The following is a 106,597-nucleotide window of genomic DNA, read 5'->3' on the forward strand; positions in this document are numbered from 1 at the left end:
AAATCTTATAAAATTTGTTAAAGAAGTAGCTGTAAATGCTCAATATGTAACCTCACATTGTGATGGTGCTTTTATACTAGCAAAGGCTGGTCTTTTAAAAGGAAAGGTTTCTACTACATTTCCTTCAGATATTGATAAAATGAGAGAAATGTTTCCTGATTTAGATATACGAAAAGAAGTGTTATTTGTTCATGATGGGAAGTTTATAACTTCAGCAGGAGGAGCAAAATCATTTGAAGCGGCTCTGTATTTGTGTGAATATTTATATGGTAAAGAGATAACAAAAAAGTTAGCAGGAGGATTGGTGATTGATTGGAATCTTGATAAGGTACCACATTTAATTATGAAATAAAATAATGTATTTAGACTAAAAAGTGAAGCGTTTTTTAACAAAGTAGGGTAAGTAAATGTTTGTTTGTTAAATAGTGAGAAATAGGTTTATACCTTTGTTTAATGAAGAAACAAGTGTAACATTTGTTACATATATTACTATCATATTTGGTAATATTGCAACTCTTGAATTTTTTAGAATTCATTTATAAAAACTAATACTAACAACACCTAACTATATGAAATCTCTTATAAATTTAAAATTTATAATTAAAACACAACTACTAGTTTTATTTCTGCTATTAGCACCTATAAAAAAAGTTAATTCTCAAATATTTGAACCAGTAAAATGGTCAACATCCGTAGAGAAAATTTCTGAAAAAGAATATAATTTAGTCGCAACTGCTGTTATTGAAAGCGGATGGAATATTTATTCTCAAAAGGTAGCTAAGGGTGGACCAATACCTACTACTTTTTTCTTTAATGAAAAAGATGGATATACTCTAAGTGGAAAAACTATAGAGGAAGAGGGGCATACTAAAATGGATCCTACCTTTAATATAAAGGTGAAATCTTTCAGTAATAAAGCAAAATTTGTTCAACGTGTTAAATTAATAAATGATAAAAAAACGATTGATGCATCTGTAGAGTTTATGGTTTGCATGGCAACTAGATGTTTGCCCCCAAAAGAGGTTGATTTAATTTTTGATTTAACAAAAGCAAAAAAAGTTGTTGCTAAAAAAGTTAGTTCAAGTAAAAAGAATGAAAGTGAAAAAGGATTATTAGCTATATTTTTCATAGCTTTTTTATCTGGTTTTGCAGCTTTATTAACACCTTGTGTGTTTCCAATGATACCCATGACAGTTAGTTTTTTTACGAAGCAAAGTAAAAATAAATCACAAGGAATTAGAAATGCAATTATTTATGGTATAGCGATTATCGCAATTTATGTTTTATTAGGGTCGGTAGTTACTTGGGCTTTTGGAGCTGATTCATTAAATGCATTATCAACAAATGTATGGTTTAATTTAATTTTCTTTCTATTACTTGTTGTTTTTGCAATATCCTTTTTAGGGGCTTTTGAATTAACACTACCGAGTTCTTGGAGTACAAAAGTAGATTCACAGGCTGATAGAGGAGGCTTAGTAGGTATCTTTTTTATGGCATTGGCATTAGCAATTGTGTCTTTTTCATGTACAGGACCAATTGTGGGAACATTGTTAGTAGAGTCAGCGTCAAAAGGAGGAATTGCTCCAATTGTTGGGATGTTAGGGTTTTCATCGGCTATTGCATTGCCATTTACATTATTTGCTATTTTTCCTGGTTGGATGAATTCATTACCAAAATCAGGAGGCTGGTTAAATACCGTAAAAGTAGTTTTAGGGTTTTTAGAGTTAGCATTAGCTTTTAAATTTTTATCGAATGCTGACATGGTATTAGACTTACATTTATTAGAACGTGAAGTGTTTTTAGCTATATGGATAGCGATTTTCGCTGCACTTTCATTGTATTTATTTGGTAAAATTCAATTACCACATGATTCACCACTTAAGCATATTTCTGTTGGGAGATTAAGTTTAGGATTATTATCATTAGGGTTTACAGTATATATGTTGCCAGGTTTATGGGGAGCTCCATTAAATTTAATAAGTGCTTTCCCTCCTCCACAAGATTATAGTGAATCTCCATATGGAGTTGGTTATCAAAAATTAGCAACTATTAAAAATGTAGTAACTAATTCTGAATCTTCAAAGACCTCGCATAGTGGTTTACCAGATGGAGCACACATGAAGCCACCATATGATATCTTAGTTTTTAATGATTATGATAAAGGTTTGGCATATGCTAAAGAAGTAAATAAACCAGTATTAATAGATTTTACAGGAAAGGCATGTGTAAATTGTAGAAAAATGGAGCAAAATGTTTGGGCTAAGGATAAAGTTTTATCGGTGCTTAAAAATGATGTAGTATTAATTTCTTTATATGTAGATGATAAAAGGGCTCTTGAGGAAGATGAAGTTGTTGAGTCAAAATTACGACCAGGGAAGAAATTACGTTATATTGGGCAAAAATGGAGTGAATTACAAACAATTAAATACAAAACGAACTCACAACCTTATTATGTATTAATTGATGCCAAAGGAGAAAATTTAATTGATCCTGTAGCATATACACCAAACGTAGATGAATATCATAACTGGTTAAAAACAGGAATAGCTGCTTATAAATAGAGAAAAAACAATTAAAATATATAAAGCCTCATTATTTCATAATAATGAGGCTTTTCTTTTAAAGCTATAAAGAGAAACAATAAACTAAAACATCGTACCTTTGCAACGGCATGAGAATTAGACGACTTTCAGATTGGTTACCTACAACAAATAAAGAGGTAAAATTACGTGGATGGGATGAATTAGATGTAATCCTATTTAGTGGTGATGCATATGTAGATCATCCATCTTTTGGACCTGCGGTTATTGGACGTATTTTAGAAAGTTACGGTTTGCGTGTAGCTATTGTTCCACAACCTAGCGTACATGATAATTTACAAGACTTTGTTAAGTTAGGAAGACCGCGATTATTTTTTGCGGTTACTGCTGGTTGTATGGATTCTATGGTAAGTAACTATACGGCAAGTAAAAAACGTAGAGATAAAGATGCATATACTCCTAATGGAGATAAAGGGTTTAGACCCGATTATGCAACAACTGTGTACTCAAAAATATTAAAAGAGAAATTTCCAGATGTGCCTGTTTTAATTGGTGGTATTGAAGCATCATTACGAAGAGTTACTCATTATGATTATTGGTCAAATAAATTGATGCCATCTATTTTAGAAGAGTCAGGAGCCGATATGCTAGTGTATGGAATGGGAGAGCAACCTCTTAGAGAATTAGTAGAATTACTTCAAAAGGGTGTTCCATTTTCAAGCTTAAAAACTATTAAACAAACTGCTGTTTTATTAGGGGAGTATGAAAAAATACCTAAAAATAAAAACTGGAAAGATGTTGAAATTTCATCTCATGAAAAATGTTTGAAAGATAAAAAGGCATATGCTTCTAATTTTAAAGTTATAGAACAAGAATCTAATAAATTATATGCTAGAAGAATTTTTCAAAATATAAAAGATAAGAAGTTGATGATTAATCCGCCATACCCAACAATGACGGAAAAGGAAATAGATGCTTCTTTTGATTTACCTTTTACTAGAATGCCTCACCCTAAATACAATAAAAGAGGGGCTATACCTGCATATGAAATGATAAAGTTTTCTGTAAATATTCATAGAGGATGTTTTGGAGGATGTAGTTTCTGTACGATTTCCGCGCATCAAGGAAAATTTATAGCAAGTAGAAGTCAAGAATCTGTTTTGAAAGAAGTAGATGAGTTAACTAAAATGGATGATTTTAAAGGGTACTTATCAGACATTGGAGGTCCATCAGCAAATATGTACCAGATGAAAGGTAAGGTGCAATCTATTTGTGATAAATGTGTAGCTCCATCTTGTATTTCACCTGTAATATGTAGCAACTTAGATACATCGCATAAACCCTTAACGGAGTTGTATCAAGCTGTTGACAAGCATCCAAAAATTAAGAAATCATTCATAGGTAGTGGTATAAGGCATGATATGTTAGTACCCGAGTTTAACAAAAATGCAGATCCTAAAGAATTAGATGCGTATACTGAGGAAGTAATGACTAAACATGTTTCTGGGCGATTGAAAGTTGCACCTGAACATACTTCTGATCCAGTTTTAAAATTAATGAGAAAACCTTCATTTACTTATTTCCATAAGTTTAAAGATAGGTTTGATAAAATTAACATAAAGAAAAAGTTAAATCTTCAATTAATACCTTACTTTATTTCAAGTCACCCAGCTTGCGAACCAGAGGATATGGCAAACTTGGCAGCTGAAACAAAAGATATGGGATTTCAGTTAGAACAGGTGCAGGATTTTACACCAACACCAATGACAGTTGCTACAGTAATTTATTATAGTGGATATCATCCATATACATTAAAAGAGGTTGGTACCCCTAAAACAAAGCAAGAAAAGTTAGAGCAGCACAAATTTTTCTTTTGGTATAAAAAGGAAAATAGAAAGTGGATAAAAGATAAACTAACGAAAGTAGGTAGAACAGATTTATTAAAGAAGTTAATACCTGCGGATGATTCTTGGCGTAAAAATAAACCTCAAAAAACAAGAAATACTTTTGATGATACAGTAACCTTCAATCCTAAATCAAAAAGATCTAGAGGGAAATCTAAAGAAGGTTTTAAAAAGAAGAGGAGAAGGTAACTAACGTTTCTATAAAAATATATAACTTCCTAAGTTTGAAAAAAGAATAATATTAGAATAATTTTTTTAAGACCTTTAAAGTATTTATTTTCGCTCGCGAATTTTAAAAATATTTTTTATGAAAAAGTTATTATTGATACTAGTATTATCAATTACAGGAGCAACAAGTTATGCTCAAAAATCAGGAGATTTTGAATTTGGAGGTAATTTAGGAGTTAATTTTTCAAACTTACAAGTTAGTTCAGGTGGAATAAACAATTTATCTACAGATTACACAACAAGTTTTAACATTGCAGCAACTGGAGAATATTATTTTTCTGACCGTTGGGGAATTAAAGGAAAGTTGATTTTTGATCAAAAAGGTTGGGGTAATGGTTTTTTTGAAAGTAGCAATGGAGCTAGAGTTATTACTGACTATAAGTTAAGTTATTTAACTTTACCATTAATGGCAAACTGGCATTTTGGTTCTGAAAGAAATTGGTATATAAATTTTGGACTTTATCTAGGTCTTTTATTAGACGCTGAAACATTAGATGTAAAAACTAATTTACCATTAATAGACGCATTTAATAGCACAGATGTTGGTTTAGCACTTGGAATAGGATATAAATTCCCTGTAAATGAAAGCACAAATCTTTTCTTTGAACTTGATGGCCAAGCAGGTTTTACTTCTGTATTTAAAGAGGCTACAACATCTTCAAGAAATAATAGAAGTGCACTAAATTTTGGAGTTTTATTTTCATTATAGATTTAAAAAAGTAAAAATAAATTTAAAAGACTGCTTGTGAAAGCAGTCTTTTTTTGTGAAAAGTTTGCGTGATTTTTTATTTTTTTTGAGGTTTGTACTTTCTACTATGATAACTAATATAAAATGTACCTATAATTGAAGGAAGTATCCAAGAAATTATGTTTCCTAACCCTAGTCCAGCAACTATAAAAGCTGTTACTGAAGCAATTAATGCTCCGGATATTTTACCTATGTGGCTTATTAGCCAGGCATTCTTTTTTTCTTTAAAATTTTTAAAAAACAAAAAATCTTTAATAGTCATTAATGTACCAAAGCCACCAAAGAAAAGGTATAAAATACTGTTTTCTATCTTTTGTATAAAGCCTAACAAACCTAAACCTATCATCAGTAAAGAAATTACGAACATACTTCCTGAAATCAATTTATCAAGATTATTTGCTTCTAATTTTTGCTTAGGTTTAAATGTTAAGGCACGATTACCAACTAACACTAGGTAAATAGTAAATAAGCCTATTAAAAACAAAAAAGGATTTTCATGATTTGGCATACAGGCAATAGGTAATGATATAATTGAACTAGTAAACATACCTATAGAAAATAGTTTCCCTAATTTTTTATGTATTGGACTTCCTTTTTTTACAATACTACTACCTATTCCAGTTATTAAGCCTAGCCCTCCAAAAAATGCATGTATGTAGATAAAAATCTTTATTGTTTCTTCCATGTGTTAGTTTGTTTATTTGATAGTGCAAATATGAAATAAATGGTTCTTAGCTGATATTAATTTTTACTGAGTTGTACTTTTTTATAACTGAATTGTAAAAAGCTTTTTTATGTACTTTTTTTAAGTAAAAAAGCACAAGTATATAATTACTTGTGCTTTTGGAAGGAATAAATTTGATTCTTATTTATACTATTCTTTTTCTAATGTCACTTAATTTCTCATTAACCAACAATTTTCCATCTCTGAAAACTTCTTTTAGTTCACCTTGTTTTTCTTCTTCCCAACTAACTTGGTCATATAATTTGTACTCTCCTTCTTCTAATGTTATTTTTAATAAGCCCTTAGCAGATTTTTTAGTACCATCATCAGTAATTGGATCTTTAAAAATTTCTCGCCCTTTACCAGCAACTTCACCATAAGTGGCTTTCATTGCAAAACCAAATGTATCACGTGTATTGTATTGATATGTAAAAGAACCAATTCCTAGTACTACATTAGTAGATGCAAACCCTTTTTGTTTTAAGCGTTCACAAATTTGTGTAGCTCTATCTAAAGTTATGCTATCTCCATAAATAGCACCTATATGACTGTCTAATTCTTTATACCCTTTTGTATTAGTGTTTCCTCCAAAAGTCTCCCAAAGCAATTCAATAACACCTTTTTGCGCTTCAATTGTTTTCCCATTTGGGTTTCCACAAATAATGTCAACAGGATCTCCACTGTCAGGTCTAATAACTACTTTACCATTTCTTGTTAGAACTTCTTTTTTTAAATTTGGTAAATATTCGGTTAGTACTTTCCATAAATCCCAGGTGTCAGAAACAATAGAAACAATTCCATTAGGGTATACCTCAGTAATTAATCGTTTAAAAGTTTCTTCTTCACCAGTGTTAGTTCCCATGCACATTACAGAATGTTCTGTAGCAGCAACTGAACCACCAATTAATTCGGTATCAGAATTTGCATTATAATAGGTTTCGAAAAAATCTATGGTAGGAATAGTGTCAGTTCCTGTAAAGCTTAAAAGATGCCCTGCTGAACTCATAATAGCAGCTTCTAATCCAGCCATTCCTCTCATAGAAAAATCATGACCTTGCCAATCTACAAATTCAGGAATAGATGAAGTTTCTTGTGCGTATTTATCTAATATTTTTCTATATTTCTTAGCAATAGTAGCTGAATTGCAAGGTAACCAAACTGTTGTAGATAGTAATGTTTCAAAATAATTAGTTAACCAAAAGAACTCTGGTAAAGTATTATACATAGTAAACATTGGAACTCTTATAGGAACTTCAACTCCTTCTGGTAATGCTTTTATAGCCATTGGAATATATCCTAAATCATGCAAGTCTTCTATGTGTTTTATACCTACTAAGTTTTCCCCTAAATAATTATTTATTCTTCTTCTATATTTTTTACAGACTTCGTTTTTAGATTTATTAAAAAAATTTGTTTGAAATTCTTCGATAATGTATTTTTTTATGAAGTATTGCAATCCGAAAAAAACAACTTTATCAATTCCTTCAATTCTACTTTTTCTAGGAGTCCAGTTTGAATATACTAGAGTTGTTTGATTAGGGTATTGTCTTCTGTGGTCTACCTTGTAACCGTCTGTGTATAATAAAGGATTCATAGTTAAATAATTTATATTTGCGTCAAATATACGCAAATTAAATTGGTGCTACAAATTTAAACTCTTTAATTGATCTCTTACTTCCATTAAAGCATAGCCTAAAAGATTTTCACCTTTCCAATTTTTTTTGGATTTGAAGAAACTTCATTATCTTCTGCCATACCTATTCACCATATTGGATCTACAGGGCTTGCTTTAACTAATACTCTTCTTTTTGTTTGTATTAAAAATTCTTTTAGTGCTGAATTTTGAGAGAACTTTGCATAATTACCATTTACAACAATTTGAAATCTATGACTGTTCCAAATATCGGAGTTAAAGTTCTCTACCTGTCTTCCTAATTTTTTTGCAGCTGCGGGAGATTTGCATTCAATAATTTTTTGCCTGATTCCTTCACAGTTAAATAACCTTGCTTTTTCAGCCATCATATAATGTTCAGCTGTTTTATAGGTAATGTTTTCTACAGTAAATTTAGCTTCTCACCATTGGCTAAAACAACTTTTACTTATGCTTCCATCTTTGTTAGGTTGATGTCCCCAAAAGAATAAATACTTTACTATTTTTCCAGTGTTTTGTATACTTTTAATTGTATGTTTCATAGTTTTCACTTAAATATTGAACAGCTTCATTTATAGTATTAAAAATTGATGTTTTATGTTTATTGCATAGAACTTTAATATAGCGACTTTGGTAAAATTCATTCGGGCATATTACTATTAACTTGGAAGTAGAAACATACATTCCTAATTCTACTAAAGAAATAGGTGATTTAGCGTTGGGTAAAAAGTTTAGTATTATTTTATCAGATATATCAAGTGCGTCTAGTTCCCATTTTATATGCTCTTTCATTTTAGAATTACTTAATTCATTATGGTCAATTCGAGTAGGATCAAAAAAATGCACTGAACTCCCAGTTTTATTAATTATTTCTTGTCTCCAATTACTTTGTAGATGGTAATCAATGCTTCCTGCTAAAAAGAAATATTCTTTTCCTTTCTCTTTCTTTGGTAATTTATTAGTTGAGGTATATATCATAATTTAATTCCTCCCTTTTTCTTCAGGATATAAGCTGTGTAGGCTATCACTTTGGCAATATTTTTTACTATCAATATCCATAATACTTAGATGGCCTTTAAAGGCGGCACCAGTATCAACATTCCATACATTACAACCTTGCATTGGAATCATAACATTATAATGAGTAGTAGGAGTGTGTCCAATATATATTTCCTTAAATAACTTTAACCTTTTAGGAAATAATAAGGAATCTTTTTTTATTCTTTTATCCATAGTAAGTGCCATTTCCCATAGTGTTCTATCCCAGTTGTAATTAGATTGGTGAACTTCTTGATAAGGACCGTGCATTGAAGTAAATCCTGCATGAATAAATAATCTATTTTGCTCATCTACATGAAAGAGTTTCATACGCTCCAAAAAATTTAAATGCTCACTTTTTTGTTCTGAACTATAATTCTCATAACTTTTTATAGTCATAGTGCCTCCATGGAATAACCAAGATTGGTTACTGGTACCTTCTTTCAACCAATTTTCACAATAAACATCATGATTTCCTTTAATAAAAATGCATTTATGAGTGCTCTCTAATTTTATTAAAAAATCGATGACCTGTGCAGATTCACCCCAACCATCTACATAATCCCCTAGAAAAATAAGAGTGTCTTCAGTATTTACTTTCGCTTTTTTCAAAATTTGTGGAATGGCTTTTAATCCTCCATGTATATCACCTATTACAAATGTTTTCATATTAAATTCGTTTGTACATTATATCTGTTCTGAGTACGTACTTTATACCTGAAATTATTTCTTTTCCCTCGTGCCTCAATCGATGTTTAAACACAAGAGCAGTTCCTTTTTTGGGAGAAATGGTAAATAGCTTTCTAAATTCAGTTTCACCTCCTTCAAAGTCATCATTTAAATATATGAGAAATGAAAATAAGCTTTCTTCGTTTAAATTTCTTTTAAAACTTCCATCAATATGCATTTTAAAACGTTGTCCTGATGAGTATTTATAGACTCTAAACATTTCATTGAGCTCTAATGCTTTATAAAATCCAACTTTTTGAGGAATAAACTCTTGAATTTTTATCCAAAGCTTGTCAGCTAAATTTTTGTCGAAAAAAATATATCTATCGTTATTCCGAATATTTTTATTCATTATTTGTTGACCATCAATAGAAATTTTGGCTTCTTCAAATTTTATGTTTTCATACTGATTTAAGTAGTTGTTACATTCATGTTCAGTGAAGAAGTTTTCAATGGTAAATACATCAGGGTTTAATGCAATTTTTTTCATAATCTCTAACTTTTAAGTACTATAAATTCAGAGGGAACACTATTAGTTAGCCATACATTATTTTCAGATAGATAAAACTCGTATCCTTCTAACTGCATTTCTCCTGATTTAACAGTCAAAATAATTGGTTTTCCTCTTCTACTACCAACTTTCATAGCAGTTTCTATTTCTGTACTTAAATGAACATGCTGTCTGCTCATTTTTTGTAACCCCTTATCATGAATAGCGTTCATGAATTTGGCAACAGTTCCGTGGTATAAAAATTCAGGAGGTTGAACAGGTTTTAGTTCAAGATCTATTGTTTTTAAAGAGTGCCCTTGATTCGCTCTTATTTTTGTTTTATCATCATTAAAAGTGAATCGTTTTTTATCGTTGTTAACAACTACACCTTCTAATTCATCTATAGTAAAACGAACTCCATGTTTTCTTGATTTTTGAAGTAATTCTTCAACAGTAGCCCATCCATTTGAGTCTAATTGTAATCCAATTTTTTCAGGTTGATGTCTTAATAGTAAACTTAAAAACTTACTTATTCTTTTTATATTTTTTCATTCATTGTTTTGATAGCTATTTCAGCTGCTAATTGCTTTGGAAACTTATAAATACCAGTACTTATATTAGGAAAAGCAATTGTATTCAAGTTGTTCTCTTTAGCAAGTAACAAACAGTTTACATAGCAGTTTGCTAAATTTTCTTTCTCTTTTTCAATCCTTTTCCCACCATTGTATACAGGGCCAACTGTATGTATCACCTTTTTTGAAGGAAGATTACCAGCTGTTGTAATCACAGCCTCTCCAATTTTACATTTCCCTTGCCTATTTCTTATTTTTTGACATTCTTCAAGTATAGTTTTCCCACCAGCTCTATGTATGGCGCCATCAACACCGCCACCACCTAATAAACTGGAATTAGCTGCATTTACTATTGCATCAACTTTTATTTTTGTAATATCCCCTTGAATTAAATTAATTTTCATAGCAAATTTCTTTATTGAACACAGATTTAAATGCATTTATATACTTATCGTTTTTAGCATAAATAGCAAATACAATATGCTTAAATTGGTTTTTAAATCTATTACTTAGATGCTTATGGAATAAAGTAGCGATAATTTCAGGATCGTTTTGAAACACTCCACATCCCCAAGCTCCTAATATTAATGTTTCATAGTCTTCTTTAGCACATATAGACAACATCTTTTCAATTCTTAAATCCATTATATCGGTAATAGAATCTAACAAATGCTGCTCTTTTAATTTTATTACGCCTTTATTCACAGCTGCTGAGGTAATAAAACCGCAAGAGGTATAGTTTTTAATTAAGTCACCTTTTCGATTTCTGAAAACAGGAACATTAGGACTATGAATCATACTATCGGTATAAATACATGATTTCATATTTCTGTGGGTAGTGTAAAATTCATAAGCTTTCATTTGACTTGCATATAAAGCTGAAGAAACAGATAAACTTTCCTCTTGAGCTAATGCACCGTTTAAAAAACCTCCACCAGGATTTTTGGCAGAAGCAAAATTTAAACACATTATTTTATTATCAATCTTTTTTGATAATCTTAATATACTAGTAATTGAATCTTCGTTGATAACAGTAAATTCAGTTTTAACATTATTTTTTAAATCAACTGTTTTTTTTAGACTATCTAACTCTATTGAAGTAAAAAACCTAGTATTACTTATTGATTTTTCAATTTCAGAACCTATCGTTATATTATTGTTTTCTGTGTCTAAATAAAAACCTTGTTCGATTATATTTAGTGTTTCTTGTGCTTTTATTTTTCTTGTTGACTTTTTCATAGCAATTTTAACCTTTTATTCACTTCATTATTTTTACTTATAAAAGGCTTCTCTTCAGGTACTATTAGTTTATCTAATTCTTTATTTAAAACGTGCTGATGTTGCTCTTTAACAAATTGAGAAATGTCTTCAATTTCTATAATGTCTTCAGTTGCATACTTTATGATTTCATTATTTCTAATTCCAATTTGTATAGCTCTTCTATCTATTTTATCTCCATAAGGATTATGATCAGGGTCCCATTGTAAACGTATTGAAGAATTTTTTACCTGCTCTTGCCAGTTTTCACGCGTTGTATAAATGTCTTCTTGATAATTAGAATAAACAGCTTTACTTAAATAACGTTCAAAAGCTTCTTTTTTTAGGTGAATAGCTAAAACGATTTCTTGCCCTTCTTTTGTACCCCAACCATTTCTGTACATCATCCATAAAAAGTTAGGTTTTATCCATGTCATACGTGTATATTTAAAAGGTCCACCGAAGTATTGGTTGTTCATAGCAAAATTCCCAATAGCTGGACGATATGATTGGTATACAACCACTTTTTCGTCATCATACTGTGCCATTATGTGATGTCCTTCTTTTGGCCACTCTTTTATTTGTTCTTTATATAGCTTTGTTTTAAGTTTCATTTTTATGTTTTTAATTGGTCAATATGTAATTGTACCAGATCATTTTCTGTTTGTTTAAATTTTTCTCCAATAAAAACTTTTATAATTTCTATTTTATTAATAATGTTCTGGTTGAAGTTTTCTAAGTTTTCAGAAGGAACCCAAAGTTCATTATGAATTTTTCCACCAACATTTTCTACTTTATACTTCTTGAACTCTTCTTCAGTAATTTCAAATTTTGTTACAAAACCTAAATAGTTACCAAATTCATCTGTTGTATTCCATTTTGAAGCTATTTCAGCAGCATACTCTTCATTTAAAACAGGATAGAATATTGGTTGCCATTCAAGTCTTGGAGGGAAAGCTTTGTAATCATTTTCAGCAATTAAAATTAATTCCTTCTCACCGATAGGTCTGTATAATGTTCTTGTTTTCATAACTCATTTTTTATTACTTCTTCTAATTTTATTTGTATACAATTTTCTCCATCAAAAGTTTTAAAGCTATCAGTGGTGAAAATTTCAGAAAAATGTTTTTTAAGTTCCTCAAACCCTTTACTAAATATCCCATGGCTTACAGCTAAGTATAAATTTCCAGCATTTTTAGATTTTAATTCTTGTGCTAAGCCTAAAAAAGTACCACCACCATCACAAATATCATCTACAAGTAAACAATCTCTCCCTTTTAAATCTTCAGCATATACTTTGAAACCTGATAATTTTCCTGTTTTTATATCTCTACTTTTTGAGCATTCTACCACTTCATAGTTTTGTAAATAAGAAGCTACTTTATATATTTTTTTTAAAGCTCCACCATCTGGTGATATTAATATTAATTCTTCTGATAGTTTATTAGTAACTAGTTCTATAAATTTATAATTGTCAATTACCTTACAGTTATTTAGTAGGGCAGGAGTAACTTCTGAATGCGGGTCAAAAACAGTAACCGATTGGTAGTTTTGACTATTAATAACTTCTGCATATACTTTTACCGATAACGGTTCACCACTTGTCATTAATCTATCTTGACGTGCCGCTGGAAAATAGGGGAGTACCAAATTTAATTTTTCAACTCCCATATTTTTAAGTGCATTGGTAGCCAGTAAAAGAGTTCCAATATCATTAAATGATTGAACACGATGTGTAATAGTAACTTGTTCTATGTTTTCTAAATCAGCTATGATTTTAATATGCGGTTCACCTCCTGAAAAGGTGAAAAATTCAAATTCGATACTGTTAGAATTACCAAAAGGAACGAATTGTTTATCTAAATTTAAAATCATATTGCGTTATTTTTACGCAAAAATAGAAAAGTTTTTTAGTTTAGAAAAATATTTTGTGTTTTTTTTACGCAAACTTAATTTCGAAGTGGAATCCGTTCTCTTCTAGTTCTTTATATTTTTCGTCATTAAACTTGAAAAGTTTTGCTGGACGACCACTTGAAGGTTGGTGAATTTTATCAGTTTCAGTTAGAATACCAAAACTGAGTATTTTTTTTCTAAAATTGCGACGGTCAATTTTTCTGTTTAAAATAGTTTGATAGAGGTTTTCTAAATCAGAGAAAGGAAATTCGTTATTTAATAATTCAAAACCAATAGGTTGGTAGTTGATTTTATTTTGTAGTCTTCTTAAGGCAGTTTTTAAAATGATATCATGATCAAAAGCAAGTTCAGGGAGTTTACTTATAGAAAACCATTGTGCTTCATCAGCGTCTGTATCTGCAGAAATTTTAAAATTATTTGGACTCACTAAGCCAAAATAAGTTACTGATACTACTCTGTTACGGGGATCACGTCCAGGTTTTCCAAATGTGTATAATTGTTCTAAATAATCGATTGTAACTCCTGTTTCTTCAGCTAGTTCTCTTTGAACGGCATCTTCTAAAGATTCGTTTTCTAAAACTAATCCACCAGGTAATGCCCATGATCCTTTGAAGGGTTGAACCCCTCTTTTAATTAATAAAACGGACAGCTCTTTTTGTTCGTAACCAAATACAACAGCATCTACGGCAACTTTAATATTTTGTGGTATCTTCATTAGTGTTGAATTTACACAAAATTACGAAAGTTTTATTTGTTTTTGTAAAATAGAAGTCTTGATTATAGTAAAAAACCTTCGATCTTAGTGAAAGAAGGTTTTTTAATTAGGGGACTATGTAGTGTAACGTTATTTCTTTTTCCATGTTTTTAAAGCGTTAATCGCTTCGTTTGTGTAATCAGTAAATAAACCGTCAACACCTACATCAAAAAATAAATGATATTCAGCTTCGGGGTTTTTGTTACTCCATTGTGTATTCTCATTTCTAAAAGTATATGGATGTACCAGTAAGTTATTTTTATGAGCAAGTTTAACAAAGTTCGTTGGTGGTAGTAAAGTATGCGTTCCTTTTTCATTTGTTTTATATGAAATAATAAAAGGTTTCCATGGTCCAATTCCGTCAGCATAGGTAGCGGTGAATTTCATGCCTTCTTCGGTTGTAAAGAACTCATAAGTTCTTTGATCTCCTTTTACATGAAAATCATAAGGGGCTACGTAAGATATAAAATCACCTTGTGGTACGTTGAAATTTAATGAGCCATCTTTGTTAATGTTGTATGTAGAGATTAGTTGCACTAGTTTTACAGATAGTTTAGTGTTTAAATATTGTAAAGGTTCAACTTCAAAGCACTGAACAAATACAAGAGAGTCTTTGTCATCTAGATTATTTTCTTGTAAAGCTTCAATTAGTTTATTTTCCATAAAGTGGGAACCAAAAACAGAATTATGGAAATAGGGGTGCTTAATTTCAGGATAAATACCTACTGGTTTTGTTATGTTTTTAGAGTGAGAAATGGTTAAGTCTATTACTTCTTTAAATGTTGGGATATTAAATTGATCATCAAAATTAGTGGGTCTTCCGTTATAAGCTTGTTTGGCTTTTAATTTTTTTATTTGAGCCAATGTAAAATCAATAACAAACCAATCCGTAACCATTTTTCCGTCTACGTTTTTTGTAGTTTTTAAGTTAGCAAATTCGGCAACTTCTGAAACATTAGTAGTACCAGACAACATAGGTTCATGCCTAACAATTAAATGACCATCTTTTGTAAGTACTAAATCAGGTTCAATAAAATCAGCGCCTAATTCAATAGCTTTTTTATAACCTTTAATGGTATGTTCAGGTAATATTGACTGTGCGCCTCTATGGGCTATTATTACTATTTCTTTTGAGTTTTGATTATTTACTTCTTGATCTTTACAAGAGATTGTAATAATGAAAAGTAAAAGTAAAAAAGGAGATAAAGTTGATAGTTTCATGAGGGAATTTTTGTTTTAACAAATCAATGAAACTAATATGAGTTAATTGTAAAGAGAGTATTATTTAACTACAAACATTACAATCATCCTTATCTTGAACTTCACCTACTAGTTTTCCTTTTTCATTTAATACGTAACCACAGCAATCCATAAAACCTTTCGCAATTAATTTTCTAGCACGTTGTATTTGTGATTTAGTTGTTGGTAAGCTTTGATTTAAATAGTTTGCTACTTCTTGTTGTTTTAATCCTTTTATATCGGATAAAAATAAAGGATCTCGATATTTTTTAGGTAAGTTTTGTAAGATACCGCGTAAGCAATCTTTTTCAGTATGGCTATTTTCTTCAATATAAGTTTCTGTTTCTGAATTTGTAAATTCTGAAACTCTATTGATACTTTTAAAATAATCCATAGTTGAATTTCTAGCGATACTAAAAATCCATGGCTTTAATTTGGTAATATCCTTTAGAGTATGAAGTTTGGTGTGTATTTTTATAAAAGTATCTTGTAAAATATCTTCGGTAACTGTCGTGTTTGTTACTTTACCTAGAATAAAATTTCTAAGATCACTAGCGTATTTAGTCCAAACCTGTTTTGTTGTCATTTTAGTGTTTATTAATAAAACAGAAACTACTCTTAAAGGTAAGAATAATTTCTGTTATTGAGTTAACAAATTAATTGATTAACAGTTGCAATTGTTACAAGTGCAGTTTTCGCAAGTACAATTTAAGCAACTTCCAGTTTTACACCCTTCACAAGTGCAAGTACATTGGTTTTTATATTTCATGGTGTTTATATTTTAAATTCATATAGTAGACCAGAAATACTTTAAAAAGATGCAATTAGTTTAAGAAAAATTTTTCAAGCTCTTTTCTAATTGGAATTGGTTTTAAAGGAGAAATGTTTGTGCCACCTGTGTTACCTGTTGGAACCCATATTAAGGTGAATATAATAGAGGCTATAATTCTAAAAAATTGACCAATCGTTTCTTTATAGTTTTTTGTTTTCAATCCAAAAATTAACATCCAGTAGTGAGATACTGTGTGTCTATAAATATGCTTTTGACCTAAGATATGAGCGTTTTCTAAATGATAAAATGACACTTCAAAGTTGTTGCTTTTAAGTGCCATTTTACTTAATAATAGTTGATTGTGAAATTCTTTCTTTTGTAGTTGTTTAGTCATAATTGAAATAGTTTTATCAATAGACTAAACTTTTAGAAAAAAGATGCATCAATAATTGTTAAATTAATAGGTTGTTATGATAATAACACCATTAGCTCCTCTAGCTCCATACAGAGCAGCTTCAGGTCCTTTTAAAATTACTATATTTTTTACATTTGACGGTGCTATACTTTCAATACTAGCTTTAGAAACAGGAGTTTTATTAACTACAAATAAAGGTTCATTTGAAGCATTGAAAGAACCTGCTCCTCTAATAGTTACTGAATTATCTGCAGATACTACAACACCTGGAACTGTACCTTTGAAATAGTCATAAATAGTTAAAAACTCTCTGTTATTACCTCTACGAGTTCTTGTTTTTACTATTTTGGTTTGAGTACCAGTAGCTTTTGTTTTTAAAGACCCTTTACCGTAAACAAAATAAACTGTTTTTTCTCCTTTGTAAATCATTTTATCAACTCCATGTGTAGGTGATAAAAATGATATTATTCTTGGTCTTTTTTTGTATTTAACTCTAAAGAATCCTTTAGCGTCAGTTTTTCCATTAGTTTTTTTTCCATCTATAAACACCATTGCATTTGCAATAGGTGAGTTCAAAGAATCTTTGACGTAGCCTGTAAGATGTTTGCTCCTTTGTCCTACTGTAAAAATGATATTAGTGAATACAAAAATGGTTAAAAGTATAAATTTTCTCATGCTTAATGTTTTAAGTCAAATATAATGAAAAAAGCTTAGCCCTGTAAGTGTTTGTATTACAAGTTTTATGATTACGAAAATTATAAAAAACACCGATGTTTAATTAGTGTTTGCTACTCTTTCTCCATTGATATAGGTGGATTTTACTTTAGTTTTTGGAATTTTGTTACCCTCTATAGTAATAATATCGTTTTCTAAAATTACAAAATCAGCTACTTTTCCAATTTCAATACTTCCTTTTTCAGATTCCTCAAAATTTGCATAAGCATTCCATATAGTCATTCCTTTTAAAGCATCCTCTCTGGTTAAAGCATTGTTAATTTGATATCCGTTTTCTGGATATCCTTTTAAATCTTTTCTAATGGTAGCAGCATAATAAGTGTATAGCGGACTTACGTTTTCAATAGGAAAATCAGTACCTAATGCTACCTTACCATATTGCTTTAATAAATCATTGTAAGCATAAGCACCTTTTATTCTGTGTGAACCAACTCTATCTTCTGCCCAATACATGTCAGAAGTAGCATGTGTTGGTTGAATAGATGGTAAAATATTTTTAAAATGATGAAAATCTTTTAAGTCTACTATTTGGGCATGCTCAATTCTCCAACGTCTATCTCCTTTGTTTTTTAAAACATTGTTGTAGGTCTTAAGCATAACATAATTAGCAGAATCACCAATGGCATGAGTGTTCATTTGATATTTAGAATTTGCAATTCTTAAAGCTAGTTTTTGTAAATTCTCATAAGAGTTCACTAAAGCTCCAAAATGACCTTTTTTATCAGAATATTGGTCTTTTAAAGCGGCTCCACGTGAACCTAATGCTCCATCAGCATATACTTTTACTGAGCGTACGTTAAGTCTATTAGTTTTAATAATTCCTTTATTTAGATAGTAATCTAAGTTCTCTTTATTGTTAGAAATCATTGCGTAAATACGCATTTTTAAATCTCCACTTTTTTGCAAGCTATCTATAAGTTCAATTACTTGTTTATCTAAGCCAGCATCATCTACTGTAGTTAGTCCTAGGTCAAAACAAATTTTTTCAGCATCTTTAAGAGCTTGTATTTGAGCAGCTTTGTTAGGTTGTGGTACTTTGATAAAATTCATAGCGTTATCAATAAGAACACCAGTAAGTTTACCTTCTTTTTTAATAAATTCTCCGCCGTCTATTTTTGAATCGATAGTTATTCCAGCTAAATCAATTGCAACTTGATTTACTAGCATTGCATGTCCATCAATTCTTCTAATAGCTACAGGTATTGAAGGGAATAGTTTGTCTAGTTTATCTTTTGTTGGAAATTCTTTAATTTCCCAATCGTTTTGGTCCCAGCCCCTACCAGTAATGAATAAGGTGTTTTTCTTTTTTTGAAAGTCTATCAGTTTTTGTAAAACTTCATCATAACTTTTAGTACCAACTAAATTTACTTTTTGTTGTTGTAACCCTAATCCATAAAAATGGCAATGTGCATCTATGAATCCAGGGTAAATAGGTTTGTTTTTAGCATCTATAATGTTGGTTGAGGTATATTTTTCTTGAATTTCCGTATTGGTTCCTACAGCTATAAATTTCCCGTCTTTTATTGCAAAACTTTCAGCTTTATCAAAATTATTGTTTACTGTGTAAGTATTAGAGTTTGTTATAATTAAATCTGCTTCTTCTTTTTTATTACAAGAAATTATAATAGAAATAAAGAGTAGTGGAAGTATTAATTTATTCATTCAAAATTAGATTAAGTATTGGATAGTATTTCAAAAGTATTTAAATTTTATTGTTTTTTTTAAATAAAAAAAGGAAAACTAATTAGTTTTCCTTTTTAAAAATATAATAAAAAATTATTTTTTCTTACTTAATCGCGTCTAATGCTGCATTATAGGCAGGGTCAATAAAAGTAGTACTTAATTGATCAACTTGTGTTTGAGTAGGAATTACTTTTACATCAGGAGTTACCCCAACAGCTTCAACAATCTTTCCGTTACTATCTTGGAAAGCCATTAAAGGCATGTAGAAACTTAAATATCCATTATTTAATCTATTTCCACCATTAAAAGTATCTTGACCACCTAAACCAGCAGTTCCACCAGCACTGTTGTCACCAACAATTGTTACATGGTTTCCTTGAGATTTAATCATCATTGTACTGATTTCAGACATACTAACTGATGATTCATCAATTAAAATAGCTGTAGGTACATTCTGCTTAATTCCAAATTGATGAGGATTAGTTTCAACTGGCACCCATGGGCTATAGTTAAATCTACCATTACCTTCTTTTGTTCTTTGATATCCCCAAACTTTTTGTTGAGTTACAAATCTTTCTGTAAATATACGTGCATCAATTACAGCACCACCACCATTACTTCTCAAGTCTAAAACAACTTTCTTTACTTTACCGTTTGCAATTGGGTTATATACTTTTTTATAAAGATCGAAAGAATAGTTTCTAGCTATAGAACTTAATACATCATCAAAATCATTAGTTATTGGGAAAATTCCCCATAAAGTTGTAGAAAAGATGAAACTAGAGATAGTTTGGTAGCTTTTTATACGTTTTACATATATACCATATAACTCATTAACAGCAGCTTTTTGACCAGCAGTAGTTGATGGGTTGTTGTAGTATGCTCTTAATAAAGGTAAAACAGCATCGTTTTTAGTATCAAAACTAGCTTTAGCAGTAGTTGTAAAATTAGCTAAAGGAGTTAAGCTTGCTTCAAGATCGTCAACAAGTTCAGTGCTTTTGAATTTATCAAGAGCAGTAGTGTAATTTTTATATTCGTTTGAAGCGATAACTGTTGAAACTAATTTTTTAAGTTCACTTAAATTATCATTCATCATGTTTTCAAATTGAGAACCAGATGTATTGTCTAAGTCTTTTAAAGCCTTGAAGTATGATTGGTTGATTCCTGAAAGACTGTTAATATCTTTTAAGATTGGAAAAGCCCCATCATTAATAGCATGACTAATAACATTAAATTGAGATAATTGAATGTACATAGTTTCAGGATCACTTTTTAAGAATCCAGCTAAAAGTGGACCACCAACATATACAGATGCAGGATCTAATTTTTGAAGCCCCATAACCCTTCTTACGTCACGTTGACTTACTCTTGGGTTTCTTTGAGTTCTACCTAAGTTTACAAAACCATCTTCTTCAGTATATTTGTAAGTCATGTTACTTACAAATGATTCTGTCATAGTAGTTTGACGATTTAATGACTTTACACTAGGTATAGGAATTACAACACTTAATCCAAAGTGTTGATCTAATATTTTGTTAGTGATAATTTCAGCAAAATATTTAAAAGCCAAATTAGCTTCTTTTTCAGCTAAAATAGGATCAACGTTCGCTTTATTAAAAGTAGAAAAAGCTTTAAATTTAGGACTGTATTTTCTATAAATATCATCCCAGTTTTCTTCTTGTTCGTTGAAATAATTATAATCGTTGTTCATCGTATCCCAAAAAGCATTGAAAAGATCAGAATAGCTATTTACAGCTGTTCTGTTCAATTCTGCAATTTCTAATGAATCTTCTCTACAAGATTGTAGTGTAGAGAAAGATATTAATACTATAAATATTTGTAAAATGTATGTGATTTTTTTCATAATAATTAATATTAAAAGTTGTAAGATATTCCAATACCGTAATTAGAGGTAGTGTAATAGTAGTTAGACGTTTTTCTTAATTGTTTCTTTTGGTTATCAGATAAGCCATACATAAAAGAGTACTCAATAAATACACTCATGTTTTTGTAAACGTTGTAACCAAATCGAGTTTCAGCTTGTAAACCGTAATCTACTCTGTTAAATTGATTTTCATTTTTATCAAAATCATAAGATTCTATTACTGTTTTTCTAGGGAAACCGTTAAAGTTTAATCCTCCAAAAACTTCAACAGTACTTTCTCTTTCTAAAGAATTCCACCAACCCACATAAGTTCCTGCAAAAACTTCAAAATTGAATTTTGTGTTTTTTAATGCGTTATGTAAAGGTTGAATTCCTACCATTACAGGAATATTAAAATATTTAGCTCTATGAAGTGTACCAATTCCTTCTTGAGCACCTGTTCTTTGGTATTTGTAATTTTTGTTAATGTAAGTTAATCCAGTTTGGATACTTATATTTTTGTAAACTTTAAAATTAAATCCAGCTTTAAAATAAGAACCAGTATTTCCAGTATATTCTGTGTTTACTCTATTGCTAGCACTGTAGGTTATATCGTTACTGTTTCCTCCTCCAGATAAACTTACTCTAAATTTTTCTTGTGCTGAAATAGTTTGATTGGTAAAAAATGTAATAAAAAAAAGTAAAAATACTTTTTGTTTAAAAAATAGCTGTTTTTGATTGTTTTTCATAAATGATTGTTTTTAATTGTAAAATAGGTTTATTCACCCTATGCACTGGTCCGTGATGGGTGAAGTTTTTAATGAAGATTTTTAATAGCCGTGTAGGTTAAACAAGCAAAGACTGTAACACCCTAATTATTTTTTTGTTAAAAAGTAGGTTTAAACGCTATGATTATTGAGGTAATGAAATTGTAAGGGAATTAAGTGGTTTATTTTTAGCTTGATAGTGTTGTTGTTTGAGTTGTGATTTTTTTTTATTTTTTTTTATTTTTTTTGAAGAAAATTAAGAATAATAGATAATCTTGTTCATTTAGGAATGAAAATTAGAAGGAGGGAGAGTTTAAAAACACTTACTGTATTTAAATATAAAAAAGAGGAATAGAGAGTCGAACTTTTACTTTTATTAGTGTTTTTTTTATAAAAAAAAAGCTATATGATAAATTCATATAGCTAAACTAAAAATGTTTTATTTAAGATTTACGACCTGTGTTCTTCAGTTTTGTATATAAGGTAAGTCCAAATTATGAATAAAATTTGAACACCTATTCTTATATAAGAAGCAGATTTTGATCCAATAGCTGGTTCTTCTTTTAAAGAGTCCCATATGTGTATAGGCATAAATAGTATCATTAATAAAAATATACCATAAGCCGATTTCTTTTTATACCCTTTTGAAAAAAGTCCAATTCCTAGAAGTATTTCAATAGCTCCTATTATATAGTTTATAGCTAAATTAGGTAAGAAATCTGGAATGAATCCATTGTAAAAATTAGGGTTGTAGAAATGATTAAAACCACCATAAATTAAAAAAATAGCTAAAAGAATTTTTAACGTTAAAATTAAATATTTCATGATTAAGGTTTCAATGTTTCATTAGTGTATAAATATTTATCCATTAAATAAATTATACTAGCCATTGATGCGCTTCCCAATTCTAATTCTCTTTTATTTACTTTGTCAAATGTATCTGTAACCGTATGATGATAATCAAAATAACGTTGAGAATCTGGGCGGTAACCAACCAAAGTAACATGGTCGTCTTTTAATGGACCGATATCAGCTCCACTTCCTCCTTTATCAATATCATGTAAACCGTATGGTGCTAATAGTTTCTTCCAGCTTTGTAGTAAATGAACATTTTTTTGGTTGGCATCAATTGAAAACCCCCTAGGAGTATGTCCTCCTGCATCCGATTCTAATGCTCCAATATGTAATTCACCATTTTCTTTTGCTAAACGAGCATATTCTGTAGCTCCTTTCATACCATTTTCTTCATTCATAAAGAAAACGATACGAATTGTGTTTTTGGGTTTTATGTTATTTTTTTTAAATAAGTAAGCTACTTCTAATGATTGTACTATTCCAGTTCCGTCATCATGAGCACCATCGCCTAGATCCCAAGAATCTAGATGTCCACCAACTACCATTATTTTATCTGGGTTTAGACTTCCTTTAATTTCTCCAACTACATTAAAAGAAGGAGCGTCTGGTAAGGTTTTACAACTTTGTTTAAAGTAAAATTTTAAATTAGGGTTGTTTTTTAAGTGTTTACTTAAGTTTTCAGCACCTCTAGAACTAATAGCAGCTGCTGGTATTTGATGTTCTTTAGCAATATCTCCATATCCCATAGACCCTGTATGAGGGTAATCATTAATACCGTTGGTCATTGAACGAACAATCATCCCTTTTGCTCCAAAAGGTCCAACAACAGATGCGCCAGCAAAACGTTGACCAACGCAACCTCCATAAGCTTTAAAAGTGTGTATAAGAGTATTGTCAAAAGCACCATTAAAAAAAACAATTTTGCCTTTTGCTTTATCTCCTAGTTTTTTAGCTTCTTCTAAACTTTTAACTTCAATAACTTCAGCAGTTATTCCATTTGTTGGAGTAGCAATAGAGAACCCTAAAGCACAAATAGGAACATTAATTTTATTACCGTTAATTGTATAATTAGCCTCTTCTTTTTCTCCACGAACCCAATGAGGAACCATTACAGGTTGTAACCAAACTGAGTCAAGACCAACTTCATTCATTATTTTTTCACCCCAAATTACTGCTTTTGCTGCTTCAGGAGAACCTGATAATCTACCTCCAATATTTGATGTTAAATCTCGTAGCCATTCATAAGATTTTCCTTGGGTTAAAGCAGTATTAAAAAGATGTTTAATATTGGTTGAATCTTTTTTTTCTTCAACGGAAAATTTAGCGGGGGATTTTGATATTTCTTTTTGTTCTGTTTTACAAGAGAATATAATAACAGAAGCAATAGTTAGTAAGGTTAATTTTTTCATTTAAATCTAGATCTTTATATGCTATAAATCTACAAAATAGAATTAAGATAAATTGTTTTGTATGGCAGATTTATACCTTTTAAGCTCTTTAATAACTTTAGGAGCTAGTAAAATTAAACCTATCATGTTAGGAACCATCATAGCAAAAACCATGGCGTCTGAAAAATCAATCACAGCATTTAAACTAGCAGCTGCACCAATAATAGTGAAAATACAAAAGATAATTTTATAAACATTTCCTGTTCTTTTTTCTCTTCCAAAAAGATAAGACCAAGCTTGGTAACCATAATAAGACCAAGATATCATAGATGAGAAAGCAAATAAAATTACTGCTATTGTTAGTATGTATGGAAACCATGAAATTCCACTTTCTAAAGCTTTAGAAGTAAGTATTGCCCCTTGTTCAAACGAAATGGTGTTACCAGGTGTTATTTGTCCAGTTATAATTAAAGCTAAAGCAGTCATTGTACATACAAGAACAGTATCAATAAATGGTTCTAACAAGGCAACTAAACCTTCACTAGCTGCATAATTTGTTTTTACAGCTGCATGTGCAATTGATGATGAACCAATACCAGCTTCATTAGAAAACGCACCTCTTCTGAACCCTTGAATAAGTACACCAACCATTCCGCCAGCAATTCCTGTAGGATTGAAAGCACCTTCTATGATTTGGTTAAAAGCAATTGGAATTTGTGTGTAATTTATTGATAAAATTATGATTACAGCTATCACGTATACTAATACCATTACAGGTACCACTTTGTCGGTTACTTTTGCTATTTTTTTGATACCACCTATAATAACAATACCAGCAAATATGGCCATAACCAGTCCAAATAACCAACCTTTACCGTAAATAAAACTCTGCTCACCACCAGTAACATATTCAAATAATTTAAAAGCTTGATTTACTTGAAACATATTTCCACCACCAAATGAACCTCCAACGCACATTATAGCAAAAATTATAGAAAGAGTTTTTCCAATTTTATTAAGGCCAAGTTCTTTTAAACCGTTTTTAAGGTAATACATAGGGCCTCCAAATACAGTTCCATCAGTTTCTATTTCTCTGTATTTTACTCCCAAAGTACATTCAACAAACTTAGAAGCCATTCCTAATAAACCAACAATAATCATCCAAAATGTAGCACCAGGACCACCAATAGATAAAGCAATTGCTACTCCAGCAATATTTCCTAATCCAACTGTAGCAGATAGGGCAGCAGTTAATGCTTGGAAATGAGAAACCTCTCCATTGCCTTCTACTTTTATGGTTTTAGCAATGTCTGTTTTATTATCAGGTTTATCTATGCTGTCGTATTTTCCTCTTACTACATTTATAGCTGTAAAAAAACCACTAAAATTAATTCCTTTAAAATAAATTGAAAAATAACATGCTCCACCAACTAAAATTATTAAAACCCAAGGAATAGCTATGTTTTCTGTAATAGGGATTTGATATAGTATGGTATCGGTAAACCAACTAGTAGCATTATGAAAAGATTGATTGATTTTTTGATCTAAAGATTGAGTTGTGTTTTGAGCTACAGTAATTAATGGAGAAATGAATAAGGTAATAAAAGTAATTAAACGTTTCATGGATGTTTTAAATTGATTTCTGCTAAATTGCTTAGAATCAGTTTAAAATAAAAGGTTACGCATTGATGAAAATAAGAGTTTGTATGGTTAAGTATATGATTAAGTATTTAATTTAACTACAGGAAATAGTGGCAAAACCTAACAGGTTTTTATCAATAGCATAACTTATTAATTGTTCTTTTCCGTCAGACCCAGAGACATTTAAGGCTTTTTTTATTTGGTAAATATGAGCTTGAAATCCATCTACACTAATATTCATAGCTTCTGCAATTTCGGTATATGATTTTTTTGTTCCACAAACACCAAGGTTTGCTAATACTTCTTTTTGACGATCAGATAGTTCAACTTTTGAAGATTTTTTTAACTTTTTATACTTCTTTTTTTGTTGATCTATTTCGGATTTTAAGTGTTTTATTGTGTCTAAGTGACTTTCATTTGCTATTAATAGAGTTTCTTTGTCTTTCTCTAATGTCTCTTTTATCGTTTTTATTTTTATAAATTCAGATTGTTGTTCTTCTTTTTCGGCTAATAATTTCCAACTGTATAAAAGTATTGTGAACAATAGGATGAATAAAAATTTAAAAGATAGTGCAGTAACAATTCCTAATATGTTCCATGTGCTTAAAGGTATCCAATATTGAATTTGAGTTTCAGGAATAATTCTGTGGGTAACTGCAATTATTATTAAAACAAATAAAGCAAAAGTAGGGAGGTACATAAATCGCATACCTCTATTTTTGAATGCTTTATTCAATTCTTGAAGTAAAGAAAATGCAACAACTAATGAAATTGGGATATCAATTAACCAAATTACATTATTACTGGCATTTTCATTGTTATTACTATAAAATGAAATTAAAAATACGGAAGCAATCATACCTAAAATTCCTCCGAAAATTATAAAAACTTCTCTATTAGTGAATCGTTCTATGATTCTAATAACAATACTTCTTTTTTCATAATGTTCTATTGAAGGTATAGACATTAATATAAACAAAGAATTAACTAATGAGAAGAAAACTCCTAGACTAATAATAATTTTATGGTTAGTAGAAATATTGAAAACAGAAGTTAGAATTATATTTATAAAAGCACCTGCTCCCCAAGAAAAAATAGCTAAAGCAAACCACTTAATACCCTGTATTGAATTGGTATCAGTGTTTTTGTTTTTTTCTTTAAAGTATACACGTTTAATTACAAAAGCAGTAATTAAACAAACTATAGCGGTTATATAGAAAGAAACTTTTGTTAACATTAGTTTTTTTAGGAAACTAAATTACTAATAATTATTAGAGTAATATGTAATGGATATAGTTTACGTCTTGGTTATTTATGTAAATTCGAGTAAAATTAGTTAACTTTTTTATACTAAAATAGTAGTTCCATTAGATGATTTATTATTGTTTTCATCAAAATAAAAATCAATTCTACCTAGATTAACTCCGTAAGCACCAACTTGATTGATAAGAGTGTTTTTATCATCTATATTTTTTATAATAGTTGGTTTTGGTAAAAATGTATGCGTATGCCCTCCAATAATTAAGTCAATATTTTTAGTAGCTTTAGCTAAGTTTAAATCAGAAATGGTGTCAGGATTGTTTCTATAATAATATCCTAAATGAGATAAACAAATAATTAAATCACAGTGTTCTTCGTTTTTTAGGGTGTTTGTTATGTCTTGAGTTATTTCAATAGGATTTAGATAAGTAGTTTCTTTATACATTCTTTTGTCTACTAATCCATCCAATTCAATACCTAATCCAAATATTCCTATTTTAATACCATCTTTAAAAATGATTTTGTAAGGTTTTACGTGGGTATCTAAAACAGTGTTTTTAAAATCGTAATTAGCAGAGACAAAGTCGAATTTAGCATTTGGGAGCTGTTTATATAAGCCATTTATAGAATTATCGAAATCGTGATTTCCAATAGTGGCAACATCGTATTTCAGCATACTCATTAGTTTAAATTCAAGAGCACCCTCGAAGTAATTAAAATAAGGAGTTCCTTGAAAAATATCTCCAGCATCTAGAAGCAAAGTGTTTTTGTTTTCTAATCGTATTTGTTCAATTAAAGACGCGCGTCTAGAAACACCACCTCTATTTGCGTATCTAGTATGATTTGCTTTAAAAGGCTCAATATGACTATGTGTGTCATTTGTATGTAGAATGGTGATATGTTTTTGTTTTTTTGGAATAAATGACGGTAATGTTATTCCACCAACCATAGCAAGTGTTGAAGCTCCTCCTAACTGTTTAATAAAATCACGTCTTTTCATTATTTAATAATTATGCGGTTATCTATTGAGGTTTTCAGGGTGTCCACTTTTTTAAAGTAGTTGATAATAGCGTCTCTAACTTTGTAGTTTAATTTTGTTAACTTTTTTGGGTTTTTAAAAAAAATCATTTTGTCACCACCGCCTTGTAAAAAATCAGATGTTAATACAGAGTATGTTTTATTTTTATCGAATATTTCACCATTAATTTTTAAAGAGTAGTTGTTTTCTTTAATTGTTAATTCTATATTTTTCGATAGGGGGTTCGCTACTTTGTTTTCGATGAAATAATTAACAAGTTCAATTACTTTGTTTCCTGTAATTTCTGCTACTACGAGCTCATTTTCAAAAGGCATTAATTTAAAAGCGTGTTCTTTTGTTATTTTTCCAGCAGGAATTGTTGCACGTATTCCTCCATGATTAAACATAGAAAAATCAATAGAGGTGTTGCTTTTCTCTTTAAAAATTGGGGCAGCCATTTCAATACATAAATCAGCTAATAAATTTCCTAAATTACTTTGCATATTAATACCTTGTCTAGTTAATTTTTCTGGCGTATAACTTAGTACTTTAGACATATTATCTGCTAGCTTTTTTTTGTAAGGAGCTATAGTGTCATCTATTTTTTCTGAAGATTGTATGGTACTATCAATTGCTATTGTTTTAGCAGTTATTTTGGTGAGGTGTGTTTTGTTTTTTTTACAGGAAGTAATTGCCAAAAAAAAACAAAATAAATATGATAATTTCATTTAAATAAAATTTTATTTAACTAACGTTCCTTTACAGTTAGTTAGTATATAATTAAAATGTTCAACATCTGAGTCGTTAAGTTTTAATGTTCCTGTTATTGATACTATATTGTCTGTTTTAAATTTTAGTTTAAAATTAGATTGTAGTTCTATGGTGGTTTCTGGACCACCAATACCACAAAAATAACAAGCAGACATTGGACCTTTTGATAAGATGTTGTATTTTTCGCTAAGGTCTAAACTTAAAAAATAACCAGTAATAGTTATTTGTTTTCCATCTAAAGCTTTAACAGAGTCTGAAAATTTTGGATGCAATAAGGTTTCATTATAATCAGGGAAATATTTTTCCGTAAATTTTACTTTAGATAAATCTTTCCAAGTTACTTTTTGCTGACCAAAGGTCAAATAAAAAGATAGGAAAAAAAACATAAAAAGAACTTTATTTCTCATTGCTTAAAATTGTAGATATATTCATGTTTATTATTGGATAAATAGCTAAAGAAATGGAAAGAAAGACCATTAAGAAAACAAACGAAGCTATTTGCAAAAAATCTTTAAAAACTAATTCTTGAAGTATAATTTGTTGGTTACTAATTTGTATTAAACTAACGATAGTTCCTAATGCTATTTTGATTAATAGGAACCCCAATAAAAAAGCAATTAATACTATAATTCCACCTTCGTAAATTACCATCTTAATTAATTGATAATTATTAGCTCCATAAGTTCGTAAAATAGCTAAATCAAAAGCTCGTTCTTTTATCATTTTATAGGAGCTTATGAAAATAATAACACAAGAAATTATAAGAATTAAATAACCTATCCAAGAAATAGTTTGAAGTCCAATGTTTGTGTATTTATATAACTTCCCCAATTCATATTTAGGCAAAGCAGCTTGCATACTAGTATGCTTATTAATTTTTCTAGGAATAGTTAAAAAAGCTCTTGGATTTTTAAAAGTTACTAATAAAGAGGTGATTTCTTTATCTTCGTGTTCTTCGTGTTCTTCGTGTTCTTCATGGTGTTTATGCTCTTCATGATGTTCTTGTTCTTCATGATGCTCATTGTTACCATGATCATGTGTTTCCCATACACTTTCTAAATTGGTAATTATTAAGCGATCTATTACTTTTTGCGTTGGTTTTAAAATACCTACTATCGTTAATTTGTCTGAATGTACCTCTATATTATTTTCTATTAGTCCATGAGAACTTAAAAAAGAATCTCCTATTTTTAGGTGTAATTCCTTAGCTACGGTATTTCCTAAAATCACTTCCATAGCTTTTTGAACTTTACGACCTTTTTTTAACTCGGCTTTATAAAGAGAGATAAATTGATTTGTTGTACCTACAATTCTATATCCTTTGTAATTATCACCATAAGAAATAGGAACTGCAAGTTTAATCATTGAGTTTTTACCTATTTTTTTGGCATCCTCATAAGGAATGTTCCCAGTTGGGTTATCTATATGTAATACAGAAGCTAAGGTTAACTGTAAAGGACTTCCTTTGGCTCCAATAACTAAATCAATTTGGCTTAAGTTATTTTCAATTTGAGTTTCAAAAGATTTTTTTAATTGTTGAATACCTAAAAGAAGGGTGACACTTAGCGATAAAATAAAAATGCTTAAAAAACTATATAATGGTTTTGATTTTATATTTTGAATACTAATTTTCCAAATGTTCATAATGTAATTGAGTTTTGGAAGTGTGATTTTAGTCTATGATCGTGAGTAATAACGATTAAATTAGCACTTGTTAGTTTTGCCTGCTCTTTTAAAATTTTAATAACAGTATTACAGTTTTGATCATCTAAACTAGAGGTGGGTTCATCAGCTAAAATAACTTTGGGATTATGAATTATAGATAAAGCTATTCCTAGTCGCTGTAATTGACCTTCACTTAATTTGTTTACTTTTTTGTTTTTTAAATCATAAATATCTAACTGCTTCAATAGATCTTCAATCTCTTTGTTAGTTGTGTTTTTTTTGCTGAAAAAAAGACGTGTTTGTAAGTTCTCAAATACATTTAAAGATTGAACTAAATGATTTTTTTGAAAAACAAGCCCAATGTTTTTACCTCTAAATGTATTTAATTCATTATTTGATAGTGAATTAATGTCTGTTTTGTTGATTGTTATTTTTCCTGAAAGAGGAGTTAATAAACCAGCACAAAGATGTAGTAGTGTTGTTTTTCCAATACCAGATTTCCCTAAAATGAGCAAGTTTTCTCGTTTTTCTAAAGTAATATTTGGAAATTTAAAAATTTGATTTCCTTTTTTATATTGAAAAGTAAGGTATTCTGTTTGTAACATCTTATGTTTTTATATTCTTTATAGGAAATTTAAATAGCTATTGGCCATTGGTCTTGTTTAGGAAATAACTGTTTTTTCCAAGCTTGTATTTCTAAATCTGTTAACAAACAATTTTCTAATTCTTTGATCATTTTTATTTTGTTTAGATGTTGTCCAATAAAAACTAACTCTATTTTTCTATCCCCAAAAGAAGAATCCCAGGTTGATTCAATTAAATCTTTATTTTCAGTAAATGAAGCATAGTTAATTCGTTCAGAAAAAGGCATGGAAGCCCACCAAACACCTGCGTTATCAGCTTTACAAGAGCCTCCAGCAGAACTCCACAATAAAGCTTGATTTGGTCTTGAAGCTAGCCAAAATAAGCCTTTACTTCTGATAATATTTTGTGGGAAATGTTGGTTTAAGTAAGTTAAAAAACGTTCTGGATGAAATGGTTTTTTATTTCTGAATACAAAAGATCCAATACCGTATTCTTCAGTTTCTGGGACATGTTCATTTTCTAACTCTTTTACCCAACCAGCTGATGCTTCTGCTTTTTCATAATCAAATAAGCCAGTATTAAGAACATTTTTTAATTCAACTTGAGACTCATTAGTTGTAATGATTTCAGCTTCTGGATTTAATTTATGAATAATAGCATGAAGTTCTTCTACTTGTTCAGCGGTTACAAGATCAATTTTATTAATGATTATTACGTTTGCAAATTCAATTTGATCAGTTAATAAATTTACAATAGTTCTATTATCACCCTCTATATTTGTAAGTGATCTAGTTGTAAGATAATCTGAACTTGAAAAATCTTTTAAGAAATTAAAAGCATCAACAACTGTAACCATTGTGTCTATATAACTAAAACGGCTAAGATCTATCTTCCCGTCTTCACTTTCAAAACTAAATGTTTGTGCAACTGGAATAGGTTCACTTATACCTGTACTTTCAATTAATAGATAATCAAATTTATTTTGAGATGCTAGTTTTTCTACTTCTACCATAAGGTCTTCACGAAGAGTACAGCAAATACAACCATTAGACATTTCTACTAGTTTTTCTTCTGTTCTAGATAGTGTATTTTCATTTTCAATGAATTGAGCATCAATGTTAACTTCACTCATGTCGTTAACAATTACCGCTACTTTTAAACCTTTTTTATTATGTAGTACATGGTTTAATAATGTGGTTTTTCCAGCTCCTAGGAATCCACTTAATACTGTTACTGGTAGTTTTTTCATGTTGTTTTTGAAATAGTTAATGGTTTATATTTCAATTTAATTTAAAGATGTTCTTTTTTAGTATCCGACTTTTTTTAATGCATTCACATGAGTAAAAGCCTTAAAGTTTATAGGAAAGCTTATTAAGTACTTAACTTTTTATCTTCCGTGTAATTTCATGTTTGGTAAATCATTAAGATCTCTTAAGTAATAATCAAAAAAACTTTTAGTTTGAGAGAAAAATTCATCACGAAATTCTCTTATTCCATGATCAGCTCCTTCGAATAAAATAAAACGGACAGGATGTTTATACTTATATAAGTTGCTTACCAATTCTAATGATTCAGTAGCTTGAACACGCCAATCTGAGCTTCCATGCATTATTAAAATTGGTGTTGTTTTACACATTTTATTAGCCCAGAATACAGCAGATCGTTTTTTAAGTTCTTTCTCTTTGTTGTCGTTATAATTTGGAATATACTTGGCGTATACATGTTTTTCAAATTCTGGACGATTTTTAAGAGCTGTAAACGCATTGGCTGCACCAGCAAGAACTACTGCAGCTTTAAAAGTACAAGTTTTTTTAAGGGCTAGGTAGGCCATCATGCCACCTCTACTAGCACCTTCTATACCTATTCTAGAGGTGTCCGCATTTTCAATTTCATTTAAAGTAGGAATAAGGTTTAAAACATCATTTACGTCACTACCGCCTATTTCTTCTTTTCCTTCACTACCGCTATTTCCTCTATATTGACTAGCTGCTACAACATACCCCCAACTTGCAAGTTTTCCAAGAAAGAAACCAACGCCAGTTTCGTTCCATTCTCCAAAATTTCCAGTACCTCCTCTATTTGAAATAATACAAGGAAAATTACCTTCCCTAATTGGTTTAGCAATAAAACCTTTAATTTTTAATGAGTCAGATAGGTATGTTATACTATAAAACTCAACTTTTTTTAATGCTGAAATCATATTAGAATCAGCCTTTTGAATTTTTGTTAGTGTTGACTTACTTAAAATAAGTTTTTCTTTCTTTATAATTTTTCCATTTTGAGCATGTAAATTATAAGAATTGTAAAGAATAAAAAGTAAAATTGTAGCTAGTTTATACCTCATGATTTCTTAATCTTGATTAAGATTCTATTTTATTAAGCATATTCATTTTTTCGATTAAATCACCTGTAATAGCAACAACAGCTGGTTTAGGAATACCATCTTTATCAAAAGGCCATTTGCTTGTAGGATTTTTTAGATCTCTAGTTTGTTCTCCTGGGTGTTGTACACTTAAAAATAATGTTTTACCATCAGGAGAGAACCATGGTCCAGTAAATTCAGCATCCATAGGAGCAGAGGCAACTCTAACTACTTTTCCTGCATCTATACCGTGTCGTGGTATTACAAATAAGCTATTGTTTTTAAAGGGAACATAAGGTTTATCCTCTCTGTTCATAGAGTTTCCTGAGATGTCAGAAGTCATCCAAAGATTTCCTGATAAATCAAAAGCTAAGTTATCTGGGCATGAAAACCCGTTAGCTTCTCCACCTGCTTTATAGGTAGAAGCTTTAAAGGTTAATGCATCAAAAGCAAAGTTGTTTTCTTCAATTTTTAAAATAGAACCATGAAAATCACCTTTACTTTTGTTATTAGTTAGTGAAACAAAAATGTTTCCTGTTATTGGATCAATTTCAATATCTTCAGGTCTGTTTAATTCAGTTGCACCTAGAAGCTTTGAAGCTTCTCTAGCTCTAATTAAAACCTCTGTTTGATTTTTAAATTTGTCTTTTAAAATAGGTTGACTATCCCAGTCTAACGCAAGCCATTTCCCATTGATAGTGTCGGCAACATAAAGTGTACCTTCTTTTAAAGATTGTGGCTTTGAAGAAATGAATTTATATAAATGTTCATCGTTTTTATCATCTCCAGTATATGCTACTACTCGTTTATCTTTAAGTTCATATAATGTACAACATTCATGAGCAAACCTTCCTAGCGCTATATGTTTTTGAGCAGCTCCACTGTTTGGGTCTATTTCTACTACCCAGCCATAATGTTCGGGAGGATAATTGTAAAATTTTTCCCACCCATAGCTACTTGGTTGATGAGTAGCTACATTTGTTTCATCATATTTAGTTTCACCAAAGCAACTATCATAATTTTCTTCACATGTGATAAATGTTTTCCAAGGAGTAATTCCTCCAGAGCAATTACTATTTGTTCCAATAACTGTGTTTTTTCCTTTAATAGGATGATCCCAGTTAAGGTTCATTGGAGTTTTAGCTGTTATTCGTTTGTTATGTGGATCGTTTGGAACAATTTTCCATATTCCATCCTCTTCTTTAACTCTTACAATGCTTCCACCAACATTGTACATTTCTTTATCAACTTGTTCTTTTGTTTTATCTTGATTAAGTTTTTTGGATTCTCTATAATTAAAGTTTGAGACAAAAAGGGGGTTTACGTATTCATGATTAACCCATAATAATCCATCTTTAGGATTATTATCATCAAAAGGGATGTAACAATTAAAGTCATTGTTAAATCCAAAAGTGTCGGTGTCATTAATTTTATCCCCCCATTTTATTATGGTATGATATTCTAATCCTTTAGTTAATACTAAATCATCTTCGTTTGTAGGAGCTAAAGCTTCTAAAGTAACTTTCTTTAATTTTTCAAGATTTTTATAAGCTACTTTCTTAGTATTTGAAGGAGTACTATTTTTACCACAGCTAATTAAAAAGGGTGGTGAAATAATAGCGCCTAAACTAGCTTTGCCTAAAAAGGAAATAAACTTTCTTCTGTTGTATTCCATTTGTATTTAATTTAGGTAATGTTTTTGAATACAAATTAGGTTTGGATGAATGTTTTCAAAAACATCCTCAAACCGATTGTAAATCTTACCATTAATTTTTAACTTAGAATTTATAATACCACCTAATTCAAACTGTAACTCTTTTATTTTATAATTCAAGAAATAAGAAAGAATTGAAAACTGACTATCTGTATTTTTCCACAATACTTCAGTATGTTTTTTTTGTTGTATAATTTCATCGTATAGTCTTTTTAATCCCCTTATTTTTGAAAAATCTTGAGTGCTTAATGCATCGTTAATAATGTCATTATTACTAGATAAAATAAATGATATTTCTTTAATGTTATGTTTATTAATTGTTTGCTTTAGATACTCAATCGTTTTATTATTAGTAACAAAAGAATTTCCTAGTGAGGTGTAAAAATAATTTTTACACTTAAATTCATTGTTGATAGTAGATTCTAAACAATCTGTAGGACATAAAAGGAAAAGACGGTTATGCATTAGCTTATAACTTTAGGATTATAAGGGAATGAAGAATGGTGTAAATCAATTTTTAGTTTTCCATTAACAAGTTTATAACTAAAAGTATATTCAACTTTTGCCTCACTACCGTTTAAATCAGTGAAAAAATAATTACCCATTGCTAATGCGCGGTTTTCTTCTAAAATTAGATTAGAATTTTCAAAACGTACTTTTGTCCATGGTTGTATAGCGAATCCTTTATCCTCTTCACAAGCGCGATTTTCTCCAGCAATAAAATAAGATAAAGCCTCTGGTTTTGTGGGTCTAAATTGTTCTAATGAGCATTTAGTTGGTTTAAATAATACCAATCTAGATTCAAAGTTATAAAGTTCATCAAGAAATTGACTTGCAAAATTTTCACATTCAGTTCTGTTATCTTTTAATGAACCAATTTTTACAACTCCTTCTCCCCAGTTATTTTGAATGTTTACTATTTGTTCTTTAGTTATCATAATTTATGGTGTTTGATTATTAATTATATTTATAAATTCGTCACGATTTAATTTATCACTAAAAGATCCGCCATACTCTAAAGTTGTTGTGTAGCTATCTTTATCTTTTATACCTCTTGAAGAAACACATAGATGTTTAGCGCATATCATTACAATTACATCATCTGTTTTTAAAACGTTTTGTAAATTTTTAAGAATTTGTAGAGATAATCTTTCTTGCACTTGTGGGCGATGTGCATAGTAATCTACTAATCTGTTTATTTTTGATAAACCGATTACTTTATCTTTTGGTACATAAGCAATATGTGCATGTCCAGTTATGGGTAAAAAATGGTGTTCGCAAGCTGAATCAATTGTGATATTCTGCTCAACTAACATTTTTTTGTAGCCATATTTATTTTCAAATATTGATAGTTTTGGTTTGTTTTTTGGATCTAAGCCATAAAATAATTCTTTCACATACATTTTAGCAACTCTATATGGAGTTCCAGATAAACTATCATCAGTTAAATCGAGTCCAAGTTCAGTCATTATTTTTCCAAAATAAAGCTCTATATTTTTAATCTTTTCATCATCAGATTTATCAAAAGCATTTGGTAATAAAGGCGTTTCTATGTTAGAGCTTATGTGGTTGTCTCCAATTAATTCAATTTGTTTTTTATCCATGTTTTGTGCAGCATTTGTCATTTTTACATTGACAATATTTTTGATTATATAAATGAAGTCCCACTAGTATAAGTGCTACTATGTATTTAATTGTTTCATGAAGATTGATTAACTGTGTTTTCTCATTAAGTATTACTATAAATAAAGCTAACCAATTTACCCATAAAGCAGGTTTAATTATAGTATTAGAAGTGTTTTTGGTAGAATGATAAACAGCAAAAAAAGAAATAGTTAAAAAGATGTAATCTATCCATTGCCACCAAGTTGGTGTTGCATTACAACAGCTCGTTGAGCAAGTTTGTACAATAAATAAAAAAGGAGTAGCAATGCAATGAAGCATGCATAATGTACTAGCAAGAATACCAATATTATCTGATTTAGATAAAGTAAATTTCATGGATTAAACAATTAAAGCAACTAAGTTGCGAATATAAGGGTTTCTTTTGAATTTGCAACTTAGGTGCATAAACAAAGTGGTGTTAAAAAACACTTAAAATAATTTTTGAACCATGCGTAAGTACTAAATAACTGGTAATTATTATGTAGGAGATATTAAATCTAGGTTAGTTAGTAGAGTTTAAGGTATTAGTGAATTTGAAAATGAATGTGATCATCATGTCTAACTGCCTTACAACCTTGAAAGCGAACTTTAGTAGAACTTATACTTAATCGTTTTTTTAAATGAGGTTCAATAAAAATTTTTTGAACATTTTTATCTTTTGCAATTAAGTTAATTAAAAATGCATTTGCTGTATTTGAAAAAATCAAACTCTTGTTTGAACCAAATGTTAAGTATTTAGTGAAGTTATATTGCCAATATCCTTTTGATTTACAGAAATTAGTAGTGCTTTTTTCTTGCTCTTTAGGTATTTCAAAAATACCATAACCAGTGTTGGATGGTTTTTGATTGGTATGTTTTCCTGCTATATTTTTATAAATAAATGAAAGGTCTATTTTTTTTCCATCATTATGACTTAAGTGAGGTAGTAAAGGAAATCCATTAAGAAAAGGAAAATTAGCATCTAGATATACCAGTTGTAGATTCGGGTATTTATCATTAAATTTTTTACCTATAGTTTGTAATGATTTGTTTAGGGGAGTGCTTACATAGTTTCTGTTTAATACTATTGTTAAGTAGGAGTGAGGAGAAACAAAACTAGAATTACTTATTTTTTCTCTTCCACAAAAAGAGGCGATAGGTGGTATTAAAATAAATGTAGCTGTTAAATATATTCCAATAAAAATTGTTGTGTTTTTTAGTTTTTTGTACGGAGTGTTTTTTTAAAATAAAAAAGTTGACAGTATAAAAATTATACCGCCAACTTGAGTGATTATAGTTAGTAAAATGAAAATTAATAACTGTATTAATCTTTTCATTTTAAAACAATGAGTCAAACTTCCATGTGATTCCGCCTAATGCTTGAAATCCTTGAACCCCGAAGTTTGTATACTGCTGATAGTTGTTGTTTAAAACGTTTTTTAAATTTAAGAAAACAGAAAAGTCATCATGAAAATGGTACCCTCCATTAAAATTAATGTCTATATAACTTTTTAAATTTACAGTTGTAAAAGGAGAAGGTGTTATACCGTCATATTGTACGCCTTTTCTTTCTCCCACAAAAAATAAATTAGCTCCAGCATACCATTTATCAACTTTATAACTTCCAAATAATTCACCTCTAATTTTTGGTTCGTTCCATGGGTGTAACTGATTTTCAAGTGTAAATTTATTGAATTCAAGGTTAGCACCTACGGTTAAGTTTTTTATGCCTTCAAAAGCAACTTCACCAAAAAATGAAATTAACTTAGTGTCATTGTATATTACTCTAAAAGAGTTCCCAAACTCATAACCATTTAAGATAAAACCATTGCTGCCAGTAGATTTTTTTCCGTCAGATTTAGAATAGTTTAGTGTGTAAAAAGGTCTGTCTTCAATATCGGAATAGCTAGCCTTAAAATTATAACTAAATTGCTGACTCATTTTTCCTTTAATTCCTCCAAAGGCATTATATTTCTCATTAGTTTGAGTGACATCTAATGTAGGTGAAACATATGGATTGTTGTCAGAATAATTCTTGTACGTATTGTTTTTTAGACCTCCTGTAGCTCCAATAAAAATATTAGCAAAGTCTTTTACAATTGGATATGATATTTCTACATCAGGATATAATAAAAAATGGTTTACAGTTTTTTCTATATCCATAGAAAAGTATCCTTTACCTCCAAGTTTTATAGATAAATCTTTTATATTGAATTTATAATAAGGATTAACTCCTAAAGTTAAAAAACTATATTTAATTTCATTTTGACTTTCATATGCGTTAGCAAATTTTCCACCTAAAAAATTGACAGAAGTTTTTAGTAACAGATCATTTAAATTTCTATGAATTCCTTCTAAAGGAAAGTTGAAATTAACAGCAGCATCAATATTGAATTCACTACTACTGAAAGCATCTGAAAAGAAAGAAACAGATCCGTTAGCGGTGTCTATATATGAATCATCAAAATTAATTTTTCCATAAAGGTTATAGTATCCATATGTTTGAGCTTCTTCAATAGCATCAATTGTACCATTTGTGAAATCAATATTTGTAGGCAATCCATACCAATTATATTTATTTCGTTCTAAATTTAATCCTGCTTCCCAAACAAAATAACGTTGAACTTGTTGGTGATATAAATCAATATCTAAATTATAGTAAGTACTACTTAGTTTGGTGTTTTCAACAGGGTCTAGTGATAGCAGAAGTTTAGCATATACACCAGATTCACTATCACGATTCATACTTTTTCTAATATATGTTTCTATAAAAGGAGATACGATATTACCAAATCCTGCAGAGATATAATTATCATATAAGCGCTCACGTTTTCCTAGACTTATCTTTTTTAAAGCACCACTTTTAGGAATAAAAGTAGAAGCAACAGGAACAGAAAATATTTGATAATCTAATTTTTTCTTTTCAGTTTCTTTCGTGTGCGTAATTGTAGGCTTTTCTTTTATTTTAAAAGCATCAGTAATTTTGGGAACATAAGAAGTAATTACTTTTACTACTTCTGTTTTTATAATAGTATCTTTTGCTTTCTTTGTGTTTTTATCTTGAGCATTTACAATTGATATTGTAAATAAAACAAGTAACCATACGTGCTTTTTCATTGATTTCAAGTGTTTAGCTTTAGTTTGTAACAAATGTTAGTTTTGTTTAGTTACTGATTCGTTGGTTTTTGCTTCTTTATTTTTAATAGTACGTAATTCGTTTTTAGCTTCTTCAATTACGTCTTTATATTGAGTGAAATTTTTAATAATATTCTCTAAAATATAGGTTGCTTGGTACGCATCTTTTAAAGCGTAATGATTTTTAGCCATAATAATATAGCTTTTAACTCCCCAATATTTATAGTTAGAATAATTAGCTATTAAATTTTGAATAGCTTTATTAGATTCATCGTATTCTTTATGATCATTTAAGAAGAAAGCATTGTAATAAAGGCATTCAGCTTTCAGTTTTCCAGTGGCTTTTTTATTCACCTCTATAAAGAACTCTTCAGCAGTTTGATAATCATCAGTTTTAAGTGATGCACGAGCTATAATAATTTTAGCATCTTCTATAACTGAGTTATCTATTTTTCCATTACTTAAAACTTTTTCAGCGTAGGTAATTGCATCTGAGTACTTATTGTCATTATAATAACCTTTCATTAAATTACTTTGCGCAAAAATGATATTTTGAGGATAGTTTGCTTCTTTTTCTAATTGTTGTAGAATTCGAATTCCATTTTTCCAATCATCATTGTCTAAATAAATTTGTCCAAGTTTAGCTAAAGACTCTTCAGTAAATTCATTTTTACTTTGTGCTGCTACATATTCATAATGTGGTTTGGCAGCAGTTCCTTTTTTAATTTTATTTAATGATTGCGCTAAATAAAAATGAGCTTTTAAAGCATTTACTCCATTCGGAAATCGTTGTAGGTAATTTGTAAAACCTTCAATAGCTTTGTTAGTGTTGTTTTCTAGAAATTTGTTTTCAGCAGATTGGTAGGTAGCATTGTCTAACTCGGCATTTGATACATTTACAAATTTTACATTTTTAACCCAAGAAGCATATTCATCAACTTTACCTATGTCTATATATACATTTTTAACGTTAGTAACCGCTTGTTTAGCTTCATTTGAATTAGGATATTTAGCTACAACAGCTTTATATTTTTGTAGAGCTTTGTTGTTGTTATTGTTGTTGTAATATAAAAGACCTTGACGAAGTAAAACACTTGGAGCATAACTGCTTTTAGGATGTTTAGTTAGTATTCTATTATATGCAGCTTGCGCTTTAGGAACACTACCTGTTGTTGTATATGTATTTCCTAGCTGAAATAAAGCATCATCTTTTAATTGAGAATCTTCATAACTATTAGAAATTTTTCTTAGGTTTTCTATTTTATCGTCACTTTTGCCTAAAAAACCATAGCTCATAGCTGTTTGGTATTGTGCATAATCTGCTCCAGTACCTCCTTCTTGAATAACTTTATTATAGGCAGCAATTGCTTTGTTATATTTTTTAGTGGCATAAAAAGCATCTCCTAATCTATTTGAAGCATCGTCATTTAAATCGTTATTATCATTTTTTTTATCTAAAAACTGTTGAAAATGATTAGCAGCATCACTATACTTTTTTAATTTGAAAAAAGTGTAACCAATATTATAATCTAACTGATTGAAGCTCGCAGAAGAATCATCAGTAACTAATAAAAATTGAGTTAAAGCAATATCATAGTTGCCTAATAAATATTCAGTTTCTGCTAACCAATAATTTGCTTTATTAACAGTAATAGCATTTTCAGCTTTTGTTGCATTAAAAAAATAAGGTTTGGCTTCGTTTAACTTTTGCTCATTAAACAGTTGAATACCTCTGTATAAAGAAACCTCATTAGCTAGTTTTTCATTTTCAGGGTTTTTCTTGTTGCTGTTTAAGTATTCTAAAGCTCCTACGTAATCTCTTTGATGTAAGTATGAGGTTATTAAAAGTTCGCTAATTTCACTATTTTCAGGAGAAAGTGGATATTTAGCCAAATATTCTTTTAAAACTTCAGGTACACTTTTATAAGGATTTCCTTGGTCATAACTTAGTTTAGCGTAATTTAACCATGAACCTTCAGTAATTTTAGGATCAAAATCCATTTCACTTGCATTTTTAAAAGCATTTAAAGCTTCAGCTTTTTTGTCAAGTCTTAAATAACATTCTCCTAAATGATAGTATGCATTTTGAGCTACCTTATTGGTACCGCCAATAATTTTATTAAAATTTTTAATAGCAGTTTCATAGTTTCCCTTTTTATAATAGGCGTATCCTAAATAATAGTAATCAGTATTAGTCCACTTTCCTTTAGTACCTCTATACTTTGTAAGGTAAGGAATAGCCTTATCGTATTGTTTTAAGTTAAAATAACTTTCTCCAATAATTTTTGAAATTTGAGAAACTTCTTTTTTGTCTTTAGAAGTGTTTAATAATTTTTCACCAATTTGAACAGATTTATCAAAACGACCAGCTTTAAAACTAATATCTAAAATATAATAGTTAGCTTTTGCTTGATAAGTAGCGTCATTAGCTAATTGACTTAAGTTGTCTTCTGCTTCACCAAAGTTTTCTTGTTTATAGGCTATGTATCCATAAAAATAACGAGCATCATTACCGTATATAGGATTTCCTAATAGCATTTTAAAACGTTCTTTAGCATCTTTTAAGTAGTTTGAAACTAAAAGACAGTAACCTATTTTATAATTTAATTCGTTTTTTTCTTCTTGGTTTAATAACTTATCATTTACTTTTTGATACCATTTTAAAGCATGTGCGGCTTTACGATTAGAAAAATAATAATTACCTACATTTAAATATGCTTTTTCTTTTTTATTACTATACGGATGGTTTTCAACAAAGCTTAAAACTTTATCGTTAGCATCATCTTGAACCAGCTTTATAGCACACATTGCGTCATAATAATCGGCATCAGCTTTTATGTTTTTATGAGGTTCAGATTCTTTTGAAGTTTTAACAAAAAGCTTTTGTGCTGCGGCATAAGCTTTATTATTATAAAGTTCAGTAGCTTTGTAAAAATCAGCATTATCTGTTGCATTAAATGTTGTTTTTTGTGCAATAATACCAGTTGTACAAGCTAAAAAAAGTAAAAAGAAAACATTCTTTTTAATACAATTAATTCTCATATTTTTTAGTTATCTAGAAACTATAACGTTAGTTTTTTATTTTTGTTGGAGGAATAATCATCAAAAGTAATAAATGTTATAGAATTACGTAATAAAATTTTAATTTTGTAAAAAACAATTTTACTTATGGATATACCTGTTTTACATCTTAACAAAGCTGATATTTATCAAAGAGATAATTTAGTTTTATCTAAAATCGACTTTACACTAAATAAAGGGGATTTTTATTATTTAATAGGAAAAACAGGTAGTGGTAAAAGTAGCTTATTAAAAACATTATATGGAGATTTACGTTTACAACGTGGATTAGGGAGTATTGTTGGATTTGACTTAAAAAAAATGCAAGAAAAAGATATTCCTTTTTTAAGAAGAAAATTAGGTATTGTTTTTCAGGATTTTAAGTTGTTGAATGATAGGAATGTATATGAAAATTTAGAGTTTGTGCTAAAAGCTACTGGTTGGAAAAATAAAGTAGACATGAAAGATAAAATTCATGAAGTGCTTGATAAAGTAGGAATGAAAGAAAAGTACTATAAGAAAACTTTTGAACTTTCTGGTGGTGAGCAACAACGTGTAGCTATTGCAAGAGCTTTATTAAATGATCCAGAGTTGATTTTAGCAGATGAGCCTACTGGTAATTTAGACCCTAAAACATCTTTAGAGGTTATGGAGTTGTTAAATGAAATACATAAAAGCGGAAAAACAATTTTAATGGCTACTCATGATTATCAGTTAATTGTTAAGTATAAGCAAAAAACAGTTAAGTGTGAAGGTGGTGAATTGTTTGAGGTAGTGCAACAACAAACAAATGTCTAAAGGCAATTCTATAAAAAATACTAAAACAGTCTTTGTTGCGGTAACTAATGATTTTTCTACGGATTATAGAGTTCAAAAAACATGTAGTTATCTTATAGAAAAAGGTTTTGAGGTTTTTGTTTATGGAAGGGTTTTACCAGGGACTTTTGAAATAAATATGCCGTATAAAATATATCATAAAAAACATTGGTTCAATAATAATGTTTGGTTTTATGCTGAATATAATATTAGGTTGTTTTTTTTCTTGTTGTTTAAAAAGTATGATTTTGTCTTGTCAAATGATTTAGATACTTTACCAGCATGTTTTTTTGCAAGCAAACTAAGAAAAACAGATTTAATATATGATAGTCATGAATTGTTTTCTGAAGGTCCAGAACTACAGGGTAGAAAAATAGTGCAAGGATTTTGGAGGAAATTAGAGAACTATTTTTTACCAAAGATTAAAAAATCATTTACAGTAAGTCAATCTATTGTAGATTTTTATCATAAAAAATATAACAATTCAATGGGGTTGGTGAGAAATTTACCTTTTGCTAATCAAGAAACAGTCTTTGAAGAGGTTAATTTTCCAACTCAAAACAAAGTAATTTTATATCAAGGAGTCTTAAACCCAGGAAGAGGAATAAAACCTATGATTGAAGCGTTAGCATTTTTAGAAGGTGTAGATCTGGTAATTATTGGGTATGGGAAAGTAGAGGAGGAGCTTAAAACTTTTGTGAAAGTAAAAAAAATGACAAATAGAGTTCATTTTTTAGGTAGAGTAGAAAGGGGGAAATTGCCTAATTACACTAAGAAAGCAACTTTAGGAATGGTATTAGAAGAGCCTTTAGGTAAAAGTTTTGAATATTCATTACCAAATAAACTGTTTGATTATATTCATGCAGAATTACCTATAATTGCGGGAAGCCTACCTGAAATAAAAAAGGTAATATGTAGTTTTGGTGTTGGTGTTTTAGTGAAAAATTATGAGCCTAAAAATATCGCTTTAACTATAAAATATTTATTAAAGAATAAAGATTTAATAAACCAAATTAAATCAAATCAAAAAATAGCAAAGGAAACATTGTGTTGGGAAAAAGAACAAAAGCAATTAGATAACTTTTTTATAAATTAAACTATTATTAATCCACAAATATCCATAATCATTCCTTCTTTTAATAATTTAAAAGAACTTAAAGAATGTTTGTTTAGTATAAAAAAGCAAACGTATAAAAATTATGAAGTGTTGGTTATTGATGGAGATTCCAGTGATGGAACTAAAGAATTTTTGAAAACACTTGATGCTCCTTTTTTTTACCTGTCAGAAAAAGATGAAGGTATTTATGATGCCATGAATAAAGGAATAAGTAAGTCGAAGGGAAATTGGTTGTACTTTTTAGGTACAGATGATAAGTTTTATGACAAAGATGTTTTAAAGAATATAGCAACGTTTTTTGAAGAAAAAGATTTGGAGTTAATTTTTGGAAAGGTTGATTATAAAATAAAAGGCTTCTATCCTTTTATTTATAGTAAAAACAAAACTGAAAAGAAAGCAACGTGGAACTGGAAAATTTGGATACGGAATTCAGTTCATCACCAAGCTACATTTTATAAAAAATCATTATTTGTAAATACTAAGTATAGTTTAAAATACAAGATTTTATCTGATTATGCTATGAATATAAATTTATACAAGAGAAAATTAAGTTATAAAATAATAGAGGTATTTATTGCACAATGTTTGTCTTCGGGAGTTTCTAAAATGGGAAAATGGAATATGTATAAAGAGGAAACTAAATTAAAAACTGAAGCAAGTTCTATGGTTTTTTATCCGGTATTTTATATTCTATCTAGTTGCAAATTCTTTCTAAAAAAAATACAATATGCAGTTAAGTAGAAAAGAAATAGGTGATTTGATTTTTAAAAGAATTACTGAAAAGAAAGATGAATTAAAAATTTTTTATAAAGAAAAGAAATCAACAATAGGATATTTTTTTTTAGATGATTTGTTGCCAGATGAGTTAGCTACTTGTATTTATGATTCTTTTCCTGAAGTTGAAGTTACTAAGCAGAAAAAAAGTATTAGAGAGTTTAAGTATGTTGCTTATCAAATGAATACGTACAACGCTTTATTAGAGGAGGTTGTTTATGCGTTTCAAGAAGAAAAAAATGTAAGGTTAATTAGTGATATTTGTGGGTTGGATAAAGTGTATGCTGATGAAAATTTATATGCAGGAGGATTATCATTAATGAAGAAGAATAATTATTTGAATCCACACTTAGATAACTCACACGATAAAGATAGAGATAAATGGCGCGTTTTAAATCTATTATATTACGTTACTCCTAATTGGAAATTAGAACATGGAGGTAATTTAGAGTTGTGGGAACAAGGCTTGAAGAGCAAACCTGTTGTAGTAGAAAGTAGATTTAATAGGTTAGTTGTTATGGCTACTCATCAAAACTCATGGCACTCAGTTAGTAAGGTCAATGTTGATGCGGTGAGGTGTTGTGTTTCTAATTATTATTTTTCTGATATCTCATATTTAGAAAGTGATACATTTCATGTTACTACATTTAGGGGTAGGCCGGAAGAGAGGTTTAAAAATGTATTCTTGAAGATTGATAGTAATTTAAGATCTTTTTTACGAAAATTTTTTACAAAAGGTATTAGAAAAAATCCTCATCAATACCAAAAAAAATAGTTTTCCTTAACTTGTATTTAAATGATAAAAAGAGAAAACCCACTCCAAAAAAGAAGTGGGAAAATTGCTATGAAAAACTATGAAAAAGAAACATAAGTTATGTTTCTCTTATCTTAAAGACGTTTGAAAATTAATAATCTTACAAAGAGAAGAAGATTTTAACGTTTTTTTATAAAAAAAAGCCTGAGTTTTTTAAACTCAGGCTTCAAATTAAAAATTTATTTTTAAAAGCTAATTAGAAAGATAACGCTTCGTTATTTTTCTTTACAGCTTCAGCAGAAGCAGTTAAATGTTCTTTTTCAGCATTGTCTAACTTAATTTCAACAATACTTTCAATTCCGCCTTTACCTAAAACAACAGGAACACCAATACATAAACCAGATAAACCATATTCACCATCTAATAAGGCAGAACAAGGGAATATCTTTTTTGTATCACATGCAATAGCTTGAACCATTCCAGAAACAGCAGCTCCTGGTGCATACCAAGCAGAAGTACCTAATAAACCAGTTAAAGTTGCACCTCCAACTTTAGTATCTTGTTTAACTTGTTCTAGTCTTTCTTCTGTTAAAAATTCAGATACTGGAACAGAATTTCTTGTAGCTAAACGAGTTAAAGGAACCATGCCTTTATCAGAGTGTCCTCCGATAACCATTCCATCAACATCAGATATAGGAGCTTCTAAAGCTTCAGCTAAACGGTATTTGAAACGAGCAGAATCTAAAGCACCACCCATTCCAATAATTCTATTTTTAGGTAAACCAGTTGCTTTGTGTACTAAGTAAGTCATTGTATCCATAGGATTAGATACAACAATAATAATAGTATTAGGAGATTGTTCAACTAAGCTAGCTGCAACAGTTTTTACAATACCTGCATTAATTCCTAACAACTCATCACGAGACATTCCTGGCTTACGAGCAATTCCAGAAGTAATAACGCAAATATCTGAACCAGCAGTTTTGCTATAATCTCCAGTAGTTCCAACTATTTTTGTATCAAAACTATTTAAAGAAGCAGTTTGCATTAAATCCATAGCTTTACCTTCTGCAAAACCTTCTTTAATATCAACTAAAACAACTTCTGAAGCGAAATTTTTAATAGCAATGTACTCTGCACAACTTGCGCCTACAGCACCTGCTCCTACAACTGTTACTTTCATTTTATATATTTTTTATTGAAAATTATTAATAAGATGCACAAAAATAGCTATTTGTATAAGTATAAAAAAGAAAAACCCATTGATATTTCAATGGGTTTTAGTTTTTTATTGTTTAGCTCTCATTTTGGTGTATTCAAGTATATATTCACTAAAATAACGCCATTTAATATCTTTTACTGGATACTTTTTCATGAACTCTTCGCAGTCTCCAAATAAACCTTCGTATCTCACTTTTAATTCTTTTTTACGAAGCCAAAATATAACTCCGTCCTTTTTTATATAGTATGATTTAGCAAGACCTCCAGCAACATTAAAACCAAACATACCTAATTTAGTTGTTTCTTTAGCTTTAGGGTCTCCGAAAACTTCAATATATTTACTAAAAGTAGGGTTTACTAATTGCATCATATATTCTTTTTCCTTTTTCCTGTTTTTAAGAGATACTTTCTGATTTTTAAAATAAATATATCCTTGGTTAATAACTTCGTTATCTAGGTCAGAACGTTCCCATTGTCTTACGTCATAAACATGCCTGAAAGATTTAGAAAGCTTTTCTAAACCTCCTGGGTATAAGTACATTTCTTTAATCTTTTCAGAATAAAATTTTAATTTTTTACGAGACTTTTCTTCTTTAATTTTAATATAATAAATCTGTCCCTTCTTTCTATCTACATCTTTTTTGTAACCTTCTATTTTTGTTCCATCTTTTAAGATTACTATAGATAGCTTTTTTCCAGAGTAACTATTGTATACTTTGTCGAATAGATCTTTTCCATTGATTGTTTTTTCTTCTTTTTTTTGGCTAAAACCAAATAAGCTTGTAAAAAAAAGTACTAATAAAATTTTTGTTTTCATATGTAGTATAAATTTTTGAAAGGCAAATGTACTTAATAAATGTTAAAAACTGTTAAAATAAAAACCTCATTGAATTTCAATGAGGCTAAATCTTGTTATGTAGGTTTTTTGATTTTATCTAAAACTAAAAGCAATACCAGCGTTTACTGTATTGTATTCTTGTAAAGAATAACTTCCAAAAATTTTAAAGAATCCTAAACTTACTCTTGCTCCAATTGTAGTATTGAAACTACTAGAATTAAATTTTAAACTAGGAGGTGTTAATGTTACTGTTTGTGTTCCTCCTGAAGAGTTGAAATTCCCTCTGAAGGTTCCGTTCATAGTTAAATTAGCATTACCAGTATTATAACCTAAACCACCAAAAATGTTTATGAATGGAAAATTTAAAGAAGCAATAGCTTGGAATGAAAAAGCAGATAAACCAAATTCTCCAACACCATTTTGAACTTCTAATGAACCAGTAGTTCCACTTCCAAAACCATAATTTACATCTAAATTAGAATAAGCAGCTAATAAAGAAACATGCAAGGGAAGTTTATCTAAAGGTCCAAACCAACTTGTGATTTCTTTTTTTAAACCAATTCCATACATACTAACTTTTGCTCCGTCATCACCAAATTTTGTTTCAGGAAAGAATCGAGCCATAACTTCAAATTTATAAGGTAATCCTAAACCTACTTGTACAGCAGGTGCTGGAACAGCTTTTAATGGTAAATCACCAATTATTCCTCCAGGTAATTCGAAATTAGCTGTTACTTGTTGGTTTGCTCCACCTACATCTATTGTTCTGGTAACTGTAAATGTTGTAGGAGTATCTGGACCTGCAAAAGTAGCTGCTGAGGTTGAAGTAGAAGTGATAGATGAACCTGCTCCTAAAGCGTTTTGAATGTTAAAAGTTTCTTTATCTGAAGGAATAAAACTAGCGTTTATACCTATTGTAATATCAAATCCGAATTTTTTATGAACTTTAGCTGTATGATACCATCCACTATTCATACTATTTATTAATCCTTCCATTCCAGGGTTGAAATATGCTTGGATTAGGTTACCGGCATCTTTTGTACTACCTAGAATAGCTTGTTCAAAACCATCTTGAGCTTTTGAACTTGTAATCATGGTAAAAACAGCTATAAAAATTAAAATACTTTTCTTCATTGTTTTACAGTTTTTGATTAGTATACGTGATTTTTAAATATAGCAAAAATATGTTAAATTACATTATACCTAGTATTAGGTAGTTTTTGATATAAAAAAAAGCTCTCATTGTGTATGAGAGCTTTTTGTATGATTATTTTTAAAATTATGCATCAATATTTGCATACTTTGCATTTTTTTCAATGAATTCTCTACGTGGTGGAACTTCGTCTCCCATTAACATAGAGAAAACTCTGTCAGCCTCAGTTCCACTGTCTATAACAACTTGACGTAGCGTTCTGAACTCTGGATTCATAGTGGTATCCCATAACTGTTCAGCATTCATCTCTCCAAGACCCTTATATCTTTGTATAGAAGCACCGCCACCTAATTTTTGAACAATTAAATCACGTTGGTTATCGTCCCAAGCATATTCTCTTTTTTGACCTTTTTTAACTAGGTATAAAGGAGGAGTAGCTATATAAATGTATCCTTGTTCCACCATGTCACGCATGTAACGGAAGAAGAAAGTTAATATTAAAGTAGCAATATGCGAACCATCTACATCGGCATCACACATAATCACTACTTTGTGGTAACGTAGTTTAGATAAATTTAAAGCACGAGGGTCTTCTTCTGTTCCAATAGATATACCTAAAGCAGTAAACATATTTTTGATTTCTTCATTCTCAAAAACTTTATGTTGCATTGCTTTTTCAACATTTAAAATTTTTCCACGAAGCGGTAAAATTGCTTGAAAGTTACGGTCTCGACCTTGTTTTGCAGTTCCTCCTGCCGAATCACCCTCAACTAAGAATATTTCACAAGCTGCAGGATCGGTTTCAGAGCAATCTGATAATTTACCAGGTAAACCGCCAATACTCATAACAGTTTTACGTTGCACCATTTCACGAGCTTTTCTTGCTGCATGACGTGCTTGAGCTGCTAAAATTACTTTTTGCACAATTGTTTTAGCGTCATTCGGATTCTCTTCCAAATAATCCGTTAACATTTCTGAAACTGCTTGTGATACGGCAGAAGTAACTTCTCTATTACCTAGTTTTGTTTTAGTTTGCCCTTCGAATTGAGGCTCTGCAACTTTTACAGAAACTATGGCGGTTAATCCTTCACGAAAGTCATCACCAGAAATTTCGAACTTTACATTTTTAAGTAAGCCTGATTCATCTGCGTATTTCTTTAATGTGTGAGTAAGTCCACGACGAAAACCAGATAAATGAGTTCCTCCTTCATGTGTATTAATGTTGTTTACATATGAATGTAGGTTTTCAGCATAAGAAGTGTTATATACCATTGCAACTTCTACAGGAATTCCATTTTTTTCACCTTCCATTGAAATAACGTTCGCAGTTAATTGCTCACGAGTACTATCTAAATATTTAATAAATTCAGGAAGTCCTTCAGTAGAATGAAATGTTTCATTAATAAAATTACCTTCATCATCTGTGTTACGTTTATCAGTTAAAGTGATAGTAATACCTTTGTTTAGGTAAGCTAGCTCACGTAAACGAGCTGATAATGTATCATAGTTGTATTCTGTTGTTTGTGCAAAGATTGATTTGTCTGGTAAAAAAGTAACAATGGTTCCAGTAAAATCTGTTTCCCCAATTGTTTTAACAGGGTACAATGTTTTACCTTTTGCGTATTCTTGCTGCCAAATTTTACCTTCTTTATGTACTGTTGCGGTTAAATGATCAGATAAAGCGTTAACACAACTTACACCGACACCATGTAAACCACCAGAAACCTTGTAAGAGTCTTTGTCAAACTTTCCTCCAGCTCCAATTTTAGTCATTACAACTTGTAATGCAGAAACACCTTCTTTTTTATGAATCCCAACAGGAATTCCACGACCATTATCTTTGGTTGTTATTGAATTATCTTCATTAATAGTAACTTCAATAGAATCACAATGTCCTCCCATTGCTTCATCAATAGAGTTATCTACTACTTCATATACTAAATGATGTAAACCTCTAACACCTACATCTCCAATATACATGGATGGACGCATACGAACATGCTCCATACCTTCAAGTGCCTGGATGCTATCGGCAGAATAATTATGTTTTTTTTCTTCGCTCATATTATTGAGTTAATTAATTAGTATCATTTTTTCAAAAAAATAACCGCATGAAGCGATTATGATTTCTACAAATTTACATTTTTTTAACTTTAAAATAAAGTTTTTAAGCTGTTTTGATTAAAAAATATTAACAATTGTGAATAGTAAAAAAATGCCTTAAAAGCTTTAAAAATGGGTTTATATTGAAAGAGAAAGTTTTTTTGTTCTTTTTTGTGAGTGTAAGAAGTAAAGAGTTTCTTAGGAGTGATATTTTGTGATTTTAAAAACAATGAAAAAATATTAATCAGTCGCTTTTAGCATTAAAAAAGTATTACTGATAAAAGGTAATATTAAAGTTGCATATTTTTAACCTTTTTGATGTTTATAGTGGTTTATTAATTGATATGTTTTCTTTTTGTTAATTTATTTTTAATAAATTAACATTTTTAACATAATTTATTGTGTTTTTTGTATGTTTGTTTGAAATAATAAATATTAATCAATAAATTTTTTAAAAATGAGAATCCCCCGTATTCTATTAAAGACATTATTAGTGTCTTTGTTAATTACAAGTTGTAACTCTTCAGATGAGTTAGTTGAAAACCAAGCGGTATTATTGGAGTCAAATTCGGTAAATAAAAAAGAAGTTACTTTTGAATTTATCGACTTGATGAAAAATAAGAGTTTTAAAAGTAAAACGCTTAACATGTTGTCAAGGCAAAAGCCGAGTGTTAAGATGTCTAATATTTTAGATGAAACTACTGGTTTATCTTTAAAAAGTGAGTCATTTAACAGGTTATCAACATTAACCAATAAGTTAGAAGAAAAAGCCGATTCAGATAATGCTCCTGATAAAATTGAAATATTAGAGGTATGGTTACATAACCCTAAAAAGGACATGAATGTTGATGAGTTATTGTTTTCATATGCGCCTAAAGGAAATGAAAAAGACTGGAAGGTAATTGAAGCTTTTACTATTAATAAAGAAGTAGTTTATCTAGATCCAAAAGAAGCACCAAATAGACCTGTTATAGTTATTGAAACGAATGGTTTTGAAACTTTAAAGAAAGAGGTTAAGTTTATGAATAGGTATCTTAGAGAACAAGGTGTTCAAAATAATAGATTTGATACTTCAAAATTAGATTTAAGAGCAACTTCTTCAAGGAATGCTGGTTTACAGACGACTAAATTAGATAAGATAAGATTAAATGATGATGAAGAGCCATGGATTAGTGGAGCTGCTGAAGTGTATGCTATTACTTCTGGAATAAAAGATGGTAATAACAAGCCTGAAATAAAAATAATACCTATGTATTATTTAGATTATGAAGATAAAGATTATTATCCTAATCAAATATTGTTATTTTGGGATGATTATAAGTATCAGGCTGCAAATATTCAGTTGTTTGAAAAGGATGACAATGTAAATTATAAAAGTTTAGTATCAACTATAGTTAGTGGTGTTTTTCAAATTATAGGAACAGTTTCAACTCAACCTTGGGTTAACGTTTTAGGGCAAGTAGCTGGAGCTATTATACAAGCAATGCCAGATAGTTGGTATACCAATAATGATGATTATGTAGATTCTTTTTATACAATTGAAAAGAATAAAAATTACAGAAATTATTATGGAGCTAGAGGAAATGCAAGAGTGAATTTATCACCATTTTTTGTTGCATCAAATTAATAGATTAGAATTAGTTGAAATTAAAAACTCCCTGTTTATCAGGGAGTTTTTTTGTTAGAAGTTCCAATTAATAAAAGGGAGTGTTCTTTTTTTATTTTTATTCCATAAGCCAATTTGTATACCTTTTAAGTTTTTTGTTTTATTGAATAAGCCAATTTGAATTCCGTTAATTTTTGTAGAATAATTCTCGAAAGAAATTTGAATACCATTAAAATTTTCACTGTACCCTCCATAAGGGCCTGAAATCATTATGCCATTACCTTTTTTAATCCCATTACCCCCAAAAGCTATCATTATACCGTTACCTTTTTCAATAGAATTTGTTAAGCCAGCTAATGAAATGCCATTTGAATGTTTAATATTATTCATAAATAATGTTGTAGAGATACCATATATATCTATTCCTTGAAAAGTGCCAGTAGATAAATTTATTCCGTATATTTTATGATTTACTTCTTGTATTTCAGGAACTTTTGAGGCTAAAAAATATAGAAAAGATAATGGGAATATTTCAAGTCTAACGCCATAAGTTCTATTAAGATTTTTATAATTTGACTGAGTAGGATAAAAGCCTAAAGAAAGGCCGTATACATCTGAGTTTTTTTCATGTTGAGTTCCTATTAATGGCCTGAATTTTCTTTTTTGAGCGTAGGTATTATTGCCTACTAAAAATAAAATAATAAGGGAAATAGTAAAAATAACCTTCATGTTAATTAAGTTTATATTTAAAACCAATGTTAATTTGTGATATTTCTGGCCATCTTCTAGTAGCTATAATTCCTTTTCTATCAGTTTTTCCACCACCAAAACCAAAATATTCAGCATTTATATAGATACTATTTTTTGAATTTATAGTGTAGGATAGCCCCATACCTATTCCCATATTAATATAAATGTCATTTTTGTGTTTTTTTATATTTTCCGTTTTAATGTATTTGTCATTTAAAGTGAAGTTTAATGCTGGTCCGATTGTAAAATTAAAGGCAATTCTTTTAAAAAATAATTTGTTTTGGAGTTTATACATTATAGGTATAGATACTATAGAGCTTGTGTATGAAATGAAATAAGAAGATGTTAAACTGAAGAAACTTTTAGAATTATTTATGCGTTCACTATGTATATTTGCATGACCATATTTAAGTCTAAGGTTTATTGAGCTTTTTTTACTTACAAAATATTCTAGCCCAATTCCTACATTTATGTTGTTTTTACTACCAGATTTTTCAAGACCAGTTTCTATTAAAAGGGCAATGTTTTTTTTTTGTTGTGCATTTATACAAACGCTAAAAAAAATAAAGGATAAATAAAAAAGTTTAATTTTCATAAGTCTAATATTTATAATTTTAAGTAAATTTATTGTGATTAATGTTTTTTAAGAAAGATAAATCACAACTCGAATTGTTTTATTTTGTGATTTTCACAAAAAAAATATATTATGTATCAAGAAAAGTTATTTGAGAAAATAAAAGAAAAGTTGAATGGAAAGTCATTGAATGAGGTACTTTCTGGTGTACTAAACATTAGTTATGATGCGGCACATCGAAGAACTAGTTTAAAAAGTAAAATGTCTTTAAATGAAAGTGTTATAGCTGCTAAATATTTTGGGTTGTCAATTGATTCACTTATTGGCGAGGTTCATAAAAGTTATGTTTCAGTAGAGAAAACTATTCAAATAAAAAACGAAAAAAACTTAGAACAATATTTTGAAGATTCTTATGAGTCACTTCGATTAATCGTCGATCGGAAAGATTTTCATTTATTCTATTCAGCAAAAGATTTACCTATTTTTCATCTATTGAAAGGAAATTTATTGAGCAGATTTAAAATATATGTTTGGTTAAAGTTGTTAGATAAAAGTTTTAGAAATTTACCTTTTAAAGCTTTTCATCCGAAGTTGTCAACCATGCAAAAAGCTAAAAAATTAGGAAGTATATATCAAGGAGTGAATGTTTCTGAGATTTGGGATACTACTACAATTAATAGTACTTTAAAGCAGATTCATTTTTATTATAAAGCTGGTCAAGTATCTTTTTCAATAGCATTAGAGTTGTGCAATGAATTAAAGCTGTTATTAGATGAGTTATCTGAAAAAGTTGTATCAAAAAAAAATGTGTTTAACTTATATTATAATGAACTTTTATTGATGAATAATAATGTATTTGTTTTTAATAAAGAAAAACAAATGTTATTTGTTCCAAATTCAATGTTGTCTTATTTTAAAACAACCGATAAAGAAACTTGTTATGAAGCTCAAAGTTATTTTAGAAAACAAATTAAGCACTCTAAACTGTTAAATACTTCAGGAGAAAAAGAACAGAATCAGTTTTATAATAAAATGATGGAAAAGGTGAATGTTCTTATCAAGTTAATAGAAGCTGAAAACTTTTTGGATTTTGAATAAAAAAAACCTCATTGAAATGAGGTTTTTAACACAACTAAAAATGCTATTTAATAAGCATCTTCATGCACTGCTTTAATGGCTCTTCCACTAGGTTCATTTACGTTTTGAAAACTTGCATCCCAAGCTAATGCAGTAGGCGTGCTACAAGCAATAGAAGGTACAGATGGTACAGTTAAAGCAGCAGTTTCACTAGAAAAATGTTCTTCAAAAATAGAACGGTAATAATATTCTTCTTTAGCTCTTGGAGTTTGCATAGGAAACCTATGAGAAGCATTGTCCATCATTGTTTCAGTAACAGCTGCATCAACAACTTCTTTTAAACTGTCAATCCAGTTATATCCAACTCCGTCAGAAAATTGTTCTTTTTGTCTCCAAGCAACACTTTCAGGTAAATAACTTTCAAAAGCTTTTCGTAAAACCCATTTTTCCATTCGTTCTCCATTAATCATTTTGTCTTCAGGGTTTATACGCATGGCAACATCCATAAATTCTTTATCTAAAAAAGGAACACGACCTTCAATACCCCAAGCCATTAAACTTTTGTTGGCTCTTAAGCAGTCGTACTGATATAGCTTATCTAGCTTACGAACTGTTTCTTTATGGAATTCTTCAGCACTAGGAGCTTTATGAAAATATAAGTACCCGCCAAAAATTTCATCGGCACCTTCGCCAGATAACACCATTTTAATTCCCATCGATTTTATTACACGGGCAAGTAAATACATAGGAGTTGAAGCTCGAATTGTTGTAATATCGTAAGTTTCTAAGTTGTAAATAACATCACGAATAGCGTCTAGTCCTTCTTGAACAGTAAAAGTTACTTCATGATGAATTGTACCAATATGTTCAGAAACCTCTTTAGCAGCGGCTAAGTCAGGAGATCCTTCTAAACCAATAGAAAAAGAATGCAATTGAGGGTACCAAGCTTCATCTTTATCACCAGATTCTATACGTTTAGAGGCGTATTTTTTTGCAACAGCAGAGGTTATTGATGAGTCTAAACCACCTGAAAGTAATACACCATAAGGTACGTCGCTCATTAATTGTCTATGAATAGCAGCTTCTAAAGAGTCTCGAATTTCGTCAATACTTGTTTGGTTATCTTTAACAGCTTCATATTCTAGCCAATCACGAGAGTACCAGCGTTGTAAACCACCTTCTCTTGTATAATAGTGTCCTGGAGGAAAAACTTCTATTTTATTACAATAGCTTTCAAGGGCTTTTAATTCAGAAGCGACATAAAAAGTTCCCTTTTTATCCCACCCCATATATAAAGGAATGATTCCCATATGATCTCTAGCTATTAAATATTCATCTGTAGCAGTATCATATACGGCAAAACCAAAAATTCCATTTAAATCATCTAAAAAGTGTTCACCTTTTTCTTTATATAATGCAAGAATCACTTCACAGTCAGATTGTGTTAAAAACTCATGACTCTCTTTTAGTTCCTTCTTTATTTCCTTGTGGTTGTATATTTCACCATTGGCAGCTAAAACAAATCTTTTATCTTTACTAAATAAAGGTTGTTGTCCAGATGTTGGATCAACAATAGCTAAACGTTCATGGGTCATAATAGTTTTATTATCACTATAAATACCACTCCAATCTGGGCCACGATGCCTAATTTTTTTAGCCATTTCTAATAACTGAGGTCTTAAAACTTCTGATTTATCTTTTAAATCAAAGGCACATACAATTCCACACATAATCTTATATCATTTTAATATTTTAATATTCTTTAACTACTAATTAATAACTATTTAAAAAGTTATTGTTTTAATTGATGATACAAACAACGTGATAAACTTTATTTTTTAAAACTAAAATGATTAATATGGTTTTATATTTTTAAATATTTGATATTTTTTGTTTTAAAATGCAACTTTTGTTTGGTTTTTAGATTTTAAAAATTGTTTTTTTATAGTTTTATAAAAATAAATTGAAATAAAAATTTGGATTATTAAAAATGTATTATAAATTTGCCATATCATGACAATACAAAATAACATATGGTGGTGGAACTCTCTTAACTCAAATTAAGTGGGCAATAACCTGTATATGTAAAATATAAATTAGAAAAGGCTTATCTCACGATAAGCCTTTTTTGTTTTTAACAACACAACTAAAAATGAAACAAACAGAATATACTACTATATCTAAAAAACAATTAGCAGATACGGTTACACCAGTAGGACTGTATTTAAGATTAAGAGATAAATACTCAAACACATTGTTATTAGAAAGTTCTGATTATCATAGTAAAGAAGAAAGTTATTCTTTTATATGTGTGGACCCTTTAATTACTATGAAAGCTAATAAAAATAAGTTTTCTGTTTCTTTAAAGGGAAAAGAAGTAAGTAGCGAACCCATTGACGGAAATTTTAATAATTTATTTAATCAGTTTACAGAAACGATTAATTTAAAATGTGATGATACTATAAAATCATTTAATGGATTATATGGGTATACTACTTATGATAGTGTTCAGTATTTTGAAACAATTAAATTAAATGTAAAAGACGCTCCTTCTGCAATTCCAATGATGCAGTATAGTTTCTATAAATTTATTATAGCAATCAATCATTTTAATGATGAAATGATATTAATTGAGAATATAAAAGAAAGTGAGACGTCAAGAATACAAGAAATAGAAACGATAATAAAATCTCAAGCATTTAATACTCAGGATTTTGAGATAGATGGTGAAGAAACTTCAAACTGTACCAATGAAGATTTTAAAGAGTATGTAAGAAAAGCAAAAGCACATTGTAAAAGAGGAGATGTTTTTCAATTAGTATTATCACGACAATTCCAACAAAAATTTAAAGGAGATGAGTTTAATGTATATAGAGCTTTACGATCTATTAATCCATCACCATATTTGTTTTATTTTGATTATGGAAGCTTTAAGTTAATGGGGTCTTCTCCAGAAGCACAAATTAAGATTAATGAAGGGAAAGCTATTATAAATCCAATAGCAGGAACTTTTAGAAGAACAGGAGATATGGCCGAAGATATTAAGCTTGGTAAAAAATTATCTGAAGATAAAAAAGAAACTGCTGAACACGTAATGTTAGTAGATTTAGCTCGAAATGATTTAAGTAAGCATGCAGATAATGTTAAAGTAGATGTTTTTAAAGAAGTACAATATTTTAGCCATGTTATCCATTTAGTATCTACAGTACAAGGAAAAATAAAAGGAAACCCAATTAAAATAGTTGGAGATACATTTCCTGCAGGAACATTGAGTGGAGCGCCTAAATATAAAGCAATGCAATTAATTGATACTTATGAAAATCAATCACGTGGATTTTATGGAGGAGCAGTTGGTATTATAGGTTTAAATGGTTCTGTAAATTTAGCTATTGCAATACGTTCATTTGTAAGTAAACAAAATGTATTGTATTTCCAAGCTGGAGCAGGAATTGTAATTCATTCAAATGAGGAAAATGAACTACAAGAAGTAAATAATAAATTAGCGGCGTTGAAGAAGGCGTTACTGTTAGCAGAAGAAATATAAAATATAAATGAGATGTTAGTATTTTTAAAAGAAGTTTAATTATTTTCTTTATACTACTATCTCTACTTTTAATACTCAGATTATGAAGATATTAATATTAGATAATTACGATTCGTTTACCTATAATTTAGTACATATGGTGGAAGATATTACAGGGCAGTTACCAGATGTGTATCGTAATGATGAAATAGCAATTAAAGACATTGAAAAATATAATGTAATTATATTATCTCCTGGACCAGGAATACCAAATGAAGCTGGTATTTTAAAAGAAGTTATAGCTACTTATGCAGGAAGAATACCAATTTTTGGGGTGTGTTTGGGGTTACAAGCAATAACAGAAGTTTTTGGAGGTCAAATAGAGAACATGGGAGAAGTATTTCATGGTGTTGCAACTGAAATGAAAGTAGTTGATTCAAAAGCAACTATTTTTAAAGGTATTTCAGAAAAATTTGAAGCAGCTAGGTACCATTCTTGGATTGCTTCTAAAGAAAATTTTCCACGAACGATAGCTATCACAGCTGTTGATGAAGAAGGAGAAATTCAAGCTATTCAACATAAAGAGTTTAATGTTTCTGCGGTTCAGTTTCATCCTGAGTCAATTTTAACAGAAGTAGGAGAACAAATTGTAAGAAACTTTTTAGAAAACGTACAGTAATGAAGGAAATACTAAACGAATTATATCAGCATAAACGTTTATCTAAGCAGCAGGCTAAAGAGGTACTTATTGCAATAGCTAAAGAAAACTATAATGAAGCACATTTAGCTTCTTTTTTAACTGTTTTTATGATGCGTCCAATTACCGTTAATGAATTAGCAGGTTTTAGAGAAGCATTATTAGAATTAGCTATAAAAGTAGATTTATCAGATTATAATACTATTGATATTGTAGGTACTGGTGGAGATGGAAAAGATACTTTTAACATTTCTACTTTAACATCATTTGTAGTAGCAGGTACAGGACAAAAAGTAGCTAAGCATGGTAATTATTCAGTTTCTTCCACATCAGGATCATCTGATATGCTGGAAAGTTTTGGCTATGAATTTACAAATAATGAGGCAATATTGAAGTCTCATTTAGAAAAAGCGAATATTTGTTTTTTACATGCTCCAAAGTTTCATCCGGCAATGAAGGCGGTTAGTCCAGTAAGAAAAGCATTGAAGTTAAAAACATTTTTTAACATGCTTGGGCCATTAGTAAATCCAAGTTCGCCACAAAATCAATTATTAGGAACTTTTAATTTAGAAGTGGCTCGTTTGTATAATTATATTTTACAAGAAGAAGGTACAAACTATGGAATTGTTCATGCATTAGATGGATATGATGAAATATCATTAACAGGAGGGTTTAAACTCTTTACCAAAAAAGGAGAAGAGTTAATAACCCCTCAAGATTTAAATCAGAACACATTATTACAATCAGATATTTATGGAGGTGATTCTGTTGAGGCAGCAGCAAAAATATTTAAAGCCATTTTAAATGGAGAAGGAACAGTAGCACAAAATAATGTGGTTTTAACTAATGCTGCTTTTGCATTGACTATAGTTGATGATAAAAAAAGTTTCGAGGATGCTTTTGAAGAGGCAAAGAGTTCATTGATGGGAGGTAAAGCAAAAGAATGTTTAAATATATTAATTAGAAGTTAGGATATAAATATAAAATGTCATTTGAAATTTAGAAAAGAGAGTATAATTAGACGATAACTATGTTTGATTTGACAGAAAGAAAAAAGTATGACAATATTAGATAAAATAGTAGCATTTAAGAAGAAGGAAGTAGCCAAGATAAAGGCTGAAATTCCCGTAAAAAAATTAGTTGAAAGTCCTAATTTTAAAAACACACCACTATCATTAAAAAAATCATTAACAGATTCTTTTTCAACTGGTATTATAGCAGAGTTTAAAAGGCAATCACCATCAAAAGGGGTAATTAATGACAAAGCAACAATATTAGAAGTTACAAAAGGATATTTAGATGCTAATGTTGCTGCGCAGTCTATATTAACAGATACATCGTTTTTTGGGGGAACAATGGCTGATTTAATGGAGGCAAGAACATTAAATCAACAAAAACCAATTTTGCGTAAAGATTTTGTAGTTGATGGGTTTCAAATTGTAGAAGCAAAAGCAATAGGAGCAGATGCTATACTTTTAATAGCAACTTGTTTAACTGCTCAAGAACTAAAAAATTATGGACAATTAGCAACAGACTTAGGTTTAGAGGTTTTATATGAGGTTCATACACAGGAGGATTTAGAAAAAATTAGTGATTTAGACAATAAAATTATAGGAATCAATAATAGAAATTTAAAAACTTTTGAGGTAGACTTAGAGCACTCAATAGCGTTGGCAAATCAAATACCTTCAAGTGCAGTAAAGGTATCTGAAAGTGGAATTTCTGACCCTAGAATTATTACTGGATTAAAAGAATATGGATTTCAAGGTTTTTTAATAGGAGAAAACTTTATGAAAACAGAAAATCCAGGACAAGCTTGTCAAGAGTTTATTAGTCAAATTCGATAGTATGAAGCTGAAAGTTTGTGGAATGAAGTATGTAGAAAATATTAAGCAAGTAGTAGAAGTTAATCCAGACTATTTAGGCTTTATTTTTTATGAAAAATCTCAAAGAAATTTTGAAGGAATAATTCCTGAAATTCCTAAAAGTATTAAAAAAGTAGGAGTATTTGTAAATGAGTATTTAGAAATATTGGTTTCATTAATTGAAGAATACAAATTAGAAGTTGTTCAATTACATGGTGATGAATCTGTAGCATACATTAAAGAGTTAAAGAAGCATTTACCAAAAGTAAAAATTATAAAAGTTTTTGGAATTAAAAATGAATTTGAGTTTAAAACTTTACTTCCTTATGAAGAGTATGTAGATTATTTTTTATTTGATACTAAAGGAAAAGAAAGAGGAGGAAATGGAATAACGTTTAATTGGAGTGTATTAAAAAAATATAACTCAACAAAGCCATATTTATTAAGTGGAGGAATAGGTTTAGAAGAAGTAAATGATGTAAAGGCATTTTTAAAAACTCCACAAGCAAAATACTGTGTTGCTTTAGATGTAAATAGCAAGTTTGAAACAGCACCAGGAAAGAAATCAATTGATAAATTAAAGAAATTTAAAAACAAATTTTAGTTAATAACTAAAATAAACAACACAACAACAATGAAATTTCAACCAGATGAAAATGGGTATTACGGGCAGTTTGGAGGAGCTTTTGTTCCTGAGTTGTTATATCCAAATGTAAAAGAGTTAGAAGATAATTATATAGATATTATTAATTCTGAAGCATTTCAAAAAGAGTATAAAGATTTATTAAAACACTATGTAGGTCGTCCAAGTCCTTTGTATTTAGCTAAGCGATTGTCAGAAAAATATGGAGCTACTATTTATTTAAAACGTGAAGACTTAAATCACACAGGAGCCCATAAAGTTAATAATACAATTGGGCAAATTTTAATTGCAAAGCAATTAGGTAAAACTAAAATTATAGCAGAAACAGGTGCTGGACAGCATGGTGTAGCATCAGCAACAGTTTGTGCATTAATGGGGTTAGAATGTATTGTTTTCATGGGAGAAATAGACATTAAACGTCAAGCACCAAATGTAGCTCGAATGAAAATGCTAGGAGCTAAAGTAATTCCTGCCACCAGTGGAAGTAAAACATTAAAAGATGCCACCAACGAAGCTATTCGTTATTGGATTCAACATCCAGAGACCTATTATTTAATTGGTTCTGTTGTAGGGCCACATCCATATCCTGATATGGTAGCACGATTGCAAGCAGTGATTTCTGAAGAAATGAAAATACAGTTAAAAGAACAAACAGGGAAAGAAAACCCAGATGCTATTATAGCTTGTGTTGGAGGAGGAAGTAATGCTGCTGGGGCTTTTTATCATTACTTAGAAGATTCATCAGTAGAATTAATAGCTGTTGAAGCAGCTGGTTTAGGAGTTGATTCAGGAGAAAGTGCGGCAACTTCTCAATTAGGTGAAGTAGGAGTTATTCATGGAAGTAAAACTATTTTAATGCAGGATGAGTACGGGCAAATTGAAGAACCATATTCAATTTCAGCAGGATTAGATTATCCTGGTGTTGGTCCGTTGCATGCTTTTTTACATGAAACTAAGCGAGCAAAGTTTATGAACGCTACTGATAAAGAAGCATTAGATGCAGCTTATGAACTAACAAAAATAGAAGGAATTATACCAGCGTTGGAAACTGCGCATGCATTAGCAGTATTAGCTAAAATGGATTTGAAAAAAGATCAAACCATAGTAATTAATCTTTCTGGTAGGGGAGATAAAGATTTAGAAACATATATTAAACATTTGGAAGAATAGTAACTAAAAAAATGTAATCTAGAAATTTTTAAAAAGATAACTAAATTATATTATTCATAGGTACAATATATACAGATATAATGAATTCAATACAAAATATATTTAATCAGAAAGATAAAGACTTATTGTCTATTTTCTTTACAGCTGGCTTTCCTAAGCTTAATGACACTTCAAAAATAATAGAAGAGTTGGAAGCTAATGGAGTTGATTTTATAGAAGTAGGGTTACCTTACTCTGATCCATTAGCTGATGGACCAACCATTCAGCATAGTAGTTCTGTTGCTTTAAATAATGGAATGAATCTAGATGTAGTTTTCGAACAATTAGAAGCGATAAAAGATACTAATAAAACACCTTTAGTATTAATGGGCTATGTAAATCAAATTATTAAATATGGAGAAGAAGCTTTCTGTCAAAAAGTAAAGGATTGTGGTATAGATACTATTATCATTCCAGATTTACCAATGGTAGAATATGAGAACCATTATCAAGATTTATTTAAAAAATATGGAATTAGTAATGTGTTTTTAATAACACCTAATACATCTCAAGAACGTATTAAAAAGATAGATAGTTTAACTGATACTTTTATATATGTAGTGGCGTCAGCATCAATAACTGGGGCTAAAGGTGAAGTTTCTGAAAAACAGGTAGCTTATTTTAATAGAATAAAAGCAATGGAATTAAAAAGTAAATTAATTGTGGGCTTTGGTATTTCAGATAATAAAACTTTTACAACTGCTTGTAGATATGCAAATGGAGCAATTATAGGTTCTGCATTTATAAAAGAGTTAGATAAACATTCTATTAACGGAATAGCAAGTTTTGTGAAAACTGTTAAGAATTGTTAATGTATTATTAAATATTATTAAATTATTGGTTAATAAGGTAATTTAGTAGCATAATTTATAACTTATGCTTACTAAAAAAATAATATTAATAGTTACTTTAATGCTTACGGGCATTATTGCGGCGCAAACAACGCTAATACGTCAACCAAAAATTAGCCCAGATGCTTCTCAAATGGCTTTCAGTTATTATGGAGATATCTGGGTATATAATTTTTCTACAAAACAAGCTAATAGATTAACTGTACATCAGGGGTATGAAGGAAATCCAGTGTGGAAATCTAATGGAAAGGAGTTAGCTTTTTCGTCTAACAGAGCTGGTAATACTAATGTTTTTACTATTCCAGTAACAGGTGGAGTACCTAAGCAATTAACATATTACCCAACAACCAATACGCCAACAAGTTGGAATACAAAAGGAAATATTGTATTTACTACTAAAAGAGTATTTGCAGGACCGGAATGGGATGCTCAAATATATTCAGTAAATGAAAAAGGAGAAACTCCGCAACGATTATTAACAGCTTATGGAAGCATGGCTTCAGTTTCTCCAAATGGAAAATTGATAGCTTATGTAAAAGGAGCATGTAGAATAGCAAGAGAAGATTATTCAGGATCTGCTCAAAGAGATATTTGGATTTATAATACCCAAACTAAAAAATATCATCAAATAACAACAAGTAATAAAAATGATCATTCCCCTGTATGGGATGCTGCCGGTAATTTGTACTTTATAGGCGCAAAAAGTGGTCGTTATAATATATATAAACAACGTATTTCTTCAGAAGGAAAAAAAGAAGGAGTAGCATTAGCAATTACTAAGCAAAAAAATAATGGAGTTCGTTCTTTTTCTGTGAGTAATAATGGAAGTATTATATATGTTTCAGGAGTAGACACATATAAAATAGAAAATGGTAATAGAAAGAAGTTAGCATTATCATTACCTTCAGATAATCGTTTTTACTCCGAAGAAACAAAAAGAGTAAGTAGTAATATTCGAAATTATGCAATTTCGCCTGATGCAAAACAAGTAGCATTAGAAATAAACGGTGAAATATTTGTTAAGGAAAATAATAAAGATAAAAAAAGATCTAACAATATAAGTAAACATTCGTTTAGAGACAAACAACCACAATGGATAGATAACAAAACAGTATTATTTATTTCTGATAGAGATGGACATTTTGAAATTTATAGTGCCACTTCGTCTGATACCTTAGTTGGATTAAATAGAAGTTTGAAAATTAAAATATCTAAGTTAACAAATAGTAAAACTGATATTGAAAATATTATAGTATCTCCAAATAGAAAAAAAATAGCATATCAAGTTGGAAGAGGAACTTTAATGATTGGAGATATTAAAAAAGGAACAATAAAAAACTCACAAGTATATTCTGATATTTGGTCAGCTGCTGAAGATTTATCGTGGAGCCCTGATAGTAAATACATCGCATATTCACAAGAAGACTTAAATTTTGATAGTGAAATTTACATTCAATCAATTGAAGATAAAACTAAAAAAATGAATGTGAGTATGCATCCAAGAAGTGATAGGAGTCCAAAGTGGAGTGCAGATGGAAAGAAATTAGCTTTTTTATCAAATAGAAGTGGAATTAATTATGACGTTTGGATGGTTTGGTTACAGAAAGAAGATTGGGAAAAAACAAGAATAGATCACGAAGAGGGTGACTATTATAAAAAAGAAAAAGCTAAGAAAACTCCAAAAAAGAAAGGGAAGAAAAGTAAAAAGTCAAAAAAGAAGGAGGTAAATGTAAAAATAGATGAAAACAAAATATATAATCGTTTAGTACAAGTAACTTGGTTATCTGATGATGAATACAGTGTAGTATTTAGCCCAGATAGTAAATTTATTTATTTCTCGGCAACTAACCCTGGAACTCAAAAAAGGAATTTATATAAAGTAAAATGGGACGGTAGTAAACCTAAATCAATTAGAGGATCAGCAAGAGCGGGTGACTTTACTGAAGTTAAAGGGAAAATTTATTTTACAGCATCTGGTCGTTTAAAACAATTAAACGCTAAATCTGATAAAATTAAATCTCTACCACATACAGCTACTTATACTACCAATTTTAAAAAAGAAAATGAGCAGGTTTTTAATGAAGGAATCCGTGCATTGACTGCAGGTTTTTATGATCCTGAATTTCATGGATATAATTGGAGTTCTTTAGTAAAAAAATACAAGCCATGGGTTTTATCAGCTACTACTCAGCAAGATTTTTCATACATGTATAATTTACTATTAGGACAATTGAATGCTAGTCATATGGGATACCGTTCAGGAAATCCTGAAAAAATAAAAAGTGATAATGTAGGCTTGTTAGGCTTAGATGTTTCTAACACAAATAAAGGAGTACGCGTAAATTATATTTTACCAAATTCTGTAGCAAATAAAACTAAGAGTACATTAAAAGTAGGCGATGTTATTACTGCTGTTAATGGACAGAAAATTAGTAAAACAACTAATTTTTATAGTTTAATGAAAAATACAAGAAACAACGAAATATTATTAACATTAGCAAATTCAAAAGATCTTATACTTAGACCGCAACGATCATTAAGAAATTTACAGTATGAAGAATGGGTTAATTCACGTAAAAAATTAGTAGAAAAGTATTCAAACGGTAAGTTAGGATATATTCATATTCAAGGAATGAATATGACTAGTTTTGAACGATTTGAACGTGAGTTAAAAGCTAGTGGGTATGGTAAAAAAGGAATTGTAATTGATGTTAGATATAATGGAGGTGGTTGGACTACTGATCGCTTAATGGCTGTATTGAATGTAAAACAACATGCATACACTGTTCCAAGAGGAGCTACAAAAAGTTTAAAAAATCACACAAAATTCACAAAGAATTACCCATTTAATGAAAGAGCAATTTTATCTGTAAATACAAAACCAGTAGTTGCTTTATGTAATGAGAATAGTTATTCGAATGCAGAAATATTTTCACATGCATTTAAAAACTTAGGATTAGGTAAGTTAGTTGGACAACCAACATTTGGTGCCGTAATATCTACAGGAGGTAGAGGATTACAAAACGGATTTATAAGAATGCCTTTTAGAGCATGGTATGTTAAAGATTCAGGTAAAAATATGGAGAATGAAGCTCCAGCTACACCAGACTTTTTAATTAAAAATTTTCCAGGATGGAAAAGTCGTGGAGAAGATGAGCAGCTTAAAAAAGCTGTAGAAGTATTATTAAATGATATTTAAAAAATATTTCAAAACCTACTACACTTTAAAACGAAGATATTGCATCTTCGTTTTTTTTTATACTTATTTTTGCGATTATGGAGCACGAGATAGCAGAACAAGTATTGTTAGAAAAACTAAAATCTAATTTTGGATATGATAGTTTTCGATTACAACAGCAAGAAATTATTGAAAATATTTTAGCTAAAAATGATACTCTGGTTATCATGCCTACTGGAGGGGGAAAATCTATTTGTTTTCAATTACCTGCTTTATTTTTTGAAGGAATTACTATTGTTATTTCTCCATTAATAGCTTTAATGAAAGATCAAGTAGATAGTTTAAAAGCAAATGGAATTGCAGCATCATATTATAATAGTAGCCAATCTACAGAAGAACAGGAAAAAGTATTTGATGAGGTAGTTACTAAGAAAATTAAATTGTTATATGTTGCTCCAGAGAGTTTAGGTTTATTACAAAATATTTTAAATAAAAGCTATGTAAGTTGTATTGCTATTGATGAAGCTCATTGTATTTCAGCTTGGGGACACGATTTTAGACCTTCTTATAAACAATTATCTTTTTTTAAAAAATCGTTACCAGATGTTCCAATTGTAGCTTTAACTGCTACAGCAGATAAAGCAACTCAAGAAGATATTTTAAAACAACTAGCAATTTCTCATGCTACTAAATATATAAGTTCTTTTAATAGAGAGAATATTAGTTTAGAAGTAAGACCAGCAAATGATAGGGTACAACAAATCATTAAATTTATAAATAAAAAGCCTAACGAGGCGGGTATTATTTATTGTTTGAGTAGAAAAGCTACTGAACAATTAGCTAGTAAATTAAAACAAAATAATATTGATGCGAAAGCATATCATGCAGGATTACCATTTGAAGAAAGAGCAAAAACACAAGAAGCTTTTATAAAAGATAATTGTGAAGTTATTTGTGCAACAATAGCTTTTGGAATGGGAATAGATAAATCAAACGTACGTTGGGTTATACATTATAATATGCCTAAAAATATAGAAGGATATTATCAAGAAATAGGACGCTCTGGGAGAGATGGCTTACCTGCAAAAGCATTATTATTTCATAGTTATGCAGATGTAATTCAGCTACGACAATTTATAGAAAATACTGGGAATAAAGAAGTACAAGAAGCAAAATTAGATAGAATGAAACAGTTTGCAGAAGCTACTGTATGTAGGAGAAAAATATTGCTTAGTTATTTTGGAGAATTAATTGAAAATAATTGTGGAAACTGTGATGTTTGCAAAAATCCACCTCAGTTTTTTGACGGTACTGTAATTGCACAAAAAGCTCTATCGGCTATTTATAGATTAGGTGAAAAAGAAGCAATGGGTACAGTGATAGATGTACTAAGAGGTGCAAAAAATGCTACTGTATTAGATAAAAATTACCAGTATTTAAAAACTTACGGTGTAGGAAATGATATTTCTTGGAAAGATTGGCAACATTATTTAATTCAATTAGTAAATCAAGGTTATAGTCAAATAGCATTTCATTTAAACAATACGTTACAATTAACCGATTTTTCTAAAAAAGTTCTTTTTAATGGAGAAAAAGTACAATTAACTACTCCAGTAGAAATTAAAAAAGAAGAAAAAACAACAATTACTAAAACAAGAAAAAGAGCAATAAAAGACACTTTGTTTGAAAGGTTAAGAAAATTACGTTATCGTATATCAGAAGAAGAAAATATCGCTGCATATTTAGTTTTTAATGATGCTACTTTAAAAGAGATTGAAAGAGAAAGGCCTAGAACAGATGAAGAGTTTTTAACTATAAGTGGAGTAGGGCAACGAAAATTAGAAGTATATGGAGGTGAATTTATAGAAGAGATTAAAAATTTTTTAAAGGAAAAAAAGAAAACTAAAAAGGATACTACTCTTGAGACATATAAGTTATACAAGGAAGATTTTACCATTGAAGAAATAGCGGAAAGTCGAAAGTTAAAGCCAGCTACTATATTTTCACATTTATCTAAGTTATATTTAGAAGGAAAGGATGTTAGTTTAGATGAATTTACTACGCCTGAAGTAATAAAGTTGGTTGCAAATGCCAAAAAGGTATTAAAAAATGAAATGACTTTAAAACCTTACTTTGAGTTTTTAGAGGAAAAAGTACCTTATGAACAAATTAGAGTGGCGTTAACTATTTTGCAGAAAAAAAGATAATATTAAATTAATTATTTAATGTTGTTTCCAATAGGAGAACTCAGAAATCCAACTGCAATAAATCGACCATCGGAAAAATCATCTGAGTCTGATTTAACTTTAGTTATTCCATGGAAAGTTTCTGATGCAAATATGATTAGTGAATTATTTTCAAAGTCAATAGTGAAAAGAGGGGGATTATTATATCTTTCTGGAGAGCTAGTATCTGTTTTGAATACCTGAAGATCTCCACCTTTAAATACTTTAGGAATACTATTGAAATAATAAAGAATTGAAATTTGGTATTGTCCATTTGTTGAATCAGCGTGTGGGGCTCCATAATGACCATCTGAACAATTAACAAAGGTTAAAGGAATTTTTGTAACAGGAAAAGGATTGATGTCAAGTGTGTTAAATATAGAAGGAAGTTGTTTAATAATTTGTTTATTAAGAGTATTATAAGCTTTTTGAGTTAAGGCACCAATTAAATTATTATTGCTTTTTGAACCTAGTTCTAAAAATGTTGATGTTTTAGTATCCGATCCTGGGAATTCATAGCTTTTAAAGTTTTTTTCTTCTTTACATATTGAATTATAAAGAACCTCATTATTTTTTTTTGATAAAAAATGAGATATACGCAAAACTTTTGTTTCTCCACACTTTATCAATGATATGTTATCCGTTTGTGTAATAATCGTTTTATAACTACTTTCTTTATCTTTCATATTCCATTTATATTTAGTGTAAATTTATTCAAATTATATATAGTTAATAATATTTAATTTGATTAAAAATTAAACAAGATTAAGTGAAGTATAAGTATTAAAAATTAAATAAATGATAAAAAAAATAGAGTTTCCATTACCTAATGAATACCCAGCTTATGCTGAAATGTATATGAAATTAGTAAAAAAAGATGGAAGTCTTATTGAACAATTAAAATTAAGTTTACATCAAACAAAAAAGCTAATTAATAATTTATCAAACGAAAAACTAGATTTTAAATATGCAGAAAATAAGTGGTCAGTAAAAGAAGTTTTGGTCCATATAATTGACGATGAAAGAATATATGGGTATAGGGCTCTTTCTTTTGCTAGAAATGATAAAACTAACCTTCCTGGTTTTGAACAAGAAGATTATAATTTTAATTCAGATACTTCAGAAAGAACAATTGAAAGTATTCTAGAAGAATATGAGGCATTAAGATTATCAACAATAGCATTATTTAAAGGTTTGTCAGATAAAGCATTGAAACGTATAGGAGTAGCAAATGGAAACCAAGCGAGCGCAAGGGCTTTAGGATATCATATTCTAGGGCACGATTTACATCATATTAAAATAATTAAAGATTTATACTTAAACAAGCAATAATCGGATTGAAATAAGAAGAGAATAAACTAAACTTTGTAGTATGGAAAACAAGTACCATTTTGATGTAATTACGAAGGCTATTTATTTTATTAAAAAATTTAGAAGCGAACAGCCGTCGCTAGAAGAAATTGCAAATCATGTTAATTTGAGCAAGTACCATTTTCAGCGAGTTTTTAAAAAGTGGGTTGGAATTAGTCCTAAAGATTATCTTCAGTATTTAACAATTGAGAAAGCTAAAAGTTCTTTAAGAAAAGGGCAGAGTACATTAGAAACTTCTTATAGTGTTGGGTTATCAGGAAATAGTAGATTACATGATTTATTTGTTAAAATTGAAGCGTGTACTCCTGGAGATTTTAAAAAAAGAGGTAAGGATTTGAAAATATATTATGGAGAGATTGAAACACCTTTTGGAATGGCTACAGTAGCTGAAACAGAAATTGGTATTTGTAGTTTTTCATTTGATCTTTTAAGTATAGATAAATTTAAAAAAGAATATTCAGAAGCTATTTTTATAAATAAAACACTTAATAATGCATTGTCTTTACAATCATATTTTAAACAATGGGAAATACCTAATACACCAATTAGTTTAGATTTAATAGGATCACCATTTCAAATTCAAGTATGGAAAGCACTATTACAAATACCTTCATCTAACTTACTTGCTTATCAAAACATTGCAGCAATGATTAATAAGCCTAAAGCTGTTAGAGCTGTTGGTACCGCAATTGGTAAAAACCCAATAGCTTATTTAATACCCTGTCATAGGGTTATTAAAAGTGATGGTAATATGGGTAATTATAGATGGGGAACTGAAAGAAAAATAGCAATTAATACTTATGAATCAATTAAATTAAACGATTTAGAGTAATAACAATTGAGAGTATGAATAACAATTTTAAAATAGAAGCAATTGAAAATAATTTTAATGAATTATTTAACTTAAGTAAAGAAGAACTATTTCTAAAAGGTATAGTTAAAATAGTTGTTGATGAAAAGCCAGGTTTTCCATGTAGAGTTACTCTTAAAGATGCAGAAATAGGAGAAGAAGTTTTATTATTATCTTTTAAATACCACAATGTGAATTCACCCTATAAGGCAAGTGGTCCTATTTTTATTAGAAAGAATTCAAAAAAAGTTAATTTAAAGATTAATGAAGTACCTCAAATACTTTTTGAGCGATTACAATCTGTAAGGGTTTATGATAAGAACGGAATGATGATAGATGCTAAAATACTTGAAGGGAGAGAGATGGAAAGAGAAATAAAGAAAACCTTTAACAATACCTTAGTTAGTTATATACAAGTTCATAATGCCAATCCGGGTTGTTATAACTGTCAAGTAAATAGAGTTCTATAAAACAAGTTTAAATATATAAAAGGTATTAGTAAGCAATTAGTTTCTAATACCTTTTTGTTGGATATAATTTTACTCTTTTAATTCTTCCATTTCTTTAATTATTATATCTAGTCTTGAGATAAGACTTGAATACAAAATTTTAGTAGATAGTGTAAAAACTATTATACCTATAATAGAAACACAAATAGCGATTAGTAAACCAATACCAAAGAACTCAATAAAAGTTGTATCTGAACTAATAAATTTTGAAAGAAAACTTTTCTCTTTAATACTAAAAGCAATTAAAAATATTGATAAAACGGCCATTGGAATGGCAAAAACAAAAAGTTTTTTAGTAGATGAAGTTATAGAAGAAATAATTTTTCTATAATTTTTCAAATAAGTTAGATTATCTGATTTTACATCAATAGTATTAAATTGATTTAATAGTTTTTTATTAAATAGGTACAAAGCTACTATTAATAATGAAGAATATATTCCAATAATCGCCTCAGAAAGAAATGACATAACTATAGCCAATACAATTGCCATAGGTATTAAACCTTTGTTGTCAATTTCATAAGTTCTCTTAATTTTATTTATAACTGTTTTTGACTTTTGATTATATAAGTCATTTATTTTAGGCGCTATTAATGATTGCTCATTTATAAAAGCATCATTCCATATTTTTTCAATTGATTTTTCCATCTAATAAATCTTTTAATTGTTTTTTAATTCTGTTTATACGTACCGCAATATTGTTAGCGCTAGTTCCAATAATTTCGGCAATTTCTTTGTAAGGGTTTTCTTCTAAATGCAATAAGATGATAGCTCTATCAAGTTCAGAAAGTTTTTTAATTGCATCATATAATAAATTTAAATTTTCATTTTCAAAAGCTTTATTTTCTTCTGATTTATCTACATGATATTTTAAATCATATTCTTTTTTTTTGTTTTTCTTTACTAAAGTTAAACAAACATTTAATGTTATTCGGTAAATCCAAGTAGACCATTTTGATTTTTCTTGAAATGCATTTTTACTCTTCCATATTTGTAAACAAGCTTCCTGATAATAATCTTCAAAATCTTCTTGAGAGTCTGTATATGCTCTGCAAATTTTTATAATTATTCCTGCATGCGGTAGAATAGATGTTATATAAAAATCGTTACTCAAAATTGTATTTTCTTAATTAGTAAATTGAGAATTAAAAATATTACAAAATAATACGAAAAATATTTAGAGTACATGTTTCTTGTAATAAAAAGTTGTTTTACCATAGAGATATATTTTATTTTCAATAATTATTGAAAGTTCTAAAAATTGTTATATATTTGTTGCATGAAATTACAAGAAGCTAAAATAAAATACATTCAAACTTGGGGAAGTTTAGCAACTAGTTGGGGCATAAATAAAACTATGGCACAAGTTCATGCTTTGTTGTTAGTTTCTTCAGAGCCACTATCAGCTGATGATATTATGGATATGCTTAAAATTTCAAGAGGTAATGTAAATATGAATGTGCGTGCATTAATTGATTGGGGGATTGTTCGTAAAGAATTTGTAGTAGGAGAGCGGAAAGAATTTTTTGTGGCTGATAAAGATATTTGGGAATTATTTAAACAAGTTACAAAAGAACGTAAAAGAAGAGAGGTAGAGCCTGTACTTAAAGTTTTAGATGAATTAAAGAATGATATAGAAGAGGAGTCAGATGAGGCGACACAGTTTAAAAAATTAATGGGAGATTTATCATCTGTAACAAATACTGTAAATGGAATTTTAGATAAAGCTATTAAAGCAGATGAACATTGGTTATTATCAAGTTTTACTAAAATGATAAAGAAATAAAAAAATTTACAAATAAACTTTCAAAAATTTCTGAAAATATGAAATATATAAATATTTTAAAAAAACTAAATAGAGTATTAATTGTAACTACTATAGTAATGTACCTTACTATTTACTTGGGATTACTTGTACAGGTAATTCTAGGAGCTTATCAGTTACTAATAGCTTTTGTATTACTTTTTTTTATTAAAAACTTTTCTAAAAAAAGTAAGAATAAGTTAATGATATATTGGTTAGTCGTTCTATTGTATGGAATGGTTTGGATTATAGATATGGATGTTAATTTAGGAGGTTATTTAGGAGTGATACTCTATATTATTTTACCAATGATAATTGCTTTATACTTTTCATACTTTTTAGAATCATTAAGAACAAAAAATAAATAACCTATGAAAACACTAGAAAACTACACACTATTATATGATGATGATTGTCCATTATGTAATGTTTATACATCTGGTTTTATAAAATCGAGAATGTTAGATGGAAATGGTAGGAAGCCATTTAAAAAAATTACGAATGATGAAAAAATATATGTAGATATTAAAAGGGCAACCAATGAAATAGCACTGGTTGATACTAAAAGTCATAAAGTAATATATGGTATTGATAGTTTATTAAAAGTAATTGGAAATTCTTTTCCATTTATTGAAAGAGTAGGAAAATTCAAACCTATTTACTTTTTTCTAAAAAAGCTATATTCTTTTATTTCTTATAACAGAAAAGTAATAATTCCTTCTGAAATAAAAGAAAATGAGTCATTAGAGTGTATTCCTGATTTTAATATTAAATATAGGGTTTTGTATATCGTTTTTTCAATATTGATGATTGCGTATGTATTATTAACTTTTTCAAGTTTTATACCTAGTTTACCAATTGCTAATTATCAAAGAGAACTTATAATTACCGCAAGTCAAATAGTATTTCAAATGTTATTCTTATTAAAAATCGATTCGAAAACTATTATAAATTATGTAGGAAATTTAATGACAGTTTCTTTAATAGGTTGTTTAGGAATACTACAATTAGTTCTTTTAAATGAGGTAATAAATATACCAGAAATAATTGTTGTTATTTCATTTATGGGTATTGTTTCTCTCATGTTTTTTGAGCATAAAAGAAGAGTAAAATTATTAAAACTACCTAATTATTTAAGCTATACATGGATAATTTATAGGTTAATTGTTTTATTAATTATTATAAATATATAGAGTCATGAAAATAGTAATAGCTGGAGGAACTGGATATTTGGGAGAGTTGCTTACTGAATATTTTAAAAAAGAAAAAGAAAATCAAATTTACATTTTAAGTAGAAAACAAAGAGTAAATAGTGATAATGTTAGCTATTTACAGTGGAACGGAGTTTCTAAAGGATATTGGGCACAATTACTTAATAATACTGATGTATTAATCAATTTAACTGGTAAGTCAGTTAACTGCAGGTATAATCATAAAAATAAAGAACTACTTTATCAAAGTAGGTTAGATAGTATAGCTATATTGTGTGAAGTAATTCAAAATTTAGAACATCCGCCAAAAGTATTTATTCAGTCTTCTTCAGCTACTATTTATAGGCATTCAGAAAATAAATTAATGACAGAAAGTAAAGGAGATATTGGAATAGATTTTTCTATGGATGTATGTAAAAAATGGGAACAAGTTTTTAATAGTTATACACTACCTAAAACAAAAAAAATAATAACAAGAACCTCTATTGTTTTAGGAAATAAAGGAGGTGCGTTTCCTTTAATGAAGAGTATGACAAAGTTTGGATTGGATGGTAAACAAGGAAATGGAAATCAATTTATAAGTTGGGTAACTGAAAAAGATTATATAAAAGCTATTAGTTTTTTAATTAAACAAGAAGCAGGTATTTATAATATATGCGTACCAAACCCAATTAGAAATAATGAATTTCAAAATAAATTACGAAGTAAGCTAAAGGTTTGTTTTGGTATTAATTCTCCTAAATGGATATTGAAATTAGGTGCTAAGCTTATAGGTACAGAACCTGAATTATTATTAAAAAGTAGAAAAGTGTACCCAGAGAAGTTATTAAGTTTAGGATTTAAGTTTTCTACAAATACTTTTAACGAATTTAAAATTTAAAACATGCCTACGATATTATTATTCACAAAAATAAAAGCAGCAAAAAAAATAGTATTTGATCTTTCAAGAAGTATAGAGTTGCATAAAATTTCTACAAAAAAAACAAATGAAAAAGCAATTGCAGGTAAAACATCTGGTTTAATTGAATTAAATGAAACGGTAACGTGGAGAGCAAGACATTTAGGAGTTTACCAAAATTTTACTTCTAAAGTAACTGGATGTAAAGAGGCTGATTTTTTTGCAGATATAATGGTTTCTGGAGCATTTAAAAGTTTTAAGCATGAACATTATTTCTCTTTTAAAGAGAATGTAACTACATTGGTTGATGTATTAGAATATACTTCACCATTTGGTGTTCTTGGAAAGTTTGTTGATATGTTATTTCTTAAAAAATACATGACTAATTTTCTTTTAGAAAGAAATAAAACGATAAAAGAATTTGCAGAGACTAATAAGTGGAGGAGGATATTAAATTATAAAAACTAATAATATGAGTTTCTTAAGAGCTGAGTGGCGAAAATTAATAATGATAAATTATGAAGTAAATCCAAGTGTATTAAAGCCTTATTTACCTTTAGGTACAGATCTGGATTTTTTTGAAGGGAAGTGTTATGTAAGTTTAGTTGGTTTTATGTTTTTAAATACAAGGTTATTAGGTGTTAGGGTTCCTTTTCATGTTAATTTCGAAGAGGTGAATCTTAGGTTTTATGTGAAAAAAGAAAAAGAAGGAGAGATAAAAAGAGGAGTGGTTTTTATAAAAGAAATTGTTCCTAAGGCTGCTATAACTTTTGTCGCAAATACTATTTATAATGAAAATTATCAAACACTTGAAATGAAACATTTATGGAATTTAAAGAAGAACAAAATGAATATTACATATAAATGGAAAATAAATAATGAATGGAATTCAATTGAGATTGAAGCTTTAAATAATTTAGAAAAAATAGAAAAAAAATCTGAGATCGAATTTATTGCAGAACATTATTGGGGATATTCAAAAAACAATAATAAAACAACTGAATACGAGGTAAAACACCCAAAGTGGGAATTTTACCCAGTAATCAATCATAAAATAGATGTAAATTTTTTAGAAACGTATAATAAAGATTTTCTTTTTTTAAGAAATCAAAAGCCTACCTCAGTGTTTTTGTTAGAAGGCTCTGAAGTTTCAGTAGAAAATAAAGTGAAATTTTAATTATGGTTTTTGATTCTATCAAATAAAATTGATGATTCAACAAATTTTCGATGTTCTTTATTTGTTAATTCTTCTAATAAATCGAATGAAGCAATATAACTAACTAAACTACCATTTGAAGAAATAAACTTTCCATCTTGAACTACAGAAACCTTATTGTCATCTGCTACGTTTAAATTTGGATACTCAGTTTTTAACGCTTTACCTCCTGTAACATAGGTTACAATTTTTTTATTGTCAGCAATTCCCGTTTCTCCTATTAAAAAGGCTCCAGCGCAATGACTAGCAATATAGTCGGTTGATTTATTTTGCTCTTTTATAAAGTTAACAAGTTCTTTGTTGTTAGCTTGTTTTTTAGGAGTATAAGAGCTTGGTACGACTAGAACTTTTAAATGAGGTACATTATTTAGAATATAATCAGGCTTAATTTTCAAACCATGAGCACTTTTATATGTTTTGTTTTCTGGAGCAATTGTAATAACATTAAAAAGTTTTTCTTGCTCAATACTTGAGTTTGAAAAGACATCTAAAGGAGCAATAACTTCATTAATAATTACTCCTTCAAATATTAAAATCCCAATGGTTGGTAGGTTTACATCGATAAGTTTTAATTTCATTTTTTCTTGTTGTTGAATTATGTTAGTTTTATTTGATATGCTGTTATTTTTTTGTTGTTTGATGCAACTAAAAAAAGTTAGAAAGACTAAGCATAAGGTTATATTTTTCATTTTGTATTTATTTTAATACAAAAGTAAAATAGCTTTTAATGAAAAATATTAATCAAGATTAAGAAATGAAATTATTTGTTTTTAGCTTTTATTTTGCTAACAAATTCAGGAGACATTCCTAAATAAGAAGCAATCATATATTGCGGTACTCTTTGTGTAAATTTTGGGTTTTCTGTAACAAACTTATTGAAGTTTTCTTCACCAGAAAGACTATAAATAAATTCGATTCTTTTTTGAATTGCTATGTATGTTTTCTCCATTATTATTCTAAATAAACGTTCAGTTTTTGGTAAAACATTACAAAGTTTATTAAATTCATTTATAGTTAATTCCAGTATTTCGGTATCTTCAATTGCTTGTATGTATAGTTTTGATGGAACCTTATTTATTAAACTTTCATAATCTGTAATCCACCAATTATCAATTCCAAAATGTATAATTTGTTCATTACCTTTAGTATCAATATAAAATAAACGCAAACAGCCTTTTGTTATAAAATATCTAGACTTACAAACCTGTCCTTCGTTCAGTAAAAACTCTTTTTTTTTAGCTTTTTTAACTTTTAAATGCGATTGAAATAATTCTATTTCAGTGTTAGAAATACTAATATATCGTTTAATATATTCAACCAAATTTGAATTCATATTTTAAGAATATTATTATTAGTTATCGCAAGAAAAAGATGTATTTAATATATGTAAGCGCCCTGTTTTTTTATGTATAACTACTTGGTAAATCCTATTATAAATACTCTCATCAAAAGGCTTAATTTTTTCTCCAACCAATAATCCTGCTAATACACCAGTTGTATTACTATGGCCAACAACTAATGCATCTTGTTTTTTATCAATTAATGTTTTTGAAAATTGAGTAAGCTCTCTTGGGTTATATATTTTGATAGGCATGTTTTTACCGTCAGCAGTTGGTTTTGCAGTGTTTTTAGTACGAATATAATTGGTACTATATATAACATTTAAATTTACTTTTTCAAGGAATTTATTAAGGTTTTTTGCTCTTTGTTCCCCGCATTTAGTAAGTGGAGGATTTTTACGATTGGCAGGAGATACATCTTTTTCAGAATGTCTAACCAGGTATATTGTAAAAAGCTCTTTATTTTCTTGGGCATTTACAACATATTGTAATCCGATTATTGTAAAAAGTAGCAATAAATATTTTTTAGAATTCATAAGTAAAGTCTTTTGTTATTTTAAATTTAGTTTAATATTTCTTGTAATACCTTTTGTTTATGCAATATATATCTTTAGTAAATTAAACAATAGGCTAATCACTTGTAAAATTAATGATATATTTATTGTTATGAATAAGTAATACTTTATATGTTTTAGTAGGCTAATTTTTATAGGCTATTAAAATTTGGTTCCACGTAATAGGTGTTTTATTATAAAAAATAAATGCGTCGTGCTATTTTATTTATTTACTTAAGTATCTCTATAGATATTTGAAGTATTGTTAGAAAAACTATTAGTATTTCTAATAAATAAATATATAAAATAACCTTAAAACTTATTATTATGGGAATTGTAACATCAACTATTTATTCAACAACAGCAAAAGAAGCAATGACTCAATTAAACTTTTCTACAGATTTTCAGGGAAAAACTGCATCTGTAACAATTAATCTTTTGAAAAGTGGAGTGGTAGTTAAAACAGAAACTTATAATTTAGATGCAGAGAATACAATAAAGCAGGTTTCTTTAACTGCACCAGAAATGAAATCTGATGGAACCGTTACTTTAGCTGCAAATACAAATTCAGTAGTATTTTCAGGAGTTTGTATATGGGGAGATGTAGTATCTTTCAGAGCAGAGAATGTAGCTGTTGCTTACAGATAATTGTTTAAAATGAATAAAAGGAAGAATTAATAACTACTTCCTTTTATTTACTTAGTTTTAATATTCTAAAAGCACCTTGAATAACTAAAACGAAAACTATAGTACCTATAATTAAGTCAGGTTTATTAGAACTAAACAGGTGTACTAAAATACCGGCAAATATTACCCCTAAATTAATGATTATATCATTTGAAGTAAAAATCATACTTGCTTTCATATGTGCTTCTTCTTTACTTTTTGATTTTTGTAAAATATAAAGACAAATACCGTTAGCAATAAGAGCTAATATAGATATAAAAATCATTATTGAAAATGAAGGAAGTTTTTCATTTTCAAAGAAACGCCTTAACACTTCTATGAAACCAATAATTGCAAGAGTTATTTGAAAATAGCCTGCAATTTTAGCAATCTTCTTTTTTCTTATTAGTGTTCCGCCTACAGCAAATAAACTAATTCCATATACTAAACTATCTGCAAGCATATCTATGCTATCTGCAATTAATCCCATAGATCTTGAAATAAGTCCTGAAACAATTTCAATAATAAAAAAAGATAAATTTATTATAAGTACTGACCAAAGTGTTTTTTTCTGATTCTTATTTTCTCCAAAATTTGTTTGATCTGTTTTTTCTGACGAAATTTTTTTTCCACCAAGATTTAATTCAACAATAGCTTTTTCTATTTGAATTAATTGATCAAAATGAAAAACTGTCAATTTTCTATTAGCAATATCAAAATCTAAATGAGTTATACTTGAAAATTCATCCATTTTCATCCGAATTAAATTTTCTTCTGATGGACAATCCATTTTAGTAATTTTAAATATTGTTTTAATCATTCAAATTGCTTGTTTTTTAATGAAAATGTGTGTTTTTCTTCTAGATAAATGTTTTTAGAGTTTTTCAACTAATTGTATATTATTTCCGCAAGTATCATTAAAAATAGCAACCTTTACAGTTTCCATTTTAGTTGGTTTCATACTAAACTCTACATTAAGTTTTGTTAATCGGTCATACTCAGCATCAACATTTTTAACATCAAATTGAGTATATGGGTATCCAGCATCCATTAAAGCATCTTGAAAAACCTTTGAGGGTTTAAAATGATTAGGAGCTGGTTCTAATAATATCTCTGGACCATCTTGCCATTCTGCTGAAACTAAAGTTAGCCACCTATTTCCTCCTCCTAAAGGAAGATCTTTCTTTTTTATAAAGCCTAATATTTCTGTGTAAAAATTTAAAGCTTTTTCTTGATCTCTAACTGGTATGCTAATTAATGTTACTTTCATTTTTTATTTTGGTATTTATAAATACAACTACCTTAAAACTAGTTTTTAAGTAGTGAAATGGAATATCTAAATTAAGAAATAAAATATAAAGTAAAAGAAGCTAACGATACTTAAGGTTTGTTACCAATAATTAATTTACTGTTGATAATAAAGTGTTACCAACTATTTAGAATATAATTTTAAGAGACTGATTTTTTATACATTGTAAAAAAATAGAAAGGTAGAAAACCAAACCCAAATATGAATGCTCCAAGAATTAATAATAAGTCTGCTCCCTGTAAATGCATTAACTTAAATAGACCTGAAAGTCCTGTGATAATTGAGGCTATTCCTCCTAATATTATTTTTAATTTTACAGAAATCGACTTAGATAAAGTAACTTTGTATCTGTCAAAGGCTATTAGAGGAACAAATATTAAAAGTAAGGTTAAAAAACCAATTGTAAATAGTTCTGTTCCAAAAGGCATTTGAAGTAATTTTAAAGTTACACCTGCGGTTAGTGTAATTGAACCAATAAATCCAATTAAATACATTAATTTTTTCATAATTATTATTCGTTTAGAGTTAAGTAAAAAAATTGTTTTATGTTGAATTTCAATTAAACCATTCGGTGCTAAATCCATTAGAGCATTATTTAACAAGTCCTCGAATGATTTATCTTTTCCTAGTTGACTTTCAATAACACAGCATAAATGATCTATAATATCATCACTTAATGTTTTGATTTTTAATCCTTGATTTTCAACAAGAGTTTTAATTTTATTTTCTTGATCAGTAGTTAATTTCATGCAAGTTTGATTTCAGGAAAAACAAGTTTATTAAGAGTAGTCAAAAAGTCTTTTAACTCTTCAAGGTATCGAACTTTTTCCATTTTACCTTTGGTTGTTAGAAAGTAATATTTTCTAACCCTTTTACCTATATATTCTTCTTTATAAGATAGAAGACCATTTTTAGTCATTTTTTGTAAAGCGGGGTACAGTGAACCATCTTTTAGTAAAATTTTTCCATCAGATAGTTCTTTTACCTGCTGAAACATTTGATAACCATACATCTTTTCATTTTCTGAAAGTAAATTCAGTATAATAGCGGAGAGTGTTCCTTTAAGTAGTTCTTTTGAATGCATAGAACAAATATACATAAAAAAACAATACATTGTAAATCTATGTATTTAATTTTATATACTGAATGAATTCGATTTGAATTTAGATTTAGTTGAAATAGGGAGCATTAAAAATTTATAGAAGGATATATTAAAATCTTTTTCAAGGTTATTGATACAACTAAAGAAACAAAGTTCAATTCGAGTTTATTAGTATTCAACAGTTTTTCTATTAATCATACCGAATCATATTTTTTATGATTTCGCTGCGTATTTAAGTCTTAAATTTAGTTACATATTTTTCAAATTTTTGTTTTCTGTAAAATATATACTTTTAAGATATAAGTCCAATAAAATTTGTTTTGCTAGTTCACTTAAAAATGTTTTTCTGTTTTTAAAATTATCAAATAAAACTTTAGTATTTAGTTTTCTATCTTTTAATTTTTTACATTTTGTTAATTCGTAAGGGAATAATTTTAGATTGTAGGAAGTGTAGGTATCAAAATATTCTAGTGATTCCATTTGTCCAATTTTTGGAGGGATTCTTTTTTAATTACTTCCATAAAGCCAAATTTTTCTAACTTTTTCAAGTTATTAATTGATTCAGATAAAGTGAAAATTTGAAAAAACAATTCATCACCTAAATACTCTCTTGGAAAGAAATCCTTTTTTTACTATTATATCAATGTATTCACATGCTTTTTTCTAAGCTTCAGAATTTCTGTTTTGTATGTCATTTAGAATTTTTAGAAGCTCTATTGTTCATTTGAATGTTTATATTTAAGTTTTTGCATAAAAATGGCTCTAATAGGTGCTGTTTTTTCTTTTAATACTATTAAACCTATTATAGGGCCTATTGCTAAAGTTGTATAAATATATAAAGGATTTATTTTAGTATACAAAATATTCAGAAGTTGGATACTAATTATTGTTATTGAAAAACCAATACAATTTACAATGGTAAGTGCAGTTCCTTTTATCTCTGCAGATGTATTTTTTGCAATTAATGTAGAAAAAAGAGGAGAATCAGCAATAACAAAAAATCCCCAGAAAAAAAGAAAACCAATAAAAACACTTTCTGATTCAGTATTGAACATTATAGGTGAAATAAGGCAGCAAGTACAAGACAATAAAAGAGCAATGAAAGCTATTCGTTTAGTTCCAAATACTTGAGAAAGGTACCCACTTAATACGCAAGCTAATCCTCCTATAGCAATTATTAAGAATGATAATAAGGGAATATTAAATTCTGTTTCTAGATGTTTAACATTGTAAGTTTTTAGAATAATTGGGACAAATGCCCAAAAGGCATATAATTCCCACATGTGTCCAAAATAACCAAAGGCAGCAGAACGAAATTTATGATTTCTAAATACACTAAAAAAAGCTGAAAAATCTAATTGGGTTATAGGTTTTCGGAATGGACCATTTGGAACTAACGTAACCATTAACAAACCACCTAATAGGGCAAATACTGAAGTTAATATAAGTACATATTTCCATTCAAATCCTTCTGTCATTTCTTTAGCTAAGTGTGGAAATGCTGTGCCAACAACTAAAGCACCAACTAAGAAACCAAGTGATTTATCTAATTTATTTTCATAATAATCTGCAGCTATTTTCATTCCTACTGGATAGATGCCAGCTAGAAAAAAACCAGTTATAAAACGAAGAGAAAGTATACTTATTAAACTATTTCCATTCCAAATAACTCCAAAATTGAATATTGAACCAAGAAGCGCACAGGTTAAAAAGACTTTTGATGGCGAAAAACGATCAGCAATAGTTAAAACAGCAAAGATTAGCGTTCCAAAAATAAAACCGAATTGTACAGCTGATGTTAAATGTCCAAGAGCGCTGTTGTTAAGGTTAAAACTTATGATAAGATCGTTCATTACGGCATTTCCTGCAAACCATAGAGATGTGCAACAGAACTGAGAGATTACGATTATTGGAAGTATTAATTTTGATTGTTTCACTTGGGTTTAATTGTTTGGAAATTAGTTTTTATTTTAAATGATATTTTAATGAATATGTAATTATACCATTTTTTATAAATCTTTTATTTAAAAACTGATTATCTGTATAAATAAAGTTATAAAGATACATTCATTTTGTACTCATATTATAAGTAAGGTTTTGACTAAAAAATGTAGCTAGTCAAAAAACAACTATGATAGGCTAGATTGTTTTAATATAGAATTAACTCAATCATAAACTTTAATAACTTAATTAACAATAATTTTAGTATTAGTTTTTCCTTTGTTAGTTACAATACTAATAAAGTAGATTCCTTTGGATAAATTATTTACATCAATAATTTGATTAGTTGTTGTTAAAATTAATTTTCCCATACTATTATAAACAGTAACTTTTTTTAATTGTAGTTTTTCTTTTAACTCTATAGTAAGCTTATTAGTTACTGGATTAGGATATAGTTTTGTAGTTGATTCAATAATTTCATTTGTAGATAAAACTCCAGATAAATTAAAAACACGTACATGTCCTAAATGATTATCATAACCATTATTATAAGGGCCTCCTATGGCTAACACACTTCCATCAGATGATAAACTAACACTAGTTCCTAATAAGTTATTTGTTACTCTTCCATCAATGTCAATACCCATTTGGGTCCATACATTATTTATGTTTTTATAAATACGTGCATGCCCTGAATGAATTAAAGTTTTTGAAGAGGTATTCATAGGACCTCCAATGGCTATAATATTTCCGTCAGAAGATAAACTTACGCTTCTTCCGAATTGATCACTTTCAGCTTCACCTTTAATATCAGTACCTATTTGTTCCCAAATACCACTATTATTTTGGTATATGGATACATAATCTAAGTGAGTAAAACCTGAGTTATGATGAATACTTCCAATTGCTATAATATTTCCATTTTCCGACAAACTTAAAGAAGACAAGCTTTTGCGAGAATTTGTAAAGTTTCCTGCTAACTCTGTGTTAATATCAGAACCTATTTGAGTCCAAGTATTATTGTTATTTTGAAAAATACGAACATTACTTGAATTGGTATTATCCCTATTGTTATTAGCAATAGCTAGAATATTTCCATTAGAAGATAAATTTAAATTTACCCCAAACTCATCTCCTGATTTGATTCCATGGATATCAGTACCTATTTGAACCCAAACACCATTTTTATTTTGATAAACACGAACTAGACCAGAATTAGTGCCATTTGTATCATTATTTGGAGCTCCAATAGCAACTATGTTTCCATCAGAAGATAAACTAATGTTTGTTCCTAATAGATCTCCAGCTTCAACTCCATTAAAGCCTTGACCTATTTGAGTCCAAACACCATTTTTATTTTGATAAACGCGAGCATGACCAGAATTATCTCCATTTGTATCCTTATAAGGAATTCCAATAGCAATAGTATTTCCATTAGATGATAAGCTTACACTTTTACCAAAGCTTTCAAATGATGTTTCTCCATCAATATCAGATCCTATTTGTTCCCAAATTCCTTTATTGTTCCTATATATACGAACATGACCTGAATTAGTACCATTTGTGTTATTATTAGGACCTCCAATAGCAATGATGCTTCCATCAGATGATAAACTTACACTCATTCCAAATTCATCTTTTGCAGCTTCACCATTAATATCTTTACCTATTTGGGTTTGAGAATAGAATATACTTGATGTTAATAATGTGATAAAAAGTAACTTTTTCTTCATTTTTCATTTGGATGTTAACATCAAATCTACAACTAAAAAATAAAATTATCAATATGCTGTAATAGTGCTTGTTAAGTTTTTAAAAATAATTAAAATTCGATTAGAATAAATCAAATAAAAAAATTCACTAACTATAAATTAAGCTTTAATTAAATTCAATTACTAAATAAATAAGTTGATAAATTTCGATTAAATTAAAAAGCACAGATTTGTAGAAGTTTTTTAAGCTAAATCATTTCTGAAAAGTTAATAAACCCAACAGAATCTTGATTGATTAATGTTTTTCAGAGTTAGTTTTTATAAACAAACATTTTATTATATTTATAGAAGTACTTTGGTTAAAAATTAGTTGGTTTTACCATAGTTCTTTGTCGTACTTAGTTTATTCTTTGATATATTTCCATTTTCCTTTTATTTTCTTAATCAAAAATGCTTTATGGTAGCCCTGAATTTTCATTCCTTTCTGTCCAATATGCTCATCAATTACTACGATTCCATTTTTTAAACTACTATCAAAACAAATTCTGGAAAATTGAAGGAGATTGTATTTCTCTTTTTCTTTTAATATGATTTTAGAACTTTTAACCTGTTTATAAGGTTTTATTAATTCCAAATCATTTTTTTCAATTTCACGGTATGAGAGATTTTTGAACTTTTCAGATTTTAAAATACTATTAAATATCTCATTGTTTTCTGATTCTGGGTAATTATTTTCAAACATCCAATAGTTGTCCTCTCTAATTTGTTCTATTGGGTTTAAAGCATCTGATATGTAGATTTTCAGTACAATGTTATTCGTATCGATTGGTTCTATATCCTTTTCAGGAAACATTCTATTTGGAAAGAGTATGTTGTCCAAATATTCTCTTTTCAAATAATCATTCAAAACATCTTGAACAGCTATAAACTCTTCCTTTTCATATGATTTTTCACAACCTAGTATAGCTATTAGTATTAATAAAGTTAGAGCTTTTTTCATTTCAGGTATTAGGTACAACATATTTGTTTATGGTTTGTTGCGTGGTTTTAGCGTGAAAATAATTAAAAGACATGAAATAATTGTCTGTGTGATTTTTCTGAAGGAATAAATCTATAAGGAATTAGTTATACACAGTGTTATCGATTTTTTATTTTATGTCCTTTGAATATTATTTCTCCTTTATTTGAGATTGTTTTGGTATAATCAGTATTATATGTTCTTGATTTTACTTCAAGTTTATTTAATATTTGGCAGGCTTCTCTTCTTATAGATAACCAGATCTCATTATTATCCAAGAATTTCCAGTCCCATATTTCATTTGGTATGTTGTCAACTTTAGTTTTGAACTCTAACAGTATGTCTTTAAGTTGATTGTCAATCAAGTTGTTTTTTAATACTGTTTTAAATAAAATTGGCGTGAAAGCATAATCTAACTCTTCGTATAATTCAGTCAGGGGATCTATTAAGATAGGAGCCATCTTATCTAATTCTTTTTCATTGTATGTATAAAGAATAAGTGAATTTATAAGATTTGTGTAGTAAAAGTTTACATTCTTATCATATTCTTTTAATTCATGTTGAGTAAATTCCAGATTGTCAACTTCCTTCTTCCTGTTTTGATTCAAATTATTTTTATTTGATTTGAAAAAATTGAATTTCATTCTTCAGTTTTAATTATCGCTAACGTAATTATGTATAATTTCGTTACGGGTCTAAGCAACTAATTATTCAAATTGTTATATGTTGGCCTTTATTAATTCAATAAGTTTAACTTCACTTGGTCTTGGTGCGTTTTCATCAATTATTTTACCATCTTTTCCAAAAAGTAAATACCTAGGAATAGAGTTGATTTTAAAATTTTTATATAGGTTTGATTTTTTCCAATTTGCAATTATATAGCTATCTTCTTCATTTGAAATGTTTTCTAATTTCGATGCTCTAACCCAAGATGAATAATCTATATCAATTGAAATTTCAATAATTTTAAATTCACTATTACTAAATTTTGACTTTAACTTGTTTAAAAAAGGTATTTCTTTTCGACAAGGAACACACCAACTTGCCCAAAAGTCTACTAATACTACTTTACCTTTATGCGTAGAAAGGACTTCTTCAAATGTCAATTGATTATCATTTACCAGATTCGTTAAAACGCCGATATTTCTATTACTTACATTTAATTTTTTTCTATCCGTTTTTTGTTTAGCAATAAATGATAGCCATTTATTTTTAAGCTCTTGACTTTTGTTGATAGTATTAAATTTTGTTACATATTTTTCAAATTTTTGTTTTTCTGTAAAATATATACTTTTAAGATATGAGTCCAATAAAATTTGTTTTGCTGACTCATTTAAAAATGTTTTTTCTTTATTAATGAAATCAAATTGAACAGAATGTGACACGTTTTTATCCTTATTGAAATATTTGTAACGAATTAGAGTTTTTAAAAAGTTTACATATGTTTGATTATTTAATAACTCGTTATCATTTAGTTTAATATTTAAACTATCGATATTTAATGTTTTTTTTTGATTTTTAGCTTCTCTTAATCTGTTTGTAGCAAATTCTAGTTTTCGATTTATTTTATTGGTGAGGTAAAACTCATCTGAAATACTATTATTCGCCTTTAAGCTATCTAATACTGAATTTGAATTTAGATAGATTTTTTCGAAATCAAAAGTGTTCCTTCTAAATGTTTTTCCATTATTAATGATTATAGCTTTATTTTTAAGGTTCTGTTTATAAATGAGATAACCTAAATTTATTTCGCTCCAAGTTTTAGTGCTATTCGGAACTTTAAAAATTGGAAAATTAACTTTTTTTAATTCGTTGATTACTATGTTTTTAGTGTTTATAAAGATACTATCTCCTTTTTCAAATTTTATTCTATATGAGAATGAATTTATGATATCAAACCCTGCTATTTCAATTTCATTTTCAGTTGGAAAAGTTACAGAGGTTCTCTGCTCTTTTTTTCCCAGATATAACATTTCAGGCATATATTGCATCTCATCTAACTTAAGATTAGTAAAAAATGAGTTTATAGTATCGTTTACAGCAATAAAAATTTTGTTAAGTTTTTCTGTTTTGTCTTTTTTAATAGCTGTTTTTTTTATGTTAATTGTCGTTTTTTTTTGTTGACAACAAAAAAGACTAAACAACAAAAATGTAATTATAATGTTTTTCATAGGCTTATAAATAACGCTTTAGCATTTGGTTAGACGTGTTTTTAAAAGTCTAATTTATTAAATATAAGTTGAATAGGTAGCTTATGAAGGGAGGGATGTATACGATAACAAGTAATTTCTTATAGTAATTCCATTGTTGTAGTCTAGATTTTACTTTTATGTTTCTCAATTTAATGTATTCAGATAGTTTAATATTTCATCCGAAACCTGAATCATTTTAGTTTCTATATGTTCAGACAATGAGTTCAGATTATTAAAATCAGGGTCATCAACCAATGTGGTTTCAAGAATTGAATATTTAGGCATTTCCGTTTTGTCCTTATTCCACTTTGTCGCTTTCAACAATTCCCAATATTTCTTTTGATTCGGTATGGTATTTCCCAAAAGCCAAACTTCAAACCTCATTTCTACGTGATTTAATACAAGTCCAAGTTTTAGTTTTTTACTTTTTAAAAAATCGTTTGAATAGTAGAAATATGTATAGTCCATATATCCATGAAGAATTCCAGCAAATGAATATTGGTCAGAAAGATTTTTTATGAAATCTGTTCTTAATTTCATTACGAATTTCACCAATTCATTATATGCTATTAATATGTGCCCTTTCTCTAATTGTTCTTTATAAATTGAAACATATTTATTCAAATCCTCCATTTACATTTTTTTAGTTCAAAATTTAGTTAGTTTACTTCTAACGTGTCTTAAGTAACTAATTTAGTAAATAAAATAAGAAAAGAAAATTCACAAGGACTTTTGTTAATAGTTAAGTTCTAGCAATGAATTAAAAACATTTTAAGTTCGCTTTTTATTATGTTAATTCCAAGGTCCATTAATTGTCACATTTTTTGTTTTCCCATTTTTGTCAATTTTGTATAAACCACCTGCACAGCCTAAGCAAATATTTCCTTTTATGTCTTTAAAAAAAGCCATTGTTGAAATTGGAACTTCATAATTTATAAAACCTTTATCTGTGTAATTGTAAACTCCGTTACTTGTTGTACTAACCCATAAATCGTTTGAGATGTCTTTGTAAATAGTGAAAACATCACTTTCGTTTAATCCTTTCATTTCAGGAAATTGAACAAATTTGGAACCATTATATTTATTCAAACCGCCTTTACCATATCGTTTATCGAGATTTGGGTTATCTTTCTCTGCTACTCTTGTTCCAATCCAAATATTTCCTTTTTTATCTTCTACAATTGATTGAACACTGTTTGAGTTTAAACCTTCTTTTGTTGTGAAATGAACAAATGAGTTTCCATCAAATTTTGCACCCCCTTTTTCTAAAGTCCCAAACCAAAATGTTATCCCTAGAGTCTTGAAATATATCTATTACATATTCTCCAATTTATGACTCCATTTTTTTGGGTAGATTGTTAATAACATTGTCATTTATCTTATTTGAGTGTGATTGTCCTCTACAATAAGTTATAAATGACATAACGAAAAATAATAAACAAATTCTTAAAAATAAATAGAGTTGTTTCGTTTGTTTTTTATTCAAACTTATGACTAAAGATGTTCTTTTGGCACTATAAAATGCAAAATTATGTCAAAGAAGTGTGAATTTTTAATATCGTATATTGATTTATACTATTAAAATTTAAAACTTGTCCATAGTCTAGATTTCACAGTTTTCCTTTTATATTTTCCAGCTTTTACATTAATTTTTTCAGTCGCTTCTTTTATTAACTTATCAATTTCATCTGATTGCGGATAAGATTTAATTTTTATATCAACAATTTTCGCTTTTTCTGTTACAGTCAGATAAACATATACATTACCTTTAAATTCTGATTCAGAGTTCAGTTTTTCGCTTATTAGTCGATTTAGATTTCTTTCCGCACAAGCAATCTGTTTTTTTTCTGAAATTCCATTTTCACAATCGTTTTCAAAAGGCAATTCACTAAGAATAGCATAATGATAAATTCCTTTTTTCTTTTGTTTAAAAGGTTTTAATTTGTATCCTTTATCAGTTGAGTCGTCAGCGTCTAAAAAATGTCCTTTCGGAATTTGTCCAATTGCAAATATTGGAATCAGAAGTAAAATTATCAAAAAAATTAATTTGTATTTATTCATTTTGTTAGTTAGTTTGGTAAATATTTTATTAATGTTATTGTATCTAAAAAGTAACGGATTTAGATACTAACTTTTCGAGTTGAACAGATATTGAAATTATGTGATTTATTTTAATTCAAATACTTAATTCGCTATTTTTTACATATTTTTTTAGCAAAAGTTTTTCTTTTTTCAGTTGTGACTTGAATAAAGTATATTCCATTTTGAAGAGAAGAAAAGTTTAAATTATTAACCCCTTTATTTAAATTTCCAGATTGTAATATCTGTCCAGTAATTGATAATAGATTAAAATTGGCATTTTCTTGAGTTTCAATTGTTAGAAAATCTTCAATTGGATTAGGAAACGTTACAAAGTTTTTATTATTAAATTCTTCTATATTTAAGCTACCACAGTTTTGATTAAAAGAAGACGCAGAGTCAAAATTATAACTACTTCCTGTCCAATTATTATTACTATAATTAGTGTCATCAACTTGAATGCAGTTGAGATTATCGTTATCATTGGCTCTAAATGAAGTGAAATTAGTATTATTGCCATTCGCAACATTTAGGTTTTCTAATTCATTATCTTGACACCATAAGAATACTAATTTATTATTTGTGCTTACATCTAAATTTGTTAATTGATTTTGTCCACAACCAAGTTTTCTTAAATCAAGATTTAGGCTTATATCAATAGCATTTATTGTAGTCCCAAAACAATATAAATATTTTAAAGCAGCGTTTTTGCTAACATCTATGTTACCTAATAAGTTATAATTACAATTCAAAAGTGTTAACGCTGTATTTTGATTTATATTCAAATCCGTTATTCCTGTACTGTTACATCTTAACTCAGTAAGTAATATATTGTTAGTTACATCTAAATTGTTAAGGGAATTTGCAGAGCAATTCAGTTTTTCTAGAAATATGTGTTGACTAAAATCAATACTTTCAGAAAGTAGATTAAATGCCATAATAAGTTCTTTTAATACTAAATTTTGACTTATATCTAATGCACTAAGTTTATTGTTGCTACAATTAAATTTTTCTAAATTTATATTTTGAGTAACATCTAGAACTGACAGTTTATTAAAAGAACAATCTAATTCTACTAGAGAAATATTTTGACTAAAATCTACGTTAGTTAATAAATTATTTTGACACTTCAAGGTAGTCAGATTAACAAAACTTTGTATTCCTTCTATAGAACTAATTCTTTCAGAATTTGGAGTACCATATTTGTTTCCAATATCTAAATAATTTACACTTTGTGCTTCAGTAAGTTGTATTTCAGAATCAGAGTTCAAATTTATGTTTGTATTATTCAATAAATATTCCTTGAAGATAGGGTCAGGAATTGTAACATTCTGGGCATATGATTGTAGACATCCAATTAATAGTAATGTGAGTAATTTTTTTTTCATCAATTTTTGATTTTAGCTAACTTATTTGTGTGTGTGGTTAGTAGCGCAATTTTAGTGTAAAAATAATTAAAATGATTGAGATTAATTGTCTAAAATTTTTCTGAAGGAATAAATCTTGTAGACAATTAATTGTACATGTTGTTGTGGTGTCGTTTTTTATTCTATTTTATCTCTAACATTTTCTCTTGCGATCTTAATAATGTCTTGATAATTTGATATAAATGGTTCGCTCAATTCTTTTTCTAAAATGCATTCTATATTCCAAAGAACTCTTTGCTCTGATTGGTCTTCAAATCTACTTAAATCGTCACTCTCGTTAAATCTTGCGAGAAATTCAAAAAGAACGATTGCTTCATCGTTAGTCAATTCGATATTTACTTTTTTGTCAGCCATTTTTTATTTCTTTCCACAATTCCCTAATATATGGTGTTACTTTCCAACAGTCGGAAAGATTCTCGCCAAAGCAACTCCAATAAAGTATTGTGTATTCGTGAATTTCAAAGTCCTTTATTATTCTTGACTTTAAGCGTTTCCAATTTTTATCGAAGTCATTTTTATCTTCTATATCAGTCAATGCTTGGATTAGCATTTCCATTAGACTAAACTTTTTGTCTTCGTCTATTTGCTCGTCATAATGTTGAAAGTAGTTTTCTATTTCTTTTGATTCAGCAATATCATAAGGCCAATCTTGCATCCAATCAGAATATAGATAAGCATATTTAGCAACCAATTCTTTAATTGCTTTTCCATTTCCACATCTGAATTTTGATTCTTCTATTTTCATTTTCTTAATGCACCACAACGTGTTTGTACAAGGTTAGTTGCGTGGTTTAGCTATAAAGTTAATAAATATTTACTGACAAAGAAAATCCGAGAGGATTTTCGTAAGTTGGCTAAAAGCAAGCAATTAATTTTGTACGGTGTTGTGCGTAGGCTTTTTTCAATTCAATATTTTTCAATTCTTTTTCAGATAGATAATTCATTTTTTTCAGTTCTTGTTCGTTATTCCGTTTTTAGCCTAAATTTGTTAAAATAATAAAGATTAAAATTATTATTCCAAGCGCAATTCGGAATTTTTTTTGTTGTCTGGCTTTTTTAGGAAATCCATCTTTTTTTAATTCCCATGAAAAGGTAATTTCTATTAAAGTCCAAAAAGGTTGAGAAATAAAATCACAAAGATGATAACCTTGATTTGCTTTCGTTTGTTTCTTAATTCTCTCTCTCTTTTTTGACAGATATTTAGCAGTTTCAATTTTTTTCGGCTCAACTTTCCGAAATATTAATTCGTTATTTGCAAAACGAACAGCAATTGGTTGCCATTTTTCAGGTGAACCTACAATATTTAGTAATTCATCAGTCGTCATTTTCTTAATTGACTGTTTAAATTTATCTTCCATTTTATTTTAGATTCACTTTTCTTAAATTCTATAACGATTTTTTTTCAGCTTACGCACAACGGCTCCGTATTTGAAAAGTAGCGCTGAAAATAAGTTATTACTTTTTTGATTAAGCACAAGCCGAATTTTTAAATTTTACTATTTAACTTTTTTATCAAAAATCGTCAAATTTAAAAATTTGGCGACTTCCCAAAAATACCCAAACCATAATGTTATCGATGACTCACGCTATTTTTTATATATATTGTTGTGGCTAGTTATCCCCCCTATCTTATTCGTTAATATCAAATTCTGACGGTGGCGGTGGGATAATTCTTTTGCCTTGCATATATGAAAAATCGAAAAATGAAAATCTCGTATCATTTAGCTCATCAATACCATTTTTCTTTTTGTTTGTCAATTTGTTATATGGTAAGCCATACCATTTAACGGACAAATAATTTTTATAAGAATTAATTCCATCACTTACTTCGTTTAACGCTAATTTAAGTGATTCTGTAGGGAAAGGCTTGTCATAAAACACTATATCAAAATGAACTTTCGAGATTGAATCCCACATTTTTGATACGGGAATTTGAACATTATATTTATGTGTTGATACATTAGGGATTCCGTTTTTCAAATATTCAAATGTTGTAAAACTCAAAGAGTCTATACTCTTTAACTCGCCATCAAATAGTACTTTTTCGTCATCTACAATACTTAAAGATGTATTGTACTTTCCACATCCTAAAAAACCTGCTACACTATCTCGCAAAAATAAATATTCTGACAATGCTTTCTCAATATTTTGTGATTTTGGGTACTTTTGGATATATGCGGCATAATCAAAATATTCTCTTGATTTTTTAGTTTCTACCCAATCATTTTCTGAATGCTTATTTTCCTCAACACTTTTGCATTGAATTGTAAGAATAAAAATTAAAGATAATTTTAATGCTGTTCTCATTTTTTTAATTAGCCACAACGGTCTTGTGTATGGTTAGTTGCGTGTTTAAGCAACTAATTTAGTAAACAAAAACGAACGCGAGAAAATTCCGAAGGAATTTTCCAAATAATAAACGACCAAAGCAATTAATTATACACGTTGTTACCACACGTTTTTATTCCGCAATATCTTCTGAATATGATTTTTCAGCGTCAAGTCCGAAATAGTCAAATATCTCTTTTTTTATTGCTTTGTTTTTAGGATTTCTTAAATCATCTTCGCGTTGATATGTTTTGTCATTCCAGTAAGGTTCGTTTGAATTTTCAGCAATAACTCTTTCTAAAGTTGATTTATTAAAATTAAGACCAACTCCAATTGATTCGTTTCTATATGGATTGAATTTTAAAACTTTATCCCAATCATTTTTTGATTCAGGATTCGGAATTTCAATGTATTTATAAAAATTATCTCTATGAGCTTCTTTATAAATCCTGCCATATTGTAAGTAAACTGTTTTAATGTCCGTATAAGAAATACTGCGAGCATAAGAGATTGGAAATTCAATTTCCCAATCCTCAAGAGGTAAGTTTCCAATCACTTCATAATCTCCATAAAAAAGTGCATTATCCATTATATATTGTGACGGTAATGCCCTCAAATTTTTAAGTTTCTCAAATTCTATTTTTTTCGAGTCTTCGATAATGTGATAAACTTTTATAACTAAAGGTTGTGTCATTAATTGAGCTAAACCATAATTTTTCTGTTCTTTAAAACTAGGTTCTTTTCTTATTTTTCGGATATCAGCTATTAGGCGACCAAAGCCATAGTTTCTTCTGTCAACTTTGAAAGTAAAGAAGTCTCCTTCCTTTAATTTTACTCTTTTTCTTTTTCGGTCAGAAAACTGCTTTAAATCTTTTAAATCTTGCTTTGTTGTTTCGCTAATAAAATTATCAATCCAAAGCGGTAAATCATTAATACTTTTAAATTTGATATTTTCAAAATGAGTAGAGTAGAAGGTTTGTTCTGTCGTGTAATTTCCTATAGTAATTCCGCTTATGTCAAAATTAAAATATACTCCAATTCCATTTCGAGCATCTAAAGAAGAGTAATTTAGTTTTTTAGCCTTTCCTCTTTTGGTTTTTGGCAGAAGCATTGTACGATTTTCAGTTTCTTCATCCAACTGAATCTCTCGGTATAGGTTTTCGTTTGCACTAATCTTTTTTCTAATCTTATTACCATCGAAGTAAACAGACACCTCTTCTGTTATTTGGAATTTGTCCCAACTTTTAGGAACTATTTCAAGTCCTAAATATTTTCTTTGTTCATTGGTTAATTCAAATTTCATAGGTTTCTTCAAATGTGTGGTAACTGTCTCGGCTATGATTTCGGCGTGGAATAAGTCGGAGACTTTTCCTTAGTAGAAATCAGCCGTTTTAAAGTTAGTAAATTTTGTTTCTTATTCATTCGGAACGCTGAATTATAGCCATTGTTGGCAACTGTAATTTATAATTTAGTTGTTGTTATAATTTTATCATTTTCATAATTATATTCCCAGGTTAGAATTATATATGAAATCAGATTTTCAGTCCTTATTCCTTTATCTACTTCGTTTATTTTATAACCTATTTTACTAGTTAATTCTTTTCTGATTTTTTCATTAAAGTTTCGTTTAGCATTTTCATTAGAGGGTAATATTTCTTTGATTCTCAAATCTGAATTTAAAATAACTTTGTAGAGGAAAATCCCATTTATTGCTTTTTCAAAAAGATTAGAATTAATTTCATTGTTAAGAGTTTGTCTTAGATTAGAACTTATTTCGTTCTCAATTTTTTTCTTTTTTAAATATCTTAAAATAGATAAACTTCTTTTGTCTGGATTTCCTTGAGCAAGACAGAAGGAAGTCATAATTTTCCCGTCTGTATTTTTGTAACCAAAGATTAAATATTTGCTATTCTTTTGCGGAATAAAAGAACAAGAACTATCTTTCATACTATCTACAAATATTTTCTCATTTTCTTTTCCCTTAAATAGCTCTTTTATTTCAAAAGTAGATTTATAGATTCCGTAATTATTTTCAATTTCTGTCAAACTTTTGAATTCAATAATTCCAATGAAATCCAAAATAGAATAAGCATTTGTAATTTTCATTGAACTACAACTACATCCGAAAGTTTCCGTAAAGGTTGTTGTTAAAATCAATACTAGAATTATCTTTTTCATTTTCATTATTGTTGCCAACGTGTTTGTATAAGATTAGTTGCGGTTTTGTATGCGAGGATTTTCCGCAGGAAAATCAGATGTAACAAAAGAGCAACTACCTTTGTTTAAGCCTAAAATAAGCAATTAATTTTATATGGTGTTGGGCAATCGTTTTATAATTTCCGGTTTAATTTTTTGAAGCAAAAATCAGATTCAAATATTGGACAAATTGATTTAATTAATTCTTTCGCTTCTTTTTTATTCATTATTGGGATGTAAACTTGATTCAATACTCTCAAAGCTATTGTTTTCCATCTCCACGTAAAATTTTTCTAAGAGTTTTTTAGATTCAAGAATTTCAAGAATTTTTCTGTTTCTTAATTCATTCGTTTTAATATCTCCACATTGTTCTTCTGTTAAGTCTTTAACGTCCCATTCAGTTGTGAAAATACCAATTGAGAATTCAACGTTTGGAATTATTAAATTCGTACATAAAACTTTGGACGATTTTTTTATTTCAGCAAGAGTTTTTTCATAAGTAATTTCATTTTGTGCAAATTAATATGAAACTATAAAAAATAATAAAATGCTTATTTTTTTTCTCATTTTTGGTAATGTTGCCCAACGTTTTGGCTATGCGCTGTGTCCCGAAGGACATTGCGTATAGGTGTTGTTGTGTATCGTATTTCTATTTTCGGTTAGTGACATTGCAAAGTGAATTCAATTCTCCCTGATTTTTCATCATAAAACACATAAATCAAACCGACATCTCCCCACATAAGTCCTGCATTGTCTTCTGAGTCAATTTGAAATAAAAGTCTCATTGGGTTTCCTTCATTGTCTTTCGGTGTTGATTCTCCTTGAACCCATTTTGGATAACCTCCTAATTGACTTTGATAATCCTGCTCTCCTATTAATTTGGTCACGATTTGGTCATAACTATCCCAAGGTTCATCTTCGTTTAAAACACACGATAATTTGGACGCATTATTTCCAAACAAATCAACTCCTTCCCAGTCCGGTAATGTTTTAGTCTGTTTAAATTCTATTTTGCAAAATTTTGATTTTTCTATTTCTACTGGTTTAGCAATAAATTCAGCTTTTCCTTTCTCAACTTGTTTATAGGTTTTTACTAACCAACCATTATCGTTAGTGTCCCAAGGAAACTCTTCCCAGTCGTAGAAAAATTGAACTAGTTCTATGCTTTTAGGCAACTCCAGTCCAGGTGAATTGAAAACTTGAAAAATGAATTCCAAATGTTTTCCGTTTTTACCTTTAGGCCATTCTTCGCCTTTTTCAAAATAAGGATTCCCTCCAAAGTGAGATTCTAATTGAGAATTTTCTGGTGGTCTTGAGGCAGGTTGAATTTCGAGTTTGGTTGTTTGTCTTATTAATGGTTTAACCAAATTTTCTAAATCTGAAAAGGATTCTAAATTCAATTCATTTAGTTCTTTTCGATATTTATCAAAATGCGATTCAGTTGTAGGTTTGTCAATTTTACCACTAAATATTTTTTTCCAAAAGCTCATTCTTTATGTTCAGTTTTTTATATGGTACACAACGGTCTCGTATAACCGAGAGTTACGGGTTAATATACTTTAATTTTCGGTTTAACACTGACGTTAGTAATTCCGAGTGGATTCGGACGTAGTCGAATCCGCCGTAATTGCGGTTATACATTGTTGTGCGTAGGTTTTTTTCATTCCGATGCTGCTAATTTTATTTCACTCGGTTTTTCTGGAAATCCGATTAATTTCTTTTCAACTATAAACATTTTCGTTTCTCCATCAGTTAATTTAATCGTATCTATCTTTCTTTCGTATTTGCAAAAATAAAGTCCAGTTGTCGATCCATTGGGCTGGTTTGTAATATCCGAAATAGAGAAATAGTCAGTTTTCTTTGATAGACTTATTTCATAGTTTTTCTCTCCGATAACAAAGTCAAATCGTTCTGATATTCGGTCGTGATAATCCATAAACCATAAGTTCCATATCCCGAAAAATATTAAAGGACATACAATTGAATTTATAAAAAAGAAATTTGATAGTTTACTTTTAAATAAGTAGAAAAGAATTCCAATTATAATATTCAATACGAATAGAAAAGGTAAAATAATTACTATTCCAATTGAAACACTTGGGTCGGGTTCCATTTGATAAGTCCAAAATCCTAAAAGTATAACTTCAAGGATTAAAATTCCAATTCCGTATTTAATTATCTTTTTAGATTTCATTGGTCTACTTACCCACAACGTTTAGTGTAAAATGCGTTTTAATGCATTTTTACATATTGTTGTACACCGTTATTTTCAAGTTTAATATTTTCAAATTCATTATCAATTAGCATCACTGCAAAATCATCTCGATCAAGACTGTCAATAGGTCTGTAATGCCAATGGTGATAACCAAATTCTATATCGTAAAAATCTTTTGTTTGTTCAAATCCTAAGTCAATTAAACCTTGTATAAATTTTTGAAATATTTCTTCTGATTCCGTATGTAACTGTATTTTTTTATGTTCGCACAACATCAGATTAGTTTTACCGATTTGAGAGTTTACAACTAATTCTACAAAACCATTTTCTAAAGTATTTGCCTTATGCTTCTTAAGGAATTTTATAATTTCATTTTTACTTGTGATAGATTTACTTGCCCAAAGTTCTCTTTTTCTGTTTAACCAATGTTCACAGATATATATACAAAAACCACTAATAGGTTCTATTAAATCAAAACATTTAAAAAAGATTTCAATCAATCTTGTTTTATCAACTACTAATTGAAGTTCGTAAACTCCATTCTCATTTTTATTATAGGCAACAAACTGTTCAATTATTAATTCAGAGTCGTACTCACCAATAATCGTGTCAAACGAAATTCCAGTAGGAGGTTTAAAAAAATACTCTTTTGGATTTAGCTTAAAGGTATTTAATGAAGGAATCATATATGTAAAATCCGAAACTTGTTCAGCTTCTTCAGGAAGTTTAAATTCCTCTAGGTTATCAAGCCTCGTGGTCTCTACAACAGTTGGATTTATAATACCTTCTTTTTTCGCTATTAAATAAGTATTTCCTAAAGCCTCACCACATCTCTCTCCGTAAGTATAGAAATTCCCATAAGCAGCTGTTTTGTTATCAAGGTTCCCTTCAATTAAAAAGTACCAAAATTGTAATCCTTTTTTTTTCATTTAATAGTTTAGTGCAATGGTGTACAACGGTTCGGCTATGATTTCGGCGTGGATAAATCCGCAGGATTTGTCCAAAGTAGAAATTAGCCAGAACTAAGTTAGGGTTTTTGTTTTAAAGTTAATAAGCCACGCTGAATTATAGCCATTGTTGTACAACGTTTTTTATTTCCATCCAATTACATTTTCGTTCAGTTCATTTAAAAATTCCCTCCCCATTTTAAGAGGTAGTATTTTCAAAATTTTCCGATTATATTCCAAATAACAGTCAAACTGATTAATATTTTTCAGATAGATATATTTAAAATTATAACGTTCTTCTAGTTTTTTTTCATTTTCAGCAATTTTTCTTTCATTTTGATTTCTGGAGAATAAAAATATTTTCACCTTGTTATTTTTTAAATCAGCTAAAGCTGTTTTCTTACTCGCGTCACATTTTTCATTCAGTGAAATTGATTTATATCCTTTTCGTTTTGTCCATTCCTTTTTGAACTTAAATTTTCTTAATGTGTCATTTTTGTATATAAACACTAAATCATAATTTTTTTTGTTTTCATTAGGAATTAGTTCAAATTCTCCATTTTCATTAAGAACCACAGGAATTTTGGTGCTTTTTTCCTTAACCAGAATTAAACTGAATTTATTATAAAAAGCATTAGAAAAAAATAATTTCCCTCTAATTGTGTCATTTTGGGAATTAGTGTTTTCAACTTTTAAAAAAGCGAAAAGTATGAAAGTTATTAGCAATTTTATTTTCATTCCTTATGTTGTACAACGGTTTTGTGTATGATTTCGTTGCGTGTTTCAGCAACTAATTTAGCAAATACAAACCGAATAGAAAATCCGCAAGGATTTTCGTAAGTAGGCGAGTACTAGCAATGAATTATACACAGCGTTAGCTACTGCCTTTTATTCCATTCGTCAATGTTCATAATTTTAGTCAGTTCAAGAGTTTCCTTTTTTCCGTATGAATACTCCTTTTCCATTTTCGCTAATCCTATACCGTTTGCATAATAACTGTATTGAGTGTATTCAAATTTCTCTGTTGAATTCTCAATTACTGTTTTATAACTACCTTTAAATTTAGCAGCTTCGTATTCTTTTCCAAGAATATTGATTTTTACTTTTCCAATATATTCTCTTTCTTTTGAAAAGATCATTTTGGTGTTAGAATCATATTGATTTTCAGAAGAATATTTATAGGGTTCTTTTGTTTTCCATCTAAAAACATCAACATCTTTAGGTGTGTTTTTTACAGGAAATATTTTTCCATTGTTGTTTTTAAAATAACTTATAAATTCAACTACTTCAGTTCCTTTATCTGTAATCTTTTCTTTAAACAATTCATATTGTCTGAAGTCACTTTGGTATGCTTCTGTAGTCAGAGTTTTATTTTTTAAATCAGCAGTTAGTTTCCAATATTCGGTTTTAGTTGGTTCAGATTTACATTCGTATTTATAGACTTTTCCATTAGTCAATTCGGACATTGGGAAATAAAATTCCTTTACTGAACATCCTGCGAAAGTCAGAATAATAAAAAATATCGAAATCAGTTTTACGTATCTCATTTTTCAGGTTGTAGCTAACGGTCTCGTATAACGGTCAGTTACGGGTTTATATGCTTTAATTTTCGATTTGGCACCGACTTTAGTAATTTCGAGTGGATTCGGACGTAGTCGAATCCGCCGTAATTGCGGTTATACATTGTTGCCCACAGTTTTTTATTCAATCCATTCATCAAATTCATATTTCATTTGCCAAATTCCATTTTGCTTTTCATAAATTCTAGTCATTCCACCAGATCCAGACCTAAATCGTACATAAGCTAAATTTAGTTCTTTATTGAATATTGGTTTTGTGACATGAAGAAATGAATAGAAATCAATCATTTTATTTTCTTCATAGTATTTATCGGCAATTTTATTAATTGAATCCCATTGAATTTCATTTTCTCTATATTTTTCTACATCAATGACTTTAAAACCATTTTTTTCTATTGTTGAAATATCAAAATTTTTATTTTCTCTAACTTGTTTTCTAACAAAGTCAATATCATTAATTTTAAGAGTGTCAGATATAAATTCAAAATGCGAGATTGTTCTACCGGAATTATTTGGGTCAATTGGTAATTGTGGTGGACCCATTGCAGGCAAATTTGAAATCAATTCTCTTTTATCGTATAACAGTCTAGATTTTGAACTGTCGGATAAGATTTGAGTAAGAAATTCAAGTTTGAATTCATCAGTAATTTTAGTTAACTCACTAGCTATTGATTCCGATTTGTTGTTTTGTCTACAACTAACCAAAATTAAAGTCAGAATTAATATTTTAAGTACGGTCTTTTTCAAATTGTGGGCAACGTATTTGTGTATGATTTCGTTGCGTGTTTTAGCAACTAATTTAGTAAATACAAACCGAATAGAAAATCCGTGAGGATTTTCGTAAGTAGGCGAGTACTAGTAATGAATTATACACCTTGTTGTAAGGCGTTATTTTTAGTTAAATATTTCTCTAAACTCCTTTATTTTCGATTTTTCACTCAATTCAGTTCCTAACTGATTCACTAATTTTTCCCATTTTTTCCAGTTTTTTGAATTCGGATTATTTAATTCAAATTTTATAGTTGCATTTCTTGAATAAATTAAATATTTATATGTTATTCCATCTAATGTTATTCCTGGGTTTGTTTTAAAAAGATCAAAGTTATTAAAACCTTTAATTTTATCTTTAAAATCAGATTTTCGGTTTTCTAAAAATAGATTTTCAATATTAGCATTTTTGTCAACTGTAAATATTCCTTGAATAATTTTTCCTGGATTATTGTAATTTCTAAAATGTGTTTCGTTGAATTTTAGAGAAAAAATCCAACACCAACCAACGAAAGATTTTGAGACATTAACTAACCAACAATAATCAATTTCTTTTTCATTTTCTCTCCAGTTTTTTTTCTCTCTAATTGTTATATTTCCAGGTCTTAAATCTGGAATATTTAATTTTTCACAAAGAGATTTCTCAACCTTTTGAATAAATTCAAGATTTCTGATTTCATCTTTAATTATTATATCATTTCTATCGTTCATTCTAATGACTTACAACGTTTGGGGTATGGTTTGTTGTTGTGTTTTGGCTCTATATTAATAAATAAAACCTTAGACTTTGGTTAACTAATTACTTTTGTAAATTAGAACTTAAATAACAATAAACTATACCCTCTTGTTGTAAGGCGTTTTTTCAATCAGTTGGTATATTATGTCAATGTCATTTTTCTTATTTACAACATTTTTTTTCGCAATTCTGTATGGCAAATAAGTTAAAAATCCCACAAAGATTGTTAATATTATTGGTCCCATTATCATACTTCCATCTATATATTTTGCGTCTGAAGTGAATAGCATTAATAATATCTCAAGAATAGCTATAAACATTAATAATGAATAAATTCCGAAAATTAGAATTCTCAAAATAAATGGAATTACTTCCATTCCTTGAATTGTTGTTTTGACATTCAGTTTATTATTTTTTGTCTGAAATTTAGATTTTACAGTTGCAAAATTATTAGCAAAAGAATTGTCTAAAGTGAATTTTTCTCGGATTTTGAAACTCTTTGAATTAATATCTCCAATGTATTTTTTATTTTCAGATTTTATGATATCAAGCATTATTAAAAGAGGTGAGTAGTATCCTTTTTGAGTCATTTGTCTGAACTCACTTATAAAGTATTCTTTATCAATACTTAATTCTCTTTCAAATGTTTCAATTAATTTATATTTTTCTAAAATTCTATTAATTCCCATTCAGTTTCTTTAATGACTTACAACGTTTAAGGATATGAAAAGTTGCGAATTTTAGTTCGGAAGTTTTCATAGCTTTTTTGAATATCAAATTTAGGAAAATATTTGAAACCAGTAAGAATGTAGCTATTTTTTATATGCATTGTTACCCTTTTTAGTGCTACACAAACCAAATGTAAAACTAGAGCCATACTAAATACTCTTAAAACCAACCGAGGCAAAACGCTAGCCTTAACTATTTAAACAGAAAACAACTTTAATTTTAAACAATCAAACCTGGAAGATATACTCAACTATAAAGCGTTTAGGTTGGTACATCGTTTTATTCACCACCACCTTTTTTGGAATAAGAACGAGGTAGAACGCTAGCCTATAATTTTTCAATTACAAACTACATATTCAATATTTTCAACATATTTTAAATGGACAAAGAACACTTTGGCGTTTAGTTCCCAAAAAAGGATATTAATCTAATAATTTGCTAAATAAGCGATACTTTTAAAATACTTTCTTGAGCTTTTAAGTAATCTCAAATTTCATTCAGCACTATTAATGGTAACGTATTTGTGTATGATTAGTTGCGGGAAAAGGACGCGAGTCGTTTTCCGATGTTTTGGAAAGATAAATAATAAGATTGAATTTCTGTAGAGGAAATTCAGCCGCAATTAATTATACGCCTTGTTGTGGTGTCGTTTTTATTTTTAATTCAGTTCCAATTTCAGGTTTCATTTTCTGTTTTTTCTTTTCAGGCTTGATTAAATATAAATAAATATCGTTTTTTCTTTTGGTTAATTCTTTATCAACAGCTAATTCCCTTTCCGAATGAGTTTTGAATACAGCATCAATGTGCATCGATTCAGTTTCGCATTCAAAATATTTTTCGGATTTGTCTAAAATTAAAAATCCATGATACACTCTTTTTTTTACAATCCAAGTTTCGTCAGTGACTTCGTAAATTAATTTTGTATTCGGCTCAATTCCATTTTCATTATGTTGCAATTCAGTCAGTAATCCAACACCAGATATGTTAAAGCATTCAATTATTTTTACAAAATTTTTTTTCATTTATTCTCAATTTCATTTTTTATTTTGGATTGATATTTTTCTCTGTTGGTATCGTGGATTCCGAAAATTGAAATTCCACTGTCAAGTATTTTAATTTCAAAATCACGTTTTGTTAGATATTGGTCATCCAAGTCATTTGATAAATAGATAAACCCTAAAAATAAAACTGAATATCCAATCCAAAATATTTTAGAAATACGTTTTGGAATATTAATTGTCCAAATTCGGTTTAGAATTAATGTTAGAATTAACCAAAATGCAAAATAGGTCAACAAATTAACTATCATTTCAGTTAGAAAATATTGGGTTGATAAAGAAGTATAAAATCCGTTACATTTATAGATAAGAGGAAATCCATATAAAAACTCATCTGTTCCGTCAATTACAATTCCGTACGACCATTTTGTTATAATTCCGAATGAAATTAAAGTCAAAGGAAAGGTCAATCGAAATATTAATTTTTTCATTTATTCAATTCAGAAGTTTGAGTGGTAAATGCACCACAACGGTCTCGTATAACCGTCAGTTACGGGATAAAATTACGGATTTTCGGATTAATCACAGACGCTAGTAATTACGCGTGGATTCGGACGGAGTCGAATCCGCCGTAATTGCGGTTATACATTGTTACCTGCTGGCTTTATTCTTTATTTTATTCAGTCGTTGAAATATTCTTTCTCCCAAATCAATGTTTCCAACAAAGTCATCCCATTGGCAGGTTGGTGCGAACCAAACCCATAAATCCTCAATTACAGTTTCATCTCCATTTTCCAATTTTTTT

109 protein-coding genes and 1 pseudogene (1 of these 110 only partly in view) are annotated in these 106,597 nt (G+C 28.8%); 29 read left to right on the forward strand and 81 right to left on the reverse strand.

What is annotated here, in order from left to right; translation table 11 throughout:
- The 4 genes from DS884_RS02020 to DS884_RS02035 form a co-directional block, all read left to right on the forward strand.
- Positions 1-352 carry the 3' end of a DJ-1/PfpI family protein gene (locus DS884_RS02020; RefSeq protein WP_113785582.1) on the forward strand. Its footprint begins 368 nt before the window's first position, so the window shows 352 of its 720 coding nt (coding positions 369-720); its start codon lies beyond the left edge, outside the window; it ends in the stop codon at positions 350-352.
- A gap of 217 nt (positions 353-569) precedes the next feature.
- Entirely contained in the window at positions 570-2,561 is a 1,992-nt protein-coding gene (locus DS884_RS02025; protein WP_410529723.1) for a protein-disulfide reductase DsbD family protein, read from the forward strand.
- Between the two features lie 110 nt (positions 2,562-2,671).
- Positions 2,672-4,633, forward strand: a complete 1,962-nt coding sequence (locus DS884_RS02030; protein ID WP_113785583.1) for a YgiQ family radical SAM protein — start codon at positions 2,672-2,674, stop codon at positions 4,631-4,633.
- A gap of 118 nt (positions 4,634-4,751) precedes the next feature.
- Positions 4,752-5,381, forward strand: coding sequence for a porin family protein (locus tag DS884_RS02035; protein ID WP_093870499.1), 630 nt, complete (start codon positions 4,752-4,754; stop codon positions 5,379-5,381).
- A gap of 76 nt (positions 5,382-5,457) precedes the next feature.
- On the opposite strand, the gene DS884_RS02040 is transcribed toward DS884_RS02035, so the two are convergent.
- The 38 genes from DS884_RS02040 to DS884_RS02230 form a co-directional block, all read right to left on the reverse strand.
- Positions 5,458-6,105 carry a hypothetical protein gene (locus DS884_RS02040; protein WP_113785584.1) on the reverse strand — a complete coding sequence of 216 codons (648 nt, stop codon included), beginning with the start codon at positions 6,103-6,105 and terminating at the stop codon, positions 5,458-5,460.
- 184 nt (positions 6,106-6,289) lie between these two features.
- A complete protein-coding gene (locus DS884_RS02045) occupies positions 6,290-7,738 on the reverse strand; it encodes a nicotinate phosphoribosyltransferase (RefSeq protein ID WP_113785585.1) in 1,449 nt (482 codons plus the stop codon).
- Between the two features lie 167 nt (positions 7,739-7,905).
- The gene (locus tag DS884_RS18765; protein ID WP_317047318.1) at positions 7,906-8,166 is read right to left on the reverse strand and encodes an NADAR family protein; all 261 of its coding nucleotides are present in this window, start codon (positions 8,164-8,166) and stop codon (positions 7,906-7,908) included.
- A 154-nt stretch (positions 8,167-8,320) separates the two neighbouring features.
- Complete coding sequence (locus DS884_RS02055; protein ID WP_113785586.1) at positions 8,321-8,773, reverse strand: nucleoside 2-deoxyribosyltransferase domain-containing protein; 453 nt, start codon at positions 8,771-8,773, stop codon at positions 8,321-8,323.
- A 3-nt stretch (positions 8,774-8,776) separates the two neighbouring features.
- Positions 8,777-9,502 (reverse strand): metallophosphoesterase family protein, encoded by a 726-nt coding sequence (locus DS884_RS02060; protein ID WP_113785587.1) that lies wholly within the window; start codon positions 9,500-9,502, stop codon positions 8,777-8,779.
- A 1-nt stretch (position 9,503) separates the two neighbouring features.
- Positions 9,504-10,052: a prolyl hydroxylase family protein gene (locus DS884_RS02065; RefSeq protein ID WP_113785588.1), complete on the reverse strand. Its 549-nt coding sequence runs from the start codon at positions 10,050-10,052 to the stop codon at positions 9,504-9,506.
- A 5-nt stretch (positions 10,053-10,057) separates the two neighbouring features.
- A complete protein-coding gene (locus DS884_RS02070; protein ID WP_113785589.1) occupies positions 10,058-10,594 on the reverse strand; it encodes an RNA 2'-phosphotransferase in 537 nt (178 codons plus the stop codon).
- On the reverse strand, positions 10,591-11,028 hold the full coding sequence (locus DS884_RS02075; RefSeq protein WP_113785590.1) for a macro domain-containing protein: 438 nt from the start codon (positions 11,026-11,028) through the stop codon (positions 10,591-10,593). Before DS884_RS02075 ends, DS884_RS02070 begins: the two co-directional genes overlap by 4 nt.
- Complete coding sequence (locus DS884_RS02080) at positions 11,018-11,863, reverse strand: TIGR02452 family protein (protein WP_113785591.1); 846 nt, start codon at positions 11,861-11,863, stop codon at positions 11,018-11,020. The genes DS884_RS02075 and DS884_RS02080 overlap by 11 nt, the downstream gene beginning before the upstream one ends.
- On the reverse strand, positions 11,860-12,495 hold the full coding sequence (locus DS884_RS02085; RefSeq protein WP_113785592.1) for a DUF4291 domain-containing protein: 636 nt from the start codon (positions 12,493-12,495) through the stop codon (positions 11,860-11,862). Before DS884_RS02085 ends, DS884_RS02080 begins: the two co-directional genes overlap by 4 nt.
- A 2-nt stretch (positions 12,496-12,497) precedes the next feature.
- Positions 12,498-12,911 (reverse strand): ADP-ribosylation/crystallin J1, encoded by a 414-nt coding sequence (locus tag DS884_RS02090; protein ID WP_113785593.1) that lies wholly within the window; start codon positions 12,909-12,911, stop codon positions 12,498-12,500.
- Positions 12,908-13,756, reverse strand: coding sequence for a ribose-phosphate diphosphokinase (gene prs, locus DS884_RS02095; RefSeq protein ID WP_113785594.1), 849 nt, complete (start codon positions 13,754-13,756; stop codon positions 12,908-12,910). The genes DS884_RS02090 and prs overlap by 4 nt, the downstream gene beginning before the upstream one ends.
- Before the next feature lie 64 nt (positions 13,757-13,820).
- The gene (locus DS884_RS02100; RefSeq protein WP_113785595.1) at positions 13,821-14,510 is read right to left on the reverse strand and encodes an NUDIX domain-containing protein; all 690 of its coding nucleotides are present in this window, start codon (positions 14,508-14,510) and stop codon (positions 13,821-13,823) included.
- 129 nt (positions 14,511-14,639) lie between these two features.
- Entirely contained in the window at positions 14,640-15,770 is a 1,131-nt protein-coding gene (locus tag DS884_RS02105; RefSeq protein WP_113785596.1) for a glycerophosphodiester phosphodiesterase, read from the reverse strand.
- Positions 15,771-15,834: 64 nt separating this feature from the next.
- The gene (locus tag DS884_RS02110; RefSeq protein ID WP_093870512.1) at positions 15,835-16,374 is read right to left on the reverse strand and encodes a sigma-70 family RNA polymerase sigma factor; all 540 of its coding nucleotides are present in this window, start codon (positions 16,372-16,374) and stop codon (positions 15,835-15,837) included.
- 238 nt (positions 16,375-16,612) lie between these two features.
- Positions 16,613-16,954 carry a DUF3703 domain-containing protein gene (locus DS884_RS02115; protein ID WP_093870513.1) on the reverse strand — a complete coding sequence of 114 codons (342 nt, stop codon included), beginning with the start codon at positions 16,952-16,954 and terminating at the stop codon, positions 16,613-16,615.
- Positions 16,955-17,017: 63 nt separating this feature from the next.
- Positions 17,018-17,650 (reverse strand): TonB-dependent receptor plug domain-containing protein, encoded by a 633-nt coding sequence (locus tag DS884_RS02120; protein WP_113785597.1) that lies wholly within the window; start codon positions 17,648-17,650, stop codon positions 17,018-17,020.
- A gap of 99 nt (positions 17,651-17,749) precedes the next feature.
- On the reverse strand, positions 17,750-19,372 hold the full coding sequence (locus DS884_RS02125; protein WP_113785598.1) for an amidohydrolase: 1,623 nt from the start codon (positions 19,370-19,372) through the stop codon (positions 17,750-17,752).
- 124 nt (positions 19,373-19,496) lie between these two features.
- A complete protein-coding gene (locus DS884_RS02130; RefSeq protein ID WP_113785599.1) occupies positions 19,497-21,257 on the reverse strand; it encodes a S41 family peptidase in 1,761 nt (586 codons plus the stop codon).
- Between the two features lie 11 nt (positions 21,258-21,268).
- Complete coding sequence (locus DS884_RS02135; RefSeq protein ID WP_113785600.1) at positions 21,269-22,006, reverse strand: outer membrane beta-barrel protein; 738 nt, start codon at positions 22,004-22,006, stop codon at positions 21,269-21,271.
- A 468-nt stretch (positions 22,007-22,474) separates the two neighbouring features.
- The gene (locus DS884_RS02140; RefSeq protein WP_113785601.1) at positions 22,475-22,849 is read right to left on the reverse strand and encodes a MauE/DoxX family redox-associated membrane protein; all 375 of its coding nucleotides are present in this window, start codon (positions 22,847-22,849) and stop codon (positions 22,475-22,477) included.
- A gap of 2 nt (positions 22,850-22,851) precedes the next feature.
- Complete coding sequence (locus DS884_RS02145) at positions 22,852-24,288, reverse strand: M20/M25/M40 family metallo-hydrolase (RefSeq protein ID WP_113785602.1); 1,437 nt, start codon at positions 24,286-24,288, stop codon at positions 22,852-22,854.
- Positions 24,289-24,330: 42 nt separating this feature from the next.
- Positions 24,331-25,890 carry an alanine/glycine:cation symporter family protein gene (locus DS884_RS02150; protein ID WP_113785603.1) on the reverse strand — a complete coding sequence of 520 codons (1,560 nt, stop codon included), beginning with the start codon at positions 25,888-25,890 and terminating at the stop codon, positions 24,331-24,333.
- Positions 25,891-26,002: 112 nt separating this feature from the next.
- Complete coding sequence (locus DS884_RS02155; protein ID WP_113785604.1) at positions 26,003-27,145, reverse strand: helix-turn-helix transcriptional regulator; 1,143 nt, start codon at positions 27,143-27,145, stop codon at positions 26,003-26,005.
- Between the two features lie 108 nt (positions 27,146-27,253).
- Complete coding sequence (locus DS884_RS02160; protein ID WP_113785605.1) at positions 27,254-28,168, reverse strand: bifunctional metallophosphatase/5'-nucleotidase; 915 nt, start codon at positions 28,166-28,168, stop codon at positions 27,254-27,256.
- Positions 28,168-28,914, reverse strand: a complete 747-nt coding sequence (locus DS884_RS02165) for a 5'-nucleotidase C-terminal domain-containing protein (protein WP_113785606.1) — start codon at positions 28,912-28,914, stop codon at positions 28,168-28,170. Before DS884_RS02165 ends, DS884_RS02160 begins: the two co-directional genes overlap by 1 nt.
- 12 nt (positions 28,915-28,926) lie before the next feature.
- Positions 28,927-29,364, reverse strand: a complete 438-nt coding sequence (locus DS884_RS02170; protein WP_113785607.1) for a hypothetical protein — start codon at positions 29,362-29,364, stop codon at positions 28,927-28,929.
- The gene (locus DS884_RS02175) at positions 29,354-30,601 is read right to left on the reverse strand and encodes an ABC transporter permease (protein ID WP_113785608.1); all 1,248 of its coding nucleotides are present in this window, start codon (positions 30,599-30,601) and stop codon (positions 29,354-29,356) included. Before DS884_RS02175 ends, DS884_RS02170 begins: the two co-directional genes overlap by 11 nt.
- On the reverse strand, positions 30,598-31,227 hold the full coding sequence (locus DS884_RS02180; RefSeq protein ID WP_113785609.1) for an ABC transporter ATP-binding protein: 630 nt from the start codon (positions 31,225-31,227) through the stop codon (positions 30,598-30,600). The genes DS884_RS02175 and DS884_RS02180 overlap by 4 nt, the downstream gene beginning before the upstream one ends.
- Before the next feature lie 29 nt (positions 31,228-31,256).
- On the reverse strand, positions 31,257-32,456 hold the full coding sequence (locus tag DS884_RS02185; RefSeq protein ID WP_113785610.1) for a GTP-binding protein: 1,200 nt from the start codon (positions 32,454-32,456) through the stop codon (positions 31,257-31,259).
- A gap of 138 nt (positions 32,457-32,594) precedes the next feature.
- Positions 32,595-33,551 carry an alpha/beta hydrolase family protein gene (locus tag DS884_RS02190; protein WP_113785611.1) on the reverse strand — a complete coding sequence of 319 codons (957 nt, stop codon included), beginning with the start codon at positions 33,549-33,551 and terminating at the stop codon, positions 32,595-32,597.
- 16 nt (positions 33,552-33,567) lie between these two features.
- Positions 33,568-35,244, reverse strand: coding sequence for a PhoX family protein (locus tag DS884_RS02195; RefSeq protein ID WP_113785612.1), 1,677 nt, complete (start codon positions 35,242-35,244; stop codon positions 33,568-33,570).
- 6 nt (positions 35,245-35,250) lie between these two features.
- Entirely contained in the window at positions 35,251-35,748 is a 498-nt protein-coding gene (locus tag DS884_RS02200) for a hypothetical protein (protein WP_113785613.1), read from the reverse strand.
- Entirely contained in the window at positions 35,748-36,221 is a 474-nt protein-coding gene (locus DS884_RS02205) for a hypothetical protein (RefSeq protein ID WP_113785614.1), read from the reverse strand. The genes DS884_RS02200 and DS884_RS02205 overlap by 1 nt, the downstream gene beginning before the upstream one ends.
- A 3-nt stretch (positions 36,222-36,224) precedes the next feature.
- A complete protein-coding gene (folE, locus tag DS884_RS02210) occupies positions 36,225-36,887 on the reverse strand; it encodes a GTP cyclohydrolase I FolE (protein WP_113785674.1) in 663 nt (220 codons plus the stop codon).
- Complete coding sequence (locus DS884_RS02215) at positions 36,880-37,284, reverse strand: MerC domain-containing protein (RefSeq protein WP_113785615.1); 405 nt, start codon at positions 37,282-37,284, stop codon at positions 36,880-36,882. Before DS884_RS02215 ends, folE begins: the two co-directional genes overlap by 8 nt.
- A gap of 981 nt (positions 37,285-38,265) precedes the next feature.
- Positions 38,266-40,044, reverse strand: a complete 1,779-nt coding sequence (locus tag DS884_RS02225) for a hypothetical protein (protein WP_093870534.1) — start codon at positions 40,042-40,044, stop codon at positions 38,266-38,268.
- Positions 40,045-40,080: 36 nt separating this feature from the next.
- On the reverse strand, positions 40,081-43,104 hold the full coding sequence (locus tag DS884_RS02230) for a tetratricopeptide repeat protein (protein ID WP_113785616.1): 3,024 nt from the start codon (positions 43,102-43,104) through the stop codon (positions 40,081-40,083).
- Between the two features lie 126 nt (positions 43,105-43,230).
- Between DS884_RS02230 and DS884_RS02235 the strand changes: the two genes are divergently transcribed.
- Genes DS884_RS02235 through DS884_RS02250 form a run of 4 tightly spaced genes read left to right on the forward strand, consistent with a single transcriptional unit; the run spans position 43,231 to position 46,604 of the window.
- Positions 43,231-43,920, forward strand: a complete 690-nt coding sequence (locus tag DS884_RS02235; RefSeq protein WP_093870536.1) for a cell division ATP-binding protein FtsE — start codon at positions 43,231-43,233, stop codon at positions 43,918-43,920.
- Positions 43,913-45,034, forward strand: coding sequence for a glycosyltransferase (locus DS884_RS02240; RefSeq protein ID WP_113785617.1), 1,122 nt, complete (start codon positions 43,913-43,915; stop codon positions 45,032-45,034). The genes DS884_RS02235 and DS884_RS02240 overlap by 8 nt, the downstream gene beginning before the upstream one ends.
- Before the next feature lie 24 nt (positions 45,035-45,058).
- The gene (locus DS884_RS02245) at positions 45,059-45,796 is read left to right on the forward strand and encodes a glycosyltransferase family 2 protein (RefSeq protein ID WP_255414812.1); all 738 of its coding nucleotides are present in this window, start codon (positions 45,059-45,061) and stop codon (positions 45,794-45,796) included.
- A complete protein-coding gene (locus DS884_RS02250) occupies positions 45,783-46,604 on the forward strand; it encodes a 2OG-Fe(II) oxygenase (protein WP_113785619.1) in 822 nt (273 codons plus the stop codon). Before DS884_RS02245 ends, DS884_RS02250 begins: the two co-directional genes overlap by 14 nt.
- 235 nt (positions 46,605-46,839) lie before the next feature.
- Here the strand turns inward: DS884_RS02250 and mdh are convergent, their stop codons facing one another.
- The 4 genes from mdh to gyrB all read right to left on the reverse strand — a co-directional run bounded on the left by mdh (position 46,840) and on the right by gyrB (position 51,859).
- The gene (gene mdh, locus DS884_RS02255) at positions 46,840-47,766 is read right to left on the reverse strand and encodes a malate dehydrogenase (RefSeq protein WP_113785620.1); all 927 of its coding nucleotides are present in this window, start codon (positions 47,764-47,766) and stop codon (positions 46,840-46,842) included.
- Positions 47,767-47,871: 105 nt separating this feature from the next.
- Complete coding sequence (locus DS884_RS02260; protein ID WP_093870541.1) at positions 47,872-48,621, reverse strand: hypothetical protein; 750 nt, start codon at positions 48,619-48,621, stop codon at positions 47,872-47,874.
- Positions 48,622-48,735: 114 nt separating this feature from the next.
- Positions 48,736-49,776, reverse strand: a complete 1,041-nt coding sequence (locus tag DS884_RS02265) for a DUF6588 family protein (RefSeq protein ID WP_113785621.1) — start codon at positions 49,774-49,776, stop codon at positions 48,736-48,738.
- A 145-nt stretch (positions 49,777-49,921) separates the two neighbouring features.
- A complete protein-coding gene (gene gyrB / locus DS884_RS02270; protein ID WP_093870543.1) occupies positions 49,922-51,859 on the reverse strand; it encodes a DNA topoisomerase (ATP-hydrolyzing) subunit B in 1,938 nt (645 codons plus the stop codon).
- 496 nt (positions 51,860-52,355) lie between these two features.
- On the opposite strand from gyrB, the gene DS884_RS02275 reads away from it, so the two are divergent.
- Positions 52,356-53,525 carry a DUF3103 family protein gene (locus DS884_RS02275; RefSeq protein ID WP_113785622.1) on the forward strand — a complete coding sequence of 390 codons (1,170 nt, stop codon included), beginning with the start codon at positions 52,356-52,358 and terminating at the stop codon, positions 53,523-53,525.
- A gap of 54 nt (positions 53,526-53,579) precedes the next feature.
- Here DS884_RS02275 and DS884_RS02280 read toward each other — a convergent pair whose 3' ends face one another.
- Both DS884_RS02280 and DS884_RS02285 read right to left on the reverse strand, forming a co-directional pair.
- Positions 53,580-54,233 carry an LA_2272 family surface repeat-containing protein gene (locus DS884_RS02280; protein ID WP_147239354.1) on the reverse strand — a complete coding sequence of 218 codons (654 nt, stop codon included), beginning with the start codon at positions 54,231-54,233 and terminating at the stop codon, positions 53,580-53,582.
- Between the two features lies 1 nt (position 54,234).
- Complete coding sequence (locus DS884_RS02285; RefSeq protein ID WP_113785624.1) at positions 54,235-54,849, reverse strand: outer membrane beta-barrel protein; 615 nt, start codon at positions 54,847-54,849, stop codon at positions 54,235-54,237.
- A 111-nt stretch (positions 54,850-54,960) separates the two neighbouring features.
- Between DS884_RS02285 and DS884_RS02290 the strand changes: the two genes are divergently transcribed.
- Positions 54,961-55,926 (forward strand): hypothetical protein, encoded by a 966-nt coding sequence (locus tag DS884_RS02290; RefSeq protein WP_113785625.1) that lies wholly within the window; start codon positions 54,961-54,963, stop codon positions 55,924-55,926.
- A gap of 47 nt (positions 55,927-55,973) precedes the next feature.
- Here the strand turns inward: DS884_RS02290 and asnB are convergent, their stop codons facing one another.
- A complete protein-coding gene (gene asnB, locus DS884_RS02295) occupies positions 55,974-57,635 on the reverse strand; it encodes an asparagine synthase B (RefSeq protein WP_093870547.1) in 1,662 nt (553 codons plus the stop codon).
- A gap of 422 nt (positions 57,636-58,057) precedes the next feature.
- Here asnB and DS884_RS02300 point away from each other — a divergent pair, with 422 nt between their 5' ends.
- The 9 genes from DS884_RS02300 (at position 58,058) to recQ (ending at position 70,078) form a co-directional block, all read left to right on the forward strand.
- Positions 58,058-59,449 carry an anthranilate synthase component I family protein gene (locus tag DS884_RS02300; protein ID WP_113785626.1) on the forward strand — a complete coding sequence of 464 codons (1,392 nt, stop codon included), beginning with the start codon at positions 58,058-58,060 and terminating at the stop codon, positions 59,447-59,449.
- Between the two features lie 82 nt (positions 59,450-59,531).
- Positions 59,532-60,107 carry an anthranilate synthase component II gene (locus tag DS884_RS02305; RefSeq protein WP_113785627.1) on the forward strand — a complete coding sequence of 192 codons (576 nt, stop codon included), beginning with the start codon at positions 59,532-59,534 and terminating at the stop codon, positions 60,105-60,107.
- Positions 60,107-61,096, forward strand: coding sequence for an anthranilate phosphoribosyltransferase (gene trpD, locus DS884_RS02310; RefSeq protein WP_113785628.1), 990 nt, complete (start codon positions 60,107-60,109; stop codon positions 61,094-61,096). Before DS884_RS02305 ends, trpD begins: the two co-directional genes overlap by 1 nt.
- A gap of 87 nt (positions 61,097-61,183) precedes the next feature.
- On the forward strand, positions 61,184-61,972 hold the full coding sequence (trpC, locus tag DS884_RS02315; RefSeq protein ID WP_093870551.1) for an indole-3-glycerol phosphate synthase TrpC: 789 nt from the start codon (positions 61,184-61,186) through the stop codon (positions 61,970-61,972).
- A 1-nt stretch (position 61,973) separates the two neighbouring features.
- Positions 61,974-62,594: a phosphoribosylanthranilate isomerase gene (locus DS884_RS02320; protein WP_113785629.1), complete on the forward strand. Its 621-nt coding sequence runs from the start codon at positions 61,974-61,976 to the stop codon at positions 62,592-62,594.
- Between the two features lie 30 nt (positions 62,595-62,624).
- Positions 62,625-63,803: a tryptophan synthase subunit beta gene (trpB, locus tag DS884_RS02325; RefSeq protein WP_113785630.1), complete on the forward strand. Its 1,179-nt coding sequence runs from the start codon at positions 62,625-62,627 to the stop codon at positions 63,801-63,803.
- 80 nt (positions 63,804-63,883) lie between these two features.
- A complete protein-coding gene (gene trpA, locus DS884_RS02330; protein ID WP_093870554.1) occupies positions 63,884-64,654 on the forward strand; it encodes a tryptophan synthase subunit alpha in 771 nt (256 codons plus the stop codon).
- A gap of 64 nt (positions 64,655-64,718) precedes the next feature.
- The gene (locus tag DS884_RS02335; protein WP_113785631.1) at positions 64,719-67,892 is read left to right on the forward strand and encodes a S41 family peptidase; all 3,174 of its coding nucleotides are present in this window, start codon (positions 64,719-64,721) and stop codon (positions 67,890-67,892) included.
- A gap of 77 nt (positions 67,893-67,969) precedes the next feature.
- Positions 67,970-70,078 (forward strand): DNA helicase RecQ, encoded by a 2,109-nt coding sequence (gene recQ, locus DS884_RS02340; RefSeq protein ID WP_113785632.1) that lies wholly within the window; start codon positions 67,970-67,972, stop codon positions 70,076-70,078.
- An 11-nt stretch (positions 70,079-70,089) separates the two neighbouring features.
- On the opposite strand, the gene DS884_RS02345 is transcribed toward recQ, so the two are convergent.
- Positions 70,090-70,782: a 2OG-Fe(II) oxygenase gene (locus tag DS884_RS02345; RefSeq protein WP_113785633.1), complete on the reverse strand. Its 693-nt coding sequence runs from the start codon at positions 70,780-70,782 to the stop codon at positions 70,090-70,092.
- 112 nt (positions 70,783-70,894) lie between these two features.
- Here DS884_RS02345 and DS884_RS02350 point away from each other — a divergent pair, with 112 nt between their 5' ends.
- Genes DS884_RS02350 through DS884_RS02360 form a run of 3 tightly spaced genes read left to right on the forward strand, consistent with a single transcriptional unit; the run spans position 70,895 to position 72,787 of the window.
- A complete protein-coding gene (locus tag DS884_RS02350; RefSeq protein WP_113785634.1) occupies positions 70,895-71,428 on the forward strand; it encodes a DinB family protein in 534 nt (177 codons plus the stop codon).
- Between the two features lie 40 nt (positions 71,429-71,468).
- The gene (locus DS884_RS02355; protein WP_113785635.1) at positions 71,469-72,299 is read left to right on the forward strand and encodes a bifunctional helix-turn-helix domain-containing protein/methylated-DNA--[protein]-cysteine S-methyltransferase; all 831 of its coding nucleotides are present in this window, start codon (positions 71,469-71,471) and stop codon (positions 72,297-72,299) included.
- Between the two features lie 14 nt (positions 72,300-72,313).
- Positions 72,314-72,787 carry a DUF1203 domain-containing protein gene (locus DS884_RS02360; RefSeq protein ID WP_113785636.1) on the forward strand — a complete coding sequence of 158 codons (474 nt, stop codon included), beginning with the start codon at positions 72,314-72,316 and terminating at the stop codon, positions 72,785-72,787.
- Between the two features lie 69 nt (positions 72,788-72,856).
- Here DS884_RS02360 and DS884_RS02365 read toward each other — a convergent pair whose 3' ends face one another.
- Both DS884_RS02365 and DS884_RS02370 read right to left on the reverse strand, forming a co-directional pair.
- Positions 72,857-73,474: a hypothetical protein gene (locus tag DS884_RS02365; protein ID WP_093870561.1), complete on the reverse strand. Its 618-nt coding sequence runs from the start codon at positions 73,472-73,474 to the stop codon at positions 72,857-72,859.
- Complete coding sequence (locus tag DS884_RS02370; protein WP_093870562.1) at positions 73,458-73,940, reverse strand: RNA polymerase sigma factor; 483 nt, start codon at positions 73,938-73,940, stop codon at positions 73,458-73,460. The genes DS884_RS02365 and DS884_RS02370 overlap by 17 nt, the downstream gene beginning before the upstream one ends.
- A 165-nt stretch (positions 73,941-74,105) precedes the next feature.
- Here DS884_RS02370 and DS884_RS02375 point away from each other — a divergent pair, with 165 nt between their 5' ends.
- Genes DS884_RS02375 through DS884_RS02400 form a run of 6 tightly spaced genes read left to right on the forward strand, consistent with a single transcriptional unit; the run spans position 74,106 to position 77,916 of the window.
- Positions 74,106-74,612: a GbsR/MarR family transcriptional regulator gene (locus DS884_RS02375; protein ID WP_113785637.1), complete on the forward strand. Its 507-nt coding sequence runs from the start codon at positions 74,106-74,108 to the stop codon at positions 74,610-74,612.
- A gap of 38 nt (positions 74,613-74,650) precedes the next feature.
- Positions 74,651-74,998: a hypothetical protein gene (locus DS884_RS02380; protein ID WP_113785638.1), complete on the forward strand. Its 348-nt coding sequence runs from the start codon at positions 74,651-74,653 to the stop codon at positions 74,996-74,998.
- A gap of 3 nt (positions 74,999-75,001) precedes the next feature.
- Positions 75,002-75,823 carry a hypothetical protein gene (locus DS884_RS02385; protein ID WP_113785639.1) on the forward strand — a complete coding sequence of 274 codons (822 nt, stop codon included), beginning with the start codon at positions 75,002-75,004 and terminating at the stop codon, positions 75,821-75,823.
- 4 nt (positions 75,824-75,827) lie between these two features.
- The gene (locus DS884_RS02390; RefSeq protein WP_113785640.1) at positions 75,828-76,721 is read left to right on the forward strand and encodes a TIGR01777 family oxidoreductase; all 894 of its coding nucleotides are present in this window, start codon (positions 75,828-75,830) and stop codon (positions 76,719-76,721) included.
- 3 nt (positions 76,722-76,724) lie between these two features.
- Positions 76,725-77,207: an SRPBCC family protein gene (locus DS884_RS02395; RefSeq protein ID WP_093870567.1), complete on the forward strand. Its 483-nt coding sequence runs from the start codon at positions 76,725-76,727 to the stop codon at positions 77,205-77,207.
- Between the two features lie 4 nt (positions 77,208-77,211).
- Positions 77,212-77,916, forward strand: coding sequence for a YqjF family protein (locus tag DS884_RS02400; protein ID WP_113785641.1), 705 nt, complete (start codon positions 77,212-77,214; stop codon positions 77,914-77,916).
- On the opposite strand, the gene DS884_RS02405 is transcribed toward DS884_RS02400, so the two are convergent.
- From DS884_RS02405 to DS884_RS02415, 3 genes are all read right to left on the reverse strand, one after another.
- Entirely contained in the window at positions 77,913-78,533 is a 621-nt protein-coding gene (locus tag DS884_RS02405; RefSeq protein ID WP_199488178.1) for a DJ-1/PfpI family protein, read from the reverse strand. The genes DS884_RS02400 and DS884_RS02405 overlap by 4 nt on opposite strands.
- Before the next feature lie 182 nt (positions 78,534-78,715).
- Positions 78,716-79,288: a Crp/Fnr family transcriptional regulator gene (locus tag DS884_RS02410; RefSeq protein ID WP_113785643.1), complete on the reverse strand. Its 573-nt coding sequence runs from the start codon at positions 79,286-79,288 to the stop codon at positions 78,716-78,718.
- Between the two features lie 18 nt (positions 79,289-79,306).
- Positions 79,307-79,831 (reverse strand): phosphoglycerate mutase family protein, encoded by a 525-nt coding sequence (locus tag DS884_RS02415; RefSeq protein WP_113785644.1) that lies wholly within the window; start codon positions 79,829-79,831, stop codon positions 79,307-79,309.
- A gap of 345 nt (positions 79,832-80,176) precedes the next feature.
- Between DS884_RS02415 and DS884_RS02420 the strand changes: the two genes are divergently transcribed.
- A complete protein-coding gene (locus DS884_RS02420; protein ID WP_113785645.1) occupies positions 80,177-80,497 on the forward strand; it encodes a hypothetical protein in 321 nt (106 codons plus the stop codon).
- A gap of 43 nt (positions 80,498-80,540) precedes the next feature.
- Here the strand turns inward: DS884_RS02420 and DS884_RS02425 are convergent, their stop codons facing one another.
- The 30 genes and pseudogenes from DS884_RS02425 to DS884_RS02570 form a co-directional block, all read right to left on the reverse strand.
- Positions 80,541-81,335: a cation transporter gene (locus tag DS884_RS02425; RefSeq protein ID WP_113785646.1), complete on the reverse strand. Its 795-nt coding sequence runs from the start codon at positions 81,333-81,335 to the stop codon at positions 80,541-80,543.
- A 54-nt stretch (positions 81,336-81,389) separates the two neighbouring features.
- Positions 81,390-81,785: a VOC family protein gene (locus DS884_RS02430; RefSeq protein WP_093870574.1), complete on the reverse strand. Its 396-nt coding sequence runs from the start codon at positions 81,783-81,785 to the stop codon at positions 81,390-81,392.
- 179 nt (positions 81,786-81,964) lie between these two features.
- Positions 81,965-82,573, reverse strand: coding sequence for a hypothetical protein (locus DS884_RS02435; protein ID WP_113785647.1), 609 nt, complete (start codon positions 82,571-82,573; stop codon positions 81,965-81,967).
- A complete protein-coding gene (locus DS884_RS02440) occupies positions 82,570-82,908 on the reverse strand; it encodes a PadR family transcriptional regulator (protein ID WP_176974388.1) in 339 nt (112 codons plus the stop codon). The genes DS884_RS02435 and DS884_RS02440 overlap by 4 nt, the downstream gene beginning before the upstream one ends.
- 731 nt (positions 82,909-83,639) lie before the next feature.
- Positions 83,640-84,863 (reverse strand): MFS transporter, encoded by a 1,224-nt coding sequence (locus tag DS884_RS02450; protein ID WP_093870578.1) that lies wholly within the window; start codon positions 84,861-84,863, stop codon positions 83,640-83,642.
- A 249-nt stretch (positions 84,864-85,112) separates the two neighbouring features.
- Positions 85,113-86,600, reverse strand: coding sequence for a T9SS type A sorting domain-containing protein (locus tag DS884_RS02455; protein WP_113785648.1), 1,488 nt, complete (start codon positions 86,598-86,600; stop codon positions 85,113-85,115).
- Positions 86,601-86,982: 382 nt separating this feature from the next.
- Positions 86,983-87,579 (reverse strand): hypothetical protein, encoded by a 597-nt coding sequence (locus tag DS884_RS02460; RefSeq protein WP_113785649.1) that lies wholly within the window; start codon positions 87,577-87,579, stop codon positions 86,983-86,985.
- 137 nt (positions 87,580-87,716) lie between these two features.
- Positions 87,717-88,241, reverse strand: coding sequence for a hypothetical protein (locus DS884_RS02465; RefSeq protein WP_113785650.1), 525 nt, complete (start codon positions 88,239-88,241; stop codon positions 87,717-87,719).
- Positions 88,242-88,316: 75 nt separating this feature from the next.
- Entirely contained in the window at positions 88,317-89,768 is a 1,452-nt protein-coding gene (locus DS884_RS02470; protein WP_113785651.1) for a TlpA family protein disulfide reductase, read from the reverse strand.
- A 165-nt stretch (positions 89,769-89,933) separates the two neighbouring features.
- Positions 89,934-90,422: a DUF7000 family protein gene (locus tag DS884_RS02475; protein ID WP_113785652.1), complete on the reverse strand. Its 489-nt coding sequence runs from the start codon at positions 90,420-90,422 to the stop codon at positions 89,934-89,936.
- A 159-nt stretch (positions 90,423-90,581) separates the two neighbouring features.
- Positions 90,582-90,836 carry a hypothetical protein gene (locus tag DS884_RS18625; RefSeq protein WP_233487095.1) on the reverse strand — a complete coding sequence of 85 codons (255 nt, stop codon included), beginning with the start codon at positions 90,834-90,836 and terminating at the stop codon, positions 90,582-90,584.
- 102 nt (positions 90,837-90,938) lie between these two features.
- Positions 90,939-91,100 (reverse strand): annotated as a pseudogene (locus DS884_RS18790) (two-component regulator propeller domain-containing protein); the annotation flags it as partial.
- Positions 91,101-91,367: 267 nt separating this feature from the next.
- The gene (locus DS884_RS02485; RefSeq protein ID WP_113785653.1) at positions 91,368-91,850 is read right to left on the reverse strand and encodes a hypothetical protein; all 483 of its coding nucleotides are present in this window, start codon (positions 91,848-91,850) and stop codon (positions 91,368-91,370) included.
- 131 nt (positions 91,851-91,981) lie between these two features.
- Positions 91,982-93,256, reverse strand: coding sequence for a T9SS type A sorting domain-containing protein (locus DS884_RS02490; RefSeq protein WP_113785654.1), 1,275 nt, complete (start codon positions 93,254-93,256; stop codon positions 91,982-91,984).
- Between the two features lie 156 nt (positions 93,257-93,412).
- Entirely contained in the window at positions 93,413-93,649 is a 237-nt protein-coding gene (locus tag DS884_RS02495; protein ID WP_113785655.1) for a hypothetical protein, read from the reverse strand.
- Positions 93,642-94,058 carry a hypothetical protein gene (locus DS884_RS02500; RefSeq protein WP_147239356.1) on the reverse strand — a complete coding sequence of 139 codons (417 nt, stop codon included), beginning with the start codon at positions 94,056-94,058 and terminating at the stop codon, positions 93,642-93,644. The genes DS884_RS02495 and DS884_RS02500 overlap by 8 nt, the downstream gene beginning before the upstream one ends.
- A 211-nt stretch (positions 94,059-94,269) precedes the next feature.
- The gene (locus DS884_RS02505; protein WP_113785657.1) at positions 94,270-94,653 is read right to left on the reverse strand and encodes a hypothetical protein; all 384 of its coding nucleotides are present in this window, start codon (positions 94,651-94,653) and stop codon (positions 94,270-94,272) included.
- Positions 94,654-94,924: 271 nt separating this feature from the next.
- Positions 94,925-95,602, reverse strand: coding sequence for a hypothetical protein (locus DS884_RS02510; protein ID WP_113785658.1), 678 nt, complete (start codon positions 95,600-95,602; stop codon positions 94,925-94,927).
- Positions 95,603-95,756: 154 nt separating this feature from the next.
- The gene (locus tag DS884_RS02515; protein WP_113785659.1) at positions 95,757-96,926 is read right to left on the reverse strand and encodes an immunity 26/phosphotriesterase HocA family protein; all 1,170 of its coding nucleotides are present in this window, start codon (positions 96,924-96,926) and stop codon (positions 95,757-95,759) included.
- 158 nt (positions 96,927-97,084) lie between these two features.
- The gene (locus tag DS884_RS02520; RefSeq protein WP_147239357.1) at positions 97,085-97,801 is read right to left on the reverse strand and encodes a hypothetical protein; all 717 of its coding nucleotides are present in this window, start codon (positions 97,799-97,801) and stop codon (positions 97,085-97,087) included.
- 677 nt (positions 97,802-98,478) lie between these two features.
- The gene (locus DS884_RS02525) at positions 98,479-99,309 is read right to left on the reverse strand and encodes a DUF1963 domain-containing protein (RefSeq protein ID WP_113785661.1); all 831 of its coding nucleotides are present in this window, start codon (positions 99,307-99,309) and stop codon (positions 98,479-98,481) included.
- A 170-nt stretch (positions 99,310-99,479) separates the two neighbouring features.
- Positions 99,480-100,013 (reverse strand): hypothetical protein, encoded by a 534-nt coding sequence (locus DS884_RS02530; RefSeq protein WP_113785662.1) that lies wholly within the window; start codon positions 100,011-100,013, stop codon positions 99,480-99,482.
- Between the two features lie 38 nt (positions 100,014-100,051).
- Positions 100,052-100,963, reverse strand: a complete 912-nt coding sequence (locus DS884_RS02535) for a hypothetical protein (protein WP_113785663.1) — start codon at positions 100,961-100,963, stop codon at positions 100,052-100,054.
- A 162-nt stretch (positions 100,964-101,125) separates the two neighbouring features.
- A complete protein-coding gene (locus DS884_RS02540) occupies positions 101,126-101,719 on the reverse strand; it encodes a hypothetical protein (protein WP_113785664.1) in 594 nt (197 codons plus the stop codon).
- A 140-nt stretch (positions 101,720-101,859) separates the two neighbouring features.
- Positions 101,860-102,528, reverse strand: a complete 669-nt coding sequence (locus DS884_RS02545; protein ID WP_147239358.1) for a hypothetical protein — start codon at positions 102,526-102,528, stop codon at positions 101,860-101,862.
- A 153-nt stretch (positions 102,529-102,681) separates the two neighbouring features.
- Positions 102,682-103,308, reverse strand: a complete 627-nt coding sequence (locus DS884_RS02550) for a hypothetical protein (protein ID WP_147239359.1) — start codon at positions 103,306-103,308, stop codon at positions 102,682-102,684.
- A 147-nt stretch (positions 103,309-103,455) separates the two neighbouring features.
- On the reverse strand, positions 103,456-104,040 hold the full coding sequence (locus DS884_RS02555; RefSeq protein ID WP_113785667.1) for a hypothetical protein: 585 nt from the start codon (positions 104,038-104,040) through the stop codon (positions 103,456-103,458).
- 123 nt (positions 104,041-104,163) lie between these two features.
- The gene (locus DS884_RS02560) at positions 104,164-104,754 is read right to left on the reverse strand and encodes a hypothetical protein (protein ID WP_113785668.1); all 591 of its coding nucleotides are present in this window, start codon (positions 104,752-104,754) and stop codon (positions 104,164-104,166) included.
- 666 nt (positions 104,755-105,420) lie between these two features.
- Positions 105,421-105,816 carry a hypothetical protein gene (locus DS884_RS02565; protein WP_113785669.1) on the reverse strand — a complete coding sequence of 132 codons (396 nt, stop codon included), beginning with the start codon at positions 105,814-105,816 and terminating at the stop codon, positions 105,421-105,423.
- A complete protein-coding gene (locus tag DS884_RS02570) occupies positions 105,813-106,283 on the reverse strand; it encodes a hypothetical protein (RefSeq protein WP_113785670.1) in 471 nt (156 codons plus the stop codon). Before DS884_RS02570 ends, DS884_RS02565 begins: the two co-directional genes overlap by 4 nt.
- Positions 106,284-106,597 lie beyond the last annotated feature (314 nt).

This window comes from Tenacibaculum sp. E3R01 (assembly GCF_003318185.1).
In the GTDB taxonomy this organism is placed as follows: domain Bacteria; phylum Bacteroidota; class Bacteroidia; order Flavobacteriales; family Flavobacteriaceae; genus Polaribacter; species Polaribacter halocynthiae.

Excerpts from the sequence above, each read along its gene's own strand:
- DS884_RS02025 (WP_410529723.1), top strand. The coding sequence starts at position 570 with ATGAAATCTCTTATAAATTTAAAATTTATAATTAAAACACAACTACTA.
- DS884_RS02030 (WP_113785583.1), top strand. The coding sequence starts at position 2,672 with ATGAGAATTAGACGACTTTCAGATTGGTTACCTACAACAAATAAAGAG.
- DS884_RS02035 (WP_093870499.1), top strand. The coding sequence starts at position 4,752 with ATGAAAAAGTTATTATTGATACTAGTATTATCAATTACAGGAGCAACA.
- DS884_RS02040 (WP_113785584.1), bottom strand. The coding sequence starts at position 6,105 with ATGGAAGAAACAATAAAGATTTTTATCTACATACATGCATTTTTTGGA.
- DS884_RS02045 (WP_113785585.1), bottom strand. The coding sequence starts at position 7,738 with ATGAATCCTTTATTATACACAGACGGTTACAAGGTAGACCACAGAAGA.
- DS884_RS18765 (WP_317047318.1), bottom strand. The coding sequence starts at position 8,166 with ATGATGGCTGAAAAAGCAAGGTTATTTAACTGTGAAGGAATCAGGCAA.
- DS884_RS02055 (WP_113785586.1), bottom strand. The coding sequence starts at position 8,773 with ATGATATATACCTCAACTAATAAATTACCAAAGAAAGAGAAAGGAAAA.
- DS884_RS02060 (WP_113785587.1), bottom strand. The coding sequence starts at position 9,502 with ATGAAAACATTTGTAATAGGTGATATACATGGAGGATTAAAAGCCATT.
- DS884_RS02065 (WP_113785588.1), bottom strand. The coding sequence starts at position 10,052 with ATGAAAAAAATTGCATTAAACCCTGATGTATTTACCATTGAAAACTTC.
- DS884_RS02075 (WP_113785590.1), bottom strand. The coding sequence starts at position 11,028 with ATGAAAATTAATTTAATTCAAGGGGATATTACAAAAATAAAAGTTGAT.
- DS884_RS02080 (WP_113785591.1), bottom strand. The coding sequence starts at position 11,863 with ATGAAAAAGTCAACAAGAAAAATAAAAGCACAAGAAACACTAAATATA.
- DS884_RS02085 (WP_113785592.1), bottom strand. The coding sequence starts at position 12,495 with ATGAAACTTAAAACAAAGCTATATAAAGAACAAATAAAAGAGTGGCCA.
- DS884_RS02090 (WP_113785593.1), bottom strand. The coding sequence starts at position 12,911 with ATGAAAACAAGAACATTATACAGACCTATCGGTGAGAAGGAATTAATT.
- prs (WP_113785594.1), bottom strand. The coding sequence starts at position 13,756 with ATGATTTTAAATTTAGATAAACAATTCGTTCCTTTTGGTAATTCTAAC.
- DS884_RS02100 (WP_113785595.1), bottom strand. The coding sequence starts at position 14,510 with ATGAAGATACCACAAAATATTAAAGTTGCCGTAGATGCTGTTGTATTT.
- DS884_RS02105 (WP_113785596.1), bottom strand. The coding sequence starts at position 15,770 with ATGAAACTATCAACTTTATCTCCTTTTTTACTTTTACTTTTCATTATT.
- DS884_RS02110 (WP_093870512.1), bottom strand. The coding sequence starts at position 16,374 with ATGACAACAAAACAGGTTTGGACTAAATACGCTAGTGATCTTAGAAAT.
- DS884_RS02115 (WP_093870513.1), bottom strand. The coding sequence starts at position 16,954 with ATGACTAAACAACTACAAAAGAAAGAATTTCACAATCAACTATTATTA.
- DS884_RS02120 (WP_113785597.1), bottom strand. The coding sequence starts at position 17,650 with ATGAGAAAATTTATACTTTTAACCATTTTTGTATTCACTAATATCATT.
- DS884_RS02125 (WP_113785598.1), bottom strand. The coding sequence starts at position 19,372 with ATGAATAAATTAATACTTCCACTACTCTTTATTTCTATTATAATTTCT.
- DS884_RS02130 (WP_113785599.1), bottom strand. The coding sequence starts at position 21,257 with ATGAAAAAAATCACATACATTTTACAAATATTTATAGTATTAATATCT.
- DS884_RS02135 (WP_113785600.1), bottom strand. The coding sequence starts at position 22,006 with ATGAAAAACAATCAAAAACAGCTATTTTTTAAACAAAAAGTATTTTTA.
- DS884_RS02140 (WP_113785601.1), bottom strand. The coding sequence starts at position 22,849 with ATGAAATATTTAATTTTAACGTTAAAAATTCTTTTAGCTATTTTTTTA.
- DS884_RS02145 (WP_113785602.1), bottom strand. The coding sequence starts at position 24,288 with ATGAAAAAATTAACCTTACTAACTATTGCTTCTGTTATTATATTCTCT.
- DS884_RS02150 (WP_113785603.1), bottom strand. The coding sequence starts at position 25,890 with ATGAAACGTTTAATTACTTTTATTACCTTATTCATTTCTCCATTAATT.
- DS884_RS02155 (WP_113785604.1), bottom strand. The coding sequence starts at position 27,145 with ATGTTAACAAAAGTTTCTTTCTATATAACCGCTATAGTTTGTTTAATT.
- DS884_RS02160 (WP_113785605.1), bottom strand. The coding sequence starts at position 28,168 with ATGAAAAGACGTGATTTTATTAAACAGTTAGGAGGAGCTTCAACACTT.
- DS884_RS02165 (WP_113785606.1), bottom strand. The coding sequence starts at position 28,914 with ATGAAATTATCATATTTATTTTGTTTTTTTTTGGCAATTACTTCCTGT.
- DS884_RS02170 (WP_113785607.1), bottom strand. The coding sequence starts at position 29,364 with ATGAGAAATAAAGTTCTTTTTATGTTTTTTTTCCTATCTTTTTATTTG.
- DS884_RS02175 (WP_113785608.1), bottom strand. The coding sequence starts at position 30,601 with ATGAACATTTGGAAAATTAGTATTCAAAATATAAAATCAAAACCATTA.
- DS884_RS02180 (WP_113785609.1), bottom strand. The coding sequence starts at position 31,227 with ATGTTACAAACAGAATACCTTACTTTTCAATATAAAAAAGGAAATCAA.
- DS884_RS02185 (WP_113785610.1), bottom strand. The coding sequence starts at position 32,456 with ATGAAAAAACTACCAGTAACAGTATTAAGTGGATTCCTAGGAGCTGGA.
- DS884_RS02190 (WP_113785611.1), bottom strand. The coding sequence starts at position 33,551 with ATGAGGTATAAACTAGCTACAATTTTACTTTTTATTCTTTACAATTCT.
- DS884_RS02195 (WP_113785612.1), bottom strand. The coding sequence starts at position 35,244 with ATGGAATACAACAGAAGAAAGTTTATTTCCTTTTTAGGCAAAGCTAGT.
- DS884_RS02200 (WP_113785613.1), bottom strand. The coding sequence starts at position 35,748 with ATGCATAACCGTCTTTTCCTTTTATGTCCTACAGATTGTTTAGAATCT.
- DS884_RS02205 (WP_113785614.1), bottom strand. The coding sequence starts at position 36,221 with ATGATAACTAAAGAACAAATAGTAAACATTCAAAATAACTGGGGAGAA.
- folE (WP_113785674.1), bottom strand. The coding sequence starts at position 36,887 with ATGGATAAAAAACAAATTGAATTAATTGGAGACAACCACATAAGCTCT.
- DS884_RS02215 (WP_113785615.1), bottom strand. The coding sequence starts at position 37,284 with ATGAAATTTACTTTATCTAAATCAGATAATATTGGTATTCTTGCTAGT.
- DS884_RS02225 (WP_093870534.1), bottom strand. The coding sequence starts at position 40,044 with ATGAAAAAGCACGTATGGTTACTTGTTTTATTTACAATATCAATTGTA.
- DS884_RS02230 (WP_113785616.1), bottom strand. The coding sequence starts at position 43,104 with ATGAGAATTAATTGTATTAAAAAGAATGTTTTCTTTTTACTTTTTTTA.
- DS884_RS02235 (WP_093870536.1), top strand. The coding sequence starts at position 43,231 with ATGGATATACCTGTTTTACATCTTAACAAAGCTGATATTTATCAAAGA.
- DS884_RS02240 (WP_113785617.1), top strand. The coding sequence starts at position 43,913 with ATGTCTAAAGGCAATTCTATAAAAAATACTAAAACAGTCTTTGTTGCG.
- DS884_RS02250 (WP_113785619.1), top strand. The coding sequence starts at position 45,783 with ATGCAGTTAAGTAGAAAAGAAATAGGTGATTTGATTTTTAAAAGAATT.
- mdh (WP_113785620.1), bottom strand. The coding sequence starts at position 47,766 with ATGAAAGTAACAGTTGTAGGAGCAGGTGCTGTAGGCGCAAGTTGTGCA.
- DS884_RS02260 (WP_093870541.1), bottom strand. The coding sequence starts at position 48,621 with ATGAAAACAAAAATTTTATTAGTACTTTTTTTTACAAGCTTATTTGGT.
- DS884_RS02265 (WP_113785621.1), bottom strand. The coding sequence starts at position 49,776 with ATGAAGAAAAGTATTTTAATTTTTATAGCTGTTTTTACCATGATTACA.
- gyrB (WP_093870543.1), bottom strand. The coding sequence starts at position 51,859 with ATGAGCGAAGAAAAAAAACATAATTATTCTGCCGATAGCATCCAGGCA.
- DS884_RS02275 (WP_113785622.1), top strand. The coding sequence starts at position 52,356 with ATGAGAATCCCCCGTATTCTATTAAAGACATTATTAGTGTCTTTGTTA.
- DS884_RS02280 (WP_147239354.1), bottom strand. The coding sequence starts at position 54,233 with ATGAAGGTTATTTTTACTATTTCCCTTATTATTTTATTTTTAGTAGGC.
- DS884_RS02285 (WP_113785624.1), bottom strand. The coding sequence starts at position 54,849 with ATGAAAATTAAACTTTTTTATTTATCCTTTATTTTTTTTAGCGTTTGT.
- DS884_RS02290 (WP_113785625.1), top strand. The coding sequence starts at position 54,961 with ATGTATCAAGAAAAGTTATTTGAGAAAATAAAAGAAAAGTTGAATGGA.
- asnB (WP_093870547.1), bottom strand. The coding sequence starts at position 57,635 with ATGTGTGGAATTGTATGTGCCTTTGATTTAAAAGATAAATCAGAAGTT.
- DS884_RS02300 (WP_113785626.1), top strand. The coding sequence starts at position 58,058 with ATGAAACAAACAGAATATACTACTATATCTAAAAAACAATTAGCAGAT.
- DS884_RS02305 (WP_113785627.1), top strand. The coding sequence starts at position 59,532 with ATGAAGATATTAATATTAGATAATTACGATTCGTTTACCTATAATTTA.
- trpD (WP_113785628.1), top strand. The coding sequence starts at position 60,107 with ATGAAGGAAATACTAAACGAATTATATCAGCATAAACGTTTATCTAAG.
- trpC (WP_093870551.1), top strand. The coding sequence starts at position 61,184 with ATGACAATATTAGATAAAATAGTAGCATTTAAGAAGAAGGAAGTAGCC.
- DS884_RS02320 (WP_113785629.1), top strand. The coding sequence starts at position 61,974 with ATGAAGCTGAAAGTTTGTGGAATGAAGTATGTAGAAAATATTAAGCAA.
- trpB (WP_113785630.1), top strand. The coding sequence starts at position 62,625 with ATGAAATTTCAACCAGATGAAAATGGGTATTACGGGCAGTTTGGAGGA.
- trpA (WP_093870554.1), top strand. The coding sequence starts at position 63,884 with ATGAATTCAATACAAAATATATTTAATCAGAAAGATAAAGACTTATTG.
- DS884_RS02335 (WP_113785631.1), top strand. The coding sequence starts at position 64,719 with ATGCTTACTAAAAAAATAATATTAATAGTTACTTTAATGCTTACGGGC.
- recQ (WP_113785632.1), top strand. The coding sequence starts at position 67,970 with ATGGAGCACGAGATAGCAGAACAAGTATTGTTAGAAAAACTAAAATCT.
- DS884_RS02345 (WP_113785633.1), bottom strand. The coding sequence starts at position 70,782 with ATGAAAGATAAAGAAAGTAGTTATAAAACGATTATTACACAAACGGAT.
- DS884_RS02350 (WP_113785634.1), top strand. The coding sequence starts at position 70,895 with ATGATAAAAAAAATAGAGTTTCCATTACCTAATGAATACCCAGCTTAT.
- DS884_RS02355 (WP_113785635.1), top strand. The coding sequence starts at position 71,469 with ATGGAAAACAAGTACCATTTTGATGTAATTACGAAGGCTATTTATTTT.
- DS884_RS02360 (WP_113785636.1), top strand. The coding sequence starts at position 72,314 with ATGAATAACAATTTTAAAATAGAAGCAATTGAAAATAATTTTAATGAA.
- DS884_RS02365 (WP_093870561.1), bottom strand. The coding sequence starts at position 73,474 with ATGGAAAAATCAATTGAAAAAATATGGAATGATGCTTTTATAAATGAG.
- DS884_RS02375 (WP_113785637.1), top strand. The coding sequence starts at position 74,106 with ATGAAATTACAAGAAGCTAAAATAAAATACATTCAAACTTGGGGAAGT.
- DS884_RS02380 (WP_113785638.1), top strand. The coding sequence starts at position 74,651 with ATGAAATATATAAATATTTTAAAAAAACTAAATAGAGTATTAATTGTA.
- DS884_RS02385 (WP_113785639.1), top strand. The coding sequence starts at position 75,002 with ATGAAAACACTAGAAAACTACACACTATTATATGATGATGATTGTCCA.
- DS884_RS02390 (WP_113785640.1), top strand. The coding sequence starts at position 75,828 with ATGAAAATAGTAATAGCTGGAGGAACTGGATATTTGGGAGAGTTGCTT.
- DS884_RS02395 (WP_093870567.1), top strand. The coding sequence starts at position 76,725 with ATGCCTACGATATTATTATTCACAAAAATAAAAGCAGCAAAAAAAATA.
- DS884_RS02400 (WP_113785641.1), top strand. The coding sequence starts at position 77,212 with ATGAGTTTCTTAAGAGCTGAGTGGCGAAAATTAATAATGATAAATTAT.
- DS884_RS02405 (WP_199488178.1), bottom strand. The coding sequence starts at position 78,533 with ATGAAATTAAAACTTATCGATGTAAACCTACCAACCATTGGGATTTTA.
- DS884_RS02410 (WP_113785643.1), bottom strand. The coding sequence starts at position 79,288 with ATGAATTCAAATTTGGTTGAATATATTAAACGATATATTAGTATTTCT.
- DS884_RS02415 (WP_113785644.1), bottom strand. The coding sequence starts at position 79,831 with ATGAATTCTAAAAAATATTTATTGCTACTTTTTACAATAATCGGATTA.
- DS884_RS02420 (WP_113785645.1), top strand. The coding sequence starts at position 80,177 with ATGGGAATTGTAACATCAACTATTTATTCAACAACAGCAAAAGAAGCA.
- DS884_RS02425 (WP_113785646.1), bottom strand. The coding sequence starts at position 81,335 with ATGATTAAAACAATATTTAAAATTACTAAAATGGATTGTCCATCAGAA.
- DS884_RS02430 (WP_093870574.1), bottom strand. The coding sequence starts at position 81,785 with ATGAAAGTAACATTAATTAGCATACCAGTTAGAGATCAAGAAAAAGCT.
- DS884_RS02435 (WP_113785647.1), bottom strand. The coding sequence starts at position 82,573 with ATGAAATTAACTACTGATCAAGAAAATAAAATTAAAACTCTTGTTGAA.
- DS884_RS02440 (WP_176974388.1), bottom strand. The coding sequence starts at position 82,908 with ATGCATTCAAAAGAACTACTTAAAGGAACACTCTCCGCTATTATACTG.
- DS884_RS02455 (WP_113785648.1), bottom strand. The coding sequence starts at position 86,600 with ATGAAGAAAAAGTTACTTTTTATCACATTATTAACATCAAGTATATTC.
- DS884_RS02460 (WP_113785649.1), bottom strand. The coding sequence starts at position 87,579 with ATGAAAAAAGCTCTAACTTTATTAATACTAATAGCTATACTAGGTTGT.
- DS884_RS02465 (WP_113785650.1), bottom strand. The coding sequence starts at position 88,241 with ATGAAATTCAATTTTTTCAAATCAAATAAAAATAATTTGAATCAAAAC.
- DS884_RS02470 (WP_113785651.1), bottom strand. The coding sequence starts at position 89,768 with ATGAAAAACATTATAATTACATTTTTGTTGTTTAGTCTTTTTTGTTGT.
- DS884_RS02475 (WP_113785652.1), bottom strand. The coding sequence starts at position 90,422 with ATGGAGGATTTGAATAAATATGTTTCAATTTATAAAGAACAATTAGAG.
- DS884_RS18625 (WP_233487095.1), bottom strand. The coding sequence starts at position 90,836 with ATGAAAGGATTAAACGAAAGTGATGTTTTCACTATTTACAAAGACATC.
- DS884_RS02485 (WP_113785653.1), bottom strand. The coding sequence starts at position 91,850 with ATGAATAAATACAAATTAATTTTTTTGATAATTTTACTTCTGATTCCA.
- DS884_RS02490 (WP_113785654.1), bottom strand. The coding sequence starts at position 93,256 with ATGAAAAAAAAATTACTCACATTACTATTAATTGGATGTCTACAATCA.
- DS884_RS02495 (WP_113785655.1), bottom strand. The coding sequence starts at position 93,649 with ATGGCTGACAAAAAAGTAAATATCGAATTGACTAACGATGAAGCAATC.
- DS884_RS02505 (WP_113785657.1), bottom strand. The coding sequence starts at position 94,653 with ATGGAAGATAAATTTAAACAGTCAATTAAGAAAATGACGACTGATGAA.
- DS884_RS02510 (WP_113785658.1), bottom strand. The coding sequence starts at position 95,602 with ATGAGAACAGCATTAAAATTATCTTTAATTTTTATTCTTACAATTCAA.
- DS884_RS02515 (WP_113785659.1), bottom strand. The coding sequence starts at position 96,926 with ATGAAATTTGAATTAACCAATGAACAAAGAAAATATTTAGGACTTGAA.
- DS884_RS02520 (WP_147239357.1), bottom strand. The coding sequence starts at position 97,801 with ATGAAAAAGATAATTCTAGTATTGATTTTAACAACAACCTTTACGGAA.
- DS884_RS02525 (WP_113785661.1), bottom strand. The coding sequence starts at position 99,309 with ATGAGCTTTTGGAAAAAAATATTTAGTGGTAAAATTGACAAACCTACA.
- DS884_RS02530 (WP_113785662.1), bottom strand. The coding sequence starts at position 100,013 with ATGAAATCTAAAAAGATAATTAAATACGGAATTGGAATTTTAATCCTT.
- DS884_RS02535 (WP_113785663.1), bottom strand. The coding sequence starts at position 100,963 with ATGAAAAAAAAAGGATTACAATTTTGGTACTTTTTAATTGAAGGGAAC.
- DS884_RS02540 (WP_113785664.1), bottom strand. The coding sequence starts at position 101,719 with ATGAAAATAAAATTGCTAATAACTTTCATACTTTTCGCTTTTTTAAAA.
- DS884_RS02545 (WP_147239358.1), bottom strand. The coding sequence starts at position 102,528 with ATGAGATACGTAAAACTGATTTCGATATTTTTTATTATTCTGACTTTC.
- DS884_RS02555 (WP_113785667.1), bottom strand. The coding sequence starts at position 104,040 with ATGAACGATAGAAATGATATAATAATTAAAGATGAAATCAGAAATCTT.
- DS884_RS02560 (WP_113785668.1), bottom strand. The coding sequence starts at position 104,754 with ATGGGAATTAATAGAATTTTAGAAAAATATAAATTAATTGAAACATTT.
- DS884_RS02565 (WP_113785669.1), bottom strand. The coding sequence starts at position 105,816 with ATGAAAAAAAATTTTGTAAAAATAATTGAATGCTTTAACATATCTGGT.
- DS884_RS02570 (WP_113785670.1), bottom strand. The coding sequence starts at position 106,283 with ATGAAAAAATTAATATTTCGATTGACCTTTCCTTTGACTTTAATTTCA.